This is a genomic window from Halarchaeum grantii, from assembly GCF_014647455.2.
Classification (GTDB): domain Archaea; phylum Halobacteriota; class Halobacteria; order Halobacteriales; family Halobacteriaceae; genus Halarchaeum; species Halarchaeum grantii.
The window spans coordinates 980386-1088938 of sequence record NZ_BMPF01000001.1 but is presented as its reverse complement, the minus strand read 5'-3'; the positions used below and the strand labels follow the sequence as shown (position 1 = coordinate 1088938).

Sequence of the window (108553 nt, the reverse complement as noted above, 5' to 3'; positions counted from 1 at the left end):
CGACCGCCTCCTCGCCGCCGTCTTCGGATTCGACCCCCTCGATGGCGGACGCACCGTCTACTGGGTCTACTCGTTCAAGCGCGGTTCCTTCTACCCGTTCGCACCCGCAGGCGACCACGAGCGCGACTCCAGTACGGAGGTCTCGCTCCAGTCGGTCCTCGACGGCGAACTCGATGTCGAGGACGACACCGCCTACTGGTACCCGCTCTGGCCGGACGCCCCCGGCGGGCACCCCTGGGAGTAGCGTCCGTCCGACTCCTCCCACCTAAACCTTCGCACCACCCCGTCGAGCGGCCCGCTCACGTACCGCAGTTTCACTTTCACTCGGGTGTATACGAGGGTTTATCCCCACAGCGGCACAACGGAGGAGTACATGCCTCAAGAAGACCTCGAGGAGCTCTCCGGCGTCGGCCCCGCGACCGCCGAGAAGCTCCACGACGCCGGCTACGATTCGTTCCAGAGCATCGCCGTCGCCAGCCCCGGTGAGCTCTCGAACACCGGCGACGTCGGCGAATCCAGCGCGAACGACATCATTCAGAGCGCGCGCGAGCAGGCCGACATCGGCGGCTTCGAGTCCGGCGCTGCCGTCCTCGAACGCCGCGAGCAGATCGGGAAGCTCACGTGGGGCGTCCCCGAGGTCGACGACCTTCTCGGGGGTGGCGTCGAGACGCAGTCCATCACCGAAGTGTACGGCGAGTTCGGCGCCGGGAAGTCGCAGGTGACCCACCAGCTCTCCGTCACCGTCCAGCTCCCGAAGGAGCACGGCGGCCTCGAAGGCTCCGCCGTCTTCGTCGACTCCGAGGACACCTTCCGTCCCGAGCGCATCGACGACATGGTTCGCGGCCTCGACGACGACGTCCTCGCGGACACCATGGAACTCCACGGCATCGAGGACGGCGACCCGACCGACGACGACGACCTCGACGCCCTCCTCGAGAGCGTCCTCGACAAGATCCACGTCGCGAAGGCGTTCAACTCCAACCACCAGATCCTCCTCGCCGAGAAGGCCAAGGAGGTCGCACAGGAGAACGAGGACACCGACTGGCCGGTCCGCCTCCTCTCCGTGGACTCGCTCACCGCGCACTTCCGCGCCGAGTACGTCGGCCGTGGCGAACTCGCCGACCGCCAGCAGAAGCTCAACAAGCACCTCCACGACCTCCTGCGGATCGGCGACCTCCACAACACCGCCGTCGTCATCACGAACCAGGTCCAGTCGAACCCCGACTCGTTCTTCGGCGACCCGACGAAGCCCATCGGGGGCAACATCCTCGGGCACACCTCGACGTTCCGCATCTACCTCCGCAAGTCGAAGGGCGACAAGCGCATCGTTCGACTCGTCGACGCGCCGAACCTCGCCGACGGCGAGGCGGTGATGCGGGTTCAGGACGGCGGCCTGAAGCCCGAGTAGTACCGCGAGGGCGCGCCGCGACCGAGCGGGCCGAGGAGCGACCACGGCGGCCTCCGGCCGCCACCGGAGCGACGCTGTGCTTTTGGTCCAGATTTTGTTAGGGAGCGAGCGTTGCGAGCGACCGCGACAAAAGGTGGCGCCGGACGGCGAGGCGGTGATGCGGGTTCAGGACGGCGGCCTGAAGCCCGAGTAACTAGCCCTCCACGAGCGCCTCTTTCTGCCGACGCGAGAGCTGTTTGATCTCGTACTCGCGGCTCATCGCCTCGCTCTTCGAGTCGTACGCCTCCGTGTAGCGGAGTTCGACGGGCGTCCGGCCGCGCGTGTACTTCGCGGCCCGCCCCGAGTTGTGTTCGCGGACGCGCCGCTCGACGTCCGTCGTGTAGCCCGTGTAGTAGCTCCCGTCACAGCACTCGAGGACGTAGACGTGATGCACGCCCGTCGTCTAGCCCTCGACGGGGTTGGCCGTTTCGCTCGTCCCACCCCGCTCTCGCCGCACGCGCGCTATTCGGCGCGCGCGGCGTCGATGCGGCGCGCGATCAGGCCGGCCTGCGCGCCCGCGACGAACCCGGCGTCGACGTTCACCGCCGAGAGCACCGTACACGACTGGAGCATGCCCAGCATCGCGGCCTCACCCTCGCCGCCGTGTCCGTAGCCCGTGGAGACGGGGAGGCCGATGACGGGCGCGTCGAGCAGGCCGGCGACGACGGTGGGGAGCGCGCCCTCCCGCCCGGCCGCGACGACGACGACGTCGCACGCGCGGAGGTCGTCCACGCGGTCGAGGAGTCTGGCGATGCTCGCGACGCCGACGTCCTCGACGCGCCGGACGTCCGCGCCCATCTCCGAGGCCACCGCGTCCGCCTCTCCGAGGGGGACGGCGTCGCTCGTTCCCGCCGACACCAACCCGACCGTCGCGTCGAGGGCCGGCGGCTCGAAGTCCAGGGCGTGGACGACGACGACCCGGGAGCGCTCGTCCACGACCACGTCGGCCTCCGGGTGGGCGTTCGCCACCGCGCCCTCGACGGCGTCACGGTGCGCGTGCTCGGCGCGCGTGACGAGCGCGCGCCCCGCCGTCTCCACCGCCGTCACGGCGAGCGACCCCACTTCGGCGGGCGTTTTGCCCTCGGCGAGGATCGCCTCCGGGACGCCGCGTCGCGTCTCCCGCGCGGCGTCGAAGCGCCCCGCGTCCGTGGTCGCATACCCTGAGAGCGCCGCTTCGGCCTCTGACACCGACAACTCGCCCGCCGCCAACCGCTCGAGTACCTCTCGCATGGTCTGGGTATCGGCCGTCAAATACAGGTAGGTTACGCTCCGCGAGCCACCGGCAGACGGCCGTCTCACGTCGCCTGATGGGAAGCCTTATTAAGTAGGCAGATGAAGCAAATCGCGTATGGCAGACCTCATCGTCAAGGCCGCTGTGAAGGAAGCGCTCGAGGAGAAGAACGTCGCGTCTGACTTCTACGACGCGCTCGACGAGGAAGTCGAGGAGCTCCTCGAGGACGCCGCCGCTCGCGCCGAGGCGAACGGTCGCAAGACCGTTCAGCCGCGCGACCTGTAACGCCGACTCCAACCTCTCCTCTCGTTTATTCAGCCCCGTAGCGGCGGCGCTCGACGCCCTCGTCGGTCCCGACCAGCACCTCGTCCGCCAGTTCGACGAACAGCCCGTGCTCGACGACCCCCGCCGTCGTCGAGAGGTCGGTGGCGAGCGCGCCCGGGTCCGCGATGGAACCGAACGCGCAGTCGAGGACGAGGTTCCCGTTGTCCGTCACCACGGGGCCGTCCTTCCGCTCGGCCGACCGGAGGGTCGCCTCGCCGTCGAGCGCCTCGACGGCGGCCGCGACGGGGCGACGCGCCGACGGGAGCACTTCCACCGGCACGGCGTGGTCGAGTTCGTCGGCGGCCTTCGAGGGGTCGGCGACGACGACGAAGCGCGTCGCGGAGGCGTCGACGATCTTCTCGCGGGCGTGCGCCGCGCCGCCCCCCTTCACGAGCGCGCCGCTCTCGCGTGCGAACTGGTCGGCGCCGTCGATCGCGACGTCCACGTTCCCGACGTCGTCGAGCGTCGTCAGCGGGACGCCCGCCTCGCGGGCGAGCTCCCGCGACTGGAAGCTCGTCGGCACGCCCTCGACGTCGAGGCCGGCGTCGACGCGCCGCCCGAGCGCCCGAATCGCGTGCGCGGCCGTGCTCCCGGTGCCGAGGCCGACGACGTCCCCGTCGTCGACGAACTCGGCGGCTCGCTCGCCCGCGTTTCGCTTCGCCTCCTCGCTGCCGCCGCGCTGCTTCATATCCCTCCACTCTCCCCGCCGGGGCAAAAGCGAACCGCTAGAGGCGCCGCTTCACGGCCTCGCGGTCGTGCACGAGCGTCAGCGTCCGCGAGCGCCCGCGCCCCTCGAGGCTCTCGTAGCGCGCGTCGATGAGGTCGAGCTGGTCGAGTTTGTTCACGACCTCCGTGTAGCGGGTGTAGCCGAGGTCGGTGCGCTCGGCGAACGCGTCGTAGACGTCGCCCGCCTGCTCGCCGTCGTGGTCGGCGACGACGTCCACGAGCGTGCGCTCGACGTCGCTGAGCGCGTCGAGGTTCCGCGAGAGATGCAGGTTGCGCGCCTCCTCGCTCACCGCTTCGACGTCCTCCAACTCGACGGTCTTGGACGCCCGCGATTCGGCGTGGAGGCCCGCGCGCCGCAGGAGGTCGATGCCGACGCGGAGGTCGCCCGTGTTCGTGGTGAGTTCGGTGACGCGGTCGAGGACGGCCATGTCGAGCACGCCGTCGCGGAAGCCGACGCGAACCCTGTCCCCGAGGATGTCCGCGACCTCCTCGCGGTCGTAGACGGGGAAGTAGGCCTCCTCCGGCCGGAAGACGGACTGGACGCGGCCGTCGAGGTCCTCGATGACGTCGAGGTCCGGGTCGGAGGAGATGGCGACGACGCCGACCTTCGCACCGGGATGCGTCTCGTGTGCGCGCAGCAGCGAGTAGAGCGTATTGGAGGCCTCGTTCTCGTAGAAGAGGTAGTTCACGTCGTCGAGCGCGACCACGAGCACCTCCTCGTCGTCGATGAGGCGCTCCGTGACCTGCCCGAAGAGCTTCTTGAAGGAGATGCCCGAACTCGGCGGCTCGTACTCGAAGATGGACTCGAAGATCCGCGAGAAGACCCCGTAGCGCGTCGAGTCCACCTGGCAGTTCACGCGCACCACGCGGACGCCGGGCTGGCCGCCGAGTTCGGCGAAGAGCTTCTGGACGGCCGTCGTCTTCCCGGTGCCGGGCGGCCCGCGCACCATCACGTTCAGCGGCCGATTCCCCCGGACGGCGGGCTGGAGGGCGTACTGGAGGGTCTGGAGTTGGGACTCGCGGTGGCGGAACGCCTCCGGTACGTAGTCGATCTCGAAGACGTGCTCGTCGCGGAACACCGACTCGTCCCACGACAGCATCCCTCCGTCGGGGTCGTCGGCCATCGCCGAGACGTGGGTCCGCGCGCCACATAAGCCTTCGCCGCGACTCAGAACTTCTCCAGCAGCCCCTCGTAGAACGCCCGGTCAGCGCCCTCCTCGGCGAGTTTCTCCACGATGAGCTCGGGCGTCGAGCGCGCGAGCAGCCCCTTCTCCGGGGAGCGCTCGACCACCAGCTCGCCGTCCTCGAGGCCGACAGCGCGAATGCCGTCCACGTCCACGTCGTAGCCGGCGGTGTCGCGTATCTCGCCGGCGAGGTGGGAGACGAAGACGCCGGTCGCGCCCGCGTCGTGGAGCTCCTCGAGGATGCCCGCGATTATCTTCGCGGACGCGCCGGGCTCGGTGATGGACTCGAGCTCGTCGACGAGCACGCACTTCGCGTCCGCGCCCCGCGTGAGCGCCGCGAAGTCGCGGAGCGTGGACTCGAAGGCCCCCGCGTCCAGCGTCCCCTGGCTCTTCGCGTAGTAGTGGAGCTCCTCGACCGCCGGGACGCGCGCCGACTCGGCGGGCACCGGGAGGCCCATGTGCGCGAGCACCACCACCACCGCCACGAGGTCGAGCGTGCTCGTCTTCCCCCCGGAGTTCACGCCGGAGAGGAGCGCGACGCCGCTCACGCCGTAGTCGACGGGTTCGACGTCCGCGAACGGCACGTCGAGGAGCGGCGAGCGCCCGCCCTCGATGTCGAAGCCGGTTCCGGCGCGCTCGGCCGGCGTGCAGTCGAAGTCCGCGCAGAAGCGACTGACGGCGAGCTCGACGTCGAGCTCGAGGGCGTCCCGGACGAGGTCGGCGGCGCCCGCGCGCAGGTCCGCGAGGCGCGCCGCCACCTCGCGCTTGCGCTTCGCCGCCCGGCGGTCGCGCTCGGCGACGAGTTCCTCGCGCAGACGCGACACCGCCTCCTCGCGGCGCTCCACCGGATACGTGGGCTCGTCGCCGAAGGCCTGATCCGCGAGGCTCGCCTCGTCCTCGCGGAGCGCGAGCGCGTCCGCGACGTGCTCGCGGGCCGCGCGCACCGCCTCGGCGTACTCGTCCGCGAGCTCGCGCGAGAGCAGGGAGTCGACGCCCGCGCCGCGCTCGACGAGCGAGAGCAGGTCCGCGCCCTCGATGGTGACGTCGCGCTCCTCGATGGCGTCGCGCAACTGGTCGTTCGCCATCGACTCGGCGGTCGAGACGGCGGCGTCGAGGTCGTCGACGGCGACCTGTAAGCGCTCGAGTTCTTCGTCGCCCGCGACGCTGCCGTCCGCGTCGAGCTCCGCGAGACCCGCTTCGAGCTCGTCGAGGTCGACGGCGGCCTCGAGGCCGGCGCGGCGATGCACCCGAATCGCCGCCCGGAGCGACGCGCGGTTCGTCGCGAAGAACGCGAGCGTGCGCTCCGGGACGTACTCCTCTGGGTGGGAGAGCGCGTTCGGGTCGACGGTGACGTCGCCCTCGATGGTGACGCCCGCGAACGCCTCGTCGAGCGCGACGACCGACGCGTAGCCGCGCGCGAGGTCCGCGAGGCCGTGTGCGTCCTCGACGATTTCGACGGAGAGCTCGGGGACCGCCTCGGTCGCCTCGCTGTACGTCTCGGCGTCCGCCGTCGCGAGACAGCGGTCCCTGACGGTGACGTCCGCCGGGCGCTCGACCGGCGCGACGTCCTCGAGCGCGTCGAGCACGCCGGGGTCGGGGTCGCGCTCGCGCGCTCGCTCGGCGAACGCCCGCACTTCCTCGATGCGCGAGTCGACCGCCGAGGGGTAGATCGTCGCGAGGCGGTGCTCGCCGTACGTCGTCACCGCGCGCTCCTGCAGCAACTCGAGAACCGCGTCGTACACCTCGCGGGCGCGGTCGGTGGCGAGGAAGCCGCCGGGGTCGTCGTGTCGCGCGCGGATCGCGCCCCGAACGATGTGCGCGGCGCGGCCCGCCGAGACGCCGGACGCGGACGCGACGGCGGCGACGTCCTCACGCTCTACGGCAGCCATCGGGTCGTCGAGTTCGCGCAGTCGCTCGGCCGTCTTCGCGCCGACGCCCGGGACCTCCTCCAGTTCCATCGCTCCCGAGTTAGGCGGCATCGGGAAAACGTCTTGCCCTCAGTAGTGGGGGTATTCCTCGGGGTAGAGGAGGCCCTTCCGCCAGCGCCACGCCGCCGCGAACGTCCGGAGGACGGCCGCGACGGGGAGCGCGAGCAGGTAGCAGCAGACGGCGAGTCCCACGGGGTCGGCTGGCCCGAGCGCGCCGACGCCGACCGTCGCCGCGAGGGCGCGGTCGTACGCCTGCACGAGGAGCGCGCCGGGGACACCGAGGACGCCAAGCGGCCCCTCGGTACCGACGGCGACGCGCGTCAGAACGAGGAGCGCGAGCGCCGTGAACGGCCACCAGACGGAGCGACCGGAGAGCCAGCGCGCGACGTCCTCGATGTCCACCATTCGTTCGGCGTGACGGCCTCCCCCGGCTTAAAACACTCTATCGCGACGGACTGACCGGTACACGGAAGGGGGTGCCGTGCGAAACCGTGTGGTATGACTGTCGAGGCCAAACTCGCGGCCGCGCGCGACGCCCTCGCGGAGCGCGACGGCGTGCTCGTCGCGTTCAGCGGCGGCGTCGATTCAGCGGTCGTCGCCGCCATCGCGCACGACGCGCTCGGGGACGATGCCGTCGCCTGCACCGCCAAGAGCGAGACGCTCCCGGAGGCCGAACTCGCGGACGCGAAGCGCGTCGCCGACGAGATCGGCATCCGTCACGAACTCGTCTCCTTCAGCGAACTCGACGACCCGGAGTTCGTCCAGAACGACGGCGAGCGCTGTTATCACTGTCGGACGATGCGCCTCTCCGAGATGTTCGACGCGGCGCGGGACCTCGGTATCTCGACCGTCTGCGACGGTACGAACGCCTCGGACCCGGGCGAAGGCCACCGCCCCGGCTTGCAGGCCGTCGAGGAACTCGACGCCGCCTCGCCGCTCCTCGAGGCCGACATCACGAAGGAGGAGGTGCGAGAGATCGCCGACCACTACGGCCTCAGCGTCGCGGACAAACCCTCGATGGCGTGTCTCTCCTCGCGCATCCCGACGGGCCTCGAAGTGACCGAGGAGAAACTGACGCGCGTCGAGAAGGCCGAGCGCCTCCTGCGGACGTGGGGCTTCGAGCAGTTCCGCGTGCGCGACCACGACGGCCTCGCGCGCATCGAAGTCGCGCCCGAGGAACTCGACGTCGCGCTCACCACCGAGTTCGCCGAGGCGGCCCGCGAACACCTCTCGGAGGTCGGCTTCGAGCACGTGACGCTGGACCTACACGGCTACCGGACGGGGTCGGTGTCGCCGGCGAACGAGACGGCGAACGCGGACGACTGAGGGCGTTCGCGGGCCGCTCTTCTCCCGCTAGTTCCCCGTCCACTTAAGGAGCAACAGCGTCCCCTCGAAGAGGACGATCATGGTGGCGGCGACGACGACGGGCGCGACGCCGGTCGGGTCGGGGGTCATGAGGAAGGAGACACCGGCGAACGCGCCCCAGAAGAGGAGGCGTCGGTCGACGAGCCACCGGCGGGTCGTGAGCCCCATCATGATGGCGAGCATGACGAACAGCGGGATCTGGAAGACGATGGCGAGGTAGGCCATCAGGATGAGGATGAGGTTGAACGTCGAGCCGAGCGCGAGCGCGGCGGTGGCGACGGTCTCCGAGTAGAAGAGGAAGTACGTCATCACGGCGGGGACGACGATGAAGTAGGCGAAGGTGACGCCGACGACGGCGAGCACGAGGCTCGTCGGGATGGCGGAGATGTAGTAGCGCCGTTCGTTCGGATAGAGGCCGGGGCGCATGAACGCGTACGTCTCGTAGACGAGGACGGGGAGCGCGACGACGACGCCGGCGATGGACGCGACCTTGAACTGGGTGACGATGAGTTCCAGCGGCCCGTAGACGTGGGGTTGTGCGGTGGTGCCGGCGGGGAGGACGCCGTACCAGATGTTGCTGATGAGGTCGTCGCCGAGCGGGAAGCAGATCGCGCTGACGATGCCGGCGACGAGGATGACGACGCCGAGGCGCTTGACCATCTCCTCGACGTGTACGGCTATCGGTTGCTCCTCGTCGGTCGCGGGCCCGCTCAGCATGCCCGTCTCGGCATCGACGTCCTCGGGGAGGCCCGGCTCCTCCCCGTCCGGGACGCTGGGGCCCCCGCCGTCCGCGTCGTCCCCGTCCGCGTCCGAGACCGCGTCGGCGTCGTCCGGTGCCACGTACGGGACACCGTCGTCGCTCTCCTCGTCGGACTCGTCTCGGCCGCCGGTGCCGGTGTCCCCGGCCTCGTCGTCCCGGTCGCCGGTCTCGGTGTCACCGTCCGAGCCGTCGGCATCGGCAGTCCCGGAATCGGCGCTGTCCGGTTCGTCGGCGGCAGCACTGTCGTCGGGCTCGCCGTCGACCTCGGCGATGTCCGGCTCGACGGGGTCCCGGTCCGCGGGTTCGGCTCGCGTGACGTCCGTGTCGTCGCTCGCCTCGGCGTCGCCGGCGGAGTCGTCGGCCGGCACCCCGTCGTCCGGTTCGTCTGCCATTCTCTGTCTACGGTACGCGACTCCGGCGTTATAGCCTTTCTTTTGGCCAGCGAGGAGAAGATTGATAACGGGAAGCCGGCTACCGGACACAAATGAGCGACTCGGGGGTCGTCAGCGAGGACACCGCCCGCGCGGTTAACAGTGGCCGCGAGACGATCGGCGTCCTCCTCGGGACGGCACAGAAACGCCTCCAGGTCGTCTTCATCGCGTTCGTCGTCGGCCTCTTCGGTGGGATCGTCGCGATGCGGCGGTACATCTGGCCGGCGCTGAAGGCCGACCTCATCACGAAACTCGGCCTCGACGCGAGCGTCGACGTCATCTTCCAGACGCCGTTCGACGTCATCCTCCTGCAAGTGAAAATCGGGATGATCGTCGGCGTGGTCTGCGCGCTCCCGATCCTCCTCTACTACGCGAAGCAGCCGCTCGCCGACCGGGGAATCGTCCCGGACGTCTCCCTCTCGCGGTGGCAGCTCGCGCTCGCCGGCGCCGTCGCCGTCTTCCTCGCCTTCGTCGGCGTCACCTACGCCTACGAGCTCTTCTTCCCGCTGATGTTCGGGTTCCTCGCGGGGAACGCGATGAGTGCGAACCTCCAGCCGATGTACTCCATCGTCGCGTGGACGCAGTTCATCCTCGTGCTCGCGGTGTCGTTCGGCGTCGCCGCCCAACTCCCGCTCGCGATGACCGCGCTCTCCTACACCGAGATCGTCCCCTACGAGACCTTCCGGGACTACTGGAAGCACGCCGTCGTCCTCATCTTCGGCTTCGGCGCGGTGTTCTCCCCGCCGGACCCGTTCACGCAGATCATGTGGTCGGTCCCCCTCCTCTTCCTCTACGTGCTCAGCCTCTACCTCGCGAAGGTCGTGACGCTCGCGCGCCGTGGGAGCGAGCGCGTCGACGTCGCGGGCGAACTCCTCGCGCGCTGGAACGTCCTCGCCGGCGGCGCCGTCGTCGGTTTCCTCCTCGGCTACGGCTTCTTCGGCTACGGCGGGATCGGCCTGCTCAACCGGACGCTCGGCCGATTCTCGAAGTACAGCCTCCCGACGGCGACGGAGCTCGTCGGCCTCGGTCCCGACGCCTCGCTCGCCGTCGTCGGCGCCGTCTTCGCGTTCGTCGCGCTCGTCGTCGCGTTCGGCTACGCGCTCTACGACGCACTCGCTGAGGCCGCGCGCGCCGAGAACGCGGTCTACGGTGGGAAGGCGCCGAAGCCGGAGAACCTGAACCTCGCCGTGCTCGACGCCTCCGGCGTCCGCGCCGCGCCCGACGAGCGCTTCGCGGCGATGGAGGAGGAGGAGGCCCTCGAGCTCGCGAACGAGGCGATGGAGGCCGACGAGAAGGAGAAGGCGCGCGCCATCCTCGACCGCTTCGACGAGGTCGAGGCGCAACGCGAGGCCGAGGACGCCGACGAAACGGAGGACGGCGAGGCCGGGGACGGTGCCGAGGAGGAGGAGGGGAACGTCTTCTCGCGGACGAGCGCGGGGGTGCTCGACGCGTTCACCGACGAGGAGACCACCGAGGAGGACATCGGCGGCTACTACCACGACATCCGCTTCATCCTCGGGAGCCTGCGCTCGCGGCTCTTCTGGCTCGTCGGCTGGTTCATGCTCGTTCTCGCCGCGACGTTCGCGTTCCTCTACCGGGGCGGCCTCGGGTTCATCCGCAACGACTTCCTCCGGCGCATCCCCCAGGAGGTCCTCCAAGGGAACCCGGACGCGCTCGGCTGGCCCATCGTCCTCCACCCGGTGGAGGCGCTCGTCTTCGAGGTGAAGCTCTCGACGGTCGTCGCGGCCGTCGTCTCGCTCCCGCTCGTCCTCTACTTCATGTGGCCGGCGCTGCGCGAACGCGGTTTCATCGCGGCGCGACGCGGCGTCGTCTCCGTGTGGGCGGCCGCCATCACCGTCACGATAGTTACGGGGAGCGTCCTCGGTTACATGTACGTCGCGCCCTCGATCATCTCCTTCCTCGTCTGGGACGCCCTCCAGGCGAACGTCGTCATCAGCTTCCGAATCAGCGACTTCCTCTGGCTGGTGTTCATGACGACCGCCGGCATCGGCCTGCTCGCCTCCGTCCCGGTGACGATGTGGCTCTCGCACCTCTCGGGCATCGTCGGCTACGGGACGATGCGCCGGCAGTGGCGCGTCTTCGTCCTCGGCGCGTTCGCGTTCGGCGCGCTCGTCACACCGGACAGCCTCTACACGATGATCATCGTCGGCGCGCCGATCGCGCTCGCGTTCTTCGTCGGCCTCGCCGGCCTCTGGGCGGTGACGCTCGGCGGCCGTCGCGGCGGCGGTGGCGCGACCCCCGAGGAGCCGACGGCCACGGACGAGCGGCCGGCCTGAGGCGACGAACGCGGCGCTTAACTATTCGCTCGAGAATACTCGGGTATGCCGAAGATCTCCGTCGACGTTCCACAGGAACTGCTCGACGACCTCGACGCGCACGTCGGTGACGACGGCAAGTTCGTGAACCGCTCCGACGCGATCCGCGCGTCCCTGCGGAAGACGCTGGACGTCCTCGACGAGATCGACGCCCGCCACGGCCGCCTCGAGGACGACCGCGACGACGATGAGTGAGGGCGAACCCCCGCTCGCGACCGGCCGCGTCGCCCTCGTCGCGCTCTTCGTCACCGCGCTCGTCACCGCCCAACTCACCGCGTCGAAGGTCCTCGCCTTCGACATCCCGGTCGCGCTCCCGGTGACGGGGAGCACGCTCGTGATGCCGGGCGCCGCGCTCGCGTACGCGCTCACCTACTTCGCGAGCGACTGCTACAGCGAACTCTACGGCCGGCGCGCCGCCACCGTCGTCGTCAACACGGGCTTCGCGATGAACTTCGTGTTGCTCGCGCTCGTCTGGTCGACGATCCTCGCGCCCGCCGCGCGCTCCTCCGTCGACCCCGGGATGTTCGCCACCGTCCTCGGCTCCTCGACGAGCATCGTCCTCGGGTCGCTCTGCGCGTATCTCGTCAGTCAGAACTGGGACGTCTACGTCTTCCACGCCCTGCGCCGCCGGACCGACGGCGCGCACCTCTGGCTGCGCAACGTCGGCTCCACGGCGTCCAGCCAGGCCATCGACACCGTCATCTTCGTCCTCATCGGCTTCCGCTTCGGCCCCGAACTCCTCGGTGCCACGCCGCTCCCGTGGAGCGTCATCGCCTCCCTGATGGTCGGGCAGTACGTCCTCAAACTCGGCATCGCGCTGCTCGACACGCCGTTCGTCTACGCCGCCGTCTCCCTCCTCGGCGACCGGGCCGCGACCGGCCGCGTCGCGCCGACGAAGTAATCACCCGCCCCCGTCCGCGCTCGGGTCCTCGTACGAGCGCGCGTCCCCCTCCGTGAACCACGCCTCGAACGTCCGCGAGTCGGCGCCGAGCCTCTTCGGACGAAAGCGCATCCGCTCGCCCTCCGTCGCCACTCACTCGACGTCGTCCGCGTTCACGGGCCCCATACGTCCGCCCGCGAGCCGGACCGGGAAGAAGACCTAGTCGCGGCGCTCCGCGAACGCGAAGCGCGGCTTCACGTCCACTACCTCGACGCGGAGCTCGTCGCCCATCTCGGCCTCGGGGACGAAGAGCGTGAAGCCCTCGACCTTCGCGATGCCGTCGCCCTCCTCGCCCTCGTCGACGATCTCGACGTCGAGTTCGTCGCCGACCCGCACGGGCCCGGTGAGCTTGTTCTTCCCGACGACGTACACCTCGGAGGAGGCGTCCCGGGAGGCGTCCGGCGAGAGCGTCCGGGTGAACGCGAACTCGTGGGCGACGTCGTCCTTGAACCCCTCGAGGTCCTGCCCCTGGAAGACCTTCACCGCGAAGTCGCCGCCCTCGCCGAGGAGGTCGCTCGCCGTCTCGAGGGCCTGCTGGGCGAGGTAGACCGAGCGGGCGTGATCGAGGTTGTACTCGCCGGTCATGTTCGGCGCCATGTCCGAGAGCACGGTGTCGACGCGTCCGCCGACGGCCTCCTTCACTTCCGCTTTCGTCTCGTCCTCGGTCATGTCGCCGCGAATCGTCTCGACGGGCGCACCGCCCTTCTCGACGGCGTCGATGCGCTGGAAGTCCACGCCGATGACGCGGCCGTGCTCGCCCGCCTCCTCGGCGGCGACTTGGAGCCACCCGCCGGGGGCGGCGCCGAGGTCGACGACCGTGTCTCCGGACGAGATCAGGTCGAGTTCGCGGTTCAACTGCTTCAGCTTGTACGCCGAGCGGGCGCGATAGCCCTGCTGTTTCGCTCGGTTGTAGTACTCGTCCTTCCCGGCCATGATAGTACAAGAAAGGACGCGGCGGCGTTTACGCGCTTCGCTCGCCGGCCGCGCCACCGCGCTGGGCCACCGCGCCGGTACGCCACCGTGACGCTCCCTCACGCGTGCGCGCGCACACCGGGAGTTTATTATGCTGGTCGGCCGTACCGCTCTTCAAGATGTTCAAGGCGATCGTGAGTGCCGACACGCTCCGGGACACGCTCGACTCCGTGAGCGTGCTGGTCGACGAGTGCAAGATCCACCTCAACGAGGACGGCCTCGAGATTCGCGCCGTCGACCCCGCGAACGTCGGGATGGTGGACTTGGAACTCTCCGCGGACGCCTTCGAGTCCTACGAGGCCGACGGCGGGCTCATCGGCGTCAACCTCTCCCGACTCGAGGATATCGCCGGGATGGCGGACGCCGGCCAACTCGTCCAGTTCGAGCTCGACGAGGAGACCCGCAAACTCCACATCCGGATCGAGGGCCTCGAGTACACGCTCGCGCTCATCGACCCCGACAGCATCCGGCAGGAGCCCGACCTCCCCGACCTCGACCTCCCCGCCCAGGTCGTCGTCGAGGGCGCGGACATCGACCGCGCCGTCCGGGCCGCCGACATGGTCTCCGACCACATCGCGCTCGGCGTCGACGCCGAGAAGGAACTCTTCTACGTCGACGCCGAGGGCGACACCGACGACGTCCACCTCGAACTCGAGCGCGAGGACCTCATCGACCTGGAGGCGGGTGACGCGCGCTCGCTCTTCAGCCTCGACTACCTCAAGGACATGAACAAGGCGCTCCCCAAGGACGCCGAGGTCACCCTCGAACTCGGCGAGGAGTTCCCGGTCAAACTCCACTTCGACATCGCGGAAGGACTCGGCTCCGTCACGTATATGCTAGCCCCGCGTATTCAGTCGAACTAACGCCGTCGCGGCCGGTTCCCGTCTTTTCTCTCTCACCGTTCTCGCGGGCGCTCGACGAGCACGTCCTTCCTCGTGAGCGCGACGTGTCCGCCCTCGACGACCCCCGGACGCTCGCGTAACACCCACGTACCCCCACCGCCTACTCGCCGTCGTGAAACGCGCGCATCTCCTCGCCATTGCGCTCCTCGTCGTCGCCGTCGCGTGCCTCGCGAACCCGCTCTACGTCGCGGCGCTCCCGGAGGCGAACGTCCTCGGGCACGCCCCGCGTGGCGGCGGCGCGGCGGCGTTCGCGCCCGACCTGCGGTATCTCGCCCGCCTCGCGCTCTCGACGCTCGGCGTCTTCGCGCTCGTCGGCGCGCTCGCGTCCGCCTTCGCCGGCGGCGTCGAGGCGGTCGAGGACCGCCCGTAGTCGGTCGCGTCGAAGCCGCGCCCCTCTTTGCGCGTGGCCGCCTCCGCGTACCCATGAGCGATCCCGAGTTCCCGGACCCCGATTCGGCGTCCCCCATCGAACCGGGCTGCGAGCGCTGTCCCGCCCTCGTGGAGGCCCGCGAGTGCATCGCGTGGGGGAACGGCCCCCGCGACGCGGCCGTCGTCGCGGTCGGCGAGGCGCCGGGCGCGGGCACGCCCGAGGAGGAGCGCTGGCAGGGCGGGAACTGGACGGGGATGGCGTACACGGCGCGCCACTCCGGCAAGATCGTCCGCACGCTGTTCGCCGATAGCGGGCACACGGACGTCTTCTACACGAACGCCGTGAAGTGCTTCCCGCCGGACGGCGAGGGGTCGAATCGCGAACCCTGCGAGGACGAGCTCGGGAACTGCTTCTCGCACCTCGAAGCCGAACTCGACGCCGTCGACCCCGCCGTCGTCGTCACGACGGGGAAGCACGCGACGCGGGTGCTCTTCGACGCGGCGGGCCGCGACCTCGACTCCTTCCTCGACGCGGTCCTGGAGCCGGTTCCGTGCCCGCCGCTCGACGTGACGGTGCTCCCCGTCCTCCATCCGGCCTACCAACACATGTGGCTCTCGCGACTCGGCTACGACTACGAGGAGTACGCGGCGGAGCTCGGGCGCCTGCTGGACGACTACTGCTGAGTCAGGCGATGACCGTCTCGCCGGCGCGCACGGTGTCGCCGACGGCGACGCGGACGTCCTCGACGTCGTACTCGGGCGGGAGGAGGACGTCGGCGCGCGACCCGAAGGAGACGTGCCCCACCCGCTCGCCGCGCGCGACGGTGTCGCCGGGCTCGACGTAGGGGTGGATGCGGCGGGCGAACGCCCCCGCGATGAGGTCGAGTTCGTAGCTGTCGGTGGTGATGCGGACGCGCTCGTTGCGCTCGGATTCCTTCGAGAACGCCGGCCGGTGCGCGCCCGCTCGGTGGTCGACGGACGCGACGACGCCCGCCTCCGGCGCGCGGTTCACGTGGACGTCCGTGACGTTCATGAAGACGCCGACGCGGACGCGGCCGTCCTCGACTCTGCGGACGCTCACGCGGCCGTCAGCGGGCGCGACAACCCCCGAATCGGGGCCCTCGCGCTCGGGGTCGCGGTGGAACCAGAGGACGAAGCACCCCAGCGCGGCGAGCGCGACCCCGGCGGGCGGGAGGACGAACAGGCTGGGAATCGCGAGCGCGAGCGGCGGGACGGCGTACGTGCGGGCGCCGGGCGCGAGACGCATACGCCGGAGTGGGGACGGGACCGACAACCCTCTTGTGGTCCCGTCACGTCCCGGACCGGGCGGTTTATCGGCGTCCGCCCCCACCGACAGTCCGTATGGAGACTCGTCACGCCCGGTATCCGTTCGCCCGCGACGCCCGTCGGGCCGTTCAGGAGGCGGGCGTGGACCTCGTCGAGGTCGTCCGAGAGGAGGACGCCGTCGTCGAGCGCGCCACACAGCGCGTGCAGAACGCGCTCACGGAGCGCGACATCGGGGAGCGCGTCGCGTCGGACCGCATCGAACTCCTCTCCTATCCGGTCGCGCGGGTCCTCGTCTCGCTCGTCGACGAGAACGTCTGCACGCGCTACTACGCGCAGGCGGAGGCGAACCGCGCCGAGGAGCGCTTCCGCGCTGACTTCGCGGCCGAGGCGGGTCGCGGCGTCGTCACCCGCACCGACCTCCTGCGTGAGTTCGACCTCGCCGACACCGTCCGCGCACTCCGAGAGGGCGGCTTCGAGGCGGACGTCGCGACCTACCTCCGCCTCGCGACGTCGCTGCGCGGCGACGAGTGGCGCCTCGTCAATCGGCCGCTCGACGCCGGTGTCGTCCCGGTGAGCGAACCCGAACTCGACACGCTCCTTCGGGAAGCCGTGCAGGAACGCGTCGAGGACGGCCTCCCGCTCGGCGTGCCGGACGCCATCGGCGACGCGCTCGACGACCCGCTCGCGGCCATCCGCGAGACGCTCGCGGACCTCGACCTCACCCGCGAGATCGACACGGTCGTCCCCGACCTCTTCCCGCCGTGTATGCAACACCTCCTCGACGCCGTCCAGCGCGGCGACCACCTCCCGCATCACTCGCGGTTCGCGCTCACGGCGTTCCTCGGGAACATCGGCCTCTCGACGGACGAAATCGTCGAGCTCTACGAGGTGAACCCGGGGTTCGGCGAGGAGATGACGCGCTACCAGACCGACCACATTCAGGGCGAGTCCAGCCCGACCGAGTACACGGCCCCGTCGTGTGCGACGATGCAGGCGTACGGCGACTGCGTGAACCCCGACGCGCTCTGCGAGCACATCAGTCACCCGCTCAGCTACTACGAGGCGAAACTCGACGACGCCGAGGACGACGACCTCGAGGACTGGCGGGAGGAGCGAGACACCGACGAGGAGAGCGCGGACGCCTGAGCGCTAGTTCTGCTTCGTGGAGAGGAAGAAGCCCGCACCGGCCATGACGAGGACGAAGGCGACGATGGCTCCGATGACGGTGTAGCCCTCTTGGAGGGTGAACGCCTGCGCGCCGATGACCTCGTCACCGACGACGATGATGCCGATGAAGAGCGCGACCGCCGCGAGCGTCACGGCCGCTTCGACGACGGTGTCGCGTTCGATGAGCATACCCGCTCCTTTCCACACTGCGAGCAAAAGGGTGGCGGTCCGTCCCTCCCCAGCCGTCGCGAGACGCCGTCTCACCGGCCCGGTGATGCGCTTTTACGGCCGTAGCGCCTATCTGTTCTCATGGTGCCAACGAAACCCACTCGCACCACGACCCCCCGCCTCGCCCCGCTCGCTCCGGACGGGCCGACCGAGAACCGCGCCGACCGCGCGCGCAGTGAGCCGATGGCGGTCGTCGCGCTCGGCGACGGCCGCTACGACGTCGTCGTTCGCGGCGGCGCCGCCTACACCGTCTCGCTCGACGAAGGGACATGCACGTGCCCCGACTACCGCTACCGCGAGCGCCGCTGCAAGCACCGCCGCCGCGTCGCCATCGACGTCACCGAGCGCCGCGTCCCCGCGCCCGACGAACGCGACGCCACGTGTGCGGCCTGCGGCGACCCGGTCTTCGTCGCCGCCGACGCCCCGGACCCGGCCTACTGCGGGGCCTGCACGCTCGCGCCCGGCACGCTCGTCCGCGACCGCGAACGCGGCGACGTCCTCGTTGTCGTCGAGACGCTCACCCGGCGCGCGACCGACGTCGCGGTCGGCGATCACACGGTCGCCGACCATCCGACGAACGACGGCTACGACCCGCGTGATGCCGTCGTCGAGGCCGTCTACCCGACTCGTGACGCGACGCCCGGCTCGCTCCGCGAGCGCGGCGTGCGGACGTACGCGTTCCCGCGCGCCCGCCTCGAGCGCCTCTCGCGGTAACTACGACAGCATCTCGGTCGCTTCCTCGACCGTGAGGGCGCCCTGCGCGACGGCCTGCAGGACCCCCTCGACGTCCGCGCCGTCCGCGTCGCGCTCGCCTGCGGCCGCCAGGTCGTCGATCGTCTCCCCGTCGGCGAGCGCCGTCTCCTTCTTCACGCGGTAGTTCCCGCCGTCCGTGACGTGCAACTCCGAAGGGTGGAAGAAGTACCAGTCCTCGCGGTCGAAGCGCACGCCGATCTTCGGACGCGCGCCGAAGTTTTGCGCGAAGTAGACGAGCGCCTCCACCTCCTCGCCCGTGAGGTAGATGGGGTCGCCCGCCGAGGACTTCGCCTCGACGGCGTAGAAGGCCGTGCCGTCGCCCGCGAGGACGTCCGGGAGTTCACGCGTCGTCGCGGCCCCCGAGGCGGGCGCGCGCATCACCGCGAACCCCGCCTCGTCGAGGCGATTCACGAGCTCGCGCTCGCGCCGGTCGCCCTTCTCGTTTCGCACCATACGCTCACTCGCCGCCGTGCGCGGATAAACCGGCCGATAGCGCCGGGAGGGGCCACGCCGACGCTTCCCGCCGCGAACCTACCGCCATCGGCGTCGTCTTCGCCGCCCTCGCCAGTGCGGTCACGTCGTCCGTGGCGGCGAGTGACCAAAACCAGATAGGGATGTGACCAACCCGAACAGTGAACTCGTTTCACTTCCCTAACCACACGGTGAGATGGCGCCCGACCCAGATACCGGCGGCGAGCCGGAGCACGTCGGCGAATGCGTGGACTGCGGACGCGTCTATCCCGTCCAGGGTGATGGCGACGGCGACTTCCGACCTATCGGGACGAGTGGAACGTGCGTCTGCGGTTGCGACGCGTTCGTCGCACTCCCGTCCGAGTGACTCCCCCTCCCGCTACGCCCGTTCCCAGCACCTCGGAACCGGAGCGGGGTTCTTCCGACCAGTCAACCAAATTAGGATATGACGCTCTTCGTCCCGTACGACGGGTCGGACCTCGCACGAACGGCGCTCGTGCGCGCGACCGAGTTCAGCACCGTCCTCGACGAACGCGTCGTCGCCGCCGCCGTCATCCCCGAGGGGAACCGGGAGTACGCCCGCGAACGCGACTGGATCGGCCCGACCGAGTCCTTCGACCTCGACGCCGTCGTCGAGACGCTCCACACGCAGGTCGTCTCGCTCGCCCCGCAGGCCGACTTCGAGCACGCCACCGTCGCCCGCTTCGCGCCGCCCGGCACCGTCGCCGGCACGCTCCGCGACCTCGCCGACGACGCCGACGCCGCCATCGTCTTCATCGGGAGCGAGAACGCCGGCGACATCGTCTCCACCCTCGGGAGCGTCGGCGCCGCCGTCGCCGCCGAGGACGCCTACGACGTCCACATCGTCCGGAACCGCGCCCCCTCAAAGATCGAGGCCGTGGCGTCCGCCTCACCCCACCGCAGCGAGAAATCCGACTTCCACTTCCCCGGCTCGGCCGGTGACGAGTGAGCGCCTGCCGCCGTTTCTCGCGCCCCTTCGCTGGCGCGCAGGCGAACGGCTGGCGCCGCTCGCGTATCGGTGGCGCCCTCGCTGACGTTCGGTTGCCACCTACGTCGCTCGCGGGTCGTGCCTCCCCGCTCGCCTACTGGCGAACTCTTCGAGTTCGGTTGCCACCTACGTCGCTCGCGGGTCGCGTCGCTCCCCACTCGCGTATGGCGACGCCCTCGCTGACGCTCGGTTGTCGCCTACGTCCCGTGGCGCCACGACCCCATGTACTGCTCCTGCTCGGTCGAGAGGACGTCGTGCTCGATGTCCTCTGCATCGAGCTTCGTCTCCGCGACCTCGCGGTCGAGCTCGTCCGGGACCGAATGGAGGCCGGCGTCGTACTTCCCCCCATTTTCGGCGAGTTCGCGCACGCAGACCGCCTGCACGCCGAAGGACTGGTCCATGACCTCGACGGGGTGGCCGAGCGCGACGGGGCTCGCGAGGTTGACGAGGCGGCCCTCCGCGAGGACGTTCACGCGCGAGCCGTCCTCGAGTTCGTACTCGCGGACGCCCTCGCGGGCGTCGCGCTCGCTCACGGCGAGCTCGGAGAGTTCGTCGAGGTTGATCTCGACGTCGAAGTGCCCGGCGTTCGCGAGGACGACGCCGTCCTGCATGCTCGCGAAGTGCTTCTCCGTGATGACGTCCTTGTTCCCGGTCGTCGTGACGAAGACGTCGCCCACCTTCGCGGCCTCGTCCATCGGCATGACCTCGTAGCCCTCCATGTGGGCCTCGAGGGCGCGCCGCGAGTCGACCTCGGTGACGACGACGTTCGCGTTCTGGCCGGCGGCCTTCTTCGCGACGCCGCGCCCGCAGTAGCCGTAGCCGGAGACGACGACCGTCTTGCCCGCCCACGAGAGGTTCGTCGTCATCGCGATGTTCGCGAGCGCGGACTCCCCGGTGCCGTGCACGTTGTCGAAGAGGTGCTTCATCGGGGTGTCGTTCACGTTGAACATCGGGTAGTCGAGCGCGCCCTCCTGATCCATCGCGCGGAGGCGATGCACGCCCGTCGTCGTCTCCTCCGTGCCGCCGACGATGTCCTCGATGAGTTCGGGGTACTCCTCGTGGATGCGGAAGACGAGGTCGCCCCCGTCGTCCACCGTGATCGTCGGTTCGGTGGCGATGACGGCGTCCATCGCCTCGTAGTACGCCTCGTCGTCCACGCCGCGCTTCGCGTAGGACGTGATGTTCGGGTGGGCGTCGAGCGCCGCGCTCACGTCGTCGTGCGTGCTCAGCGGGTTGCAGCCCGTGATGGCGACGTCGGCGCCGGCCTCGGCGAGCGTCTCGACGAGGACGGCGGTCTTCGCCTCCACGTGGAGCGCCATCCCGACGCGGTGGTCGGCGAGCGGCTCGCCGGCCTCGAACTGCTCGCGGAGCGCGCTGAGGATGGGCATGTGCTCGAGCGCCCAGTCCATCTTCCGTCGCCCCTCCTCGACGTGCGCCTCAACGTCGTCGAGGCGGTCGCTGATAGGTGCGGCCGTATCCATACGTCAGCGTGTGCGGGGCGCGTGCAAAACACTTCGGATGCCCGTCCCGTGGGTGTGCGCCGGCACGCGAGGGTGGCGTGCGTGCCGACGCGGTGGCTCCGATGGCCGTCGTTCGGTCCCCGTGGCGTCGTGCAGGCGCCACGGGCCTCTAGCTCGGAGCGCTCGTCGGAAAAGAACGATGGCGGTTAAGCTACTGGTCACTCACCGTACAACGGCGCTCGCGGCCGATTAGTTATCGGGGCCGCCGCCGTTCCCGTTCCCGGCGTGCTCGGGCGGTCCGCGCTCGCCACCGCTCTCGGCGTCCGCGTCGCCGTCGCTTTCGTCGGCGTCGTCGCCGTCGTCAGCGTGACCGTTCGAACCGGCGTGCTCGGGCGGGCCGCGCTCGCTTCCGTCGGCGGTTTCGTTCTCGTCGGTGTCGTTCGCGTGGCCGTTCGCACCGGCGTGCTCGGGCGGCCCGCGCTCACCGTCCGCCGCGCCGGCGTTCCCGGGACCGCTCGCGTTCCCGTCGGCCGTCTCGTTTCCGTCGTCAGCGTGGCCGTTCGCGTGGGCGTTCCCGGGGTTGTTCGCGGTCACCCACTCGGAGACCGCCTGCCCGCTCATGTTGCCCGACGCGAGGAGCGAGTGGACGAACGTCGAGACGCGCTGACCGAAGACCGCCGACTCGTTCGTGGCGTTCGTGGCGTTCGTCGCCACGGTCAGCGTCGCCGTCGTCGACGCGCTCCGGTTCTCGAACGTCGCCGTCACGTCGACCGTGACGTTCTGCTCGGGTGCGGGGAGGGCGACGGTGCCGTCGGCGTCCGTCGCGTAGTCGCCCGTGCCCGCGTACGTCACGTTGTCCTGCGTGGCGACCGCCACGGAGGCGTTCGCCACCGCGCTGGCGTTCTCCGTCACGGAGACCGTCGCGCTCCCGTCACTCGCCTGCGTCACGCCGACGTCGAGCGTCGCGTTCGTCTCCACCGCCGGCGCGACGAGCGTCGCCGTCGTCGACGCAGTACTGTTCGCGCTCGTCGCCGTCACGTCGACCGTGACGTTCTGCTCGGGAGCGGGGAGGGCGACGGTGCCGTTGGCGTCCGTCGCGTAGTCGCCCGCACCGGCGTACGTTGAGTTGTTCACCGCCGTGACGCTCACCGAGGCGTTCGCCACCGCGCTCGCGTTCTCGGTGACCGTCACCGTCGCGTTCCCGTCGTCGGCCTGTGCCACGTCCACGGCGAGCTCGTCGCCGGACGCTGCGAGCGCGCCCCCCGCGAAGGGAGCGGCGAGCGCGAGGACGAGCATCGCCGTCACCATGACCGTTCGAGTGCGTCTCATCGTACCCCACCCTACTGCCGCTATGGAGAAAAACCCGGGCGCTCGTTCAGCCGCGTTCCGGCCGTTCAGAGCGTTCTGAACGGTTTAAACGGTCACTCGGACTCGGCGCGAGCGACGAGTGCGGCCGCGTGGTCGGCGGCGCGCTCGCGGACCGCCGCCTCGTCGAACACCGTCACCTCGCCGTCGCGCAACAGCACGTCGCCGTCGCAGACCGTGTGCCGGACGTCGCTCCCGCGCGCCGCGTAGGCGAGATGCGAGACCGCGTCGTGCGTCGGCGTCAGGTGCGCGGCCTCGAAGTCCACGACCGCGAGGTCCGCGTTCCGACCCGCTTCGACGCGCCCCGCGTCGATTCCGAGCGCGTCCGCGCCGCCCGCCGTCGCCATCTCCACCGCCGCCTGCGCGGGCACCGCGCTCGCGTCCGCGGCCGCGTGCTTCCCGAGCATCGCCGCGTCGCGCATCTCGTCGAAGAGGTCGAGGTCGTTGTTCGACGCCGCGCCGTCCGTCCCGAGCGCGACCGTCACGCCCGCCTCGCGGTACGCGGGGACCGGCGCCGCGCCCGACGCGAGCTTCATGTTCGACGCCGGGCAGTGCACCACGGCCGTCCCGCGCTCGGCGAGCAGCGCGATCTCGCTCGCGTCGCTGTGCACGCCGTGCGCGAGGAAATCCGACTCCCCGAGCAATCCGAGGTCGTCCGCGTACGCGAGCGGGCGCTCGCCGTGCTCCTCGACGACCGGGTCGACCTCGTCGGCGGTCTCGTTCGCGTGATAGTGGACGGGGACGCCGGCCGCGCGGGCGTCCGGGACGTACTCGCGCAGTAACTCCTCGCTCACCGTCGTGAGGCTGTGGGGCGCGTAGACCGTTCGAATCCGGCCGTCGGCGGCGCCGTCGTACTCGCGCGCGAACGCGAGGCTCTCCTCGTGGTCGGCGCGCGCCGCGTCCGCGTCCTTCCCGACCCCGACGACGCCGTGGCCGAGACGCGCGCGAACGCCCGCGTCCGCGACCGCCTCCGCGACCTCCGCCATCTCGAAGTACATGTCCGCGAACGCCGTCGTCCCCGAGCGGATGAGCTCGACGAGCGCGAGCTCCGTGCCGACGCGCACGTCCTCGGCGGTGAGCTCGGCCTCGACCGGCCAGACGTCCTCGCGGAGCCAGCACTCCAGGGGCTTGTCGTCCGCGTACCCCCTGAGGAGCGTCATCGCCGCGTGGCAGTGCGCGTTCACGAGGCCGGGCATCACGAGACAGCCCGACGCGTCCAGCGTCTCGTCCCCCGCCGCCACGTCGCCCACGGCGACGATCTCGCCGCTCTCCCGGTCCACGAGCACGTCGCTCTCGGTCACCGAGAAATCCGGGTGGAGGACGCGCCCGTCCGCGATTCGGAGCGTGGTCATATCCCCGCATGCGCGCCGCGACGCCTTAGTCCGCCCGCTCTTCGAGGCGGGCGATGCGCGAGCGCAGACTCGGCCGCATCCGCAGCGCGCGCCGTATCCGGCCGCCGCCGCCGTCGAGCGAGCGCCCGGCGTCCTCCGCGACCGCGCGATACGTTTCGATGACTGTCCCCGGGTCCGTCGCTTCGGCGGCGTCCCGGTCGGCGGCGTAGACGACGCGCCGCCCATGCCAGAGCAGGGAGGCGGCCGTGAGCGCACCGCCGGCGACGAGCGCGCCCGCGACGGCGTCGCCGACCGGAACGACGAGGCCGGCGACTGCGACGACGAACCCGGCCGCCGCGCCGAACTTCGCCTCGACGTACCCCCGTCGCGCCCGCCCGGCGGCGCGCGCGACCTGCGCGACCAGCGCGTCCGCGTCGTAGGCCACGAGTAGGTGGCTCCCGACGAGGAGCGTGCGGAACCGGGGCGGCCCGCGGACGAGCACGCCCGCCCAGCGCACCGTCTCGGACTCGATGGCGTGCACGGAGCGCGGGTCGAGACCGACGCGCTCGCAGGCCACGCGAACCCGCTCGCGCTCCGCGTCGGTCAGGGCGCGCGTCGACTGCGAGACCCGGACGAGCGTTCCGCTCCCGACGTACACGAGGAGGACGATGCCCGCGCCGAGCCCCAGCACGCCCCACGCGCTCCCGGTGGGGACGTGCCCGAGGGCGTAGAGCGCGAGCGCGAACGCGCCGAAGAGCGCGGCGAGCCACCGGCCGACGCTCGCGGCCGCCCACGCCGTGCTCGCGTCGAGGTCGCGCGTCGCCCGGATCGCCGGCCAGAGCCCGAGGTAGTACGCGAGGTCCGCGACGACGAGCGCGGCCGCCATCGCGAGCAACGTCAGCAGGTCGCCGAGCGGGCCGTCGCCGAACGCCTCGAACCCGCCCGCGCCGACGGTCGCGACGAACGCGACGAGCGTGACGACGACGAAGCCCGCGTAGAGCGCGCGTCGCAGTCGCGTTAGCGCGCTCTCGGTGCCGTGGACGGCCGCACCGTAGAGGCGCGCGAGCGCATATCCGAGGAGCGAGACGACGAGGAGGGCGGCGGCGCTGGCGAGGAGGGACACGTCCGACGGTTCGCGTCGCGCCACATCAACCCTCGGGTCGGGCGGTCACGCTCGCCTCCTCCCGTCGGCCCCGCGGCCCGACGTCACTCGCGGGTCGCGGGCCCCCCGCTCGCCTCTTCCGCGGCTCTTCGAGCCGCGATCACCGGCACGCCTTAGGCCCGACGTCGCCAAGCCCGCGTATGAAGATCGCCGTCCCGAACAAGGGCCGCCTGCACGAGCCGACCCTCGAACTCCTCGACCGGGCGGGCCTCGCCGTCGAGTCCGGCGCGGACCGTCAGCTCTACGCGAACACCGTCGACCCGGACGTTACCGTCCTCTTCGCGCGCGCCGCCGACATCCCCGAGTACGTCGCGGACGGCGCCGCCGACATGGGGATCACGGGCTACGACCAGCACCGCGAGTCCCGCGTCGAGAACGTCGACGACCTCCTCGACCTCGGCTTCGGCTCCTGCCGCCTCGTCCTCGCCGCGCCCGAGGACGGCGACATCACCGACCCCGGGGACTTGGCGGGCGCGACCGTCGCCACCGAGTTCCCGAACGTCACCGCCGACTACTTCGCGGCGAAGGGCATCGACGTCGAAGTCGTCGAGGTGACCGGCGCCACCGAACTCACGCCGCACGTCGAGATGGCGGACGCCATCGTCGACATCACCTCCACCGGCACCACCCTCCGCGTGAACCGCCTCGCCGTCGTCGACGACGTCCTCGACTCCTCCGTCCGCCTCTTCGCGCGCAACGACGTCGCCGACGACCCGAAGGTCGGGCAGGTCGAAACCGCTCTGGGCTCCGTGCTCGCCGCGAACGACAAGCGCTACGTGATGCTGAACGTCCCCGAGAGCGAACTCGACGCCGTCGAGGACGTCCTCCCGGGGATGGGCGGCCCCACCGTCATGGACGTCGAGGGCGAGGACGCCGTCGCCGTCCACGCCGTCGTCGACGAACGCGACGTCTTCGCGACCGTCTCCGAACTGAAGGCCGTCGGCGCGAGCGACATCCTCGTCACCGAAATCGAGCGCCTCGTCGAATAAAACGACCTTTTGTCGCGCGCCAGCTACGCTGGCGCTGACAAAAGCTCGATCAAAAGTACTCCTCGCTCCTTACAGTCGCTCGTCGGCCTCGCGACGGAGTCGCGAGTGAACCGGCGACCTTCCGGGCTCTTCGAGCCACTCGGTCGCCGGACGCTAGCCGACGTGAATCGTTCAATGCCAGACTCCGACCAACCTATTCCCTCGACTACAGCGCCAACGAGAGCAGACGCGAGGAGGAAAAGTGCCCCAGTTTGCCACCACTCCACAAAACTATGGCCTTCTTTTCAACCCCAGACTGATTATCTCTGATATAGAACAAATAGACTCACTATGAACCGTAGAGCCGTAATTAGATTTGTAGGAACAGGGGCCATCGTCGGGCTTACTGGATGTTCAATGGTAAATGATAATAATGCTGTCACAAGTAGTTCTACAACAGCTGTAACTCTTTCGAACGAACGGGCATCTCCATATGACCTTGGAGTAGCTAATTGGACTACGGAGAAACTGGAGTTTGATATTCAGATAGATGACCAAGGCGAACGTATAATTAAACGCACTATATCTGTCGATTCTGAGAATACGGTTTATCTATCTAATGCTATCCCCCAAAACCCAACAGATATGTCTTGCCTGATAACAGTCAATTCATCATATGGGAGAACCTCCCAAATGATATCAGTTAATTACTCACTTGAGGGAGCAACAATAAGGGCGAGTGATGGCAGTGTCGAAATTATAGAATATACAGAGGCAGAATAACTTTATCTCAGAATATAATCTATCGAATGTATTTATTCACATACCACTACGACTTCCAGAGACTGACCTGAGGGTCCAGTTAAAAAATTTGATTAGGTATATATGTGGTGTTATTTTGGAGTGATTCTGTTCACCGTACAGTCTGCCGATCTATTTAACGACCCTTCCACGGCGAGACCCGACGACGAAAACTGTGTGGGCTAGCGTCCGCGCACCGAGCGGTCCGCTAGGACCCGGTGGGTGCGCGGTTCCCTCGCCGAAGGCGAGGCCAAGCGCCGACCGGAGGGAGGCGCGCCGTGCTTTTGGTCGAGCTTTTGTCAGCGAACGGCGGAGCCGTTCGCGCGACAAAAGGTCGTTTTACTCGAGCAGGCCGAGCTCTTCGAGCCGGGAGACGATCTTGTCGACGGCCTTCTCGGCGTCCTCGGGCTCCTTCCCGCCGGTGATGACGAGCTTGCCGGAGCCGAAGAGGAGCGCGACGACCTCGGGGCCGTCGAGCCGGTAGACGAGACCGGGGAACTGCTCGGGTTCGTACTCGATGTTCTCGAGGCCGAGGCCGATGGCGATGGCGTTCAGGTTGAGCTGGTGGCCCAGGTCGGCGCTCGTGACGATGTTCTGGACGACGATCTCGGGTTCGTCCTCGACCTGGATGTCGAGCTCGCGGAGCTTGTCGAAGACGATGCGGAGGCTCTCGTGGACGTCCTCGGTGCTCTTCGCGCCGGTGCAGACGATCTTCCCGGAGCGGAAGATGAGCGCCGCCGACTTGGGCTCCTGCGTGCGATAGACGAGGCCGGGGAACTGCTCGGGATCGTAGTCCGCCCCTTCGAGGTCCATCGCGACGGACTGCAGGTCGAGCTCCTGCCCGATGCCCGTCGACGCGACCACGTTTTCAATGTTGATGGTTTCCTTTGGGTCGGTCATCCTTCGACTTTAAGGTCGTATTTAACCTTTATAAATGTTGGCGGTCCCGACACTGCCTGCCCTTATGGTTCGCCCGGTGACCGACAGACAGAGGGTACTGGCGGGCCGACTGCGGGCGTGTACTGCCTCGAACTCGCCGGCGAGGACGACGCCTTCGCCGCCGCGGAAGCGCGCGCCGCGGCCGCCGACGGCGTCGAACGCGTCGCGCCCGGTGTCGCGCTCGCCGCCGACGTCGCGCTCGAGCGCGTGTCCGTCCTCGCGTACACCCGCCACGCCGACGTCCTCCTCGCGCGCGCCGACGCGAGCGTCGCGGCGGCCGCCGACGCCCTCGCCGACTGCGCTCTCGAGCGCTCGGGGAGCGTCGCCGTCCGCGCCCGCGACGTCCGCAACACGACCGGCGTCGACACCCAGCGCGCCGAGCGCGAGCTCGGGACCGTCCTCGTCGAACGCGGCTTCACCGTGGACTTGGACGACCCCGACCACGAACTGCGCGCGCTCTTCGGCGGCCAGGAGTGTTTCCTCGGCTGGCACGCCGCCGCCTCCGTCCGCGACTACGGCGAGCGCAAGCCCACGGACCGGCCGTTCTTCCAACCGGGGAGCATGGACCCCCTGCTCGCGCGCGCCCTCTGCAACCTCGCCGGGGCGCGTGCCGGGGACACGCTCCTCGACCCGATGTGTGGCACCGGCGGCGTCCTCATCGAGGCCGGCCTCGTCGGCGCGCACGCGCTCGGCAACGACGCCCAGGAGAAGATGGTACGTGGCGCGTCCGAGAACCTCGACGCGTTCCTCGACGACTACGACGTCGTGCGCGGCGACGCCACCCGCCTCGGGCTGTCTGCCGACGCCGTGGACTGCGTCGTCTTCGACGCGCCCTACGGTCGGCAGTCGAAGATCGAGACGCACGGCCTCGCGGACCTCGTCGCGGGCGCGCTCGCCGAGGCCCGCCGCGTCGCGACGGGTCGCTGCGTCCTCGTCGCCGACCGCGACTGGCGCGACGCCGCGCGTGATGCCGGCTGGCGGGTCGACGAGCGCTTCGTTCGGCGCGTCCACCGCTCGCTCGACCGGCACGTCCTCGTGCTCGAGTAGGGTCGAGTCCCGTCGCCCGCGGCGGTCGGGACGTTCGGCTGCGGCCCCCGAGCCCCGCCTCACGCGGATTCCCGAACGGCAACCGCATTGAACGAGGCGTCCGTACGGCCCCCCATGCCCGTCGATCCGCTCCCGGCCCGACTGGCCCGCGCCGCGAACGCCGGCGTCCTCGCGCTCGTCGCCGGCACCCTCCTCGGCCTGTTCGCCTTCCTCACCAACCCCGTTCCCGACCCGTCCTTCCCGTGGGCGACGCTCCCGGCGCCGCTCCGCCTCCCGCTCACGCAACCCCGCATCGAGCACTGGCCCGTGACGTACACGCTCGCCGTCTGGCTGTGGGTGTTCGGCCTGCCGTTCGCCCTCCTCGCCGCGTATCGGCGGCTCGCACCCCGGACGGCCGTCGGCTCCCGGACGTGGCTCGTCGGCCTGCCGGCCGCGCTGATGCTCGCGCTCACCACGTACTGTCGGTTCCTCTGGCCGAAACTCCACCCGCCGACGTGGAACGCGCCCGCGTACACGTTCCTCTGCTGGGGTTACTGCTCGACGTACGTCTCCGCGTGGAGCGACCTCGCGTACCTCGTCACCGGTCTCGGCGCCGCCGCGTTCCTCCTCCGACGCCGTGACGCCTCGCACGCGCGCCTCGCCACCGGCGCGTTCGGCGTCCTCGCGCTCCCGCTCGGCCTTCCCGCCCTCTACGCCGCGCTCCGCGACTAGTCGATGGTGAGCGCGTCCCAGAGCCGGTCGTAGTACGCGACGGCGACCGCGAGGAGCATCCCCGCGACGTAGTAGCCGAGCGCCGCGCCCGTCTCCGCCGGCGGCGTCGCCAACTCGCCGCCGCGCCACCCCGCCGTCGTCAGGACGCCCGTTGCGAGCGTCCACCGGAAGAATACGGGGTAGGGGACCGGGAGCGCGTCCGCCTCGACCGCCGCCGCCGCGAGCGCTCCCGGGCCGAGGAGCGCGCCGACCGCGAGCCACCACGGCGCCCACGCGACCCCCGCGATGAGGACCGCGAGCGGGAGCGCGGCGATACAGCCGAGGAGCGCGCCACCGAGCAGTCGTCCGGGCCGACCGAAGCGCTCGCCGAGAACCATACTCGGGGAGAGCGCCCTCCGCGAGGAAAAGCTACCGTTCGCGCGCGATGTCGGCGTCCGCGAAGAGCGACTCCGGGAGGCCATCCGCGAGCGGCAACTCGCGGGCGTCGGCGGGCGTCGCCCAGACGTGCCCGACGAGCGGTTCGTCGTCCACGTTCCCCGTCACGTCCACCGCCTCGGCGCCCGCCTCGCAGGCGAGCACGACCGAGGAGACGTGGTGCGCGCCGCCGCCGTACTCGACGGTGAACGTGTAGGCGTCCACGACCGCGCCCGCGTCCACGTCGAGGCCGGTCTCCTCGCGGACCTCGCGCTCGACGGTCTCCGCGTGCGTCTCGCCGAAGTCCACGCCGCCGCCCGGGAGGACGTATCTGGTGCCGGCGTCGAAGTCGGCTTCGAGGAGGAGGTAGCGCCCGTCGCGAGTGAGGAGGCCGCGAGCGGCCGCCCGAACGTCGCTCACGCGCCGCCTCCCGCCGTGCTCGTCGGCGCGCGACGCGCGATGCTCGCCACGCGGACGACCGCCGTCACGCGTCCCGCCCCAGCTCCGCGAGCAGCCGCGAGAGGTGGACGCGGTCGTTCGTCCCCGCGCTCAACTCGAACTCGACGTCGCCCGCGAGCGCGTGGAGCTCCGCGAGCTCGTCGCCGCTGTACTTCGAGCGTCCCACCCGCAGGAGCTCGCGCAGGAGCTCGGCGCCGTCGTAGCCCTCGTCGACGAGGAGGTCGTCGAGCGTCGAGCGCGCGTCCGAGAAGTCGCCGGCGGCGGCGTCGTCCAGCATCCCCCGGAGCTCGTCGTCGAGGCCGACGTCCTGTAGGGCCTCGTAGGCGGCGTCCATCGTCACCGCGCCGGCCTCCTCGTGCGTCGTCTGCGCCGCGAGCACCGCCTTTCGGAGGTTCCCGTCCGCGTAGCCGGCGAGGAACTCGAGGCCGTCCGCGTCGTAGGTGAGGCCCTCCGCGTCGAGGATCCCTTCGAGCACCGCGACCGTCTCCTCGCTCGTCGGCGCGCGCACCGAGACGGGGAAGCAGCGCGAGCGGATCGGCGGGATGAGCTTCGTCGGTTGGCGCGTCGCGATGACGAACTGCGTCGCCTCGTGGTACTGCTCCATCACCCGACGGAGCGCCTGCTGGAAGTCCTCGCGGATCGCTTCCGCGTTGTCGAGCAGGATGGTGTTGTACTCGCCCGAGACGGGCGCGTAGCTCGCGGACTCCTTCAGCACGTGATTGATGAGGTCGGCCTTCGAGGAGTTGCGCCGGCGCTTCGCGGAGATGAACCGGGCGAAGCGCGGGTCCTCGCTCACCTCCTTCTTCGTCATCCCGAAGAAGTCCGCGACGTTCAGCTCCACGAGGTCGTTCTCCGGGTCCGCGTGCGCCTCCTCGGCGAGCGCACGGATCGCCGCCGTCTTCCCCGCGCCGGCCGGCCCGTGGACGACGAGGTTCTGCGGTTCGTCCAGCGCGTTCCGCAGGCGGTCCCGCACGTCGGATTGCGGGAGGTCCGCGATGGCGGGCGCGTGCGTGTCGGTCCAGAGCGGCGCGTCCATTACGCCGCCTCTAGCGCGCGCCCGGCAAAGAAAGGGTCGGATTACGCGGCGCGCGGGGCGGCCGTCGCGCGTCTCAGGCCGACGCGTTTCCGGCCGTCGTGCTGGTCGTGGTCGTCGTGGTGTTCTCTGCCGTCGTAGTCGTCGTGGTGCTCTCCGACGTCGTGGTCGTCGTTTCCTCCGCGTCCGCCTCGTCGTGCCCGCCCACGCGCTCGATGGGCTGGTCGGGCCCGGACTCGCCGGCGTTCGGCTTCACGATGTAGCGGCCGTTCCCGGTCTCGTGGACGGCGAGGTCGAAGACGAAGTCGACCGTCTCACCGCTCCCGACCGTGAACGTCGTGGAGAGGTGGAGCTTCCCGGACGGGAGCTTCACGGCGGGATGGGAGCCATCGTCGAGCGTGCCGTTCACGTTCGAGACGTAGACGAAGACGTTGTCGTACGTCCCGTTCGGCACGGTCTGCTCGACCACCGGCGTCGCGTTCGCCCCGCGCAGCTCGGTGAGGTCGACCGTCTCGTTCACCGCGACGGTCTGCCACGCGCTCGTGTTCGTCGAGCCGTTCGCGCCGCCCGCGCGGTGGAGGCCGACCTCCGTCACGGTCGCGTTCAGGTGGCGGAAGTCGTCGATCGCGGCGGGCCGGTCGCTCACGTACGTCACGACCGATCCCTGCTCGCTCCGGTTCTCGGGTGCCTCCGAGTCGCTCTGCTCGCCCTGCGACCCGCGAGTCGCGCGGGCGTCCGTCTCCCGAACCGGCTTGTCGACGCCCGACTCACCGACGTTCGGCCGAAGGACGTACTTCCCGTCCCCGGTCTCGTGAACCATCACGTCGAAGACGAAGTGGGACTCCTCGCCCGCGCCGACGGTGAAGTTCTTCTGCACGTGCAGCCTGTTCGACGGGAGCTTCACGGCGGGGTGCGAGCCGTCGTCGAGCGTGCCGTTCACGTTCGAGACGGAGACGAAGACGTTGTTGTACGTCCCGTTCGGGAGGTCGAGCGCGCCGAGGACGGTGGCGTTCTCGCCCCGGAGCTCGGTGAGGTCGTAGGTGCCCGAGACGTTCTGCCGTATCCACTCGCCGCTCTCGTTACCGCCGTCCGAGTCGTTCACCGCGTGGACGCCCACCGAGGTGACGGTGACGTTGAGGTGGTCGAACTGCTCGATCGCTCCCGGTTGGTCGCTGAGGTAGACGGTCATCGTGCCGGTCTCGCCGTTCGCGCCGCCGCCACCGCCCGGGCCGGTCGAACAGCCGGCGAGGGCGACGAGCGCGACGAGCGCTATCGCGAGTAGGCTCTGTCGTTGCATCGGTGCTCGGATCGTGGTCCGGGTCCCGGTAAAGACCGTCGGCCGTTCAGTCCGTGGAAAACCGTTCAAACCGTTCCGAAGGCGGTTTACGCCGCCCGACCCACTCCTCGGTATGACGCTCTCCGTCACCTTCCTCGGGACCAGCGGCGCCGTCCCCACGGTCGAGCGCAACCCGAGTTCGATCTACGTCCGCCGGGAGGGCGACGCCTTCCTCTTCGACGCCGGCGAGGGCACGCAGCGCCAGATGATGCGCTACGGCACCGGCTTCGACGTCGAGGCCGTCTTCCTCACGCACGTCCACGGCGACCACGTCCTCGGCCTCCCCGGCCTCGTCCAGACGTGGGGGTTCCACGACCGCGAGGCCCCCCTCGACGTCTACACACCGCAGGGGACGGGCGACGCGGTCCGCGACCTCATCACCGCCGTCGGTGCCGCCCCCTCGTTCCGACTCGACGTCCACGAAGTCTCGCCCGGCGAGACCGTCCTCGACCGCGAGGCGTACGGCATCGAGGCCTTCCACACCGAGCACCGCACGAACGCCGTCGGCTACGCGCTCGTCGAGGACGACCGGACGGGTCGCTTCGACCGCGAGCACGCCGAGGAACTCGGCGTCCCCGTCGGCCCGAAGTTCTCCGCCCTCCACGCCGGCAACCCGGTCGAACTCGAGGACGGCACCGTCGTCGAGCCCGAGCAGGTCGTCGGCGACCCCCGACCGGGGCGCAAACTCGTCTACACGGGCGACACGCGCCCCACCGACGCCACCGTCGCCGTCGCCGAGGACGCCGACCTCCTGATCCACGACGCGACCTTCACCGACGACGACGCCGAGCGCGCGACACAGACCGCCCACTCCACCGCCGGCGAGGCCGGCCGCATCGCCCGCGAAGCCGGCGCGACGCGACTCGCGCTCACGCACGTCTCCTCGCGCTACGGCGGCCAACTCGGCCCGCTGAAGGCGGACGCACAGGCCGAGTACACCGGCCACGTCACCGTCGCGCACGACGGCCTCGACATCGACGTGCCGTACCCCGAGTGAGGCCGCCTCGCGCCCTGCGGCGCGCCGAGCGGGTTCCGTGCCGTTCTTCCCCCGGTGTCCCCAACCCGGGCGTATGACCACCGCCGCCGACCTCGGTGCGTTCGTCGCCGACCGCTCCCCCGCGGACCTCCCGCCGGCCGTCGTGGACGCGACGAAACGCCGCCTCCTCGACGCCGCCGGCGCTGTGTTCGCCGCCGACGTTCTCCCCGGTATTTCGGCCGCGACGGACGCCGCCGGCGGCGACGCCTGTACGCGCTGGGCGAGCGACGGCGCGCGCGCCGGCCCCGCGAGCGCCGCCGCCGACAACGCCGCGCGCCTCCGCGCGAGCGGGGCCGCCGACGTCTTCCTCGCGCCGGACGGGCCGAGCCACCCGAGCGACGCGATTCCCGCCTGCGTCGCCGCCGCCGAGTACGCCGACGCGGACGGCGCGACGCTCGTCACCGCCGTCGCCGCCGCCTACGAGGTCCACGGCGAACTCGCGTGGCACGCGCCCGCTCGCGAGCACGGCTTCGGCCCCGCGACCCACGGCGCCCTCTCCGCCGCCGCCGGCGCCGCCGTCGCACTCGGCCTCGATAGTGAGGAAGCGACGAACGCCATCGCGCTCGCCGCCGACCACGCGTCGCTCGACGCCGACGCCACTCACCGACCGGTCGCGTCCGCGAACGCCGCGAGCGCCGGCGTCACCGCCGCGCTCCGCGCCGCGAACGGCACGTCGGGGCCGAGCGGCGTCTTCGAGGCGCACCCCGTGCTCTCCGCGCTCGCGGTCGATCCCGACGACGCCCCCGTCGAGAGCGAGGACGGGGCCGCCTGCGAGTTCGCGGACGAGGAGTCCGAAGTCGCCTGTGAGTTCGAGGGCGACGGCGAGCACGACCACGACCACGACGACGGTTTCGCGCTCGACCCCGCGTGCGAGCGCGTCCACGACGCGCTGACGCCGCGATACGCCGGCCCGCTCGCCGCCCAGCCGGCGATTTCGGCCGCCGCCGACCTCGCCGGGCGCGTCGCCCTCGACCCCGCCGACGTCGAGCGCGTCACCGTTCAGACGTTCGACGCGCCCGCGCTCGACGCGCCCACCTCGGCGGTCCCCGAGACGCCCACGGACGCCGCGCGCTCGCTCCCGTACGCCGTCGCGTGCGCGCTCACCGACCGGGCGTTCGGCCCCGCCCACCTCACCGGTGAGTCCGTCGCCGACCCCGACCTCCGCGAACTCGCCGACGCCGTCACCGTCGCCGAGGACCCCGGTCTCACCGCGCAGTTCGACGCCGGCCTCATGCCCGCCGTCATCGCCGTCGAGTCCGCCGACGGCGGCGTTCAGCACTCGACCGTCGGCGCCTACCCCGGCCACCCCACCCAGCCGATGGACTGGGCGGCGCTCACCGCGAAGGTCGCCGCGCTCACCGACGCCGAACGCGCCGCCGCGCTCCGCGAGGTCTGCGAGGACGCCGAGGACGGCGCCGTCGCCGACGTCGTGGCGGCGCTCGCCTGAGCCGGAGCCGAACTTATACTCCCTCGTCACCTAGCCGGTGGCGTCGTGAGCACCCGCACGCGCGCACTCGACACGCTCGTCTACGGTGTGGACGTCCAGAGCGGCGACGTCCGCGGTGATCGGCCCTCCTACGCCCTCGTCACCTTCGACGGCGAGTCGATCGAGCGCGACGTCGTGACCCACCGGAAGCTCCGCCGCCTCATCGAGTCGGAGGAGCCGGACATCGTCGCGACGGACAACATGTACGAACTCGCCGCCGACAAGGACGCCCTCGTCCGCTTCCTCGGCAGCCTCCCGGACGCGACGCGACTCGTCCAGGTCACCGGCGACGAGCGCCCCGAACCGCTCTCCCGCGTCGCGAAACGCCACGGCGTCCCCTACGGGAAGCCCGCCATCGAGGAGGCGGAAGCCGCCGCGCGCCTCGCCGCGCGCAACGTCGGCTACGAGGTTTCTGCATTTACGGACAAGACCACCGTGAAGGTCTCGCGCGGGCGCTCCACCGGGAAGGGCGGCTGGAGCCAGGACCGATACACGCGGCGCATCCACGGGAACGTCAAGCGCGAGACGCGCGACGTCGAATCGAAACTCGACGACGCCGGCCTCGACTACGAGCGCGACGTCACCGAGAAATACGGCGGGTTCTCGAACGCCGTCTTCACCGTCGAAGCCCGGCCGCAGGACATCCCCGTCTCGAACAAGCGCGCCGGGGACGTCCGCGTCACCGTCGAGCGCGTCCGGCGCGACGGCATCGCGTTCGAACCGCTCGCGAAGCGCCGCGACCGCGTCCTCGTCGGTGTCGACCCCGGGACGACGACCGCCGTCGCGCTCGTCGATTTAGATGGGCATCTCCTCGACGTCCTCTCCACGCGAACGGCCAACACGGCGGACGTCATCGAGTGGATCGTCGAGCGCGGCCGCCCCGTCCTCGTCGCCGCCGACGTCACGCCGATGCCCGCGACCGTCGACCAGATCCGCCGCAGTTTCGACGCCGCCGGCTGGCAGCCTGAGAACGACCTCCCGGTCGACGAGAAGCAACACCGCACCCGCGAGGAGGGCTACGACAACGACCACGAGCGCGACGCGATGGCCGCCGCGCTCTACGCGCACGACGCGCACGCCGACCAGATACGGCGCATCACCCGCAAAGTCCCGCCGCGAGTCGAACGCGGCGAGGTCGTCAAGCGCGTGCTCTCGGACGACGAACCCGTCGAGGCCGTCGTCGACGACCTCACGCCCGACGAGGGTGGGGAGGAGGACGACAACGCCGAGCACGAGGCGCGCGAACTCAGCGAGGAGGAACGCACCATCAAGCGGTTGCGGGAGCGCGTCGCTCGCCTCGACGACCACGCCACCGACCTCGAGGACGAACTCGACGAGAAGGACGCGCGCATCGCCGACCTCGAGGCCGAACTCGAGGACGCCCGCCGCGAGGAGCGCAAGGAAGCCCGCGAGCGCCGCGAGGTCACGCGCCTCGAGTGGGAGAACGACCGCCTCGAGGACGAACTCGAGGAGGAACGCGAGCGCGCCGACGCCCTCGCGAAGAAGCTCGAGCGCCTCAAGGAGCTCTGGAAGCTCGACCACTCGAACTTCGCGGACGTCAACGGTGCCGGCTCGCTCACCGCCGTCAAGCCCGTCGCGCAGTTCACCCTCGACGCCATCGAGACCGCCGACGAGGAGTACGGCCTCGCGCGCGGCGACGTCGTCTACTTCCGTGACGCCTCCGGGGCGGGCCGGCGGACCGCCGAAGCGCTCGCCGAGCGCGACCCCCGCGTCGTCCTCCTCGAGGGTGAGACGAGCGACGTCGCCGAGGACGTGCTCTACGACGCCGACGTCCCCTTCGGGTCCGCCGAGGGCGTCGAGATACGCGAGATCGACGAGCTCGCCATCGCGCGCGACGCCGACGTCGCCGCCGTCGAGGACGACTACGACGAGCGCGCCGCCGAACGCGAACAGGAGGAAACCGAGAGCATGGTCGACTCCATCATCAGCGAACACCGCGCGGACCGGGAGTGAACGCGATTCCGGCGGAATCGCGGAGACGCGAGTAGCGTCGGACCGTTGGTCCGACTGACTCGCCCTCGCCGCGTGGCGGCTCGCGCGAGCGGCGCTAGCCGCGAGCGATGCGGGTCCGGTTCGACTGGCCACGAGCGCACGTTCGACGATCCACGCGCCGGCCCGTCCGAGCGCGCTCGACTACCGACCCACCGCGTTCGACACCGCAACCGCTAACCCCCTCCTCCCGTTTCCCCACCGTATGGACGCCTACGAGCGTATCACTCGGAACGCGGCGGAAGTCGTGACCGAGGAGGAGGTGGAGGCGCTGGCCGAAGAGCCCGACGGGAAGCGGGCGTACGTCGGCTACGAGCCCTCCGGTGTGCTCCACATCGGCCACCTCCTCACGGCGAACAAACTCATCGACCTCCAAGACGCGGGCTTCGACGTCACCATCCTCCTCGCGGACGTCCACGCCTACCTGAACGACAAGGGCTCCTTCGAGGAGATCCGGGAGACCGCAGAGCGCATGCAGGAGCAGTTCCTCGCCTACGGCCTCGACGCGGACGCCACCCAGTTCCGCTACGGCTCCGAGTTCCAGAACGACGAGGCGTACGTCCTCGACCTCCACGGCCTCGAACGCGAGACCTCGATTTCGCGCGCCGAGCGCGCGATGAGCGAGATCAAGAGCGGCGAGACGGCGAAAGTCTCGCAGGCCGTCTACCCGCTGATGCAGGCGCTCGACATCGAGTACCTCGACGTCGACCTCGCCATCGGGGGGATGGAGCAGCGCAAGGTCCACATGCTCGCCCGCGACGTCCTCCCGAAGGCGGACTACGAGGCGCCGACCTGCCTGCACACGCCGCTCATCGCCGACCTCGAAACGGGCGTCGGGAAGATGAGTTCCTCCGAAGGCACCAACATCAGCATGGAGGACTCCGCCGAGGAGATCGAGGAGAAGGTCAACGGCGCGTTCTGCCCGCCGAGCGCCGACCCCGAGCCGGACGACGACGGCGTCGAGCGCGAGAACCCCGTCCTCCAGATCTTCGAGTACCACGTCTTCCCGCGCGTCGACACCGTCGTCGTCGAGCGCCCCGACGAGTACGGCGGCGACCTCACCTACGACTCCTACGCGGCCCTCGAGGCCGACCTCGACTCGGGCGACCTCCACCCGGCGGACGCGAAGTCCGCGCTCGCCGACTACCTCGACGACCTCATCGCGCCAGGCCGAGAGCGCCTGCGCGAACTCCGCGCGTAGTCGCGTCCGCGCCCGTCCTCCCGCATCCCGCCGGCGTTGGGTTGGATTTAACCGTCTGCCGGCGCTACACGTCGGTATGAGCGAGGAACGACGGGACCTCCGGATGCCCGAGGACGAGGAGGTGTTCGCCGAGGTGACGGAGATGCTCGGTGCGAACCGCATCAGGGTGCGCTGCGAGGACGGGACGGAGCGCACCGCACGCATCCCCGGGCGGATGCAGAAACGCGTCTGGATCCGCGAGGGCGACATCGTCCTCGTCGAGCCGTGGGACTGGCAGGACGAGAAGGCGGACGTCGAGTGGCGCTACGAGAAGTCCGAGGCCGACCAGCTCCGCGAGGAGGGGCACGTCTAGCGTGGCCGGCGAGTTCATCGAGGAGACGGAGGGACCGGCGGGCGACGAGTGGGAGGACCTCGACGTCTCCGACGACGAAGTCGACCGCATCACGCGCCGACAAGACCGCGAGTTCGAGTCGTTCCTGAAGCGCCTGAAGGACGCCGACCAGTTCAAGGTCCAGGACGGCGCGTTCGACGACGCGACGTTCGCCGCGCTCTACAAGCTCGTTCAGGACGGCTATCTCGCGGCGTTCGGCGGGCCCATCTCGACGGGGAAGGAGGCGAACGTCTACGAGGCGAGCGCGCCCGAGGGCGACGACGTCGCGGTGAAGGTCTACCGCATCAACGCCTCGAACTTCCAGCACATGCGCGAGTACCTCGAGGGCGACCCGCGCTTCGAGGGCATTCGCGGCGACAAGAAGGCGGTCGTGATGGCGTGGACGCGCAAGGAGTTCGCGAACCTCGCTCGCGCGCACGCGGCGGGCGTCCGCGTCCCCGAACCCGTCGCCGTCCAGCGCAACGTCCTCGTGATGGAGCTCATCGGCGAAGCCACCGACCCCGCGCCGACGCTCCACGACGTCACCCTCGAGAACCCCGAGACCGCCTACGACGTCGTCCGCGAGTACATGCGACGCCTCCACAGCGCCGGCCTCGTCCACGGCGACCTCTCCGAGTACAACATCGTCGTCCACGACGGCGACCTCACCGTCATCGACGTCGGGCAAGCCGTCACCGTTCATCACGGGAACGCCGAGGAGTTCCTCCGGCGCGATTGCGAGAACGTCGCGTCGTTCTTCTCCCGGCAGGGCATCGAGGCCGACGCCGACGAACTCTTCGAGCACGTCACCGCCGTCGACGCCGACCCGAGCGGCGACGCTGGCGACTGACGGCGCGTACCGACCTTCTCCGACGATTTCGCTCTTCTCGCTTCTAGTGCTGACGGCGTCGCGACACCAGGTATAAACCGTATATGGCGATAGAGAACTTCGATGGGCCCCGGCTCGACCGTCCGACAGCGCACGCCCGAAACTCGTCGCGTCTCGGCCGACGTCGCACTGGTTGATGCCCGGGACCCTCACGGGACGCGCGGCGGCGGTCGTCCATCGCGCTCCCCGCAACCGCGGCCGACACGCGGTGGCGACCAGCGGGGCCGGCGACGCTGTCGAGCGGGTCCACGGTGTCGCACGGCATCGCACGCCGGCGCTTCCGGTGGCGAGCGCCGCTCCCGGTTCGCGACGACACCCGAACGGATTTAATATCGCGGAATAGGATTCATCGCGGCGCCACGGCCGCCGTCGCCCGCGTGTAAGTCTTAAACCGCTCCGTCCCGTACTCCGTCGTATATGACTCAACACGTGAAGATTCCGCAGGACCGCATCGGCGTCCTCATCGGGGAGGGGGGTGAGACCCTGCGCCGCATCGAGCGCGAGGCGGAGGTCAGCCTCGACGTGAACTCCGATGACGGCGCGGTCGCGGTGGAGAAGACGGGCGACCCGATCCGCGGGATGAAGGCCCCGGACATCGTGCGGGCGATCGGTCGCGGGTTCAAGCCCGACGCCGCGCTCTCGCTACTCGAGGACGACATGCGCCTCTTCGAGACGCTCGACATCGAGCGCGCGGCGCGCAACGACAACGACCTCCGGCGCAAGAAGGGGCGGCTCATCGGTGAGAACGGCCGCACGCGCGAACTGATGGAGGAACTCACCGGCGCGAACGTTGTCATCTACGGGTCGACGCTCGGGGTCATCGGCGGCCCGAAGGAGGTCGATACGGTGCGCTCGGCGGCGGAGATGATCCTCGACGGCGCGCCCCACGGTGCGGTCTACTCGTTCCTCGAGCGCAAGCACGTCGAGGAACTCAAGCATCAGGGCATGGAGTACCACGAGTTCTCCGGCTAACGCACTCGGTTTCGCCCGCCTCGCTTTTTCACCCCGATTCCGGTCCGCGATTATACTTAAATCCTTACGTTGGTATTCTCTCACACGCTCCGTTCGAGCCGTGTACGGAGAACTGATGCGCACCTCCCAAACTTTAATATAGAAGGGCAAACAATCAGCGAGTGATTATGGCGCAGCAGATGGGCAACCAGCCGCTTATCGTACTCTCCGACGACTCGCAGCGTACGTCGGGGAAGGACGCGCAGTCGATGAACATCTCCGCCGGGAAGGCCGTCGCCGAGTCCGTCCGCACGACGCTCGGCCCGAAAGGGATGGACAAGATGCTCGTCGACTCCTCCGGGTCCGTCGTCGTCACGAACGACGGCGTCACCATCCTCAAGGAGATGGACATCGAGCACCCGGCGGCGAACATGATCGTCGAGGTCGCCGAGACGCAGGAGAACGAGGTCGGTGACGGCACCACCTCCGCCGTCATCGTCGCCGGCGAGCTCCTCGACGAGGCCGAGGACCTCCTCGAGCAGGACATCCACGCGACCACGCTCGCACAGGGGTACCGACAGGCCGCAGAGCAGGCCAAGGAGTTCCTCTCCGAGATCGCGATCGACATCGACGCCGACGACACCGAGTACCTCGAGCAGATCGCCGCCACCGCGATGACCGGCAAGGGCGCCGAGAACGCCAAGGACGCCCTCTCCGGCCTCGTCGTGCAGGCCGCGCAGTCCGTCGCCGACGACGGCGTCGTCGACGAGGACAACATCAAAATCGAGAAGGTCACCGGCGGCTCCATCGACAACTCCGAGCTCGTCGAGGGCGTCATCGTCGACAAGACGCGCGTCAACGAGAACATGCCCTTCGGCGTCGAGAACGCCAAGATCGCGCTCATCGACGGCGCGCTCGAAGTTCAGGAGACCGAGATCGACACCGAGGTCAACGTCACCGACCCCGACCAGCTCCAGGAGTTCCTCGACCAGGAAGAGGAGCAGCTCAAGGAGATGGTCGACGCAATCGCCGCGACCGGCGCGAACGTCGTCTTCGTCGACGGCGGCATCGACGACATGGCCCAGCACTACCTCGCGCAGGAGGGCATCCTCGCCGTCCGCCGCGTGAAGGACTCCGACATGGGTCGCCTCGCGCGCTCCACCGGCGCGACGCCGGTCTCCTCCGCGAAGGAGATCGAGGCCGAGGACCTCGGCGAAGCCGGCTCCGTCGCTCAGAAGGACATCGGCGGCGACGAGCGCATCTTCGTCGAGGACGTCGCGGACGCGAAGTCCGTCACGCTCATCCTCCGCGGCGGCACCGAGCACGTCGTCGACGAGGTCGAGCGCGCCATCACGGACTCGCTCGGCGTCGTGCGCGTCACCCTCGAGGACGGTCAGGTCCTCCCCGGTGGCGGCGCGCCCGAGACCGAGCTCGCGCTCGAGCTCCGCGACTACGCCGACTCCGTCGGTGGGCGCGAGCAGCTCGCCGTCGAGGCGTTCGCCGACGCCCTCGAAGTCGGCCCGCGCACCCTCGCCGAGAACGCCGGCCTCGACCCGATCGACTCCCTCGTCGACCTCCGCGCGCGCCACGCGGACGGCGAGACGGGCGCCGGCCTCGACGCCTACACGGGCGAGGTCATCGACATGGAAGAGGAGGGCGTCGTCGAGCCCCTCCGCGTGAAGACGCAGGCCATCGAGAGCGCGACGGAAGCGGCCGTCATGATCCTCCGCATCGACGACGTCATCGCGGCCGGCGACCTCGCCGGCGGGCAGGTCGACGCCGACGACGGCGGCGACGAAGGGCCCGGCGGCGCCGGCGGCCCCGGCGGCATGGGCGGCGGCATGGGCGGCATGGGCGGTATGGGCGGCATGGGCGGCGCGATGTGAAGTCAGGCTTCGCCTGATTCCACGTAGGCAGCGAAGTTTCGCTTCGCCCGCCGATGTAAACGAGGTTCCGAACGAACCTCGGGCAGTCGACCGGGACGCAGTCCCGTGAGACAGGTCCGCCACACCACCCGGACCACGCCGCGAACCGCACGCTCGACTCCCGACGTTCCCGTTTCTTTCGGCACTCCTCGCGTAGCGACGGCACTCGCCGCTCAGACCGGGTTCTCGTCGGCGAAGACGCCCTGCGTCATCCGGTAGGCGGTGAGGAGGAAGAGGACGACGGCGAGACAGACGGTGACGACGAGGAAGAAGAGGACGCTGACGTGCGGGAGCGGGAGCCAGCCGCCGATGGTGCCGATGGCGAGGATGAGCGACGCCGTCGCGATCGACGTGAGGACGCTGTGCGCTCTCATGGCCCGCGTTTGGGCGGCGACGCACAAAGCCTGTGCGGTGGGGGCGCTCCGACCGGCCTAAGTGCACGCCGGTAATTCTTGCAGGTATGGAGACGCTCCTGCTGGCCAAAGAGGACGTCCGCACGAACACGCCGATGCCCGACCTCGTCGCGGCGCTCCGCGAGGCGTTCGTCGCCTACGAGCGCGGCGACGCCCAGATGCCCGCGAAGTCCTACATCGACCTCCCGCAGTACAACGGCGACTTCCGGTCGATGCCCGCGTACCTCGAGACCGAAGAGTGGGACGCCGCCGGCATCAAGTGGGTGAACGTCCACCCGGACAACCCGGACTCCTTCGACCTCCCGACGGTCATGGGGACGATGATCTACTCGGACCCGACGAACGCCTACCCGCTCGCCATCATGGACGGCACCGAACTCACGATGAAGCGCACGGGCGCGGCGGCCGCCGTCGCCACGGACGCGCTCGCCGTCGCGGACGCCTCCTCGCTCGGCATCGTCGGCGCGGGCGTCCAGTCCTACACGCAACTCGAGGCCATCGCCGAAGTGCGCGACATCGAGGAGGTCGTCGTGAGCGACCTGCGCGAGGAGCGCGTCACCCGCTTCATCGAGCGCTTCGAGGACGAGTTCGACGTGCGCGCCGGCACCATCAGCGAGGCCGGCCACTGCGACGTGCTCTCGACGGTCACGCCCGTCGAGGACCCCATCGTCCACCCCGCGGACCTCGGCGAGCACACGCACGTCAACGCGATGGGTGCTGACGCCGCCGGGAAGCACGAGATCGCCGACGACGCCCTGCTCGCTGCGAAACTCGTCATCGACGACTACGCGCAGACGACGCACTCCGGCGAGATCAACGTCCCGTGGAGCGCCGGCGTCCTCGACGACGACGACATCTACGGCGAACTCGGCGAGATACTCACCGGCCAGAAGGAGGGCCGCACTGCGGACGACACCGTCACCGTCTTCGACTCGACGGGGCTCGCGATTCAGGACGTCGCCGCCGCGCACGTCGTCTACACGCACGCCGACGAGCACGGCGTCGGCACCGGATTCGACCTGCTCGGCGTCTAGTACTCCTCTTCGCTCGGGCGCCGATACGGGTCGTAGAACGAGCGCACCATCGAGTAGAGGGCGTTCGCGACGAGGAGGAACGGTATCAGCGGGAGCACGAGCACGAGGATGACGACGGCGTAGAGCAGGCCGAAGAAGTCCATCTGGGCGCGCCCGACGAACCCGCCCTCCTCGAGGTGCGGCGAGAGCGTCCGCTTCAGCTTCTCCCGGAGCGTCCGTGGCGCTTCGGTGGTCATACGCGGCGCTACGACGTCCGGGGGATTAAACGCCCCGGCTTCGCCCCGCTATTCGAGGCGGATGGCGGGGCGGAACGGCACCGCCGAGGCCGCCTTCTCGTCTTCGGCGTCGCCCTCGGGGACGACGTCGACGCTCGCGTCGAACTCCCGACTGAGGAAGCCCGCGGCGTCGCCGTAGAGGGCCTGCTCGTCGAGTTCTGCGAGCGCCGCGAGCTCCTCCTCGTCGTACTCGCGCACGTCGGCGACGAGGTCCTGCACGAGGTCGTTCACCTCGTCGCCCTTCTCGCGAAGCGACTCCTTCTGCATCACCTTCCCCATCACCGCGCCGATGTCGGGGCCGGTCTCCGCGACCGTCTCGAAGACCCGGTACTTCCAGTCGGCGGGCGTGTAGACGGTGATGCTGTCCGGGTCGGTGCCGGTGACGTCGACGATGTCCCGGACGTCGTCCACGAGGCCGTCGATGAGGCGCTCCTCGAGTTCGACCCGCGCGCTCTCGAACTCGGGGTCGGCCGTCGGCCACGCGGCGTCCTCGACGGGGACGCCCTCGAGTTTCTCGTGGAGTTCGTTCGCGAGGAACGGCACGACGGGCGCGAGTAGGCGCAGGCGCGTGCGCAGCACTTCCTGTCGCACCCACTTCGTCGCCTCCCGGTCGAGGTCCGCGCGCTTGCGGTACCAGCGCAGGTCCTCCTCGAAGCGGTAGAAGGCTTCCTGGGAGGCGCTCCGGGTCTCGAAGGCGTCCATCGCCTCGGTCGTCCGCTCGACCGTGCGCTGGAGCCGCGAGAGGAGCCAGCGGTCGATGCGCCGCAACTCGACGTCCTCCGGGACGCCTCGCGGCTCCGCCGCTCGGCTCTCCGCGTCGCGTGGCGCCGCGGTCGGCGCGTCGAGGTCGACGACGTCCGTCGCGCGGTTGTAGAAGCGCTCGAGGCTCTTGCCCGTGGACTCGACCTCGTCGGCGCGCCAGTCGTAGTCCTGCCACGGCTGCGCGGAGTTCAGCAGGAAGAAGCGCACCGTGTCCGCGCCGTACTCCTCGATGGCCTCGGCGGGGAGGACGACGTGGCCCTTCGAGGAGGACATCTTCTCGCCCTCCAGCAGGCCCATCCCCATGATGGCGACGCCCTCCGGCCACTGCGCCTCCTCGAAGAGATCGGCGTGGTGGAACAGGAAGAACGTCAGGTGATTGGAGATGAGGTCGTTCCCGGAGACGCGGTAGTCGACGGGGTACCAGTAGTCGTACTCCTCGCGGAGTTCGAGGGCGGTCTCGGGCGCGTCGTCGACGGCGTCCTCGCCGTAGAAGAGCGCGTCGAAGAACTCGGGGGTGAGCTCCTCGGCGGGGACGTCGCGCAGGCGGTGCGCGACCGTGTAGTAGGCCATGTAGATCGTCGAGTCCGAGAGCGGCTCGATGACGAAGTCGTCGTCCCACGGGAGCTTCGTCCCGAGGCCGTAGTTGCGGATGCAGGGCCACTCCTCCAGCCAGTCGATGGTGTGGTCGAACTGGTCGCGCGAGGTCTCCGGCACGACGTCCATGTTCGACACCGCCTCGTGCGCGAGCGCCTTCCAGTCCTCGTCGTTGTACGTGAGGAACCACGTCTCCTGCTGGGCGACCTCGACGTCCCCGCCACAGCGGCAGACGACGGGCTCGGAGAAGTCGTACATCGCGTCGAAGTCCCCCGACTCGCGGTAGTGCGCGGCGAGTTCGTCCCGGACGTCCTCGACGACCGCCCCCGCGTACTCGCCGTACATGTCCTTCAGCGTCCCGCCGTGGAACTCGCGGTTGTAGACCTCCTGGGTGGCTTCCTCGAGGAGCGGGTCGTCCGCGCTCGTGATGCCGTGCTCCGCGACGGCCGCGCGCGCCGGGAAGACGTCGTCGTACGCCTCCACGTCGATGATGGCCTTCGGCTCGATCTCCGCGACCTCGGCGGGGTCGATGCCGTACTCGCGCATCCGCTCGTCGTCCTCTTTCGCGGTCTGCAGCGCCATCCAGTCGTCCGGCGAGTGCGCCGGCACGGACATCACGACGCCCGTCGCGTTGTCCGGGTCCACGAAGTCAGCGGGCAGGATCAGGACGTCCTCGCCCGTTACGGGGTTCTCGACGCGTTCGCCGACGAGCGCTTCACCGAGGAACTCGTCGACGATTTCGACGTCGCGCTGCTGGAGCGTGAGCTTGTGCGCGGCGTCGTGGCTGACGAGCCACGTCTCGCCGTCGACCTCGGCCTCGACGTACTTACCGTCGGGCTTGATGTAGGCGTTCGTCACGCCGCGCACCGTCTCCGGACGCAGCGTCGCCATCGGGACTTTGGTGTCGCCGAGCCCGAACTTCACGAGGGTGTACTCCTGTCGCTCGGCGTCCTCGCCCTCGAGCAGGTCGTGGGTGGTGACGGGGTTCTCCTCCTCCGTACAGTATTTCACGGGGTGGAAGCCCTTTTCGAGGCGGTCGTGCTCGCGCAGCGTCTCGTACTGCCACGTGACGAACTTCGAGTAGCGCTCGTCGTTCGTCGTGAACTCTCGGCGCCAGTCGATGCTGAGGCCGAGGGACTTCATGTTGCGCTTGTAGTGGTTCTCGATGAAGTAGCGCGCGAAGCCCATCGGCGTCTCGAGGTCCTCGAGTTCGTCTTCGGGGACGTTGTAGGTGTCACGGAGGACGGAGAGCTGTTCCTCTTCGCCCTTCTGGAGGCGGTTGACGGCACCGATGATGGGCGTGCCCGTGACGTGCCACGCGATGGGGAAGAGCACGTCGTCGCCCTGCAGGCGGCGATAGCGCGCGTAGACGTCCGGAACCGTGTAGGTGCGCGCGTGCCCGATGTGCATCCCCCCACTGGGGTAGGGGTAGGGGACGGTGACGAACGTCGCGTCCTCGTCGTCGCCGGGGTCGGCTTCGTACCGGCCGCCGTCCTCCCAGCGCTCCTGCCACTTTCGTTCGAGTGCCCGTGGCTCGTAGGTCATGCCCCGTCGTTCTCCGTCGCGGGGCAAAAGGCCTCCCATCGCGGGGGAAGCCTTTCGGTGGCGCGCGCCCAGCTCCAGCTCGTGGCCGACTTCACCCAGCGCGTCCACGCCCGCCTGCGCGACGCCCTCGCCGCGCGCCACCCCGCGCGTTCGTGGGAGACGGAGTGGTACGCGCGCCGGACGCCGGTCGACGTCGCGGGCGTCCCGGGCGGTGCGGCCGCGCCGCTCGTCCTCGTGGAGGTCGAGATGCGGCGTGCGGACCCCGCGAACAACCCCGTGAAGCTCGCGCGCTACGCCCACGAGGGCGACTTCGACCGCGACGTCCGTCTCGTCCACCTGTTCAGCGACTACTACGCGCTCGAGGACGGCGGCGTCTCCTCGAAGCGCGAGAACGCGGAGTTCGTCGGCGCCCTCGCGAGCGACCACATCGACGGCTTCGCCTACGACGCCCTCACGCTCGACGTCGCGCCGCCGACGCACGGCGCGACCCCGGACGGTGCGTGGCGGACGACCGTCGACGAGGCCGCGGCCGCGATCGGCTCACTCCTCGGCGAGTAGTCCCGAGCGCCGGACGTCCTCGAGCACTTCCTCCGCGTGCCCCTCGGGCGTCACGCCGCCGTAGACCGCGCGCACTTCGCCGTCCGCGAGGACGAACGTCACGCGCTCGGCCGCCCCGCGCGAGGTGTCGACGTCGAAGGCAGCGGCGACGTCGCCGTCGGGGTCCGCGAGCAGGTCGAACTCGAGGCCGTACGCATCGCAGAACTCCCGGTGGGAGTCCGCGTCGTCCGTCGAGACCCCGTAGACCGAGACGCCCGCTTCCCGATAGGCGTCCAACTCGGCGTTGAAACCCTTCGCCTCGACCGTACAACCGGGCGTGTCGTCGCGCGGGTAGAAGTAGAGCACCGTAGGCGTCGCGAAGTCGAGGGTGAGCGTCTCGCCGTCCTGATTCGTCGCCGTGATCGCGGGCGCGTCGTCGCCTGCTTCGAGCATACCCGGGTTTCGCGGGCCCGCCACTTCGCCGTTGCGCACCCGACACCGTTTAAGTATCTCTCGTCACAAGCAGTAGATACGAGCAGGGTCGCCCGGGATTCTCGGGCGACGACACCTTCTTTCGGCGAGCGACGGCGCCGCTCGTGGGCCGCGTTCGCATGGTCGGTCCGGCGTCGCCGGGCTCAGTGCTCGCGTGTCGCTCCCCGTCGGTCGCTCCCGCTCACGTGTTCGTCCGAGCGGGGTTGCCGCTCACGGGTCGCTCTGCTTCCCGTTCGTCCGTTCAGTCGGCCCGGCGACGCCGGGCCGACTCACACCACGTGTTCGACGTCGTAGCTCCCGAGTTCGCGGACCCAGCCGTCGGCGGCGATCTCCTCGATCTCGGCGAGCGCGGCCTGCGTGCGCTCCTCGTAGAGGCCGCCCGAGATGTCGAAGTGGAAGAGGTAGTCGCCGAGGCGCTCGCCGGTCGGCCGGGACTCGACGCGCGTCAGGTCGAGGCCGCGCTCCGCGAACGGTTCGAGGAGTTCGAGGAGGAGGCCGGGGTAGTTCGCGCCCGGGCTGACGATGAGACTCGACTTCCCGCCCGCCTCGGAGCGGTCGGCGGGCGGCGCGAGCACGAAGAAGCGCGTCGCGTTCGAGCGCCGGTCCTGGATGTCCTCCGCGATGACTTCGAGGTCGCCCGTCGCGTTGTCCGGGTGGCCGATGCCCGCGACCGAGGGGTCCTCGCGCGCGAGCTCGACGCCGCGCGCGGTCGAGGCGACGGCCTCGACGGTCACGTCCGGATAGTGCTCGTCGAGGTACTCGCGACACTGCGCGAGCGCCTGCGGGTGGCTCGCGACGGTGTCGAACGACTCCGATTGGGCGAGGAGGCCGTGGCGGATGGGCGTGATGACCTCCTTCACGACCGCGACGTCCCGATCGGCGAGCGCGTCCAGCGTCTCCGTGACGCTCCCCTCGATGCTGTTCTCGATGGGGACGACGCCGCGCTCGGCGTCCCCGTCCGCGACCGCGTCCACGATGTCGCGGACGGACTCGCGGAACTCGATCTCGTCGTCGTCGGCGACCGCACCGGCGGCGCGATGCGAGTACGTCCCTGCGGGGCCCAGTGTAACCGTTCGCATACCACGGGATAGGTCGCGGCGGTGAGAAAAGACCGTCGGCGTCGCCTCAGCGATTCAGCGTGTGGATCGCCTCCCCGAGCGCGTTCTCCGCCGCCTCCATGACGCCCTCGGAGAGCGTCGGATGCGTGTGTATCGAAGCCGCGACGTCCGCGAGGGTCGCGCCCATCGTGAGCGCGAGACCGACCTCGGCGATGAGCTCGCTCGCCTCCGGGCCGACGATCTGTGCGCCGAGGACGACGCCTGTCCCGCCGTCGGCGACGAGGCGGACGAACCCGTCCGGCTCGCCCACGGTGAGCGCGCGCCCGGACGCGCCCATCGGGAACTCCCCGACGACGGGGTCGAGGCCCTCGGACTCGGCCTCGGCCTCGGTCAGGCCGACGGTGGCGACCTCCGGGTCCGTGAACACCGCCGTGGGGACCGCGCGCTCGTCGAGCGACGCGTCCTCGCCCGCGACGACGGCCGCGACGACCCGCCCCTCGGCGCTCGCCTTGTGCGCGAGCATCGGCCCCGGCGCGACGTCGCCCACGGCGAAGACCGATTCGACGCTCGTCCGGCCGCGTGCATCGGTCTCGAGCCGGCCGTCCGCGTTCGCCTCGAGGCCGATGGCGTCGAGGTTCAGCGAATCGAGGACGGGGTCGCGCCCGACCGCGACCACGACCGCCTCCGCGCGGTAGTCGTGTCGCTCCTCCCCGTCGGTCGTGGTGACGACGACGCCGTCCCCCGACTCGCGCCACTCGCTCGGGCGCTCGCCGAAGCGGAACGTCACGCCGAGGTCGGCCGCGCGCCGCCGGACGGCGCGCGCGACGTCGTCCTCGTAGCCCGCGAGCACGTCGTCGAGTCGCTCGACGACCGTCACGTCACAGCCGAGTTTCGCGTAGGCCGTCGAGAGCTCCATCCCGATGTAGCCCCCGCCCACGATCACCAGCGACTCCGGGACGGCGTCGAGGTCGAGGGCGGCCGTCGAGTCGAGGACGCGCTCGCCGTCGAACGCGAAGCCCGGAACCTCGGTCGGCCGCGACCCCGTCGCGACGACCGCGTGCTCGAACGCGACGCGCTCGCTCCCTCGGGGGCGCTCGACGCGGAGGGTCCGCTCGTCCACGAACTCGGCGCGCCCCTCGACGAGCGCGACGCCGTTCGCCTTACAGAGCTTCTCGACGCCCGACGTGAGTCGGTCGACGACGCCGTCCGTCCACTCGTTCGTCTGCGCGAGGTCCACCGACACGTCCGCGTGCACGCCCATCTCCGACGCCGACGCCGCGCGATGCGCGACGCCCGCCGCGTGCGCGAGCGCCTTCGAGGGGATGCAGCCGACATTCAGGCACGTCCCGCCGAGCGCGTCCTTCTCGACGAGCGTCACGTCGACGCCGCGCTGTGCCGCGCGAATCGCGGCGACGTAGCCGCCCGGGCCCGCACCGACCACCGCGAGTTCCGTCCGTCTCTCCTCGGCCATATCGTCCGCACGTGACGGCCGCGCCACCGTAAGTGCTCGTCCCGCCGGGGAGCCGGTACGTAGAAACGCCTTTCCGCGCGGGCGGTCTTTCGTCCACCCGTCAATGGAGGTCGCCGAGGCGGTCCCGGAGTTCGCGGACGCGTTCCCGTTCGAGGAGTTCAATCGGATGCAGCGCGAGGCCGTCCCCGCCCTGCTGGAGCGCGACGACAACGTCGTCGTCGCCGCCCCGACCGGCTCGGGGAAGACCGCGCTCGCCGAACTCGCCATCTGCGAGGCGCTCGCCGAGGGCGGCACCGCGCTCTTCGTCGCGCCCCTGCGCGCGCTCACGAACGAGAAGGAGGACGAGTGGGAGCGCTTCGAGGAGCTCGGCTTTTCGGTGTACGTCGTCACGGGCGAGCGCGACCTCGACCCGCGTCGCGCGCGCCGCGCGGACGTCCTCGTGATGACGCCCGAGAAGGCCGACTCCGCGACGCGCAAGCACGACTCCCCGCGCTACTCCTTCGTCACCGACGTCGACGTCGTCGTCATCGACGAAGTCCACCTCCTCGACTCCGAGAAACGCGGGTCGGTGCTGGAGGTCGTCGTCTCGCGCTTCCGGCGGCTCTGCGACCCGCGCGTCGTCGCGCTCTCCGCGACGATGCCGAACGTCGAGGACGTCGCCGACTGGCTCGACGCGCCCCCCGAGTGCACGTTCGCGTTCGGCGACGAGTACAGGCCCGTCGACCTCCACGCCGACGTCACCACGTACGTCCACGGCGACAACCCCTTCCAGGACAAGTACAGGCGCCTCTACAAGGCCCTCGACCGGGCCGAGCAACACCTCCGCGAGGACGGCCAAGCCCTCTGCTTCGTCGCCTCCCGACAGGACACCGTCCGGGCCGCGGAGAAGGCCCGCGACGAGCTCGCCGAGCGCGACGTCCCGATGGGCGCGCGCGGCGACTACGACCTCCACACCGAGGCCGAGGCGCTCGACAACGACACCCTCCGCAAGAGCGTCCTCGACGGGGTCGCGTTCCACCACGCCGGCCTCTCGAAGAACGACAAGGACCACGTCGAGGCGTGGTTCCGCGACGGCACCATCGAGCTCCTCTTCTCGACGTCGACGCTCGCGTGGGGCGTCAACCTCCCCGCGCGCTGCGTCGTCATCCGCGATACGAAGTACCACGACCCCCTCGAGGGAGAGGTCGACATGAGCCCGCTCGACGTCCTCCAGATGCTCGGGCGCGCGGGCCGGCCCGGCTACGACGACGTCGGCTACGGCTGGGTCGTCTGCGACAACAGCGAGGCCGACAAATACCGACAGCTGCTCCGCGAGGGTAAGGAGATCGAGTCGACGCTCGCCGAGAACCTCCCCGAGCACCTCAACGCCGAAATCGCGATGGGCACCGTCGACAGCCTCGACGACGTGATGGCGTGGCTGGAGACGACCTTCTACTACCGCCGCGCGCAGTCCGCGCCCGAGGACTACGACTTCGCGAACGTCCGCGAGCGCGTGCGCGGCGTCCTCGACGACCTCGTCACCGAGGGGTTCGTCCGCACGCACGACGACCTCGGCCTCACCGCCACCCAGCTCGGGATGCTCACCTCCACGTACTACCTCGACATGGCGACGGCGGCGGGCTTTCGCGACCTCGCCGAGGCCGGCGTCACCGAGGCCGGCGTCCTCGAAGCCGTCGCGCAGTCCGCCGAGTTCGAGAGCGTCAGCGCGCGCCGCGACGAGCGCGAGGCCGTCGCGTCCGTTCTCGGCGGGCGCGGCGACGACCTCGACGCGGGTCCCCGGAAGGTGCTCGCCATCCTCCACGCCTCGATGCGCGGGTCGACGCCGCCCGAGCTCCGCTCGGACGCGTGGGTCATCCGGCAGAACGCCCTCCGCCTCCTCGCCGCGCTCGCGGAGTTCCTCGAGCGCTTCGACCAGCCGGCGGGCGCGAACCTCGCCCACCGCCTCGAAGCCCGCATCGACACCGGCGTCCCCGCCGACGCCGTCGAACTCACCGCGCTCGACGGGGTCGGCTCTGGGCGCGCGCACCGCCTCGCCGACGAGGGCATCACCTCGCTCGCCGACGTGCGCGCCGCCGGTCACGACGGCCTCGTCGCCGCCGGCCTCTCGGGCGGCGTCGCGGACGCGATACTCGAGCAGGCCGCCGACCTCCCGGACGTCTCCCTCGACTGGGGCGACTTCCCCGAGACGGTCGCGCGCGGCGAGAACGACATGCGCGAGGTCACCGTCAGCAACGACGGCGGGGCCGCGCGCGTCGCGCTCCGCGTCACCGCGACCCGAGACGGCGGGGACGGCGACACCGTCGAGATGACGAGCACCACGACCTACCTCGACGGTGCGACGACCCTGCCCGTCGGCGTCTTCGGCGCGGACGACGACGCGCTCGTCTACGCCGTCGACGTCGTCTTCCCCGAGCACGCCCTCGACACCCACCACGAGGAGCGCACCGTGCGAATCGTCTGAGGGTTCTTGTAGCGGGACGCACCCACCCACTCGCGATGCAGGACGCGACACGCGTACTCGCCGGCGACTGCACCGTCACCTACGAGCGCGACGACCGACTCGAGACGCGCGGCGAAGTCGTCGTACTCGTCAAACCCGACAACACCGTCCTCGTCCACGACGCCGAGGGCTACCAGCCCGCGTCGTGGCTGACGCGCGCGGACGTGGTGCGCTACGCGAGCGACGCCGACGGCGTCCGCCTCGTCGCCGGGTCGGGCGACGAACACCTCCGCGTCGAGAGCCACGAGACGACGCTCGACACTTTCGCGCCCGTCACGCCCGCCGGGCCCGAAGTCGGCGACTGTCCGGACTGCGGCGGGCCGCTCGTGCGCGCCCGCGAACGCGTCACCTGCATCGGCTGTCACGCGAGCTACCCGGTTCCGCGCGACGCCACCGTCACCGACGCGACGTGTGCGGACTGTGGGCTCCCCGAGATCCGCGTCCGGCGCGGCGCCGTCCTCGACGTCTGTCTCGACCGGGCCTGCGCGAGCATCGACGACGCCGTCCGCGCGCGCTTCGACGGCGCGTGGGACTGCCCGCACTGCGGGGGCACGCTCCGCATCCGACGGGAACGCGGCCTGCACGCGGTCTGCGAGGACTGCGATGCGACGCACCCGATACCGACCGGCGTCGTCGTCGGCGCATGCGACTGCGGCGGGCCGCGCTTCGAAACCGCGCGCGGCGAGCGCTGTCTCGCCGCCGCTTGCCCCGCTCGCGCACCGTAGCCCCTTTGGTCGCGCCCGCCGCACACTCTGCGTATGAACGGCCAGCTACGCGGGGACCGCGTCGTCGTCGGCGGCGACGCCCGCCAGCGGTTCCACGACTCGCGGGGGTACGGGGTGCCGCGCGAGGGCAACGAAATCGCCCTCTCGCGCGTCGAGGCCGCCCACCTCCTCTTCCGTGGCGACCTCGACGCCGTCGACGGCATGGGCTTCCGGGAGTTCCTCGCCGCCGGCGACCGCGGCTTCAGCACGCGCTTTCTCGTCTACATGGACCTCCGCGACCGGGGCTTCTACCTCTCGCCCGCACGCGAGGACTGGGTGGACGAGTCGGGTGGCGCCGACTTCGTCGTCTACCCGCGCGGGAAGGGCCCGGGCGACGACGAAGTCGCCTACCGCGTGCGCGTCGTCGGCGAGCGCACCGACGTCCCCGCCGACGAACTCGGCGACACCGTCCTCGCCGTCGTCGACGAGGAGTCCGAACTCACCTACCTCGAAACCGAGCTCGTCGACCCCGAAGGGAGCACCGAGTACGGCTTCGCGGAGCCGGCCGAGGGCGCGCTCCTCGACGACCGCGTCGTCGTCTGGGACCCCCCCGAGGCGCTCCACCGCTCCGCGTTCTACGGCCAGCAGCTCACCGGGCGCGCCTCCGAGGTCGCGGCCGTCCAGCTCTCGCTCGTCGAAGCCGCCTACCTCGCCGCCGAGGGCGACCTCGTCCTCCCGGAGCACGACGCGGGCGTGAACGCGCTCGTCGAGCGCGGCCGCGAGGTCGAGCGCGGGCGCTTCGACCGGCGCCTCCGCACGTATCGCGAACTCCGCGACCGCGGCCTCGTCCCGAAGACCGGCTTCAAGTTCGGCGCGGACTTCCGGACCTACGCGGACGTCGAGGACGTCGCGGACCTCGGCCACTCCGAGTGGCTGGTGCGCTGTCTCGAACCCGGCCACGTCTTCGACCCGCGCGACCTCGCGCTCGACGTTCGGCTCGCGCACGGCGTGCGTAAGCGAATGGTTTTTGCGTTGGCACACAGAGACGACATCACCTGGCTCGCCGTGAGCCGACTCACGCCCTGATACATGACAGACGACACGGACACGCCCGCGACGGACGGGGGAACGGACACCGAAGGCGCCGACTCGCTCGCCCTCGATCCGTGGGGGTCCTCGACCGTCTCGGACTACCGCAAGCTCTTCGAGGAGTTCGGCATCGAGTCCTTCGAGGACGTCCTCGCGGACGTCCCGAACCCGCACTACCTGATGCGCCGGGCCATCATCTTCGGCCACCGCGACTACCGGCGCGTCCTCGAGGCGATGCGCGACGACGAACCGTTCGCCGCGCTCTCGGGGTTCATGCCGACCGGCGACCCCCACATCGGCCACAAGATGGTCTTCGACGAGATCATCTGGCACCAAGAGCAGGGCGGGGACGCCACCGCGCTCATCGCGGACCTCGAAGCCCACTCCGCGCGCGGGCTCAGCTGGGCGGAGATCGACGAGCACGCCAGGGACTACCTCCTCAGCCTGCTCGCGCTCGGCTTCGACCCCGAGGAGGGGACGCTCTACCGCCAGTCCGAGGACCGCGAGGTGCAGGACCTCGCCTTCGAACTCGGCATCGAGGCGAACTTCTCGGAGTTCCAGTCCATCTACGGCTTCGACGGCGAGACGGACGTCTCGCACATGCAGTCGGTCGTCACGCAGATGGCGGACATCCTCGGACCCCAGTTGGACGAGCCGAAGCCGACCGTCGTCCCGGTCGGCCCCGATCAGGACCCGCACGTCCGCTTCGCGCGCGACCTCGCCGCCAGAACGCGATACTTCGGCGTCACCGAGGCGTACGCCTCCTTCGAGGTCGCGAGCGACGCGGAGCGCGCGGTGCTACGGGACGCCTACGAGCGCCTCAGCGAGCGCGCGCCCGAGGGCGCGACCATCCGCTGTCTGCACGCCGCCCAACTGCTCGAGGGCGGGCTGGACGCCGTCGAGTGGGAGGACCCCGCGCCGCTCGACGACGCCGCGGACGGCGAGGGCGCCGAGGCCACGGTGCTCCCGAAGCTGAACAACGCCGGGATGGAGCCGCTCCGCCCGCGCGTGCGCTTCCTCGACCGGAACGCGACCGAGGAAGCGTTCGAGGCGCTCATCGACGCTGTCGCCGGCGAGAAGCGCGTCTTCGAGGGCCACGTCGATAGCTTCGACATGGACCGCGCGGCCGCCGAGGCGCTCGCGCGCGAGGTCGAAGTCGACCACGGCGGCTACGGCTTCGTCCCGCCGTCCGGCATCTACCACCGCTTCATGACGGGGCTCACCGGCGGGAAGATGAGTTCGAGCGTCCCCGCGAGCCACATCAGCCTCCTCGACGACCCCGAGACGGGCTACGAGAAGGTGAAGGCCGCGACGACCGGCGGCCGGCAGAGCGCCGAGGAGCAGCGCGAACTCGGGGGCGAGCCCGACGACTGCCCGGTCTACGAACTCTACGCATATCTCCTCGCCGCCGACGACGACGCGTTCGCCGAACGCGTCTACGAGGAATGCCGCGAGGGCGAACGCCTCTGCGGGGACTGCAAGGAGCAGGCCGCCGAACTCATGCGGGAGTTCCTCGCGGAGCACCAGGAGAAGCGCGCGGAAGTCGAGGAGTTGCTCGCGGAGACGGACATCAAGTTGGAGTCGCCGCGACGGCGCTGATCCGCGAGCGTCGCGTCTCGCGCTCGGCGCGGGCGCGAGACCGAACGCCGGACGCGACCGCTATTCGATTTCGGTGTCGTCCGTGGCGTCCTGGTCGTAGCGACCGGAGAAGCGGTCGGTCTGACTCAGGAGGTAGACGTTCCCGAGGCCGAAGAGCGTCGCGGCGCCGAGCGCGAGGCTCGGGAGCGGGCCGCCGCTCGTCTCCGGGAAGTATGGGTAGGCGAGCGCCTTCTCCTCGACGATGGTCTCGGAGTCCGGGAGGATCCCGCTCCCGACGTCGTCGGGGATCTCGTTGTTCTCCGCGGGACCGCCGGGCTCGCCGCAGACGACGCGCCCGACCATCCCGAGCGTCTTGTGCGGGATGCAGTAGTAGTCGTAGGTGCCCGCGGCCTGGAACTGGTAGTCGAAGGTCGCGCCCTGCTCTTGGAAGGTGCCGCTGTTCCACGGCTCGGCGCCCTCCGGGATGAGGCTGACCTCCGCGTTCGGGTTCGACGGCGAGTAGGCGGTCGTGGAGTGACTCCCGCTCGCGTTCACCCACCGGACCCAGTCGCCCTCCTCGACGTAGAGGCCGACCGGGTCGAAGAGGTACTCCGAGCCGTCCGTGTGCATCTCGACGACGTACGGGTCGTCCTGCGTGCCGGAGCCCGTCCGGGGGTCGCTCTCGCCCTCCTGTGCGCTCGCCGAGCCCACGACGCCGCTCGCCACGAGCCCCGCGCCGCCTGCCTTGGTGATGAATTGCCTCCGTTTCATTGACAACGCCGTCCTTGAGTGGGTCTACTCAACCCCGGATTGAGTGTGTTTCGATAGCTCGCTCCGATAAGTACCCCATCGACGCCGAGATAATCGAAACAACGATGTACGTAACGGGGTAACGTCCGAACAGCGACGAGTACCGAGCGCCGCTGGCGCGCCGGGACTTCAAGGACTAACAATGAGACGTGAAACGGCCATCATACTGGTGCTCATCGGCATCGTACTGCTGCCGATGTGGGGCATCGCGTTAGCGAGCGGAGGGAATAGCTTCCATGAGATCGCGATACAGACCGGCGAGAGCGTTTCGCTCGCGCCGACCGGGCAGTTCATCACGATGCCGACCGAGATCTCGGTCTACGCCGCGGGCATCGTCTCGTGGCTCGCGCTCTTCGGCCTCGTCGGCCTGCTCTACGCGCAGCTCCGATACGCGCACAACGTCGGCCGGCGCGGCGAGCCGATCGTCCCCGACGAGGGCGAGTCGCTCCCGCACGTCCCGAGCTTCCTCGAGACCGCCCACCGTCGCGTCGTCGCGTACTACCCCGCCGACGCGGGTCTCCGAGGCGTCTGGCTCGTCGGGCTGTTCACGTTCCTGAGCGTCGTCTTCGCCGCTCTCTTCGCCGGCGAGGCCTTCGGTCTCTCCCGGAGCCAGTTCCTTGGATTCTACGGCGGCCTCCTGGCGTTCTCGCTCTCCGAGACCGTCCTGATGTACTACACGCACTTCATGCCGACAATCGAAGTCGCGGAGGACCGCGACCACTGACCATGTCCACGAACGACGACACCGACGCCGAGACCGAGGCACAGCCCGCCCACGAGGAGGACCGCCTCCAGGCGACCCGGCGGAACGCCGCGAAGTTCTTCGCGGCGCTCGGCGGTGCGGCCGCCGTCGGAACGTTCGCCGTCTCCGGCCTCTACGGGCTGGAGGATTCGGCGCTCTCCGGTGGCCCCGACTACAGCTACAAGACCCTCTATACGCAGGGGACCCGCGTCGTCGACGGCGAGGGCAACCCCGTCGCCGTCGATGCCCTCTCCGAGGGGAGCGGCGAGAGCATGACCGTCTTCCCGGAGAAGGAGGGCGGCGGCGCGCTCCAGGTCCCGATGGCGACGACGCTGCTCGTGCGCTTCTCGCAGGACGCCTACGAGGAGCCGACGATGCTCGAAGGGACCGCAGAGGGATACGCCGCGTACTCCGCGACCTGCACGCACGCGGGTTGTACGGTCTCCTCGCGGACGGGGCCGAACGACCAGAACTTCCTCTGCCCGTGCCACCAGAGCGTCTTCAACCCGCTGCAGGGCGCGAAAGTCGTCGGCGGCCCGGCGCCGCGACCGCTCCCGCAACTCCCCGTCGGCGTCACCGAGGACGGCGACCAACTGATCATCGCGACGGGCCCCTTCGAGGCTCCGATCGGGGTGGAGTAGACCGATGAGTACGATAACCGAATCCGACGAGTCCGAGGAGACAGCGAAGTACGAGGAGAGCCGGGTCTACGGCTGGCTCGACGACCGCCTCGACCTGAACGACGAGTTCCTCGGGAAGGCGTTCCCGGAGGACCGCTACGCGTCGTTCCTGCTCGGCGAAGTCACGCTGTTCACCTTCATCATCCTCGTCCTGACGGGGACGTTCCTCGGGATGCTCTACCGGCCGGGCGCCGCCGCGACGACCTACGAGGGCATCCTCGCGGAGTACGCCGGTACCGAGGTACCGCTGGCGTTCGCCTCCGTCCTCCGCATCACGTACGACGTCCCGATGGGCATGTTCATCCGGATGGTCCATCACTGGGGCGCGTACCTCTTCGTCGCCGCGATGGGCCTCCACATGCTCCGCGTCTTCTTCAGCGGCGCCTACCGCAACCCGCGCGAACTGAACTGGGTGGTCGGCTCGACCCTGCTCTTCCTCGGCATCGGCGAGGGGTTCATGGGGTACGCCCTCCCGTTCGACGAGTACGGCTCGACGGCGACCGGCATCGGGTTCACCGTCGCGGGATCCATCCCCGTCATCGGTGAGACGCTGACGAAGATCATCTTCGGTGGCCTGTGGCCGGACAACGCCGCCGTCATCCTCCCCCGGATGTTCTTCTACCACGTCTTCCTGCTCCCGCTCATCATCGGTGGCCTCATCGCCGTCCACATGCTCCTGCTCATCCGCCAGAAGCACACGGAGCAGCAGGGCTCGCGCGACGACGACGCGGGCGTCTCCGACGACGACGAGTCGGTCGTCACGGGCGTCCCGCTCGTCCCGAATCAGGTCGCGGTGACGATCATCGTCTTCCTCTCCGTCTTCGGCGTGCTCGCGCTGCTCGCCGGGTTCTTCCCCGTTCAGCGCCTCCCCGTCTGGGGTCCGAACGACCCGTTCAGCACGCCGAGCGGGGTCGCACCGGACTGGTACTTCATGTGGGTGTTCGGCATCCTGAAGGTCATCCCGGGCTTCATCCCGAAAGGTGAGTTCGTGGCCGGCGTCGTCGCGCCGGGCATCATCGCGACGGTGCTCGTCCTCTGGCCGTTCATCGACTACGAGCGCGACGCCGTCCACTTCACCGCCGACCCGATCAAGCGGCCGTTCCAGACGTCGGTGGGCGTGGGCGCGATCGTCTTCATCATCATGCTCTCCGTCGCCGCGATGAACGCGACCGTCGGGTCGCTCATCAACGTGGAGACGTCGACGGCGTCGACGTACCTGCTCTACTTGACGATCATCGTCCCGATCGTCTGGGGACTCATCACCTACTACGTCCTCAAGCGCGGCGTCGAGCGCCGCTCGGACTCGGGTGCGACGCCGACCGAGGACGACTCGGACACCGCGGCCGCGCCCTCGGACGACTGACCGGCGCGTGTCCCTCGCCACCCTCCCGCCGCGCCAGTACCGCGCGCTCGACCGCCTGACGAAACTCGCCGCGCTCGTGCTGTTGACGTCGGCGCTCGTCCCGGGCGCCCTCACGGGCCTCGTGAAGCTCGCCTGCGGTCTGGTCGGGGTGGTCCTCGGCGTGCTCACCGTCTTCGTCGACGTCGCCGAGGACGCGAGCGACTGATCGCTCTCCTCGTTTTTCGCGCTTTCGTGCCCGTAGAAGACGTGTTTACGGCTCCGCGCGCTCGATAGCGTCGCGGAGCGCGTCCTCGCTCACGCGATACTTGAACTTCGGTGTCCCGTCCACGAAGACGTAGGGGACGCGCTCGCCGTACGCTTCGCGCAACTCGGGGTCGTCGTCGACGTCCACGACGGCGACGTCGAGGTCGTGGTCGTCCCCGACGCGCCCGACGGTCGTGAGGACGTCCTCGCAGAGGTGGCAGTCGTCGCGCGTGTAGACGGTCACGTCGACGGCCATTACGTGCGATGGAGGAGAGCGAGGAAGGCGACGGCGAGGACGAACGCGAGGACGGAGCCGCCGGCCTGTACGACCATCACGCCCGCCCCGTCCGCGTACTGCCACGGCATCCCGACGAGCGTCCCGAGCGCGGCGATTGCGACGTAGACGCCGAGGGCGGTGCCGAGGACGTCGAGCGTGTCGTACCCGGAGAGAACGCTGTTCATGGTCGGTTCGTGGGCCGGCGTCCCCCTAACGCTACCGGAAGCGCGACGACGCGGGGACGCGCCGTCGTGTGCTCAACCCGGTCGCTGCGCTGCTCGACGTTGCTCATAGCAGAAGCGGGCCGAGCGCGATTTGAACAGCGTCAGACGGTCGTCTCCTGCCGCTCGACGCTCCGACTGACTGGCTCAAAATCGCGTCGTGCCGGTTCACTCGTCGCTACGCGATTCGTTGGACGGGCCGAGCGCGATTTGAACACGCGACCGTCTGGTTAAAAGCCAGACGCTCTGCCAAACTGAGCTATCGGCCCTCGTGCGATATCTGGTGGGCGCGCGGTTAAACGTTTACTACTCGCCTCACTCGAGGTAGGCGTCGAGGGCGTCGGTGACGATACGCCCGGGTCCGGCGTCCTCGAGGGCGGCGCGGCGGCGGAGGTCGCGGTAGGTGTCGAGCGGGAGGGTGACGGTGAGTTCGCCGGGCGTGACACCGCGCTCCCGGAGCGCCTCCTCGATGGACCGGCCGTCGTTCACCTCGCTCGCGATCGCGCGGACCTCGCGGACGGTGAGGTGGTTGTCGATGACGGCGAACGCGAGCTGGTAGCGCGCCTCGCCGCCGACGCGCGCGATGTGTTTCGCGGCGGTCGGTGGGATGTGGCCGACGGCGACGTGCCGGCGGACGGGGCGCGGGAGGTCGTGGACGCGCGCCCACTTGCGGATGAAGGAGACGGTGACGCCGTCGCCCGCCCGCTCGGCGGCGGCCTTGTACGACCCCTCGGCGCGGACGAGCGCGGCGCAGGCGGCGGCGCCCCGGAGCATGTAGAAGCGGTCGTCACCGAGTTCGCCGTGCGCGAACGCGTTGACGGTTTCCGCGGCGTCGCGGACGCTCTCGGGGTCCTCGGGATCGAACTCGACCGCCTCCTTCGCGCGCTCGCCCGCGACGCGCTCGTCGCCCCGGATGACGGGCGCGCCGACCGGGGATTCCCGGTCGGTCGGCGGTAGCTCTGTCGGCCCGTCACTCATACTACGCGGTAGAACACCAGCGATATAAAGGTCTATTCCTCGGCGCGGCGTTCGCTGAGGTGCTCCCAGATCTCGGTGCACCCCGCCCCGGGTTCGACGTCGTCGAGATGATCGTCCCCGTCGCGACCGGCGTCAGTTTTCGTCTCTGCCATGTGCTCCACCGTACGTCGTCCACCCGGATAAGCACGCCTACGAGCGCACTACCCGCCTTTGCTCCCGGTTAGGGGATGGTATTGCCACTATCGGCGACGGGGGTGCCGACGCTGGTTCGTTCCCTTTCGATGGTCTGTCGCACCGTCACGGCCCCTCCACGACGCTTCACTCAGGGACACGCCCACCCCCGCCCCTCGATACAAGCAAAAATAACCCATTTCGGTCGTGATGGATGACCGTCACGTCTGCGCCCGCAACGCCGTCGCCGCGTCACTCGGTGACCGTCGTCCGCTCGCCGTTCGTCGGCGCGCTCGCGTCGAACCCCGCCTCGCGTAACTCGGCGGCGAACCGGTCCGTCGCGTCGCCGTGTACCGTCAGCACGCGCGCGTCCCGGTAGTCCTCGAGGAACGCCCGGAGGCCGTCGCGGTCGGCGTGCGCGGAGAAGTCGAATGCCTCGCGGCGCGCCGCCACCGGGAGGACGCGCCCGTCGAAGGCCGCACGCCCCTCCTCGAGCAGTCGGCGCCCCGGCGTCCCCTCGACCTGATGGCCGACGAACGCCACGAGGTTCGTCGGGTTCCCACGGATCTCGGGGACGTACGTCATCGCCGGGCCGCCCGTGAGCATCCCGCTCGTCGTGATTATGACGGTGTTCTGCGCCGCGATGCGCTTCTTCTGCCCGCGACGCCCGGTGACGAAGCGCGCGTGGCGCATCGCCGAGCGGAACGCGTCGGGGTCGCGGAGGTAGCCCTCAACGCGCCGGAGGCGCTTCGCCACCTCGACGCCCATGCCGTCGACGTAGCAGTCGATGTCGTAAGCGTCGCAGACGAGCATCGCCTCCTGCGTGCGCCCCACCGCGAACGCCGGCACGACCGCGGTCCCGCCGCGATGCACGGTCTCGCGGAGCGCGCGGGCGAAGCGCTCCTCGGTCTCGCGGCGGTTGCCGCGCCGCACGTCGGCGTACGTGCTCTCGCAGACGACGACGTCCGCGTCCGGCCGCGCGCTCGACCCCGCGAGGAGGCGTTGATCTCCAGTGTGGAAGTCGCCCGTGTAGAGGAGTCGCGTGGCGCCGTCGTCCACGAGGACGTGCGCGCTCCCGGGGATGTGGCCGGCGTCGAAGAACGTCACCTCGTGGCCGGCGGCCTCGAAGGGCTCGCCGTAGCCGTGCGGTTCGGAGACCTCGCCGAGCGCGGCGATTTCGGCGCGCGTGAACGGCCGGTCGTACCGGTTCTCGCGGAGCTTCAGCGTGTCGCGCGCGAGCAACGCGGCGAGTTCGCGGGTGGGCGGCGTCCAGTGAATCGGGGGCCGACGGCCGCCCGCGAGGAGGCTCGGCACCGCGCCGACGTGGTCGAGGTGGCCGTGCGAGACGACGACGGCGTCCGGGTCGGCGTCGAGCGGCGTGCGCGCGGGCGTCCCGCCCTCCAGCCCGTAGTCGATGAGGAGGGAGTCGTTGACCAGCAGGGCGCTCTTGCCGATCGCGTCCGCCCCGCCGAGGAACCGGAGGTCCATCGGCGGGCGCTACGGGCGCGTGCGGCTTGGGCGCGTCGGTGTGCGAAAAGAAGGCGGGCCGCGACGCGCGCCGCGCTACGCGCTCTCGCGCGCGAGTTTGAGCGAGTAGGTGAAGCCGTAGTAGGCGACGACGCCGCCGGCCAGCGCGACGTAGTACGCGGGCTCGGGCGCACCGAGGCCGCGGAAGAGCACGGTGACGAGGACGACCCACGCGATGGCGAAGACGAGGTCGAAGAGCATCCCGTCGTGGTGTTCGATGACGTGCTCGCGGACGGCGTCGAGCGCGCTCATTCGTCGGCCTCCTCGCCGTCGATGTCCACGACGAGCACGGGGACGCGGGTGCGGCGCAGGACCTTCTCGGTGACGCTCCCGAGGAGGGTGCGCGAGAGCCCGGCCCGGCCGTGGCTCCCCATCACGATGAGGTCGATCTCGTTCTCGTCGACGAACTTGCGGATGGCGCGCGCGGGCGACCCGGTGCGGATGTGTTCCTCGACGTCGAGGCCGGCGTCGCGCGCGGCGTCGGCGACGACGCCGGTGGCCTCCTCGGCTTCCGCCTTCACTTCGGGCATCTCGTCGAGTTTGCCCTGCCGGAGGCGGTCAACCTGCTCGGTGCCGAGCGAGAGGGTGGTGGCGTCGATGTCGATGACGTAGAGCGCGTGGACGGTCGCGTCGTACTTCGCGGCGAGGTCGATGGCGCGCTCGACGGCGGCCTCCGCGACGTCGCTCCCGTCCGTGGGGACGAGGATGTGCTCGTACATCAGTCGTCACCACTCACGACGTCTTCGGCGGCTTGCTGGCGGTTCATTGGCTCGGGGCTGTGACACTGCCTGACGAGGCGCTTCGTGTCGAGGTCGGGTTCGGGCGTCACGAGCGAGACGGCGATGGTGACCACGAAGACGATGGGGACGGCGACGAGCGCGGAGCCGATCGCGGGCACCCACTGCGCGAGCAGCGGCGAGATGACGCCGTCCGAGCCGGCGGCGCCGGCGAGGAGGCCGTAGGACGGCAGGACCTCGTTGAGCATCGGGATGAACCAGATGACGAGGCCGGTCGTCATGCCGGCGAGCGCGCCCTGCCGGTTCGTGTTCTCCCACCAGAGGCCGAGGAAGAACATCGGGAAGAGGACGGCGCCGGCGAGCGAGAACGCGTACGAGACGAGCGCGGCGATGGGTGCGGCGGGGTCGAGCGCGGCGAGCGTGGTGATTACGCCGAGCGCGACGATGCTGAGCCGCCCGACGAGCACCTGCTGGCGCTGGCTCGCGTCCGGGTTGATGAGGCGCTTGTAGATGTCGTGTGAGATGGCGGACGAGCCGGTGATGAAGAGGCCGGCGGTCGTCGCGATGGCGGCGGCGATGCCGCCGGCGGCGACGAGGCCGACGAACCACGTCGGGAGCCCGGAGAGCTGCGCAGCGAGGACGACGATGACGTCGGCGGCGGCGCTCGTCATGCCGGGGTCACCGTAGACGGGTCCGATCTGGTTCGCGTAGAGGTCGGTGCCGAAGGCGGCGAACGCGGGCGCGCTGAAGTAGAGGAGGCAGATGAAGCCGAGCCCCCAGACGGTCGACCAGCGCGCGGTGCGCTCGCTCTCGACGGTGTAGAAGCGCACGAGGACGTGTGGCAAGCCACAGGTGCCGACGATGAGGCTGAACGCGGTGGCGATCCAGAGGTAGTAGCCGCCGTTGACGAACGGTTCGCTGAACTCGCGGCCGAGCGCGGCGAACATCTGCCCGTACTCGATGTGCGGGAGGACGGTGGAGTAGCCGTTCACCCAGCCGACGGCGTAGAGGCCGGCGAGGAACGCGACGATGAGGATGGTGTACTGGACGGCCATGTTCTTCGTCGCGCCGAGCATCCCGGAGAGGGTCAGGTACCCCACCGTGATCGCCATCATCAACACGACCATCGACTGGTAGCCCGAGAGACCGGGGATGCCGATGTCGCCGAAGATGTAGAGGCCGACGAGGCCCATGCCGCGTGCTTGGCCGATGGCGTAGACGAAGCCGATGAGGAACGTCGTGACCGCGGCGATGGCGCGCGCGGTGTCGGAGTTGAAGCGGTCGCCGACGAAGTCCGGGGCGGTGTACTTCCCGAAGCGCCGCATCTGGGCGGCCATGAAGATGAGGAGGATGAAGTATCCCGCCGACCAGCCGACGACGAACGCGAGGCCGTAGAAGCCGGAGAGCGCGATGAGTGCGGCCATTCCGAGGTAGGACGCGGCGCTCATCCAGTTCGCGCCGATGGCCATGCCGTTCTCGACGTTCCCGATGGAGCGGCCGGCGACCCACATGCTCTCGGTGTCGGCGACCTTGAACATGTAGCCGATGACGAGGAAGGACGCGAGCATCACGGTGACGAGGATCGCCGGGAGGAGCTTGAACGAGACGTTCAGCCCCTCGGGGAGGAGCCCGGCTTGGAGGACGAGCGCGTCGATCATTCGGCTGCCCCTCCGTGGTCGATACCGTACTTCTCGTCGAGTTCGTCACGCTTGCGCGCGTACCAGAACGCGAGGACGAGCGCACCACCCGGTGCGCCGACGGCGACGAGGAAGTAGTGGATGGGGAAGCCGAGGACGGGCATCGTGGACGTCATCGCGCCGGGCGCGACGGCGGTGAGCGTCACGGGGCCGAAGACGATGACGGCCCATGCGACGAACCCGGTCCAGATGACGCGCAGGTGGTCGCGCATGAACGGCGTGCTCGGCCGGAGGAGGTTCACCTCCGACGTGAGGTAATCTGTCTCGCTGTGCGCCTGTGTCTCGCTCGCGACCGCGCCGCCGTCCGGTTCGGCGTCGGCACGGTCGGACGTGTCGTGATTGGCTTTGTCTGTCATGGTCTGTGGCTCGCCGTCGCGTTCGTCGCGGGATGCGCGAGAACGCGGCGTGTCTGTGTGCGGTCCGTCCGTCGGGGTCGTCGTACCCTTCTCTCGCCCGACTGCCGTCGGGGGAATCCATCATAATCGTTACCAACACACGGAATAAATGTTTCTATTAATCATTACCTCGAACCGCTTCGCTCCTGCGATTCGTCACTCGCGCCAGCGTCGCACGACGAACTCCGCGTACCCGCCGTACGCGAGGTCGAGACTCCCCACCCACCAGTTCCACCGCGACGCCACCCCCTCGTCGGGCGCGTCGCAGAGGTGCCCCGCGGCCCCCTCGGGCGTGAGCGCGCGTCCCGCGTCACGCTCGTAGCGTCCGCTCGCCGCGAGATCCGCCGCCATTCGCGCGACGGCGTCGTGCTCGGCGTCGCTCCCCGCGAAGGGCTCGAACGCCGCCCGGAACGCGGCGCGCGTCTCACTCATACGCTCGTCTACGGTCGCGCGCGCAGAAGAGGGTGGTCCCGACCGTCGCCCGCATTCGTCCCCTCCCGCCGGCCGCGACTGCCCACTGTCCGCGAGGCGCGCCGGAAAGGCTTTTGCGCGGCCCGGTAGACGTAACGCCCATGAAGGTGCTGCTGGGAATCGGCGGTAGCGACGACTCGCTCGAAGCCCTCGACCGGACGGTCGAGCGGGCCGTCGAGGCCGGTGACGAACTGACGGTCGCGGTGCTCGACAACCCCGAGAGCGAGCGCTCTGCGGAGGCGGTCATCGAGCACGCCACCGAGACCGTCGAGGACGCCGGCCTCGACGCCGACGTCCGACACATCACCGGCGATCCGGGAAGCGAACTCGTCCAACTCGCCGAGCGCGAGGCCTTCGATCAGGTCGTCCTCGGCGGCGGCGAACGCAGTCCCATGGGGAAGATCCGACTCGGCCACATCGCCGAGTTCGTCCTGCTGAACGCGCCCGTCACCGTCACGCTAGTCAGATGACAGACGAGACCGCAGGCGACGGGGACGAACCCCCCGGCCCGTTCCCCGTCCCGCCGCTCTCCTTCGAGGACGCCGAAGGCCACGACATCAGCGTCCGGCCGCTCTTCGCGGCCGACGACGCGGACGTCGAGGCGCTCGTCGAGATGTACGTCGACTTCGACCCGAGCATGCGCGCGCAGGGCATCCCCCCGACCGGCGAGTCACGCGTGCGCGACTGGCTGGAGACGCTCGTCGACGGCGACGACGGCTACAACGTCGTCGCGTGGGACGGCGACGACGCCGTCGGGCACGCGACGCTCGTCCCGGACGGCGACGCCGGCTACGAACTCGCCATCTTCGTCCATCAGGACTACCAGGGCTGTGGCATCGGCACGCGACTCATCCGCACGCTCCTCGGCTACGGCGCCGAGAACGGCGTCGGGGACGTCTGGCTGACGGTCGAGCGCTGGAACCACGCGGCCGTCGCGCTCTACGAGAAAGTCGGCTTCGAGACGACGAACGCGGAGAGCTTCGAGCTGGAGATGGCGATGCACCTCGCCGAGGCTCAGACGGAGAGCACGGGCTGACTCGCGTAGAGCAACACGTACTCCGCGACCTTCTCGAGGACGGCACCCGGCGGATCCGCGCTCGACCGCCCCTCGCGCGGGAGGACGACGAAGTCCGCGCCGACGTCGTCCGCGCAGTCGAGGATGACGCTCCCCGGGTGGTGGGTCTTGCGCGTCGTCGAGAAGCCGTGCATGATCGACGTGGCGACGTCCACGCTGTCGTCCGCGTACGCGCGCACGTCGTCGAGGAACGCGCCGTGGCCGTCCGCGACCGCCTCCTCGTCGGCCTCGCCGGTCTCTATCTCGCGCGCGACGTCGTCACCGAGGACGAAGAGCGCGTGGACGTCCGCGTCGTAGCGCTCCGCGATGGCGACAGCGTACTCGGCGGCGGTCCCGGACGCCTCGCTCCCGTCGACGGGGACGAGGACCGTCTCGACTTCGAGGGTCATGTCCGGGCGTGCGCGGGCCGCCACCAAAAGCCCACCGAGGAGTGGGACTTAAGTGGGGACGCGGCGACGTCCCGCGTATGATAGACACCGTGGTCGTCGCGACCGACGGTTCGGAGAGCGTCGGGCGGGCGGTCGACGTCGCGCTCGACCTCGCGCGGCGCTTCGACGCCACCGTGTACGCCCTCTCGGTGGTGAACGAGAGCGAGGTGACGAACGCGCCGGAGGACGTCCGCGAGGACCTGTCGTCGGAACTCGAAGCGCGCGCCGAGGACGCGCTCGCGGACGTCTCGGAGCGCGCCGAGCAGTCCGTCACCACGGCGGTCCGCGAGGGCCGCCCCGCGGACGAGATCCTCACGTACGCCCGCGAAGTCGAGGCGGACGTCGTCGCCACCGGGACGCGCGGCCGGCACGGCGAGAACCGCCTCCTCATCGGTTCGGTCGCCGAGCGCGTCGTCCGGTCGTCGCCGATTCCCGTCCTCACCGTCCGCCAACTCGGCGAGGACGAAGCGGCGTAACCGTCGGCTTCTTCCCGCTACGAGCGCTGGTGGCGGTATGGAAGACTGGGTCATCGACGACGACACCCTCTCGCTCGAACGGAAGTCCCGCCTCCCCGGGCGGGGGTTCTTCGTCCCCGACGACGTCTCCGCCGCCCAAGAGGACGAGGAGATCCGCGCGCGCGTCGAGGACGCGGACGTCATCGTCGTGACGGACCCGGACGCCGACGGCCTCGCCTGTGCCGCCATCGTTCGCGCCGTCCACGGTGACGCCGCCGTCGTCCCTGCGGGCCCGCACAACCTCGAGGACGGCCTCGAACGCGCCGCCGAGTACGGTCCGAAGGGCGCGACCGTCTACGTCTGCGACCTCTGCCCCGACCGCTACGAGTACGTCGCGGACGAACTCGAGCGCCTCGTCTCGCACGCGGGCGCCGTCCACTGGTACGACCACCACCAGTGGACCGACGACGCGATGGAGCGCGTCCGCGCCGCCGGCGTCGACCTCGTCGTCGGCGAATCCGACGAGGAGTGCACCGCCGACGTCGCCGTGCGCGCCATCGACGCCGAAATCCCGCGCCACCTCGCCGAACTCGCCGCCGTCACGCGCGACCACGACCTCTGGATCAAGGAGGACCCGCGCAGCGACGACCTCGCGGACTACTCCCACTGGAGCGACGACGAGGAGTACGTCGAGACCGTGCGCGAGCACGGCCCCGACCTCCCCCAAGAGGTCATGGCGTTCCTCGAGGAGGAGCGCGTCGAGAAGCAGGCGCTCATCGAGAAGGCGACCGAGCGCGCCGAACTCCTCACCCTCGAAGCCGGTGGCGAGGACCTCACCGTCGGCGTCACCTACGGGCGCTGCTCGCAGAACGAGGTCGCGGAGAACCTCCGCGAGCAGGGCGCGGACGCCGCCGTCGTCGTGAAACCCGCCGGCTCGGCCTCCATCCGCGGGAGCGAGGGCTTCGAGCGCTGCCACGAGGTCGCCCGACAGGTGAACGGCGGCGGCCATCCCCGCGCCGCCGGCTGTAAGCCCGACATCTACGACGACATGCTCGACTACGCCCACCACTGGTCGACCGGCGGCGCCGTCACGAAGCAGGTCATCCTCGCCGCGTTCCGCGCGCTCGACGAGGAACCCGCCGACGCCGACGAAGACGACGAATAAGCGCGCTCGGCGGCTTTCGCACACTCGCTGGTCCTCACTCTGACTGACTGCGTCGCTCGCGGGTCGTCCCTCCCCGCTCGCTTTTCGCGGTTCCTCGCTATCGCCTCGGAACCGCGTTACTCGCGGCGATGCCGCTCGCGTTTTCGCGGAACCTTCGGTTCCGCGTTATTCCTCGCAGAGCCAGCGCTCCGAGTAAGACGCCCCGCACTCGCAGTGCGCGTAGGCGTGGACGACCGCGCCCTCGGCGTAGAGGCCGCCGACCTCCTCGTTTTGCGCCTCCGTGAACGCGAAGACGAACTCGACGGCGTGGCTCTCGCCGTCGCCGGCCTCCGGGCAGTCGCCGCCCGCGAGGTCACGGGCGACGTGGCCGTCCGCGCCCATCGCCTCCTGAGCGAACTCCATCGCGTCCATCCCCGTGGTCTTCTTGAAGACGCTCCGGCCCTTCTCGCCGTCCACGACGAGCACGACGCCGTCATCGGTGGCGACGGCGTCGTCCCGGTCGGCGAGTCGCTCGACGTTCGAGACGGCGGCCTCCGTGAGGTAGAGCGCGACGTCGTCGTGGCGCTCGCCCGCGAGGAACTCGGTGTACCTGTCGGTCATACGTCCACTGGGGACTCGCGCAAGAAAAACGGCGTGCGTTGCGGTCGGGGTCGTCCTACTCGTCGTCCTCGGACTCCTCGCCCTCGCTGAGGAGCTCCGCGACGGACTGCTCGCCCGTCTCGACGACCTTCACGTTGATCTGGACGGTCGCGTCGGAGACCTCTCGCCCGCGCACGCTGATGCGGCGTCGCTCGCCGTCGCGGTCGGGGTTGTAGCCGACGCCCCCGGTCGCGAGGACGTCGTCGAGACCGGAGCCGGCGACGCCGGGGCGCATCGGGCGCCCGGCCTCGTCGGAGCCGCCGGTGATCTCGAGCGTGCAGCCGGTCAGTCCAACGGCGCCGCCGTCGACCTCGTCGCCGATTTCCCGACCGATGAAGCGATTCGCGTCCTGTCCCTCAATCTCGACGGCGTGCGCCGTCCCCTCGGCGGGGTCGGCAACAACGACGTTGAACGTAGCCATACGCGTTTCGTGGCCTGCGCGCCCTAAAAGCACGTCGAAACCCCCGAGCGGGTCGGCGACACGCTTTTGCTCGTCTCTCGGGTAGGACGACCATGACCGAGCAGGGCGGCGACGAGGACGACGCCGAACCCGAGGGCGACGCGGCCGACGCCACGACCGAGGCGACGCCGGGCGTCCCCGAGGACGTCCAGAAGTACGACCGCTTCAAGAAGATGGACGGCGCGCAGTACGAGCGCGTGAACGAGTTCCTGCGCGACCGGACGTACATCACCGCCCGCGAGTGGGCGATCGCGCGCCTGTGTGCGGACTTCCGGACGGAGACGGGCGTCGAGATGACGAAGATCGGCGAGAACCTCCCCGACCTCGTCCCGTTCATGACGGACACCTACACGCCCCAAGCGGTGAACCAAGCGCGCGCGTCGTTCGAGGACAAGGTGACGACGGCGGGCGCGACGTTCCTCTACGGCGCGATGAGCGACTTCTTCACGGCGGACGAACTCGACGACGTGATGTACGAGGCGACGGAGGTCGCGAAGTTCCTCCTCGAAGTCGAGGGCGTCGAGCTCTCCGTCGAGGAGGAACTCGACGCGGAGGACCGCATCTCCGAGGTGATGCGCGACGTCCGGGAGGCGAGCGACGAACTCCGGCACTCGGAGGCGACGTGTCCGAACTGCGGGCACGAGATGAGCGGCGACGCCGGCCACGCGGACGACTGAGCCTCAGTCGCCGTCATCGTCGCCGACGGCGTTCCCCCCGTCGTCGGCGAGGCGGCCGGCGAGCACGGCGTTCACGACCGCGCCGACGAGGAGGACGAGCGCGGCGACGTAGAGCCACGTCAGGAGGAGCATGACACCGCCGAGCACGCCGTACGCCTGATTCGCGCCGGCGTACGCGACGTACGCGCGGAAGCCGACGCCGAGGCCGAGCCAGCCGGCGGCGGCCACGAACGCGCCGGGGAGCGCCTCTTGCAGGGTCGTCTCGGTATCCGGGAGGACGTAGTAGAGCGGCGCGAACGCCACCGTGAGGCCGCCGAGCAACAGGACGGGGCCGAGGAGGTCGAGGAGGAGTTGGTCGACGACGAGCGTGAGCACGACGCCGATGCCGACGAGCGCGACGGCGGCGACGGCGAGGCACGCGAGCGCGACCGCGCCGTCCCGGACGGCGTCGACGAACCCGGCGTCCTCCGTCCCGTAGACGACCGCGAACGCCGTGTTCAACCCCCGAAACACCTTGAGCGCGCTCCACGCGAGGAGGGCGACACCGAAGAGCGACGTGCCGAACGCGCCGGTCTTGCTCGCGAGCGCGTTCCGCAGGAGGTCGGCGGCGTTCGGCGAGAGGAAGCCCTGGAGCGTCGCGACGACGGCGTCCGCGGCACCGGGGCCGCGTATCGCGGCGGCGAGCGCGAAGACGAGCACTAAGAGCGGGACGAGCGAGACGAACGCGGCGTACGCGATGGCGCCCGCGACGAACGTGAGGTTCCGGTCGCGGACGACCGCGACCGTCGCCAGCGCCGCCTCGCGGACGCGCGCGACCGAGACGTCACTCATACCCGAGTCGTCGGGCGTCCACGGGTTGAACGTTCGGGCTCTCCCCGGCTCTCGCTCGCGGGTCGTTCCCCACCGTCACCGGCACGTCGTGTCGCGCTCGCTCACGGGTCGCAGGCTCCCCGTTCGCGTGGTCCGCGGCTCCTCCCTACTGGTCGGATCCGCGTACGTTCTCCCCGTTCGCGTCACCGAACGACTCCGCGGCGGCGTCCCAGACGACGGCGCCGCGACGCATCGTCCACTCGGGGAAGACGCCCGCGTCGCCCTCGAACGGGGTCCACCCGCATTTCGAGTGGAGGTCCGCGCCCGCGATTTCGGTGGCGTCGTCGAGGTCGTAGAGCGCGAGGTCGGCGTCGTAGCCCTCGGCGACCCGCCCCTTCGACTCGACGCCGAAGATATCGGCGGGGTTCCGCGCGGTGACGTCCCGGACGCGCTCGACGGTGAGCTCCGTCTCCCGGGTGGCGGCGAGGAGGAGCGGCACCATCGTCTCGACCCCCGGCACCCCCGAGGGCGCGTTCCAGACGTCCGCGTCCTTCTCCGCGCGCGTGTGTGGCGCGTGGTCGGTCGCGACGACGTCGACGCGCCCGTCGACGAGGCGCTCGAAGAGGCGCTCGCGGCGGTCCTCGCTTCGGAGTGGTGGGTTCATCCGGCCGAACGTCCCCAACTCCTCGTAGTCGTCGGTCGAGCGGAAGAGGTGGTGGGGCGTCACTTCGCAGGTGAGGCCGCCCTCACGGGCGATATCGACGGCTTCGGGCGTCGAGGTGTGCGCGAGGTGGACTTGCGCGTCGGCGTCGCCCGCGACCTCGACGGTGCGCTCGGCGGCGGCGATTTCGGCGTCGGCCGTGCGGTAGGCGCTCCACGCGGCCACGTCGTCGCGCTCTCTCGCGCCCGCTCCCGGCTCGCTATCGCTCTCCGCTCGCGTCTCCGTGCTGCGTGGCAGCACGCTCTCGTCGAACTCCGTCGCGTCCTCGGCGTGAACGGTGACGGGGACGCCCGCGTCGGCGGCGCGCGCGACGGCGTCCGCGAAGAGGTCGGCGTCGATCCCCATCTCGCCCGTCGAGTCCGCGAGGAAGACCTCGCCGAGCGCGAACAGCGGCCGCGCGAACAGCGAGTCCGGGTCCCAGTCATCGGTGACGCCGCCGTTGATGCCGTAGTCGACGAGCGAGTCGTCCGCGAACGCCTCCTTCCCGTCGAAGGCGTCGCCCGACGTCGTCGGCGGGTCGGTGTTCGGCTGGTCGACGACGGTGGTGACGCCGCCGGCGGCCGCCGAGCGACTCCCGGTCGCCCACGTCTCCTTCTGGCTCGCGCCCGGCTGGCGGAAGTGGACGTGGACGTCGAGCGCGCCCGGGAGGAGGAGTCGTCCGTCGGCGTCGATCGTCGTCTCGCCGTCGAGGGCCTCGCCGACGACGTCGATGGTGCCGTCGTCGGCGAGGCGGACGTCGCGGACTCGGCCGTCCGCGAGCGTCGCGTCGCGAATCACGCGCATACCCGACTCTCTCGCGTCCGTCGCCTAAAGTTGACGGAGCGCCGCTCCCGTCGTGGGTCGCGACGGCGCGACGGCGGGCGTCGGGGACCGAGCTTTTCCCGGCGGCGCCTGTACCGCGACCCCATGGACGTGGACGTCGATACGGCCGTCGGGCTCTCCGAGCGACTGATGCGCTACCTCGAAACCGTCGCGGCGTTCGTGCTCGTCGGGCTGTTCGCGGTCGGCGTCTTCGACTTCCTCCTCCAGATCGTCGACCTCGTGCGGACGGGCGAAATCGCGCAGACGGACGCCATCATCGGCCTCATCGACGAGATCCTCCTCCTCTTCATCATCGTCGAAATCTTCCAGACCGTCGTCGCGTACGCACAGGAGAAGAGCGTCATCCGCATCGTCATCGCCGCGGGCCTCATCGCGGTCGCGCGGAAGATCATCAGCTTCCACGCGGGCGACTACGCGTCCGCGACGGAGGCCGCCGTCTCCGCAGCCGGCTACGCCGGCCTCCTGCTCGCGCTCGTCGCCGCGCTCTACGTCGTCCAGCGCACGAACGTCGCGACGCCGACCGAGCAGGACGTCTAATCAGGCGAACGCCACGCTCGCGCGCGACGCGGTCTCGCCGAAGAGCCAGTCGGCGTGCTCGGTCGCGTACTCCCGGTGGTCCTCGTCGATGTAGCCGAGCGCGTCCGAGACGACGACGGGGCGGTAGTCGCGCAGGCCCGCGCTCGACGCGGTGTGGAGGACGCAGACGTTCGCGAGCGTCCCGCAGAGCACGAGGTCGTCGATCCCGTGCGTGTCGAGGTACCCCTCCAGATCGGTCCGGTAGAAGGCGTCGTAGGTGTGCTTCGCGACGACGTGGTCGGCCTCCGGGAGGGCGTCGACGAGTTCGGCGTCCCACGACCCCTCGACGACGTGCTCGCCCCAGCGCTCGAACTCGTCGTAGTAGTGGGTGTCGTCGAACTGGCCCGCCGGGTGGACGTCGCGGGTGTAGACGACGGACGCGCCCGCCTCGCGCGCCCGCTCGACGAGCGAGACGCAGGGGTCGATCGCGTCCTCGCTCGCGGGCGCGTAGAGGCTGCCGTCCGGGTGGCAAAAGCCGTTCTGCATGTCGACGACGAGCAGTGCGGTGCGCTCCGGGTCGAACTCGGGCATACCCGTGTCGGGGACGCCGAGGCCCTTAGTCGTTCACTCGACGCGGACGGTGACCTTCCCGACGTGCTCGCCGGACTCGAGTCGGCGGTGGGCCTCGCTCACGTCCGAGAGCGCGTAGTCGGTGTCGTCGAGGACCGGGGCGAGCTTCCCGGCGTCAGCGAGCGACGCGACGCGTTCGAGGATCTCGCCGTGGCGCACGCGCCCCGCGTGGTCGCCGTGGAGGAGCGGGATGAGCATGAACACCGTGTCGAAGCTGAGCCCCTTCGAGTGGACGGCGTCGAGGCTCGCCTCGCCTCGCGAGACGGTGGCGACGACGCGGCCCTTCAGCGCGGCGGCCTCCAGCGAGGGCTCGATGTTGTCCGCGCCCGCGCCGACAGTGTCGAAGACGACGTCGAAGCCGTCGCCTCCCGTGTACTCCTCGACGTAGTCCGCGACGTCGCGGTGGTAGTCGAAGGCGACGTCCGCGCCGATGTCGCGGGCGAGCGCGCGCTTCTCCGCCGTCGATGCCGTCGCGTGGACGACGCCGCCTTCGAGGGCGGCGAGTTGGACGCCGACGTGGCCCACGCCACCGGAACCGCCGTGGACGAGGACGTCGTCGCCGGGTTCGACGCCCGCGCGCGTCACGAGGCCGTCCCACGCGGTGATGGAGACGAGCGGGAGCGCGGCGGCCTCGCGCATCGAGAGCGCGTCGGGCTTGTGCGCGAGCGTCGCGGCGTCGGCGGCCGCGTACTCCGCGAGCGCGCCGGTCGTCCCGGCCACGCCGCCCGGACAGCCGTACACCTCGTCGCCGACGTCGAAGCGCTCGACGCCCGCGCCCACCGCGACGACCGTTCCGGCGAGGTCGCCGTGCAGGACCGCGGGGGCGTCGGGGCCGAGGTCGGCGGCCGCGCCGCTGCGGATCTTCGTGTCCACGGGGTTGACGCTCGTCGCCGCGACTTCGACGAGCACCTCGTTCGCCTCCGGTTCGGGCACGTCGAGCGTGGCGGGTTCGAAGGCGTCCGGGTCGCCGTGTTCGCGGACGACCTGTGCGTCCATCGTCTCGGGAATCTCGGGCATACCTCGCGGTCGGGGCCGCGCGTGCAAAAACGACGGTGTGGCGGCGGACGCTACCGCGACGCTCGGAGACGGGCACGAATTAAGGGCGGCGAGCGCCTCGCACCTTGTATGCGCGAACTCGACCGCTGTGACTTCTGTGCGGAGCGCGCCGACGGCGTCTACGAGGTCCTCCCGCCCGCGGTGGACGCCGCCGAGCGCCGACTCGTCCTCTGTGTGGACTGTCGCGACACCCTCGCGGGCGTCGTCGACCCGCTCCTCGACGCGCTCGGGGCCCGCGACGCCACCGCCGCCGAGGCCGACGGCGCGGACCGGAGCGTCACCCTCGAACCCCCCGCGTCCGAGGTAGGTACCGAGGAGCGTGACGCGGCGGACGCCGACCACGACGACGACGGGGACGCCGCTGACGAGACTGCCGACGACGGGGACGCCGCTGACGATGAGGACGACGCGAGCGCCGGCGACGCCCGCGATGACGGCGACGACGCGGACGGCGGCGAGGCGACCGAGGGCGCCGGGTCGGCGGCGCGTCCCGAGGGGTATCGGCGCGTCGTCCGCCTCCTCAGGAACCGGCCGACGGCGATGACGCGGAGCGACCTCGCGGAACTCGCGTCGGGCGCCTACGACCTCGACGCGGGCGACGTCGACGGTATCGTGGACGCGGCGCTCGAGAACGGCCACCTCGAGGAGACGCCGGAGGGACTGCGCGCGACCTAGAGTTCGCCCTTCGTGCTCGGGGTGTCGCTCCGGCGCTCGTCGAGTCGGGTCGCGTCGTCGAGCGCGCGCGCGTTCGCCTTGAACAGCGCCTCGACCTCGTGGTGGGCGTTCTCGCCCGTGACGGCGCAGTGGAGGGTGAGGCCGGCGTGCTCGGCGAACGACTGGAAGAAGTGCGCGGCCATGATACTAGAAAAGTCGCCGATGCGCTCCTGACTGAACGCCCCCTCGAACTCGTAGTATGGTCGCCCGGAGACGTCGAGGACGACGCTCCCGACGGCTTCGTCGAGCGGGACCTTCCGGTCGGCGTAGCGGACGATGCCGCGCTTGTCGCCGAGGGCGTCCTCAACGGCGTCGCCGAGGACGATGGCGACGTCCTCGACGGTGTGGTGGTCGTCGATGTGGAGGTCGCCGTCGCAGCGCACCGTGAGGTCGAAGAGGCCGTGCTTCGCGAACGACTCGAGCATGTGGTCGAAGAACCCGATCCCGGTCTCGACGGTGCTCTCGCCGTCGCCGTCGAGGTCGATGGTGACGTCGATTTCGGTCTCGGCGGTCGCGCGCGACGCCGCGCCCGTGCGTGTGCTCATACGTCGCCTTGCGCCGGGCGGCTAAAGGCCGTTGCGCTCGCCCGCATCCATCAGACGAGGCCGGCGACGCCGAGGACGCCGAACAGGAGGTCGCCGTAGACGAACGCGAGCGCCATCCCGAGCACGAGCGTGACGAAGAACGGCGTCCCCGGCGTCACCCACACCGACTCGCGCTCCGCGAGCAGGTCGAGGCTCTCGCGCAGCGTCGCCGGGCTCGTCCCGTACGCCGTCCCCTCGATATCCTCGATGAACGCCGCCGCGCCCCACGCGTCGTCGTACTCGTCGCCCGCGCGCTCCTCGCCAGCGGCGTCACTCTCGGTGCGCTCGTCGTCCGCGCCGCGTTCGTCGCCCCCGCCGTCCGTCCGCGCGTCGCCCCGGTGGACGGCGCCGTCCGTCGGGTCGTTCGGCTCTGCGGGGAGCGTCGCCGGGTCGCGCAGCGCCGGGTTCGCGCGGAGCTCCGCGAGCGTGACGCCGCGCCAGCGACAGTACATCCGCAGCGCGTCGAGGTCAAGGCCGCCGGTGAGGCGCGTCCCCGCCGCGTCCTCGAGGAGGCTCCCGTGCGCGGTGACCAACTCCGGAACGGGCACGCGCTTCCCGACGGCCATCACGGACGCGACGTCGCCCCGGACGGCGTTCGCACCGAGGAGGTAGAGCGGGTACGCCATCCCCAACAGGAGGGCGTTCGTGAGCACGGTGAGCGAGAACACGCGGACGTTCGCGGGGACGAGCGGGAGGACGAAGCCGTCGAAGTAGTAGGTCGGGTAGGACGGGAGGAGGACGCCGATGGTGACGAGCGCCTTCGCGTCCGCGCCGCCGAACCCCGCCGGGACGTAGTAGAAGAGCGCGCCGAGGCCGCCGACGAGAAGGACGCTCACCGCCGTGACGAGCACGAACTGCCGGAACGCGAACCCGTAGGGCTGACTGTACGCCGTCCACCCCTCCCACGCGAGGCAGGCGACGCCGAGGAGGAGGAGCGGCGGCCAGAGCGCGTCCGGGACGCGACGCGTCTCGATATCGCGGTAGGCGCCGTACGCGAACACGGGGAGCGCGAGCAGCCGGAGGAGGTCCGGGACGGAGGCGTCCGCGAGCGGCGTCGAGACCAGTGCGAGGGCGAGCGAGTCGAGCGGGCCGAGCGCGGACGCGTACACGGCAGAGAGAGTGGGGGAGAGCGCCAAAGGGGTTTCGGCAGCGACGGACGGCCACGGCTACCGGGTGTGATAAACGGAGGAAGGTCGGTGTGCGCTTCGCGTCGAACGGGGCGGCCCCGTTAGATGACGCGGTTCTGGAGGTAGTCGAGGTGCTTCGCGTTGTAGACGATGCGGACCTCCTCGGTCTCAGGGGAACCGATGCAGGTCAGGCGGACGTCCTTCTCCTCGACCTCCTCGTCGCTGAGGATCTGCTGCATGTCCATGTTGATTTCGCCCTCCTTGAGGATGGACGCACAGTTCGCACACGCGCCGGCGCGGCAGGAGAACGGCCAGTCGTAGCCCTGCGCCTCGGCGCTCTCGAGGATGTACCCGCCCTCGGGTACGTCGAGTTCACCGTAGTCCTCGTCGTCGAGGCCGGCGTCGGCGGCTTTTTCGAACAGGTCGTCGTCGTCGATGTCCCAGCCCTGGTCCTGGACGACTTCGTAATTGAGGTATTCGACGGTTGGCATCAACCGGTGGTTCTGTGTCCGTAAGGAAATGCCTTGCTGTTTCACCCGGTCCACGGGGGGATTTCGGTCGCGAGTAGCGCCGTGTCAGATTCTGCGACGTGCCGAGGTCACGATGGGAGGAGGCTGAACAGCACGTAGGACGCGGCGGCCGCGATGGACGGCGTGAGCACCCAGAGGATGACGACGCGGCCCACCGTCGCGGGGTCGAAGAGGTCGGCGGCGGCGAGGTCCTCGGGGTCCTCCTCGCCGATACCGGGGACGTCACTCGGCGTCTCGGCGCGTTCGGCGGTGAGCGACCCGACGGAGACGGGCGCCTCGCCCTCGCCGCTGAGCGCGTCGTTCGCGCGGACGGTGCGCGTGGCCCGCCCCCACCCGAGGCCGACGATGCACATCGTCGCCGAGACCGCGAGGCTCGCGGGGATCCCCATCACGGAGAGGACGGTGATGAGGGTCGCGGAGACGACTTCGACGATGAGTGCGGCGAGCAGCGGGAGGTCCGTGAGGTCGTTCCCGACGGTGTCGAGGGTGCGCCGAGCGATGGTGAACGCGCCGAGCGCGATCGCGCCGCCCGCGATGAGGACGCCGACGTCGCTCCCGAGGTAGCCCCCGCCGACGAGCGGCGCGACGGCGTTCGCGGTGTTCGACGCCCCCGCCGAGAACGCCATGTAACAGCCGATGGCGACGACGAGCGCGGACGCGACGAACTGCCGGGTGGTGGCGTCGTCGTTGACGCCGGTCGGGTGGGCGACGCGCCCGCCCTCCGACCACGTGAAGAGCCCGTTCTCGGCGGCGTCGAGGCGGAACGCCGCGTCGAGGTAGGGGTAGGCGTAGCGGCCGACGACCGCGCAGAGCCAGAAGGCGATGACGGGCGCGACCACCCACGCGGAGACGATGCGTCCCATCGACGCCATCTGGAGGGTGCCGGTGGCGACGCCGAGGCCGGCGATCGAGCCGACGGCGGTCATCGACGTGGAGGCGGGGACGCCGTAGCGGTTCGAGACGAGGAGCGCGACGCCGACGAAGAAGAGCACGCCGACGCTCGTCGCGAGCGTGAACTGCTCGCTCGGGACGATGTCGCCGCCCATCGTCTGGATGACGTTCCGGCCGACCGTCCAGCCGCCGAGGAGCGCGAAGACGGACATGAGACCGGCGGCGCCGGCCTTCGTGACGACCTTCGAGCCGACGGCGGGACCGAAGGCGACGCCCGTCGAGGAGCCACCGATGTTGTAGCCGACGAACACCGCGACGAGCACGCCGACGACGAGCAGGGGCTCCGGCATCGCTACCGGCTACGTCCTCGGCGCGTTTGAAGCCGGTGATCGGCGCACGCCACGTCGCCCTCTATCGACTCACGCCGGCGGCTCGGACGCGGACGCTTTTTCACCTCGCCGCGCGCACTCCGTGGTATGTTCGAGGCCTTCGAGGTGATTCCGGCGGTGGACGTACAGGACGGCGAGGTCGTCCAGCTAGTGCAGGGCGAGCGCGGCACCGGAAAGCGCTACGGCGACCCCGTCGAGGCCGCGCGGCGCTGGCTGGACGCGGGCGCGCGCACCCTCCACCTCGTCGACCTCGACGGCGCCTTCGAGGGCGAGCGCGCGAACGCGGACGCGATTGCGGCCGTCGTCGAGGCCGCCGACGACGCCGCCGTGCAGGTCGGCGGCGGTATCCGGACGTTCGCGGACGCCCGCGACCTCCTCGAACTCGGCGTCGACCGCGTCATCCTCGGGACGGCCGCCGTCGAGAACCCCGACCTCGTCGCGGAGATCGCCGACAGCTACCCCGAGGGCGTGCTCGTCAGCCTCGACGCGAAGGACGGGGAGGTCGTCGTCTCCGGGTGGACGGAGGGCACCGGCCTCGACCCCGCGGAGGCCGCGACGAGGTACGCGGAGCTCGGCGCGTCCGGCATCCTCTTCACGGACGTCGATGTCGAGGGCCAGCAGACGGGCGTTCGGGCTGACGTCGTCTCCCGCGTCGTCGACGCCGTCGACATCCCCGTCGTCGCCTCCGGCGGCGTCGCGACCGTCGAGGACGTCGTTGCGCTCCGGGACGCGGGCGCGGCCGCCGTCGTCGTCGGCACCGCGCTCTACGAGGGCAACTTCGCGCTCGCCGAGGCGATGGCGCGCGTCGAGTGAGGAGAAGACCTATCCTCGCGCGACCGCAATCGCCGGTATGAGCGACAGCGAGTTCGGCGTCGACCTCGACTTCGGCGAGGACGGTCTCGTCCCGGCCGTCGCGCAGGACGCCGACACCGGCGAGGTGCTGATGCTGGCGTACGCGACCCGCGAGGCGGTCGAGCGAACCGTCGAGACGGGGCGCGCGCACTACTACTCGCGCTCGCGCGAGGAACTCTGGGAGAAGGGCGCGACGAGCGGGCACACCCAGGCGATCGAGGAGGTGCGCGTCGACTGCGACGGTGACGCGCTCCTCTACGTCGTCGACCAGACCGTCGGCGCCTGCCACACCGGCCACTACTCCTGCTTCCACCGCACGATAGACGGCGAGGAGGTCGGCGAGCGGGCGTTCGACCCGGACGCGGTCTACGAGTGACGTGAGCGACGCGACCCACGCGGCCGACGCCGCCCACGACGTGGACGCCGAGGCCGCGATCGACCGCCTCCGCGACGCCCGCGCGGAGCGCGACGCCGCCGAGGACGCCGTCGAGGAGCACGGCGAACGCGCCCTCGAACGCCTCCGCGAGCACCACGAGGCCGCACTCCGGTTGCTGCGCACCTACGAGGGCTCCGCGACCGGCTCCGGCGACTTCCAGGCCTACATCGAGTTCGAGAGCGAGGTCGCCGACCTCGTCGAGTCCGTCGACGACGGCCTCCCGCGCGCCGACGCCTTCGACGACTACGACGACGTCCTCGACAAGCGCCGCGTCACCGAATCCGACTTCGAGCGCGCCCGCGAGGTCCTCGAACCGGTCGCGGACCTCGTCGCCCGTCTCGACGAGCGCGAGGCCGCCCGCGACGCGTATCGAAACGCCCGGAAGGCCGCCCGCGACGCCCGCGACGCCCTCGAGGACGAGATCGAGCGCCTCGAACGCGTCGCCCGCCTCGCCGACGCCGACCCGGACGCCCCCGTCGCGGAGCTCCGCGAACCGGTCGAGGCCTACGACACCGCCGCGCGCGCCGCCGTCGAGGACCGCCTCGGCGCGTGGCCCGCCCGCGACGTCCTCGCGTGGCTCGACAGCCTCGGCGCCTTCCCGCTCGTCGACGCGCCCCGCGTCCCTCCGGAGCTCCTTACGTACGTCCGCGAGCACGACGCCGGCGCGAAACCCGTCGACGACCTGCTCGACCACGCCGACGAATCCGTCTCGAAGCTCGACCACTACGTCGCGGACCCGACCGAGCTGAAGCGCGTCGTCGGCGCGAACAGCTCCTACCTCCGCCGCCTCGACGGCGGCTTCCTCACGCTCGGCTGGCCGCCCGACCCCGCCGACGTCCTCCGCTATCGCGCCGACGAACTCGTCTCCGCGCTCGACCGCATCGACGCCGACGACGCGATCGCGTGCCTCCGCGAGGTGCAGGCGCTCGCGCGCCGCGAGCGCTACGCGACGCTCCGAGAGGCAGCCGTCGCGCGCGAGGAACTCAGCGACGCGGAACGCGAGCGCGTCGCCGCCGGCACCGTCGCCGACGACCTCGCCGCCGCCCGCGCTGCGCGCGACGACGTCGAGGACGCGCTCGACGCCTACTAGAGCGCCGCGCGCAGCGCGTCCGCGAACCCGTCCGCGAGCTCCCGCGCTCGCGCTTCGTCGTGTGCCTCCGCGTAGACGCGGACGACCGGCTCCGTCCCCGAGGGCCGCGCGAGCGCCCACGCGTCCCCGTAGTCGAGCCGGTAGCCGTCGATGGTCGTGACGTCCGCGTCGGCCGCCGCGGCGTACTCCTCGGCGGCCGCGAGCAGCGCCTCGCGCTCGGCGTCGCTCCCGTAGCCGACGTTGACGCGGACGTTCGCGTAGCCGTCGTAGGGTGCGAGCACCTCGCTCGCGGGCGCGTCCGCGTCGGCGAGCAGTTCGAGGAAGCGCGCGCCCGTGTACGCGCCGTCCCGCGTGATGCGGTAGGCGGGGAAGATGACGCCGCCGTTCCCCTCGCCCGCGACCGGGACGCTGTGGCCCTCCGCGTGGAGCTGGCGGATGCGCGTCATGATCTGCGTCGAGCCGATCGGTGTCAGCTCCAACTCGGCGCCGCGCGACTCGCAGATGTCGACGAGGCGCTGGCTGACGTTCACCGCCGAGACAGCGACGTCACCCTCGGAGAGTTCGGCGTCCGCGAGCGCCGCGAACGACGCACCGCCGGGGACGAACGACCCCGTCTCGTCGTAGAAGATCGCGCGGTCGGCGTCGCCGTCGTGCGCGATGCCGACGTCCGCGTCGCTCGCGCGCACGAGTCGGCCGAGGTCCGCGAGGTTCGCCTCGACCGGCTCCGGCTCGCGCCCCGGGAAGTGCCCGTCCGGCTGGGCGTTCGTCGTGACGACGCGACAGCCGAGCTCGCGGTAGAAGTCCGGGCTCGTCAGCGCGCCCGCGCCGTGCCCCGGATCGAGCGCGACCGTCAGCCCCGCCTCCGCGATGCGCGACGCGTCCACCGCCTCGACGAGCGCGTCCACGTACCGGTCGCGCGCGCCCTCGACAGCCCGGTCCGCGCCCGTCTCGTCCCACGGAACCGGCTCGAACGACTCGCCGAGCAGCGCCTCCTCGACGGCTTCCAGCGCGTCCACGGAGAGCTCGACGCCGTCCGGGCCGACGAGCTTCAGGCCGTTGTACTCCGGCGGGTTGTGGGACGCCGTCACCATGATCGCGGGGACGCCCTCGTCCGCCGCGTACGCCTGCAGGGCGGGCGTCGGGAGGACGCCGAGGCGCTCGACGTCCGCGCCCGCCGCCGCGAGCCCCGACGCGACGGCGTTCGCGAGCATCCGCCCCGTCCGTCGCGTGTCGCGCCCGACGGCGACGCGGTCCTCCTCGCGGACCGACCCGACGGCCTTCGCGACGTCCAGCGCGAACGCCGGCGTCACCTCCTCGTTCGCGACGCCGCGCGTTCCGCTGGACCCGAACACCTTCATGGACGCCCCTACCGCCGCGCGCCTCAAAGTGGTTTCCTAATGCTCGTGCGAGCCGCTATCGTGGCCCTTCCCGTTTCCGGGGTTCCGGTCGGCGAGGCTGACGAAGTAGGAACCGTCGCCGTAGAAGTAGACGCCGCGAAAGCCGTCCCCGCAGTGCTCGGCGAGGTCCGCGCCGAGTTCGTTCCCCGCCTCCGCACCGAGGTAGACGGGCTCGCTCCACGTCCCGCGCTCGCCGTCCGCCGCCCGCGAGAGCACCGTTTCGAGGTCCGGGTGGTTCGCGACGAACGACTCGCCGAGCTCGCAGGTGTGCTCCGTCGCCTCCGGGTCCGCCGGCATCGCGCGGAGCTTCCACTCTCCGGACGGTCCGAGCATCCCACTCAGACCGCTACAGCCCGCGAGCGCGCTCGCGAGCCCCGCTGCCCCCGCGCCGAGATACTGACGCCGTCGCATATCTCACCGTCGGGCCTCGGACGGGAAGTACCGCGCGGTCCGCGGTGTCGCCGCCGCGCCGTTCCCATCGGGTGAGCGCGAGCGCAACGTTTTCCGCCCGCCCCGTCCCTCCTTCGAGTATGAGCGAGCACGACATCAGCATCGACGAGAAGCGCGTCTACGCCGACCGAACCGGCACCGAGACCCTGCTCGTCGGCACCGACCGCGGCCTCGCGTCCGTCGCCGTCTCCGGCGACCAGATCGGCGAGTTCGCGCTCCTCACCACGAGCGAAGTCCGCGACGTCGCGATCCACGAGGGGACGGTCGCGGTCGCCGGCCCCGAGGACGTCCGCGTCGGCGACGCCGAGGAGCTCACGGGGACCGGATTCGGCGACGCGACGGCCGTGAGCTACGACGGCGACACGCTCCTCGCCGTCGGTCCCGAGGGCCGCGTCGCCGCCGCCGACGGCGACGACTGGGACGCGCGCGGCATCGCGCCCGAAGCGCGCGGCGCCGACGGCGCGCTCCTCGCCACCGTCGACGGCGTCTACCGCGTCACCGAGGACGACGTCACCTACTCCGGCCTCGACGACGCGCGCGACGTCGCCGCTCGGGGTCCGTGGGCCACGACGAGCGACGGCCTCTACCGGCTCGGGAACGGCTGGCTCGCCGACCGCGACGGCAACGCCACCGCCGTGGCCGCGCGCGCCGACCACGTCGCCGCCGTCCTCGACGACGCCCTCTACGAGCACGACGGCGACGCGTGGACCGACCGGGAGGTCCCGCTCACCGACCTCGCCGCCGTCGCCTACGGTGCGGGCGCGCTCTACGCCGTCGACGTCGCCGGCACGGTCGCGGTGGACGCCGGGCACGGTTGGCGCACCCGCACCGTCGGCCTTCCGGGTGTTTCCGCCGCCGTCGTCGCCGAGAGCGAGCAGTAGGCGCGGACGGAAACGCCTAACCCCGCGCTGGCCCACTCTACAGCCATGATCGTCAGTGGCTCCGCCTCGCAGGGGCTCGCCGCCGCGCTCGCCGCCGAACTCGGCGAGGAACTCGCCGAAGTCGAGTACGAGTCGTTCCCGGACGACGAGCGCGTCGTCCGCGTCCCGCCCGTCGAGGGCCGCGCCGTCGTCGTCGCCTCCACCGTCGACGACGCCGCGCACATCGAACTCCTCCAGTTGCAGGACGCCGTCCGCGAGGCCGGCGCCGAGGAGGTCGTCACCGTCATCCCCTACATGGGCTACGCCCGACAGGACGAGGCGTTCGAGCCCGGCGAACCCGTCTCCGCCCGCGCGATGGCGCGCGCCGTCTCCACGGGCACGGACGAGGTCTACACCGTGAACGTCCACGAACCCGCGGTCTGCGAGTTCTTCGACGTGCCCGCGACGAACGTGGACGCGACGCCGCACCTCGCCGACCCGCTCCCCGAGGACCTCCGCGACCCCGTCTTTCTGGCGCCAGACGCCTCCGCGCTCCCGCTCGCCGAATCCGTGCAGGACGCCTACGGGCCGGGCGACGCCGACTTCTTCGAGAAAGTCCGCCACTCGGGAACCGACGTCGAGGTCACGCCGAGCGAGACGGACGTTTCTGGAAGAGATGTCGTCGTCGTCGACGACATCGTCGCCACCGGCTCGACGATGAGCGAGGCCATCGGCCTCCTCGAGGACCCGAACCGAGTCTACGTCGCGTGCGTCCACCCTCTCCTCGCTGCGAACGCCCGCACGAAACTCGCCACGGCCGGCGTCGAGGCCGTCCTCGCCACCGACACCATCGAGCGCGCCGTCAGCGAGGTGTCGGCCGCGCCCGCCGTCGCGAAAGCGCTCGGCCGCGAATAGCGCCCGCCGAACGCGACCCGATCAGACCTTCTGCACGCCGAGGCGCATCCGGACGCCCTCGACGTCGTCGTACTCCTCGACGGCGGTGTTCGCGTCAGCCTCGTCCACCTCTTCGAGTTCGCGCGCGCGAACCTCGTCGGTGATGAGGTCCTCGCGCTCGCTGACGAGCTTCGCGATGCGGTCGTCGAACACGAGCACGTCGAGGCGGATTTCGGCCTCCATCTCGAGGTCGAGCTCCTTGCGGAGCTCCTGCACGCGCCGGATGATCTCGCGGGCGTACCCCTCGGCTTCGAGGTCGTCGTCGAGTTCGGTATCGACGTAGGCGGTGCCGCCCTCGAAGGGCGCGGCGGCGACCTCGTTGGGGGTCTCCTCGCGGAATTCGACCATCTCCGGGGTGAGCTGCACCTCGCGGCCGAGCGCGTCCTCGACGGCCGCCTCGAGCAGGTCGAGGTCGTCGTCGCCGACGCGCGCGGCGTTCAGCGCCTCCATCACGTCGCCGGCGTCGCCGCCGAACGCGGGCCCGAGCACGCTCATGTCCGCCTCGGCGGAGTACTCGACGTCGCCGAACGTCTCGCCCGGCTCCAGCACCTCGATGCGGCGGGCGTTCAGTCGGTCGGCGAGGAGGCTGCGATATGCATCGACCTGCTCGGCGACGCGCTCGTCGTCCGGGCTGACAACCACGCGCGCGACCGGCCAGCGGAGCTTTCGGCCGGCCTGCTGGCGCGCGTGGTTGCCCGCCTCCTCGATGGAGCGGGCGGTGTCGATGGCGTCCTCGAGCGCGGGCTGGCGGAAGCGCTCCTCCACCTCGGGCCAGTCGCACATGTGGACGGTCGGGTGGCCGTCCTCGCCCGTGAGGTAGCTGTACATCTCCTCGGTGACGAACGGCGCGTAGGGCGCGAGGAGCGCGACCACTTCGAGGAGGACCTTGTGGAGCGTCGCGTACGCCGCCGTCTTGTTCTCGCCGGCCTGCTCGGTCCACACGCGCTCGCGGATGAGCTGGATGTAGTAGCGCGAGAGGTCCTCGACGACGAACTCGCGGAGCGCCTGCAGGGCGCGGTGCTGCTCGCGGCCCTCCCAGTAGTCCTCCGTGTCGTGCTTGAGCTGCTGGAGCTTCGAGAGGAGCCACTCGTCCTCGACGGCGAGGTCGAGTTCGTCCACGGTCTGCGCGTCGGGGTCGAAGCCGTCCGCGCGCATGTAGGGGAGCGGGAAGCGGAAGACGTTCCAGAGAACGTTCAGGTCGCGGGCCATGTTCCCCATCTCGTCCCACGAGAAGCGCATGTCCTCGCCCTGCGGGTCGACGCCGAGGAGGAACATCCGCATCGCGTCCGCGCCGTGGCGCTCGATGGCCTCGTCCGGCTGGACGACGTTCCCCACGCTCTTGGACATCTTCCGGCCGTCCTCGTCGTTCGCGAAGCCGTGCATGATGACCTCGTCGTAGGGCACCTCGCCCATCGCCGCCGTCCCCATGCCCAGTTGGCTCCAGAACCAGCCGCGCGTCTGGTCGTGGGCCTCCATGATGAGGTCCGCCGGCCACAGCTCCTCGAAGGCCTCCTCCTCCTCGGGGTAGTCGAGCGTGCCCCAGGAGGCGACCGAACTGTCGAGCCAGACGTCGAAGACGTCCGGGACCCGCTCGTAGGTGACGCCGTCCTCGGTGATGGTGACGTCGTCGACGGCGGGCTTGTGGATGTCCATATCGGGGTCGAGGTCCTGGTCGGCGCGTTCGACGAGCTCCTCGCGCGTCCCGACGACGATGCGGTCCTCGGGCGTCTCGCCCTTCGTCCCCTCCGCGACCCAGATGGGGACGGGAATCCCCCAGTAGCGCTGTCGGGAGACGTTCCAGTCGGGCGCGTTCTCGATGAAGTCCCGGAAGCGATTGTCGCGCGCCCACTGCGGGTGCCACTCCGAGTCCTCCATGTTGTCGAGGAGCTCCTCTTTCACGTCCGTGATGGTGATGAACCACTGGTCGGTCGCGAGCTGGAGGATGGGCGTGTCACACCGCCAACAGTGGCCGTAGGAGTGCGTGACCGTCCCCGACGCGAGGAGGAGGCCCTTCCGGGAGAGGTCCTCCGTGATGGCCTCGTCGGCGTCCTTGACGAACGCGCCCTCGTACTTCCCGCCCTGTTCGGTGTAGGTGCCGTCGCCAGCGACCGGGCAGAAGACGGGGAGGCCGAGTTCCTCGCCGCGCTCGAAGTCCACCTCACCGTGGCCGGGCGCGGAGTGGACGAGCCCCGTGTCCGACGCCTCCACGTAGTCCGCGTGGTAGACCTCGCGCGTCCCCGACGTCTCGGGGTTGTCCGGCACCTCCTCCTCGAGCGGGTGCTCGTACTCCCAGCCGAGCATCGCCGCGCCCGGGAAGGAGTCGACGACCTCGTAGTCGTCGTAGCGCCCCTTCTTCAGGACCTCCTCGACGCAGGCCTCGGCGATGTAGAGCGTCTCCGTCTCGTCGCCCTTCGTCGCCTCGACGCGCTGGTACGTGATGTCCTCGCCGACCGCGACGAACTCGTTCGCGGGAATCGTCCACGGCGTCGTCGTGTAGATGACGAGGCTCCCCTCGCGCTCTTCGAGGGGGAACTTCACGTAGACCGTCGGGTCCTCGACGTCCTCGTACTCCACCTCGTTGTTCGCGATGGCGGTCTCACAGCGCGGGCACTGGCTGATCGAGCGCTTGCCCTGCTCGACGAGGCCGCGCTCGGCCGCGCGGTTGAACCCCCACCACGCCGCCTCCATGTACGTCGGGTCGACCGTCTTGTACGGGTTCTCCCAGTCCATCCAGACGCCGAACGACTGGAAGTCCGACTGGAGGCCCTCCAGTTGCTCGTCCGCGAACGCCTTGCACTCCTCGATGAAGGCCTCGACGCCGAACTCCTCGATGTCCTGCTTCGACTCGAAGTCGAGTTTCTCCTCGACCTTCGTCTCGATGGGGAGGCCGTGCATGTCGTAGCCCGGCCGGTCCGTCACGTCGTAGCCGTTCATCCGGTAGTAGCGGATGTAGGCGTCCTTCAGGGACTTGTTCCACGTCGTCCCCATGTGCGCCGCACCGGAGGTGTACGGCGGGCCGTCCACGAAGAAGAAGTCCTCGCCGTCCTCGCGGTGCGCCTTCGTCTGCTCGTAGGCGTCCACCTCGTCCCAGTAGTCGAACACCCGCTCCCGGACGTCCTCCGGGTCGTACCGCTCCGGGGGTTCGGCGAATCGGTCCATGACTCACCACTCTCCCTCCTCGGTGAAAGGAGAATCGGATTCAGCGGAGGCGCGGCGAAACGCTTTCCGTCGCCGAACGCCCTCGCAGGAGTATGGGCCGCTACGGTGACCTCGACTACCCGACGCTCACGAAACGCACGACGCTCCTCTCCGCCTGCCTCGTCGTCGGTGGCTTCCTCCTCGCCGACCTCGGCTCCGCGCTGACGACGCTCCCCGGATGGGCGTTCACCGTCGCCACCGACGCCGAAGCCATCGGCGCGCTCGGCATCGTTCTCTGCCCGTTCGTCTTCGGCGTCCTCCTCCCGCTCACCGAATAACTAAGGCCGCGCCCGCCCACGGGGCGCGTATGAGCGACGACTGTCTCTTCTGTAGCATCGTCGACGGCGACATCCCCGGCCGCATCGTCGCCGAGCGCGACGGCGCGCTCGCGTTCCTCGACGCGAACCCGCTCGCGCCCGGCCACACCCTCGTCGTCCCGCGCACCCACGCAGAGCGCCTCGACGACCTCTCCGCCGACGACTCGCGCGCCGTCTTCGACCTCGTCCACGACCTCGTCCCCGACGTCGAGGCCGCCGTCGACGCGGACGGCCTGAACGTCGGCGTGAACGACGGCGAGGCCGCCGGTCAGGAGGTCCCGCACGTCCACGTCCACCTCGTCCCGCGCTTCGAGGGCGATGGCGGCGCGCCCGTCCACGCCGTCGCCGGCGACCGCCCCGACCTCAGCGACGACGACCTCGACGAGATCGCCGCGAAGATCGAGTAACCTGCCGCCGGCCGAACGACTAAGGCCGTCCCGTACGCCCTCCCGCACGTGAGCGTACCAACTGTCACCCTGCAGAGCGGCGATGAACTCCCCCTCGTCGGCGTCGGCACATGGGACATCGACGGCGACACCGTGAAGGACGCCGTGCGCGCCGGCCTCGACGCCGGCTACACGCACGTCGACACCGCCGAAGGCTACCACAACGAGGCCGAGATCGGCGACGCCCTCGCCGAGTACGAGCGCGACGACCTCTGGCTCACCTCCAAGGTCCTCCCGAAGAACCTCACCTACGACTCGCTCATCGAGTCCTGCGAGGACTCCCTCGAGAAACTCGGCACCGACTACCTCGACCTCTACCTCGTCCACTGGCCGAACCCCGCCGTCTCCATCCGCGAGACGATGGACGCGATGGCTCACCTCCACGAGGAGGGCCTCGTGAAGAACGTCGGCGTCTCCAACTTCAGCGCCTACCAACTCAGCGCCGCCCAGCACGTCAGCGACGTCCCCATCGCCGTCAACCAGATCGAGTACCACCCGTGGTTCCAGCGCGACGACCTCGTGGAGTACTGCCGCGAGACGGACGTCGCACTCGAGGCCGCCGCGCCGCTCGCGCGCACCGAGGTCTTCGGCGACGACGTCGTGCAGGACCTCGCCGAGAAGTACGACAAGTCGCCCGCCCAGATCGTCCTCAAGTGGGCGATCGAGGACGACGTCGCCGTCCTCCCGAAGTCCTCCTCGCCCGAGCACGTCCGGCAGAACTTCGAGCTCTTCGACTGGGAGCTCGACGCCGCCGACCACGCTCGGCTCACCGAGCGCGACCGGAACCACCCCGTCTACGACCACCCGGCGCGCGACTGGAGCGGCGACGTCTACGGCATCCACCAGTAGCGGTTAGGCCGCCGTCCTTTTCTTTGCCGCCGCCGCAGACAGCGACATGCCCACAGCACGGACCGCCGCCGTCGTCGGCGCGGCCGGCGGCGTCGGCGCCACCCGCCTCTGCGTCGAAGCCGGCGCGCTCCTCGCCGCCGCCGGCGAAGACGTCCTCGTCCTCGACGTCGCACACGCCACGCAGGGCCTCTCCACGTACGTCGACGCCCGCCTCGACCCGGACGCGACCGCGCTCCTCACCGACCCGAGCGTCGCCGTCGCCGACGCCGCCTACACCCTCGACGCGCCCGGCGACGGCGCGCTCGACCTCGCCCCCGCGCACGCGTCCCTCACCCGGAGCGCCGAGGCGCTGACCCCCGAGGCCGGCGAGCGCGTCGGCGAGCGCCTCGCGGAAGCCACCGAGCGGTACGACTACGTCCTCGTCGACACACCGCCGCTCCTCACGAACCCCGCCGTCGGCGCCGCCACCGCCGCCGATCGCGTCGTCGCCGTCACCGTCGCCGACGACCGCGGTGTCGACGCGCTCGCGCGCGAACGCGGCCGCTTCGCCGACGTCGGCGTCGAGGCGAGCGTCGTCGTCGCGAACCGCGCGATCCCCGATGCCCTCCCGGACGCGGACGTCGCCGTCCCCGAGACCGCACTCGGGTCCGAGAGCGAGGCGCCCGCCGTCACGCCCGCCGACCCCGACGACTACACGCGCTCCGTCGCGTCGCTCCTCGGTGCCCTGTTCGCCGTCGACGAACTCGTCGACGACGCCGCGCCCGGCTTCCTCGCCGGCCTCCGACGCCGCCTATCGTAGCTCGGCGGGCGCGTCGAACGTCTCCGCGAACGCGTCCCGCTCCCGTCGCGCGAGCGAGCGCGACCCGTCCGGCTCGCGCGCCGCCGTGACGATCTCCGCCGCGCCCGCGATGGGGGCGTGCGTCTCGCAGTACGCGCCGAGCGAGAACTCCGCGGCGCTCGCGCCCGAGAGCGTCACCGCCTCGCGCCGCGACAGCTCCCCGTCGAGCCAGTCCCGAACCACCTCACGCGCGAGCGGCGAGAGCGGCGTCACGCCCGCGACGCCGAGGCGGTGGAGCACCTTCGCGCCCATCGTCGGCGCCAGCCCCGCCGCGCTCGCCGCCACGCCGACGCTCGTCCCCGTGCCGTAGGCGTCGAGGAGCGCCGCCGCCGGCTCGACCGGACACGGCAACTCGTCGGCGTACGGCGCGAGACGCTCCGCGAGCGGCACGTCCGTCGCATCGACGGTCGCGACCCCTCGCTCTTCCTGACGCGTCGTCACCGTCAGTCCCGCCGCGATCTCCGAGAGACCCATTACACCCTCTCGTCGGTCGACCTACATGAACACACCGCTCGACCGACGGTGCAGGCCGCGACACGCCCGAAACCGAACGTACCGGTGACCGGTACGCTTCGCGCGTCGAAACCGCGCCGCCACCCACCAATCGTCCTTCACTTAAGTAGGCGTTCGGCGCCAAGTGAGAAGTATGAGTCAGGCAACGACGTCCTGCCCCGAATGCACCGGCAGCCTCGAACACGACAACCACGAGACCGTCTGCAGCGAATGCGGCCTCGTCGTCGACACCGACCGCCTCGACCGCGGCCCCGAGTGGCGCTCCTTCGCCGACGACGACACCAACCGCGAGCGGACCGGCGCGCCGCTTATCACATCAATCTGTGTCCGCTGATTTACCATGTATCCCCGCGCAGTCTGGTGGTTTTCTCCGCTAACCGATTGCCTCGGAGTGTACCCGTTCACAGTTCGACCGTGGGGGCGCGCCGTCATGGACTTTGCATTTACTAAATCTAGTTCTCTAGATAAAAATGTTTGGTCGGCCGCTATCCGTGTCTGAGCCTCAAAAATCAGTTACTCACTCAGATTCTGAGCAAGGTTGCCCTCCCGCCGTCGGATACGTCGGACAACCAGATTATCCACCTCCGTGAACATCTTTGTCACTACCTTGTAGGCTACAAAGAGATTGAGCGGGAGGGCGATTATCGCGCCAATCACCCCAAGAGCCGCCCCTAATATCACGTTCACAATGCCCGTGAGTAGCCCGATTCCGACCGCATATATCATAAAATTCTTAACGTGTTGCTTGACGATTGAATCGTCCTCAGTCATTGGAGTATCGGCCCACAAATTGTGTAAATCCTGTTTCGTATTTGGCATCATACAGTAGAATAAGTCAGAGTATGAAATAAGTTACCACACCGCCCCGCGTGTCGGGAGCGGTCGGCGGGGCCTCCCTCGCTATCCGCAGTACGAATACGCGCCTAAGTCGTCCTACAACTGTCCTACGCATTCGTCAGTACGGTTAACACGGGAGGGGCGGAGATAAGTCGGCCGCCCCGATGACCACAACGGTGGTTGCCTGTCAGCCAGTCAACCACCACCGAAAGGACTGGGATAATCGTTGTCGGTTTGCGGACATCTTCCTCTTTTCCGCCGTTTTTTCTTGGTACTCAATAACAGTGAGCCACTGCTATAGCCACGGCTACCCCTTGTTAAAATAACGTAAAAAGAGACGTAGAGGGTGGTGAGGCGGCCCTAAGCGAAGTCTTCGGCGTTCACAGTCAGTCCCTTCGACTGACCGCTACCCGTGTTGTCTATCGTAGTACCGCCAAGCCGAGAGTCGTTGTCCTCGAAGGCTTCCCGCTGTTCCTCACGGGTACGCCCTTCGAGTAGCCCCACGGTCTTGAGGGTGTCACGAACGTGGCCCTCGGGAAGGTGACCCTCCACCCTCTCGCCAAGGGTGTCCGCCACTTCCGCAACGGACAGGCCAATCCCGTAGAGTTCGGCTATCAACACAGGGTTGTTACGAGTTACCAAGTCCTCGGGCGGCTCGTACCCAAGGACGGACGTGAGGGTGTCCGTACCCCCTTGGCCCCGCTCGTCCTCACCCTTGGCCGTGAGGGTATCCACGTCGAGACTGTGCGCCTCAGTGGCCGCCTCCACCGTACTGAGCCACTTATGGAGGGTGGGATTGTCGCCCGCTCCAGTGAGTTCCGCCACCGCATCATCCAGACCACCGACACACGGGTGTGCCAGTAGGTCCCGAAGAAACTCGCCACGAGCGGGGTTGCTCAGTTCCTCCCGAGAGGGGTAGTCTTGGTACGACTCCCCAACCAGTGGCTCACCCTCACCGTAGCCGAGTTGTTCCGTCTCAAGCGCCTCAGTGATACCCTCTGGACGGTCGGGGTCCTTGTCGCCACCACGGTCACGGGCCGCCTCAACCGTGGTAGGGTGTAGGTCAACTGTCACTGGTCGCTCACCCCGTAAGCGTCAGACGGGACGGCGGTGACAACCACGCCCTCACCCACGTCTAAGACCACCGCGCCCTCGGGGAGTTCGACCGTGTTACTGTCGGCGTACCGAAACACGGCAATTACAAACTCTGTGGTATCCGCGTTCGACGGATACGCGGCCGTGAGCCGCCCGTTTTCGTAGTTAACACGGCCGTCGGGGTTGAACTCCACGCGCGAGAGGGGCGACACGGCCGTATCCACCACCTCCAGTTCGCTCATTCGTTATCCTCCAGATTGATAAGGTATTTGACAGAACTCCCCCCGTCGCCCGTGGGGTCGTCCTTGTCACTGTAGCCGAGTCGGTCGTTCATAGATGGACACCTCCACTGTCGCCCTCACTGTCGTCCTCCGCCAGTTGCTCACAGGCATACCGAGCGGCAAAACCGAGTGGGACTTCCCCATTGAAGTGTTCACTTTTCACTTTCTTGATAGCCTCTCTGTCCTTGGAATTAATCCTAAGCCACCTGTCGCGTGGTTCGGGTCCGTCGTCAGTCATTTGCTCTCATTACTACCGTACTGACGAGTGTCCTACGTTCGTTGGACGCGGCCCCATACTGGCGTACTTCGGAGGTAGGCGCGTTCTCCCGCCAGTCTCGGCCGATTTGGTCCGTATCTCGGTGAAAGGTCAGATGGGGGTAGATGTGTGTCCGCAGGCTGTTAATAACTCTCCGTACCGAATTAATAACTGGAACGGCCGTGTCTTGCGCGGGCGCGCGTGAGATGGCCGCCAAAAATCGGGATTAGGCCCCGCAAAGGCCGTGAGAAGCCAAAATCGGGATTAGGGTGGGCACGCGGGTGGGGGGCCGTCCGATTCAGTGACACGTCGGCCTATAGGGGGACGGCCAGCAGACTGAGGCGGGCCGTGGGGACCGCGAGCCGCCGTGAGGGGGACGGGAGTGTGACACTCACCCGCATACCCGCCCGTCGCGGATATGTAAGCGTAGAAGGAATTAGCGAAAGATGATTTCGCCTCTCGCGGTTGATAGCGGGCGGTATGGGCCGTGACACGCCCGTATCACTTCTTACGTGCGCGGTAATATACAGCAGAGTAATACTACTCCACGTTCGTTGCCTTGCTGTGATACTACGAACGTTGCCGGTGTGCGCGTGTGCGCGCCCGCCTACGCCGCTCGAAGCGACTCCACGGCCCATCCACTGGCGTGACACCGAACGCGCTTGAGCGGCCGACACGTTCGTCTGAGCGGATTCCATATCTGTCGAGATTTGGCTTGCTCTCAAAAGCGATGTGCGCGCTTCTGAGCGGCTTCAGTATTGGCTGGATGTTTCCCTCTCGTCTACTCAAGAAATCGCTCTGCGCGCCTGTGAGCAACTCCAGAAAATAACTGTGGGACATACATAATTGTCAGTTATTGGTCCGTCGGCTCGGGGCGTCAGAAGCGGCAAGAATCTCCTCGGGGCCGAACGAGTCTATACGGATACCCATTCTCACCCCCACAGCGGGGGCCGTGGAGATTAGCGTTCGGGGGCCGCTCGTGCGTATCTGGCAGGGGGTGCATCACCGCTCGCAGTGTGCTCGGATTTCTTTCGACATATATACACCGCCCCCCAATACCGTCAGAAAAAATTATTATTTTCTGACTATCTGCCGCCCAACTATTCGGAAGTGTCCGTCAATATATTGCCTACCGACTTCCAAAATGTTAACATCTAGCAATTACACGGCTAATATATGGACATATCACGTCGCTCGTTTGTCGTCGGCTCTGTATTTCTCCTTGCTGGTTGCACAGGAAATAGTTCCGAAGCCAATCAACAACCAACCTCCACGCCTACCGAAACGCCGACAGAAACCACCCGCAGTAAGTGCAATCCCAAGTATGTTGAGGATACAGAGGACCGCACAGAATATGCCCTCGGCCTGTATGAAGATGCATACGACGGCATGAATAATTCGGAGGATGAAATTGGGGCAGTGATTGAAAGTGACGGCCTGTATGCCACACAAGAGGAAGGGCCAGATGCTAATCATCCAGATGGGTTGATATTAGAGGAACGGGAGGGTGGTGATGTTCTAATCACGCTGGTTGATTTGAGTGATAGCGCACTGTCCGACATGAGGAACGACAGGTTCCATGATGCTATTGAAGGGTTTAGGGGAGCACAAGGGGCCTTAGAAAGCAACATAGGGTCATGGCAGAACGCTCTTGAGTTTGTTAATGACTGTGAAATAAACGATAACGACCTGTTCCCTCAGCCAATTCAAAATGGGATTTCCTCAGCGGAGCATCTGAAAGCCGCCGCCGCGAAATTTGAGGAGGAGTGTAAGGCATATCTGGATAATGATGCGACCTTTGAGGAGGATGTATCTGATGCCTCTCAACTGCAAGAGGAAGGTGTCGAAGAACTGAGGGAAGCCGCCGCTACCTATCCTAGAACACCTCAGAGTTTGGAGGATGAAGTTTTGGTATACCGAAGCGACTGAATTTACCGAATCCGTGTTTTAGATACTCTCCACGTATTCCCTACGCCGATTCATTTTCCCTTTCTCATCTTCGGCATCATAGTGCTCATCTATCACGTCAGGTGAGACATCCATACGGTCGCTCACCATAGGCTTCGGAACGTCGTTGTTTAGGTGGTGAGTGATTGCCGCCCGACGGAAGGGGTGTGCGCTCACACTATCGGGACACTCCGAAGCCTTGTCGTAGTTCATTGCCGCCCCGCAATCCTCAGGGTCTTTGTCGTGAGGGCAACCCCCTGCGACGACACAGGGGCGAGTGTATCGGTACGTTGTCCGACGGATAGTGACCTTGCCAATACGCCCGTTCTTAGTGGTGATTAGGGGTTTACGCCCGTGTTCATCGGTAACATCCTGCCGCTTGTGTCGAATGAAGTCGTCTAACACCTCTGCCTCTTTCTCACCAAGGGCAACCATTCGCTCCCCGTTTGACTTGTTCTTGAGCGGGGTGTCCGTCTCGGGGCGGTGTTCCAGTCTAAGGGCAGGCTCGCGGTCGTGGTAGTCCTCAAGGTCAAGGGACCGTAGGCTCCCAGTTCTGACGCCCGTTTTCCACAGTAACAGGAGAACAACATGGTCCCTTGTGGCATACTCGAATTTCTCCATGAAGCCGAGTATGTCCTGTATGCGGTCGGCTTCTATGGTGTCCTCACTACGGTTTTCCCCGTCTTCGAGTTTGGGCAGTATCACCTGTTCGTGTAGTTGGGGGTGGACACCATTTATCCGACCGCAGTATTCGATAAACCCGCGAATAACGGACATTTGGGTTCTGACAGTCGTCTTTTTCAAGTCGCCGTCTTCCTTTCGCCAGTGCTTGTAGTCCTCAAGGTCCCGCCCATTGAGGTTATTTAGGTTGTCTATGCCTTTCTCGTCGCACCATCGGACGAAATGACGGAGTTTGTAGTCCCGCGTTCGGATGGTTCCGTCTGCCTTGTCGTCTTCAAGTGCTCTTAGGTAGCGTTCCTTTGCGTCTTCGGGCGTTAGGGGTTGCAGGTCCGTGTCGTGCATGGTGGAATCCTGCAAAGCCCGTGAGACGCGCCGATTTGCGGCCTGTTCTCGCGCGGCGTGTGCGTTCGACATTGATTGACATGGTGTTGACTGTTGGTTGGGGTGCTCAGCGGAGCAATACCGTACCCGAGGCTATCGGGTGAGTCTTGGTAATAATCATGGTCTGATTGATGTTCAAACTGCATATCAAGGCAGTTTTTGCCGAAAGGGCGTGTGGGTTCGCCGCTCACGCGCTCCCGGCACGACCGCGGCCTCAGCACCGAGATCGGGTACTCGTCGCGACTCACCGGCCGCAAGCGCCGCCAGTTCGCCCGCCTCCGCCGCCAGCACAACCGCGCGAACGTCGCCAGCAAGGCCGAGCGCAACCAGATCTACGCCTTCACCGAGATCCGCCGCGTCGTCAGCTCGCTCTCCATGACCTACAGCGTCCGCGACCAGGCGTGCGTGCTCTTCGACTCCGCCCAATCCGAGAACCTCATCCGTGGGCGCTCGCTCGAAGGGTTCGCCGCTGCCGCCATCTACGCCGTCTGCCGGACGAACGGCGTCGCGCGCACCGTCCCCGAAATAGTCGCCGTCGCGCGCGCCGACGCGAACGAACTCCGCGCCGCCTACGCCGCGATGAACCGCGAACTCGGCCTCCCCACCGGCCCCATCGACGCCCGCGAGTACATTCCGCGCTTCGCCACCGACCTCGACGTCCCGCGCGCGGTCGAACGCCGCGCCACCGAACTCGCCGCCGAGGCGAGCGAGACCGGCGCCACGGGCGGGCGCAAACCCAGCGGCGTCGCCGCCGCCTGCCTCTACGCCGCCGCACGCGACCACGCGTTCACGCTCACGCAGAAAGAGGCCGCCGACGCCGCCGGCGTCACGCCCGTCACCGTCCGCAACGCCTTCTACGACCTCGAATAAGCACGATACTCGCTCTCCAGCGCTCCGTTCGTTCCCAACAGTCGACGCTCTCCGGTCCGCTACTCGGTCACAGGTTCCTTCAGAGCCCGCACGCCCGTATCGACTCCGCGAGCGCCGCGAACCCCGATACCGCGGGTGCGTCCGGGAACAGCCGCGTCACCGGCTGCCCCGCGCGCCGAGCGCGCACCACCGCGTCGTCGCTCGGGATCGCCACCGCGGGCGCGCCGAGCGCGCGCTCCACCGACGCGGGCGCCTCGCCGGCGTGATTGTACGCGACGACTGCGAGCCCCGCGTCGAACGTCCGCGCGAGCTCGCGCGCCCGGAGCGCGTCGGCGAGCGCCGGACGCTCCGGCGCGGTGACGACGACGCAGGCGTCCGCGACCGCGAGCGGCACGCCCACGTCCGCGCGCATCCCCGCCGCACAGTCCACGACCACGTCCCCGTACGCGTGTTCGACGGCTTCGAGCGCGCCCCCGAGCGCCCCGAGGTCGCACGCTCTCGCGCCGGCGAGCGTCCGCCCGCACGGGAGGATGTCGACCGCGCCGCCCTCGCGGACGGCCTCCACGGGGTCAGCGCGCCCCGCGAGGACGTCGTGGAGGTCGGGCCCGCGCGCCGTCGGGAGGTCCGCCATCGCGAGGTCCGCGTCCACCACGACCGCCCCCCGGAGCGCGGCGAGTTCGAACGCCACCGTCGACTTCCCGACGCCGCCCTTCCCACCGACGACCGCGAGGATCATGCGTCCTCCCGGAGCGCCGCGACGCGCGCGCCGAGGGCGGCGAGCGCCCGGTCGTCCTCCGGCGTGGCCGTCCCGGCCGCAATCCGCGCTTCCACGCCGTCGAGCCACGCCGCGACCGCTCGCGGAATCTCGACCCCCGCGTCGCTCGTGTCCGGTGGTTCAGCGGTCGGCACGCCCGCAACCGGCGGTCGCGGGTCGCCGAGGTCGCGAACCGCGTCCGCGACGCTTCGCCGTCGCCCGGTCTCGCGGGCGCGCTCCTCGTACTCGATGCTGCACGGGTCCTCGCGCGGCGCCGCCCGGCACGCGTAGCCGAGCGCGCGCGACTCCCCGGCGTCGACGACGCCCTCGTAGCCGCCGTCGTCCCAACCGTCCGCGACGACGCCGCCCGGCCGCGGCGGTAACACCGGGGCGTCGAGGGCGTTCGCCACGCGGACGCCGCGCGGCGCGTCGCCGCCGTTTCGGAGGACGGCGCGAACGAGCGTCACGCCGTCGTGCTCGGTCGCACGACTGGAGAGAGTGAGAGCCATGCGCGGGAGTGGTCCCGCTCGACTACTTAAACGCGCGCTCGGGTGAGGACGACGGGCGCGTCCAGACACGCCATCGCGCGCGACGCGCGCTCGAACGGCCCGCCCGCGACGACGACCGGCGCGCGAACCCGTGCGACCCGGGCGAGCGCGTACGCGTCCCGCCACGGGCCGTCCGGGACCGCACACCGCGCGCGCTCGAAGGCCGGCCGGACTCGGTCCGCGAGTTCCGCTCGTGCCGCCCGCTCGAGTCGGCGCTCGCGGTCCTCGAGGCGGAGGCGCCGCTCCCGGGCGTCCCGCGCGCGCCGGGCCGCCTCCCGGAGCGTGTCCAGTCGTTCGCGCGCCGCCACGTGCTCCGTCTCCGCGTCCACGAGCGCGGTCACCGCCTCGCGGTGCTCCGCGCTCACCGACTCGTCCTCCGCGCCCGCTCTCCGAAGCGCCGCGACCATCCCGCCCAAGCGCTCGGTACGCTCGCGGAGCGCCTCGACGGCCGCCGCCGCCGTCGCGACGCGCTCGCGTGCCGCGCGGACTCCCTCCACGTCCGGTGGCGCCTCGGCGAGCGCCGCGCGCACGGCCGCGACGTCGTCGTCCACCGCCGAGCGCTCGCCGCGTGAGCGGGCGGCGGCGGCGAGCGCACGCTCGAGGGCGTGTGCGTCCGCGAACGTCGCCCCATCGAGGAGGCCGACGGACGCGTGGACGCCCCCCGGAACCGGGCACGTGATCCACCCCTCCGCGTTTCGTATCGCCGCGAGCGCGTCTCCGGGCGCGATGTCGTCCTCGCGCACGTCGAGGGCGTTCGTCCGCACGACTCGGCCGCCGACGCGCGCCTCCATCTACTCCTCTAGTGGCGCGTCGCGCATCTCCTCGGGCGTCGGATGCGCCGACCCGATCGCGAACTTCGCGTACGGCGTGCTCGGCGAGTCGCGTGCCTCGTAGGCTTCGGCGGCCTCGCGGACGCGCGCGGGTACGTCGCGGTATTCGTTCAACGGCTCCGTCCGCTCGACCTCGACGTCCGTGCCGAAGCGCTCGCGGAGGCGACACGCGACGAACGCGCCGAACTCCGTCTCGCGGAGGAGGACCGCGCGGCCGAAGCGCCGCACCACCACGTCTTCGTGCGTCGAGCAGCTGTTCCGGAGGGCCTGCCGGGCGGCCCGCGAGTAGGCGACCACGAGTAACACTGAACGTACCTAGCTGCCGACGAATAAAAGGTAGCCGCTCGGAGCGCCGCCGGTCACTCGACGCGCGCCACCGAGACGCGGACGTCCGGGTCGCCCACGAGGTCGCGAACCCGCTCGCGCGCCTCGCGCTCGCTCGCCGCGAGCACCACGAGCCCGTCGGCAGGCGGGTCGCCCGACGCCCGCCACGCCGCGAGGTCGCCGTCGTAGGTCGTCGCGTACGTCCGCAGTATCGCGCTGACGCGCTCCTCCGCGCTCGCGAGGTCGGTCTCGCCGCTCTCGAGCGCCGCGAGCGTCTCCTCGACGTTCCGGAGCGCGCTGATCCGATCCATCGTCACCCGATAGTCGGCGGGCGAAGAAAAGCCTACGCGTCCGCGTGTGCTGCGGCGTCGCTCACGTCGTCCGCAGGTGGCCGTTCGAGGGCTCGTAGACCTCGCCCTGTTTCTTCAGCTTCTCGATCTCGTGCTCGGCCTTCCCGCGCTCCGTCCCGGCGTCCTCGGCGCGCTGGAGCACCTCCTCGACGGGCGCGCCCTCCTCGAAGTCGTCCTCGATGTCCTCGATGAGCGCCTTCAGGTTCTTGATGCGGTCGCGCTGGCTCTTCGACGTCCCCGTCTCCACGACGTCCGCGTCGAACTCGCCGGTCTCCGGGTCGACGCCGATGGCCTCCAGACAGGAGCGCACGATGGCGATGACTTTCTCGGCGTCCTCCTTCTCGACCGTATCGGAGAGTCGGACGCGCGCCGAGGCCTCCGCGAGACGCACGAGCGCCTCGAGCTTTCGCGCGGTCACGGGCACGGGCGCGTCCTCGTCGGCGCCCTCCGCGCGCAGGTCGACGTAGAACTCCTCGATGGCCTGCCGGGCCTCCTCGCTCATCGCGGGGTAGACGTTCCGCCGCGCGTACGCGATGTACTTCCGGAGGAGCTCGGCGTCGATCTCCGGGGCGACCTCGTCCGTCTGCGCGGCCACCTCGTCCTCGGTGTAGTTCGCGGAGGGGAGGTGCTCGCGCTGCGTGTGGAGCTCGCCCGCGTAGTTCGTCTGGAGGATGTGCTGGGCGAGCTTCGCGTCCTCCTCCGGGTCCGGCTGGTCCGCCACCGTGAAGATGAGGTCGAAGCGGGAGATGAGCGCGGGCTCCAGGTCGATCTGCTCGCCGATGGGTTCGTACTGGTCGAAGCGGCCGTACTTGGGGTTCGCGGCGCCGAGCAGCGAGCACCGCGACTTGAGGGTGGCGTTGATGCCGGCCTTGCTGACGCTGATGCTCTGCTGTTCGAGGGCCTCGTGCATGGCCGAGCGGTCGTCCGCGGCCATCTTGTCGAGCTCGTCCACCGCCGCAATACCCTGGTCGGCGAGCACGAGCGCGCCCGCCTCCAGCGTCCACTGCTGGCCGTCCCCGAAGTCGTCGCGCACCGCCGCCGCGGTCAGCCCCGCCGAACTCGACCCCTTCCCGGAGGTGTAGACGGAGCGCGGCGCGATGTTCTGGACGTACGCCAGGAGCTGCGACTTCCCGGTCCCGGGGTCACCGATGAGGAGCATGTGGAGGTCGCCCCGGATCCGCGAGCCGTCCGGGAGGTGTTTCGTGACGCCGCTGAAGAGCTGGAGGAGCATCGCGAGCTTCGCCTGCCGGTGGCCGTAGATGGAGGGCGCGATGGAGTCCACCATGTCCTCGTAGATACCGGGACGCTGGGAGATCTCGATGATGGCTTCCTTGTCCTCCGGCGTGATCTCCATGTCTTCGAACTGCTCGTCCTCGATCTCGACGTAGTTCCCCTCCATGTAGACGTCGAAGATCGGGCTCTCGTTCGACCCCTCGCTCTGGTCGAGGCGGAGCGCGCCCGTCGCGGTCACGTGGTCGCCGGGCGTCACCCTCCCGGTGAGGTCGTCCTCGACGTGGACGTCGATGTTCTCCGGCGTCTCGCCGCCCGCGAGCCCCTCCGGGTTCTCCTGAATCCGGAGTTTCTGGGCGTCGATGAACTCCGACTTCTCCGGGTCGAGTTTGAACGGGCCCTGCCGCTCGCAGGACTCGCACTGATAGGGCTCCTGGAAGCCCGAATCGGACTGAGGGACCTGCGTCTCGTAGTTACAGCGCTGGCAGACGAACACCGCCTGCTCGATCTTCGGGCGGACCTCGGTCGCCTTCCGGACGATCCCCTGCACGGCGACGAACGTGTTCAGGTGCTCGGAGCGCAGCGCGCGGATGTCCGTCGCCTCCGCGATGTTCCGCACGCGGACGTGCGCTTGCCCGAGCGTGACGTCGATCGGGAGGTCGTAGTTGACGAGCGCCTGCTCGGCGGCATCCTGGTGTCGGTCGGGATGCCGGAGGTAGTCGTCGGCGAGGTCCGCGTCGAACTGATAGAGGTCGGCCCAGTCGACGCGGAGGCTCTTCTGGTCCCGGGGGTAGTTCCGGGCGAGGTCGCCGACCTTATCGCTGTAGTATCGGCGGAAGAACGTCTCGAATCGGTCGACGAGGTCTTGGTCCTGAGCCTGAGCCATTCTGCTCACGTAGGTAGCGCGCGACGCCGTAAGAAGGTTCGCAAAGGACGGTGAAACTGAACGGGCAGACTCACGCCGCGACGGCGAGCGGCGTCGCGGACGGGCGCGTCGCTCCCCGGAACTACTGTCAGAGATGGGATCGCCCGGATTTGAACCGGGGTCTTGGGCACCCAAGGCCCAGAGTATACCAAGCTAACCCACGATCCCGCACCTGTCAGTAGCCATCGCGCGGCGGTAAGTGTTACGTTGTGCGCGCTCGCCCTTCGGGTATGGTCACTCCACTCGAGGTCGGCGTCCTCCTGCTCGCGCTCGCGGCGCTCGTCGGCGCGTACCGGGTCGTCCGCGCGGTGAAACCGTTCGTCGTCAACGCCGTCGTCGGCCTGCTCACCCTGCTCGTCGTACAGGCGGTCTTCGGTGTCTCGGTCGCGATAACGCCGCTCACGCTGCTCGTCGTCGCCGTCGCGGGCTTCCCGGGCGCGATACTCGTCGTCCTCCTCTCGGTGTTCGGCGTCGCGTTCGTCCCCGGCCTGCTCGCGCTGCCGGCGCTCTGAACGCGGCTTCTTCGACGTGTAGCCCCGCTCAGTCCTCTTCGTCGAGCAGTTCGATCTCGGCGGCGATCCGGTAGGGGTCCATCCCCTTGCGCACGCCGTCGAGCATCTTGAACGCCTCGTCGGGGTTGAGGAAGTGCGTCGTGACGGTCCGACCCAGCGGCGTCGGGTCGAGGCCGTCGATGAAGCCGTACTCGAGGAGCTTCCCGATGGCGTGCTTCGTGGGGACGTCGCCGACCATCCGGTCGCTGAGGCGTTTGGCGGCGCTCCCGCCGACGACGACGTTCGCGAGCACCTCCTCGATGGCGGCGTTCTGGTCGTAGGCCATGACGACGTCCTCCATCTCGCCCTTCAGGAGTTTGAACGCGACCTCGTCCTCCGTCATCTCCATGGAGTTGTGGTAGACGGCGTCCGGTTCGACGAGCATGTACACCTTCCCTTTGTCGTGGTAGTCGGGGCGGCCGGCGCGCCCGAGCATCTGCTCGAACTCCTGGACGGTGAGCCACTCGATCCCCATCGCGAGCGTGTCGAAGACAACCTGGCTCGCGGGGAAGTCGACGCCGGCGGCGAGCGCGGCGGTCGTGACGACGGCGGCGAGGTCCTGATCCCCGAACTGCCGTTCGACCTTCTTGCGCTCGCCGTAGTCGAGGCCGGCGTGGTACGCGGCCGACGGGTAGTCGAGTTTGCGCGAGACCTCGTGACACCGCCGCCGGGAGTTGGTGAAGACGATGGTCTGGCCGCGATAGCCCTTCGAGGACTCCGTGTCGTACTCGCGGCGGACGAGCTTGTTCGTGATGCGCGGTTTCTCCTGGCCGTCCGCGAAGGTGACGTGGCGCTCGATGGGGACCGGGCGCTCCTCGAACTCGACGAGGTTCGCGCGGAGCTTCTTCGCGAGCCCACCGGGGTTGCCGACGGTCGCGGAGAGGTAGATCCACTGCGCGCCCGTGTAGCTCTCCCGGGCCTGCTCGCGCTGTTCGCAGTAGTGCTTGAGTCGGGTGATGAGGCCGTCGAGGCGGTGCCCGCGCCCGTCCTCTTGGAGGGTGTGGACCTCGTCGATGACGACGGTCCCGATATCCCCCAAATCGCGGCCCGTCCGGAGGGCGTGGTCGATGCCCTCGTAGGTGCCGACGATGACGTCCGCGCTCGGGTCGAACGCCTGGCCGTCGTCGCGGATGCGCGAGGACCCCACCCTGATGCTGACGTCCACGAGGTCGCCGTACTCCTCCTCGAAGTCCTCGTGTTTCTGGTTCGCGAGCGCGACGAGCGGGACGAGGAAGAGCATCTTCCCGTTCCCGCTGAGCGCGCGATGGAGGCCCGCGATTTCGCCGATGAGTGTCTTCCCGGTCGCCGTCGCGGACACCACGAGTTGGTCCTCGCCGTCGGTGAGGCCGCTCTCGACGCTCAGACTCTGGACGGGGAGCAGGGTCTCGAAGCGGTCCTCGAGGAGGCCCTGCACGCCCGGATGGAGGTCGAGGTCGCTCACGGGGTAGGGGTCGACGTCGTCGACGTTCGCGGAGACCTCGTCGAACTTCGTGAGGTCGGGGTCGAGTTGGCCCTCGAGGAGGCCGACGATGCGGTCGAGGTCCCCCACCTCGAGGAGGAGGTCCTCGAGTCGTTCCTCGGCGGCGCCCGTCAGATCACCCTTGAACGCGAGCTCGCGCTCGAGCTCGCCGATCGCACAGTCCTGACAGATGCGCTCGCCGTCGGCTTCGACGGACGTCTCCTCGGTGATCGGCGAGTAGCGCCCCCGCCCGGCGCAGTAGCGACAGGTCCGCACGACCTTCGCCTTCTCGGCGAGCTGGTAGCCCTCGAGGAGGTCGCGTATCTCGCGGCGGCCCGCGCGCGAGGTCTGCTCGGAGACGCGGATGCGCGTCGCCCGACGCGCGATCTCGACGAACTCGTCGGGCGAGCGCGGGTCCTCGTCGCTCCCGGTCTTCAGTCGGAACTTTCCGGGGCGCGGCCCCGCGCTCGTCTCCTTCGTCTCGAGGCGCGCTTGGAACAGCCGCTCGCCGTCACGCTGCGCGACGACGGTGTAGTCGCCGTTCGCCTCGTGGACGAAGAGCGTGTCCACCCGCTGGACCTGCTTCGACACGAGTCTGACTAGGGTACCCGGCTATTTCAGGGGTTCGCTCCGGCCTGAGAGCGCGCTCCCGACGCGGCACGTTCCGCCGAGAGCCGGCCACCGACGTTTATACTGGTCACGTTCGAAACCCGGGGCATGCGGAGCTACAAGGTCGGGAGCGCCTTCGGCATCCCCATCAAGCTCGACGTCACCTTCCTGCTCGTTCTCCCGGTGCTCGCGGCCCTCATCGGGTGGCAGACCGAGACGTGGGTCACGACGCTCAATCAGACGTGGCAGCTCGGCCTCCCCACGGGGACGCTCTCACAGGGCGCGACGCCGTGGCTCCTCGGCATCGCGGCCGCCGTCGGCCTCTTCGCGTCCGTCCTCCTGCACGAACTCGGGCACAGTCTCGTCTCGATGCACTACGGCTACCCCATCGAGTCCATCACCCTCTGGTTGCTCGGTGGCGTCGCGAACCTCGAAGAGCAGCCCGAGGACTGGCAGCAGGAGTTCCTCATCGCCATCGCCGGCCCCGCGGTGAGCGTCGCCATCGGCGTCGTCTGCTACCTCCCGCTCACCGCCGGCGTCTTCTCCGGCGTTCCCCCCGTCCTCTTCGTCGTCGGCTACCTCGCCATCGCGAACGTCGTCCTCGCCGTGTTCAACCTCCTCCCCGGCTTCCCGATGGACGGCGGGCGCGTCCTCCGCGCGCTCCTCGCGCGCAACCGCTCGTTCGCCCGCGCGACCCAGCTCGCCGCCGAAGTCGGGAAGGTCGTCGCCGTCATCCTCGGCATCGTCGGCCTCTTCGGCAACCTCCTGCTCGTCGCCATCGCCTTCTTCATCTACATCGGCGCGTCCTCGGAGAGCCAGCGCACCGTGATGAACGCCGCCTTCGAGGGCGTCACCGTCCGCGACGTCATGACGCCCGCGAGCGACGTGAAGACCGTCAGCCCCGACGACACCGTCGCCGAGCTCACCGAGCGGATGTTCGACGAGCGCCACACCGGCTACCCCGTCATGGACGACGGCCGCGTCGTCGGCGTCGTCACGCTCGAGGACGCCCGCGAGGTCGACCCCGTCGAGCGCGACGCCTACCACGTCTCGGACGTCATGACGTCGGAGGTCGAGACTATCGGGCCGGACGCCGAAGCGATGGACGCCCTCGAACGCATCCAGAACAGCGGCATCGGCCGCCTCGTCGTCATCGACGGGAGCGGCGAACTCGTCGGCCTCGTCACCCGCACCGACCTCGTCACCGCGTTCGACATCATCCAGTCCGCCGGCCGAGGCTCGCAGGTGCCGTCGCCGAACCCGGACGAGCACGCCGGCGCCGGCCGCTCGTCCTGAGCGCGACGGCGCGCATACGCAGCGCTCGACGGGCCGGCACGCGACGAAGCGATCCGGATGCGAGAAGCGAACCTCGGTGAGGCGGCGGCTCACGTCCGTCCGCGCCGCGACTCCCGTGGTTCACTTCCGCCCGCTCGGACGCTCGGCTACTCACTGTGACTCGCGGCAGAAAGGTCCAGGTGCGAGAATTGAACCCGCGTCTCAGCCTCCACAAGGCTGAAGGATAGTCCACTACCCCAACCCGGACACTGCATTCGTTCGTAGCGCCCTGCCGTTAATAGGCGTTACGAAACGGCCCACTCGAACGCGACACGCTTTTCGGCGAAGCGCCCCTCTCGACGTGTAGTGGCAG

General features: G+C 69.6%; 120 protein-coding genes, 3 tRNA genes and 2 pseudogenes (2 of these 125 running past the window's edge). 57 read left to right on the top strand and 68 right to left on the bottom strand.

Annotated features, from left to right (window positions below; genetic code table 11):
- Both pspAB and radA read left to right on the top strand, forming a co-directional pair.
- On the top strand, positions 1–244 hold the end of the coding sequence (pspAB, locus tag IEY12_RS05950; RefSeq protein WP_188880371.1) for a PspA-associated protein PspAB. The gene continues 353 nt to the left of window position 1, outside the view; only the last 244 of its 597 coding nucleotides appear in the window; its start codon lies beyond the left edge, outside the window; it ends in the stop codon at positions 242–244.
- 129 nt (positions 245–373) lie between these two features.
- The gene (gene radA / locus IEY12_RS05945; RefSeq protein WP_188880284.1) at positions 374–1408 is read left to right on the top strand and encodes a DNA repair and recombination protein RadA; all 1035 of its coding nucleotides are present in this window, start codon (positions 374–376) and stop codon (positions 1406–1408) included.
- 193 nt (positions 1409–1601) lie between these two features.
- On the opposite strand, the gene IEY12_RS05940 is transcribed toward radA, so the two are convergent.
- Both IEY12_RS05940 and larB read right to left on the bottom strand, forming a co-directional pair.
- A complete protein-coding gene (locus IEY12_RS05940; RefSeq protein WP_188880283.1) occupies positions 1602–1841 on the bottom strand; it encodes a GIY-YIG nuclease family protein in 240 nt (79 codons plus the stop codon).
- A 68-nt stretch (positions 1842–1909) separates the two neighbouring features.
- Positions 1910–2677, bottom strand: a complete 768-nt coding sequence (gene larB, locus IEY12_RS05935) for a nickel pincer cofactor biosynthesis protein LarB (protein ID WP_188880282.1) — start codon at positions 2675–2677, stop codon at positions 1910–1912.
- Positions 2678–2795: 118 nt separating this feature from the next.
- On the opposite strand from larB, the gene IEY12_RS05930 reads away from it, so the two are divergent.
- Positions 2796–2963 (top strand): DUF1931 family protein, encoded by a 168-nt coding sequence (locus IEY12_RS05930; RefSeq protein ID WP_188880281.1) that lies wholly within the window; start codon positions 2796–2798, stop codon positions 2961–2963.
- Positions 2964–2988: 25 nt separating this feature from the next.
- Here IEY12_RS05930 and rpiA read toward each other — a convergent pair whose 3' ends face one another.
- From rpiA to IEY12_RS05910, 4 genes are read right to left on the bottom strand one after another with little or no spacing between them, the layout of a single operon-like run.
- On the bottom strand, positions 2989–3690 hold the full coding sequence (rpiA, locus tag IEY12_RS05925; protein WP_188880280.1) for a ribose-5-phosphate isomerase RpiA: 702 nt from the start codon (positions 3688–3690) through the stop codon (positions 2989–2991).
- A 37-nt stretch (positions 3691–3727) separates the two neighbouring features.
- Positions 3728–4852: an ORC1-type DNA replication protein gene (locus tag IEY12_RS05920; RefSeq protein WP_188880279.1), complete on the bottom strand. Its 1125-nt coding sequence runs from the start codon at positions 4850–4852 to the stop codon at positions 3728–3730.
- 44 nt (positions 4853–4896) lie between these two features.
- A complete protein-coding gene (locus tag IEY12_RS05915; protein WP_188880278.1) occupies positions 4897–6870 on the bottom strand; it encodes a MutS-related protein in 1974 nt (657 codons plus the stop codon).
- Between the two features lie 39 nt (positions 6871–6909).
- Entirely contained in the window at positions 6910–7245 is a 336-nt protein-coding gene (locus IEY12_RS05910) for a hypothetical protein (RefSeq protein ID WP_188880277.1), read from the bottom strand.
- 93 nt (positions 7246–7338) lie between these two features.
- Between IEY12_RS05910 and larE the strand changes: the two genes are divergently transcribed.
- Positions 7339–8166 carry an ATP-dependent sacrificial sulfur transferase LarE gene (larE, locus tag IEY12_RS05905; protein WP_188880276.1) on the top strand — a complete coding sequence of 276 codons (828 nt, stop codon included), beginning with the start codon at positions 7339–7341 and terminating at the stop codon, positions 8164–8166.
- 27 nt (positions 8167–8193) lie between these two features.
- Here the strand turns inward: larE and tatC are convergent, their stop codons facing one another.
- Positions 8194–9357 (bottom strand): twin-arginine translocase subunit TatC, encoded by a 1164-nt coding sequence (gene tatC / locus IEY12_RS05900; RefSeq protein ID WP_188880275.1) that lies wholly within the window; start codon positions 9355–9357, stop codon positions 8194–8196.
- Positions 9358–9449: 92 nt separating this feature from the next.
- Between tatC and IEY12_RS05895 the strand changes: the two genes are divergently transcribed.
- Genes IEY12_RS05895 through IEY12_RS05885 form a run of 3 tightly spaced genes read left to right on the top strand, consistent with a single transcriptional unit; the run spans position 9450 to position 12633 of the window.
- On the top strand, positions 9450–11693 hold the full coding sequence (locus IEY12_RS05895; protein ID WP_188880274.1) for a twin-arginine translocase subunit TatC: 2244 nt from the start codon (positions 9450–9452) through the stop codon (positions 11691–11693).
- Positions 11694–11738: 45 nt separating this feature from the next.
- On the top strand, positions 11739–11927 hold the full coding sequence (locus IEY12_RS05890; protein WP_123074692.1) for a ribbon-helix-helix domain-containing protein: 189 nt from the start codon (positions 11739–11741) through the stop codon (positions 11925–11927).
- Positions 11920–12633: a queuosine precursor transporter gene (locus IEY12_RS05885; RefSeq protein WP_188880273.1), complete on the top strand. Its 714-nt coding sequence runs from the start codon at positions 11920–11922 to the stop codon at positions 12631–12633. Before IEY12_RS05890 ends, IEY12_RS05885 begins: the two co-directional genes overlap by 8 nt.
- Here the strand turns inward: IEY12_RS05885 and IEY12_RS15850 are convergent, their stop codons facing one another.
- Positions 12634–12765, bottom strand: a complete 132-nt coding sequence (locus tag IEY12_RS15850; protein ID WP_268245999.1) for a hypothetical protein — start codon at positions 12763–12765, stop codon at positions 12634–12636.
- A gap of 66 nt (positions 12766–12831) precedes the next feature.
- Entirely contained in the window at positions 12832–13605 is a 774-nt protein-coding gene (locus IEY12_RS05880; RefSeq protein WP_188880272.1) for a 23S rRNA (uridine(2552)-2'-O)-methyltransferase, read from the bottom strand.
- Between the two features lie 158 nt (positions 13606–13763).
- Here IEY12_RS05880 and IEY12_RS05875 point away from each other — a divergent pair, with 158 nt between their 5' ends.
- The 3 genes from IEY12_RS05875 to IEY12_RS05865 all read left to right on the top strand — a co-directional run bounded on the left by IEY12_RS05875 (position 13764) and on the right by IEY12_RS05865 (position 15599).
- Positions 13764–14507: a DNA polymerase sliding clamp gene (locus IEY12_RS05875; protein WP_123074700.1), complete on the top strand. Its 744-nt coding sequence runs from the start codon at positions 13764–13766 to the stop codon at positions 14505–14507.
- Positions 14508–14658: 151 nt separating this feature from the next.
- Positions 14659–14916, top strand: a complete 258-nt coding sequence (locus IEY12_RS05870; RefSeq protein ID WP_188880271.1) for a hypothetical protein — start codon at positions 14659–14661, stop codon at positions 14914–14916.
- Between the two features lie 53 nt (positions 14917–14969).
- The gene (locus IEY12_RS05865; RefSeq protein WP_188880270.1) at positions 14970–15599 is read left to right on the top strand and encodes a uracil-DNA glycosylase; all 630 of its coding nucleotides are present in this window, start codon (positions 14970–14972) and stop codon (positions 15597–15599) included.
- Position 15600: 1 nt separating this feature from the next.
- Here the strand turns inward: IEY12_RS05865 and IEY12_RS05860 are convergent, their stop codons facing one another.
- Positions 15601–16182 (bottom strand): protein sorting system archaetidylserine decarboxylase, encoded by a 582-nt coding sequence (locus IEY12_RS05860; RefSeq protein WP_188880269.1) that lies wholly within the window; start codon positions 16180–16182, stop codon positions 15601–15603.
- A 95-nt stretch (positions 16183–16277) separates the two neighbouring features.
- Between IEY12_RS05860 and priL the strand changes: the two genes are divergently transcribed.
- Positions 16278–17348 (top strand): DNA primase regulatory subunit PriL, encoded by a 1071-nt coding sequence (gene priL, locus IEY12_RS05855; protein WP_188880268.1) that lies wholly within the window; start codon positions 16278–16280, stop codon positions 17346–17348.
- 3 nt (positions 17349–17351) lie between these two features.
- Here priL and IEY12_RS05850 read toward each other — a convergent pair whose 3' ends face one another.
- Positions 17352–17558, bottom strand: coding sequence for a DUF7472 family protein (locus IEY12_RS05850; protein ID WP_229870970.1), 207 nt, complete (start codon positions 17556–17558; stop codon positions 17352–17354).
- 120 nt (positions 17559–17678) lie between these two features.
- Here IEY12_RS05850 and IEY12_RS05845 point away from each other — a divergent pair, with 120 nt between their 5' ends.
- Positions 17679–18311 (top strand): SWIM zinc finger family protein, encoded by a 633-nt coding sequence (locus tag IEY12_RS05845; protein WP_188880267.1) that lies wholly within the window; start codon positions 17679–17681, stop codon positions 18309–18311.
- On the opposite strand, the gene hjc is transcribed toward IEY12_RS05845, so the two are convergent.
- Positions 18312–18800: a Holliday junction resolvase Hjc gene (gene hjc, locus IEY12_RS05840; protein WP_188880369.1), complete on the bottom strand. Its 489-nt coding sequence runs from the start codon at positions 18798–18800 to the stop codon at positions 18312–18314.
- 466 nt (positions 18801–19266) lie between these two features.
- Between hjc and IEY12_RS05835 the strand changes: the two genes are divergently transcribed.
- Entirely contained in the window at positions 19267–19791 is a 525-nt protein-coding gene (locus IEY12_RS05835; protein WP_188880265.1) for a universal stress protein, read from the top strand.
- Between the two features lie 236 nt (positions 19792–20027).
- Here IEY12_RS05835 and IEY12_RS05830 read toward each other — a convergent pair whose 3' ends face one another.
- The 4 genes from IEY12_RS05830 to IEY12_RS05815 all read right to left on the bottom strand — a co-directional run bounded on the left by IEY12_RS05830 (position 20028) and on the right by IEY12_RS05815 (position 25109).
- A complete protein-coding gene (locus IEY12_RS05830; RefSeq protein WP_188880264.1) occupies positions 20028–21311 on the bottom strand; it encodes an adenosylhomocysteinase in 1284 nt (427 codons plus the stop codon).
- Between the two features lie 228 nt (positions 21312–21539).
- The gene (locus tag IEY12_RS05825; protein ID WP_229870965.1) at positions 21540–22619 is read right to left on the bottom strand and encodes a hypothetical protein; all 1080 of its coding nucleotides are present in this window, start codon (positions 22617–22619) and stop codon (positions 21540–21542) included.
- A 92-nt stretch (positions 22620–22711) separates the two neighbouring features.
- The gene (locus IEY12_RS05820) at positions 22712–24007 is read right to left on the bottom strand and encodes an amidohydrolase (RefSeq protein ID WP_188880263.1); all 1296 of its coding nucleotides are present in this window, start codon (positions 24005–24007) and stop codon (positions 22712–22714) included.
- 25 nt (positions 24008–24032) lie between these two features.
- On the bottom strand, positions 24033–25109 hold the full coding sequence (locus IEY12_RS05815; RefSeq protein WP_188880262.1) for a hypothetical protein: 1077 nt from the start codon (positions 25107–25109) through the stop codon (positions 24033–24035).
- Between the two features lie 179 nt (positions 25110–25288).
- Here IEY12_RS05815 and hisG point away from each other — a divergent pair, with 179 nt between their 5' ends.
- Positions 25289–26137, top strand: a complete 849-nt coding sequence (hisG, locus tag IEY12_RS05810; protein WP_188880261.1) for an ATP phosphoribosyltransferase — start codon at positions 25289–25291, stop codon at positions 26135–26137.
- Between the two features lie 23 nt (positions 26138–26160).
- Here hisG and IEY12_RS16060 read toward each other — a convergent pair whose 3' ends face one another.
- Positions 26161–26403, bottom strand: coding sequence for a hypothetical protein (locus tag IEY12_RS16060; protein ID WP_483866958.1), 243 nt, complete (start codon positions 26401–26403; stop codon positions 26161–26163).
- A gap of 64 nt (positions 26404–26467) precedes the next feature.
- On the opposite strand from IEY12_RS16060, the gene IEY12_RS05805 reads away from it, so the two are divergent.
- Entirely contained in the window at positions 26468–26899 is a 432-nt protein-coding gene (locus IEY12_RS05805) for a hypothetical protein (RefSeq protein ID WP_188880260.1), read from the top strand.
- 357 nt (positions 26900–27256) lie between these two features.
- Here the strand turns inward: IEY12_RS05805 and IEY12_RS05800 are convergent, their stop codons facing one another.
- Positions 27257–27817: a TATA-box-binding protein gene (locus IEY12_RS05800; protein ID WP_123074726.1), complete on the bottom strand. Its 561-nt coding sequence runs from the start codon at positions 27815–27817 to the stop codon at positions 27257–27259.
- 117 nt (positions 27818–27934) lie between these two features.
- Between IEY12_RS05800 and IEY12_RS05795 the strand changes: the two genes are divergently transcribed.
- Both IEY12_RS05795 and IEY12_RS05790 read left to right on the top strand, forming a co-directional pair.
- Entirely contained in the window at positions 27935–28903 is a 969-nt protein-coding gene (locus tag IEY12_RS05795; protein WP_188880259.1) for a THUMP domain-containing protein, read from the top strand.
- Positions 28904–29017: 114 nt separating this feature from the next.
- Positions 29018–29614 carry a hypothetical protein gene (locus tag IEY12_RS05790; protein ID WP_188880258.1) on the top strand — a complete coding sequence of 199 codons (597 nt, stop codon included), beginning with the start codon at positions 29018–29020 and terminating at the stop codon, positions 29612–29614.
- Here the strand turns inward: IEY12_RS05790 and IEY12_RS05785 are convergent.
- The 4 genes from IEY12_RS05785 to IEY12_RS15695 all read right to left on the bottom strand — a co-directional run bounded on the left by IEY12_RS05785 (position 29611) and on the right by IEY12_RS15695 (position 32817).
- Complete coding sequence (locus tag IEY12_RS05785; RefSeq protein WP_188880257.1) at positions 29611–29991, bottom strand: hypothetical protein; 381 nt, start codon at positions 29989–29991, stop codon at positions 29611–29613. The genes IEY12_RS05790 and IEY12_RS05785 overlap by 4 nt on opposite strands.
- Before the next feature lie 31 nt (positions 29992–30022).
- On the bottom strand, positions 30023–30448 hold the full coding sequence (locus IEY12_RS05780) for an NUDIX domain-containing protein (protein WP_188880256.1): 426 nt from the start codon (positions 30446–30448) through the stop codon (positions 30023–30025).
- 64 nt (positions 30449–30512) lie between these two features.
- Entirely contained in the window at positions 30513–31523 is a 1011-nt protein-coding gene (locus tag IEY12_RS05775) for an AAA family ATPase (protein ID WP_188880255.1), read from the bottom strand.
- A gap of 73 nt (positions 31524–31596) precedes the next feature.
- Positions 31597–32817, bottom strand: coding sequence for a DUF4382 domain-containing protein (locus IEY12_RS15695; protein ID WP_229870962.1), 1221 nt, complete (start codon positions 32815–32817; stop codon positions 31597–31599).
- Positions 32818–32929: 112 nt separating this feature from the next.
- Here IEY12_RS15695 and rnz point away from each other — a divergent pair, with 112 nt between their 5' ends.
- The 8 genes from rnz to thsA all read left to right on the top strand — a co-directional run bounded on the left by rnz (position 32930) and on the right by thsA (position 42685).
- Complete coding sequence (gene rnz / locus IEY12_RS05765; protein ID WP_188880254.1) at positions 32930–33853, top strand: ribonuclease Z; 924 nt, start codon at positions 32930–32932, stop codon at positions 33851–33853.
- Positions 33854–33926: 73 nt separating this feature from the next.
- Positions 33927–35339: an MmgE/PrpD family protein gene (locus IEY12_RS05760; protein WP_188880253.1), complete on the top strand. Its 1413-nt coding sequence runs from the start codon at positions 33927–33929 to the stop codon at positions 35337–35339.
- Positions 35340–35384: 45 nt separating this feature from the next.
- Positions 35385–37352, top strand: coding sequence for a DUF460 domain-containing protein (locus IEY12_RS05755; protein ID WP_188880252.1), 1968 nt, complete (start codon positions 35385–35387; stop codon positions 37350–37352).
- A 241-nt stretch (positions 37353–37593) separates the two neighbouring features.
- A complete protein-coding gene (locus IEY12_RS05750) occupies positions 37594–38589 on the top strand; it encodes a tyrosine--tRNA ligase (protein ID WP_188880251.1) in 996 nt (331 codons plus the stop codon).
- Positions 38590–38665: 76 nt separating this feature from the next.
- A complete protein-coding gene (eif1A, locus tag IEY12_RS05745; RefSeq protein WP_123074748.1) occupies positions 38666–38941 on the top strand; it encodes a translation initiation factor eIF-1A in 276 nt (91 codons plus the stop codon).
- Between the two features lies 1 nt (position 38942).
- A complete protein-coding gene (gene rio1, locus IEY12_RS05740) occupies positions 38943–39809 on the top strand; it encodes a serine/threonine-protein kinase Rio1 (RefSeq protein WP_188880250.1) in 867 nt (288 codons plus the stop codon).
- Between the two features lie 456 nt (positions 39810–40265).
- Entirely contained in the window at positions 40266–40820 is a 555-nt protein-coding gene (locus IEY12_RS05735; RefSeq protein ID WP_123074752.1) for a KH domain-containing protein, read from the top strand.
- Between the two features lie 167 nt (positions 40821–40987).
- Positions 40988–42685: a thermosome subunit alpha gene (thsA, locus tag IEY12_RS05730; protein WP_188880249.1), complete on the top strand. Its 1698-nt coding sequence runs from the start codon at positions 40988–40990 to the stop codon at positions 42683–42685.
- 212 nt (positions 42686–42897) lie between these two features.
- Here thsA and IEY12_RS05725 read toward each other — a convergent pair whose 3' ends face one another.
- Positions 42898–43098, bottom strand: a complete 201-nt coding sequence (locus tag IEY12_RS05725; protein ID WP_158604247.1) for a hypothetical protein — start codon at positions 43096–43098, stop codon at positions 42898–42900.
- 86 nt (positions 43099–43184) lie between these two features.
- Between IEY12_RS05725 and IEY12_RS05720 the strand changes: the two genes are divergently transcribed.
- The gene (locus tag IEY12_RS05720) at positions 43185–44171 is read left to right on the top strand and encodes an ornithine cyclodeaminase family protein (RefSeq protein WP_188880248.1); all 987 of its coding nucleotides are present in this window, start codon (positions 43185–43187) and stop codon (positions 44169–44171) included.
- On the opposite strand, the gene IEY12_RS05715 is transcribed toward IEY12_RS05720, so the two are convergent.
- Entirely contained in the window at positions 44168–44407 is a 240-nt protein-coding gene (locus tag IEY12_RS05715; protein ID WP_123074758.1) for a DUF7535 family protein, read from the bottom strand. The two genes, IEY12_RS05720 and IEY12_RS05715, sit on opposite strands and share 4 nt — an antisense overlap.
- Positions 44408–44455: 48 nt before the next feature.
- Positions 44456–47347, bottom strand: a complete 2892-nt coding sequence (gene leuS, locus IEY12_RS05710) for a leucine--tRNA ligase (RefSeq protein ID WP_188880247.1) — start codon at positions 47345–47347, stop codon at positions 44456–44458.
- A gap of 81 nt (positions 47348–47428) precedes the next feature.
- Here leuS and IEY12_RS05705 point away from each other — a divergent pair, with 81 nt between their 5' ends.
- A complete protein-coding gene (locus IEY12_RS05705) occupies positions 47429–47905 on the top strand; it encodes a hypothetical protein (RefSeq protein ID WP_188880246.1) in 477 nt (158 codons plus the stop codon).
- On the opposite strand, the gene IEY12_RS05700 is transcribed toward IEY12_RS05705, so the two are convergent.
- From IEY12_RS05700 to lpdA, 3 genes are all read right to left on the bottom strand, one after another.
- Positions 47888–48337: a peroxiredoxin gene (locus tag IEY12_RS05700; RefSeq protein ID WP_188880245.1), complete on the bottom strand. Its 450-nt coding sequence runs from the start codon at positions 48335–48337 to the stop codon at positions 47888–47890. The two genes, IEY12_RS05705 and IEY12_RS05700, sit on opposite strands and share 18 nt — an antisense overlap.
- 308 nt (positions 48338–48645) lie before the next feature.
- A complete protein-coding gene (pheA, locus tag IEY12_RS05695; protein WP_188880240.1) occupies positions 48646–49455 on the bottom strand; it encodes a prephenate dehydratase in 810 nt (269 codons plus the stop codon).
- A gap of 46 nt (positions 49456–49501) precedes the next feature.
- On the bottom strand, positions 49502–50905 hold the full coding sequence (gene lpdA, locus IEY12_RS05690) for a dihydrolipoyl dehydrogenase (protein ID WP_188880238.1): 1404 nt from the start codon (positions 50903–50905) through the stop codon (positions 49502–49504).
- A 103-nt stretch (positions 50906–51008) separates the two neighbouring features.
- Here lpdA and IEY12_RS05685 point away from each other — a divergent pair, with 103 nt between their 5' ends.
- Genes IEY12_RS05685 through IEY12_RS05670 form a run of 4 tightly spaced genes read left to right on the top strand, consistent with a single transcriptional unit; the run spans position 51009 to position 56797 of the window.
- Complete coding sequence (locus IEY12_RS05685) at positions 51009–53366, top strand: DEAD/DEAH box helicase (RefSeq protein WP_188880236.1); 2358 nt, start codon at positions 51009–51011, stop codon at positions 53364–53366.
- Between the two features lie 35 nt (positions 53367–53401).
- On the top strand, positions 53402–54130 hold the full coding sequence (locus IEY12_RS05680; RefSeq protein WP_188880234.1) for an endonuclease NucS domain-containing protein: 729 nt from the start codon (positions 53402–53404) through the stop codon (positions 54128–54130).
- A 33-nt stretch (positions 54131–54163) separates the two neighbouring features.
- Positions 54164–55195, top strand: coding sequence for a tRNA-intron lyase (gene endA, locus IEY12_RS05675; RefSeq protein ID WP_188880230.1), 1032 nt, complete (start codon positions 54164–54166; stop codon positions 55193–55195).
- A 3-nt stretch (positions 55196–55198) separates the two neighbouring features.
- Positions 55199–56797 carry a tryptophan--tRNA ligase gene (locus IEY12_RS05670; protein WP_188880227.1) on the top strand — a complete coding sequence of 533 codons (1599 nt, stop codon included), beginning with the start codon at positions 55199–55201 and terminating at the stop codon, positions 56795–56797.
- A 60-nt stretch (positions 56798–56857) separates the two neighbouring features.
- Here IEY12_RS05670 and IEY12_RS05665 read toward each other — a convergent pair whose 3' ends face one another.
- On the bottom strand, positions 56858–57547 hold the full coding sequence (locus IEY12_RS05665) for a plastocyanin/azurin family copper-binding protein (protein WP_188880220.1): 690 nt from the start codon (positions 57545–57547) through the stop codon (positions 56858–56860).
- A gap of 181 nt (positions 57548–57728) precedes the next feature.
- On the opposite strand from IEY12_RS05665, the gene IEY12_RS05660 reads away from it, so the two are divergent.
- Genes IEY12_RS05660 through IEY12_RS05645 form a run of 4 tightly spaced genes read left to right on the top strand, consistent with a single transcriptional unit; the run spans position 57729 to position 60576 of the window.
- The gene (locus tag IEY12_RS05660; RefSeq protein WP_188880213.1) at positions 57729–58310 is read left to right on the top strand and encodes a hypothetical protein; all 582 of its coding nucleotides are present in this window, start codon (positions 57729–57731) and stop codon (positions 58308–58310) included.
- Between the two features lie 2 nt (positions 58311–58312).
- Entirely contained in the window at positions 58313–58969 is a 657-nt protein-coding gene (locus tag IEY12_RS05655) for a QcrA and Rieske domain-containing protein (protein WP_188880208.1), read from the top strand.
- 4 nt (positions 58970–58973) lie between these two features.
- Positions 58974–60371 (top strand): cytochrome b, encoded by a 1398-nt coding sequence (locus IEY12_RS05650; protein ID WP_188880204.1) that lies wholly within the window; start codon positions 58974–58976, stop codon positions 60369–60371.
- 7 nt (positions 60372–60378) lie between these two features.
- A complete protein-coding gene (locus IEY12_RS05645) occupies positions 60379–60576 on the top strand; it encodes a DUF8120 family protein (RefSeq protein ID WP_188880202.1) in 198 nt (65 codons plus the stop codon).
- Between the two features lie 45 nt (positions 60577–60621).
- Here IEY12_RS05645 and IEY12_RS05640 read toward each other — a convergent pair whose 3' ends face one another.
- The 10 genes from IEY12_RS05640 to IEY12_RS05595 form a co-directional block, all read right to left on the bottom strand.
- Positions 60622–60870 (bottom strand): glutaredoxin family protein, encoded by a 249-nt coding sequence (locus tag IEY12_RS05640; RefSeq protein WP_188880199.1) that lies wholly within the window; start codon positions 60868–60870, stop codon positions 60622–60624.
- Positions 60870–61076 (bottom strand): DUF8123 family protein, encoded by a 207-nt coding sequence (locus tag IEY12_RS05635; RefSeq protein WP_123074788.1) that lies wholly within the window; start codon positions 61074–61076, stop codon positions 60870–60872. The genes IEY12_RS05640 and IEY12_RS05635 overlap by 1 nt, the downstream gene beginning before the upstream one ends.
- A gap of 231 nt (positions 61077–61307) precedes the next feature.
- A tRNA-Lys gene (locus IEY12_RS05630) sits at positions 61308–61381 on the bottom strand.
- A gap of 46 nt (positions 61382–61427) precedes the next feature.
- Positions 61428–62090, bottom strand: coding sequence for a DUF7119 family protein (locus IEY12_RS05625; protein WP_188880197.1), 663 nt, complete (start codon positions 62088–62090; stop codon positions 61428–61430).
- A gap of 423 nt (positions 62091–62513) precedes the next feature.
- Complete coding sequence (locus IEY12_RS05620) at positions 62514–63749, bottom strand: MBL fold metallo-hydrolase (RefSeq protein ID WP_188880194.1); 1236 nt, start codon at positions 63747–63749, stop codon at positions 62514–62516.
- Positions 63750–63824: 75 nt separating this feature from the next.
- A complete protein-coding gene (locus IEY12_RS05615) occupies positions 63825–64040 on the bottom strand; it encodes a DUF8119 family protein (RefSeq protein ID WP_188880190.1) in 216 nt (71 codons plus the stop codon).
- Complete coding sequence (locus tag IEY12_RS05610; RefSeq protein ID WP_188880188.1) at positions 64037–64507, bottom strand: universal stress protein; 471 nt, start codon at positions 64505–64507, stop codon at positions 64037–64039. The genes IEY12_RS05615 and IEY12_RS05610 overlap by 4 nt, the downstream gene beginning before the upstream one ends.
- Complete coding sequence (locus tag IEY12_RS05605) at positions 64507–66183, bottom strand: sodium:solute symporter family transporter (protein WP_188880186.1); 1677 nt, start codon at positions 66181–66183, stop codon at positions 64507–64509. Before IEY12_RS05605 ends, IEY12_RS05610 begins: the two co-directional genes overlap by 1 nt.
- Entirely contained in the window at positions 66180–66578 is a 399-nt protein-coding gene (locus IEY12_RS05600; RefSeq protein WP_188880184.1) for a DUF4212 domain-containing protein, read from the bottom strand. Before IEY12_RS05600 ends, IEY12_RS05605 begins: the two co-directional genes overlap by 4 nt.
- 195 nt (positions 66579–66773) lie before the next feature.
- Complete coding sequence (locus IEY12_RS05595) at positions 66774–67049, bottom strand: WNWW family protein (protein ID WP_188880182.1); 276 nt, start codon at positions 67047–67049, stop codon at positions 66774–66776.
- 140 nt (positions 67050–67189) lie between these two features.
- Here IEY12_RS05595 and IEY12_RS05590 point away from each other — a divergent pair, with 140 nt between their 5' ends.
- Both IEY12_RS05590 and IEY12_RS05585 read left to right on the top strand, forming a co-directional pair.
- On the top strand, positions 67190–67558 hold the full coding sequence (locus IEY12_RS05590) for a universal stress protein (RefSeq protein WP_123074804.1): 369 nt from the start codon (positions 67190–67192) through the stop codon (positions 67556–67558).
- Positions 67555–68124, top strand: coding sequence for a GNAT family N-acetyltransferase (locus tag IEY12_RS05585; RefSeq protein WP_188880180.1), 570 nt, complete (start codon positions 67555–67557; stop codon positions 68122–68124). The genes IEY12_RS05590 and IEY12_RS05585 overlap by 4 nt, the downstream gene beginning before the upstream one ends.
- Here IEY12_RS05585 and IEY12_RS05580 read toward each other — a convergent pair.
- Positions 68103–68552, bottom strand: coding sequence for a universal stress protein (locus tag IEY12_RS05580; RefSeq protein ID WP_123074808.1), 450 nt, complete (start codon positions 68550–68552; stop codon positions 68103–68105). The two genes, IEY12_RS05585 and IEY12_RS05580, sit on opposite strands and share 22 nt — an antisense overlap.
- Before the next feature lie 77 nt (positions 68553–68629).
- Between IEY12_RS05580 and IEY12_RS05575 the strand changes: the two genes are divergently transcribed.
- Both IEY12_RS05575 and IEY12_RS05570 read left to right on the top strand, forming a co-directional pair.
- Complete coding sequence (locus IEY12_RS05575) at positions 68630–69067, top strand: universal stress protein (protein ID WP_188880173.1); 438 nt, start codon at positions 68630–68632, stop codon at positions 69065–69067.
- Positions 69068–69104: 37 nt separating this feature from the next.
- Positions 69105–70211: a DHH family phosphoesterase gene (locus tag IEY12_RS05570; RefSeq protein ID WP_188880171.1), complete on the top strand. Its 1107-nt coding sequence runs from the start codon at positions 69105–69107 to the stop codon at positions 70209–70211.
- A 165-nt stretch (positions 70212–70376) separates the two neighbouring features.
- Here the strand turns inward: IEY12_RS05570 and IEY12_RS05565 are convergent, their stop codons facing one another.
- Together IEY12_RS05565 and IEY12_RS05560 are read right to left on the bottom strand one after the other, a co-directional pair.
- Positions 70377–70811, bottom strand: a complete 435-nt coding sequence (locus tag IEY12_RS05565) for a DUF5807 family protein (RefSeq protein ID WP_123074814.1) — start codon at positions 70809–70811, stop codon at positions 70377–70379.
- 55 nt (positions 70812–70866) lie between these two features.
- Positions 70867–71271, bottom strand: coding sequence for a 30S ribosomal protein S6e (locus tag IEY12_RS05560; RefSeq protein WP_188880169.1), 405 nt, complete (start codon positions 71269–71271; stop codon positions 70867–70869).
- A 92-nt stretch (positions 71272–71363) separates the two neighbouring features.
- On the opposite strand from IEY12_RS05560, the gene IEY12_RS05555 reads away from it, so the two are divergent.
- Complete coding sequence (locus tag IEY12_RS05555) at positions 71364–71987, top strand: DUF5806 family protein (RefSeq protein WP_188880166.1); 624 nt, start codon at positions 71364–71366, stop codon at positions 71985–71987.
- Between the two features lie 3 nt (positions 71988–71990).
- Here the strand turns inward: IEY12_RS05555 and IEY12_RS05550 are convergent, their stop codons facing one another.
- A complete protein-coding gene (locus IEY12_RS05550; RefSeq protein WP_188880164.1) occupies positions 71991–72818 on the bottom strand; it encodes a YihY/virulence factor BrkB family protein in 828 nt (275 codons plus the stop codon).
- Between the two features lie 145 nt (positions 72819–72963).
- On the bottom strand, positions 72964–74301 hold the full coding sequence (locus IEY12_RS05545; RefSeq protein WP_188880162.1) for a dihydroorotase: 1338 nt from the start codon (positions 74299–74301) through the stop codon (positions 72964–72966).
- A gap of 123 nt (positions 74302–74424) precedes the next feature.
- On the opposite strand from IEY12_RS05545, the gene IEY12_RS05540 reads away from it, so the two are divergent.
- A complete protein-coding gene (locus tag IEY12_RS05540; protein ID WP_229870960.1) occupies positions 74425–74877 on the top strand; it encodes a phosphate-starvation-inducible PsiE family protein in 453 nt (150 codons plus the stop codon).
- Here the strand turns inward: IEY12_RS05540 and IEY12_RS05535 are convergent, their stop codons facing one another.
- Together IEY12_RS05535 and IEY12_RS05530 are read right to left on the bottom strand one after the other, a co-directional pair.
- Positions 74878–75447 (bottom strand): cysteine hydrolase family protein, encoded by a 570-nt coding sequence (locus IEY12_RS05535; protein WP_188880160.1) that lies wholly within the window; start codon positions 75445–75447, stop codon positions 74878–74880.
- Between the two features lie 33 nt (positions 75448–75480).
- Positions 75481–76503 (bottom strand): zinc-binding dehydrogenase, encoded by a 1023-nt coding sequence (locus IEY12_RS05530; RefSeq protein WP_229870958.1) that lies wholly within the window; start codon positions 76501–76503, stop codon positions 75481–75483.
- Between the two features lie 108 nt (positions 76504–76611).
- Here IEY12_RS05530 and IEY12_RS05525 point away from each other — a divergent pair, with 108 nt between their 5' ends.
- Positions 76612–77217 carry a hypothetical protein gene (locus tag IEY12_RS05525; protein WP_188880158.1) on the top strand — a complete coding sequence of 202 codons (606 nt, stop codon included), beginning with the start codon at positions 76612–76614 and terminating at the stop codon, positions 77215–77217.
- Here IEY12_RS05525 and hisB read toward each other — a convergent pair.
- The 4 genes from hisB to IEY12_RS05505 form a co-directional block, all read right to left on the bottom strand.
- Entirely contained in the window at positions 77214–77801 is a 588-nt protein-coding gene (gene hisB / locus IEY12_RS05520; protein WP_188880156.1) for an imidazoleglycerol-phosphate dehydratase HisB, read from the bottom strand. The two genes, IEY12_RS05525 and hisB, sit on opposite strands and share 4 nt — an antisense overlap.
- Positions 77802–77851: 50 nt before the next feature.
- Positions 77852–78904, bottom strand: coding sequence for an A24 family peptidase (locus IEY12_RS05515; protein ID WP_188880364.1), 1053 nt, complete (start codon positions 78902–78904; stop codon positions 77852–77854).
- 164 nt (positions 78905–79068) lie between these two features.
- Positions 79069–79458 (bottom strand): ferredoxin Fer, encoded by a 390-nt coding sequence (gene fer / locus IEY12_RS05510; RefSeq protein WP_123074831.1) that lies wholly within the window; start codon positions 79456–79458, stop codon positions 79069–79071.
- A 107-nt stretch (positions 79459–79565) separates the two neighbouring features.
- The gene (locus IEY12_RS05505) at positions 79566–80738 is read right to left on the bottom strand and encodes an inorganic phosphate transporter (protein ID WP_188880154.1); all 1173 of its coding nucleotides are present in this window, start codon (positions 80736–80738) and stop codon (positions 79566–79568) included.
- Between the two features lie 126 nt (positions 80739–80864).
- Between IEY12_RS05505 and hisA the strand changes: the two genes are divergently transcribed.
- From hisA to IEY12_RS05490, 3 genes are read left to right on the top strand one after another with little or no spacing between them, the layout of a single operon-like run.
- Positions 80865–81590 (top strand): 1-(5-phosphoribosyl)-5-[(5-phosphoribosylamino)methylideneamino]imidazole-4-carboxamide isomerase, encoded by a 726-nt coding sequence (gene hisA, locus IEY12_RS05500; RefSeq protein ID WP_188880152.1) that lies wholly within the window; start codon positions 80865–80867, stop codon positions 81588–81590.
- Positions 81591–81627: 37 nt separating this feature from the next.
- On the top strand, positions 81628–82005 hold the full coding sequence (gene hisI / locus IEY12_RS05495) for a phosphoribosyl-AMP cyclohydrolase (RefSeq protein WP_188880150.1): 378 nt from the start codon (positions 81628–81630) through the stop codon (positions 82003–82005).
- 1 nt (position 82006) lies between these two features.
- On the top strand, positions 82007–83155 hold the full coding sequence (locus IEY12_RS05490; RefSeq protein ID WP_188880146.1) for a DUF7118 family protein: 1149 nt from the start codon (positions 82007–82009) through the stop codon (positions 83153–83155).
- On the opposite strand, the gene glmM is transcribed toward IEY12_RS05490, so the two are convergent.
- Positions 83152–84513 carry a phosphoglucosamine mutase gene (gene glmM, locus IEY12_RS05485; RefSeq protein WP_188880143.1) on the bottom strand — a complete coding sequence of 454 codons (1362 nt, stop codon included), beginning with the start codon at positions 84511–84513 and terminating at the stop codon, positions 83152–83154. The two genes, IEY12_RS05490 and glmM, sit on opposite strands and share 4 nt — an antisense overlap.
- A gap of 36 nt (positions 84514–84549) precedes the next feature.
- The gene (locus tag IEY12_RS05480; protein ID WP_188880137.1) at positions 84550–84963 is read right to left on the bottom strand and encodes a hypothetical protein; all 414 of its coding nucleotides are present in this window, start codon (positions 84961–84963) and stop codon (positions 84550–84552) included.
- A 119-nt stretch (positions 84964–85082) separates the two neighbouring features.
- On the opposite strand from IEY12_RS05480, the gene IEY12_RS05475 reads away from it, so the two are divergent.
- Complete coding sequence (locus IEY12_RS05475; RefSeq protein WP_188880135.1) at positions 85083–85883, top strand: HVO_0234 family beta-propeller protein; 801 nt, start codon at positions 85083–85085, stop codon at positions 85881–85883.
- Between the two features lie 45 nt (positions 85884–85928).
- On the top strand, positions 85929–86777 hold the full coding sequence (locus tag IEY12_RS05470) for a ribose-phosphate diphosphokinase (protein WP_188880134.1): 849 nt from the start codon (positions 85929–85931) through the stop codon (positions 86775–86777).
- Positions 86778–86798: 21 nt separating this feature from the next.
- Here IEY12_RS05470 and ileS read toward each other — a convergent pair whose 3' ends face one another.
- Positions 86799–89975 carry an isoleucine--tRNA ligase gene (gene ileS / locus IEY12_RS05465; RefSeq protein WP_188880126.1) on the bottom strand — a complete coding sequence of 1059 codons (3177 nt, stop codon included), beginning with the start codon at positions 89973–89975 and terminating at the stop codon, positions 86799–86801.
- Positions 89976–90067: 92 nt separating this feature from the next.
- On the opposite strand from ileS, the gene IEY12_RS05460 reads away from it, so the two are divergent.
- Genes IEY12_RS05460 through IEY12_RS05445 form a run of 4 tightly spaced genes read left to right on the top strand, consistent with a single transcriptional unit; the run spans position 90068 to position 92425 of the window.
- On the top strand, positions 90068–90292 hold the full coding sequence (locus tag IEY12_RS05460; RefSeq protein ID WP_123074852.1) for a DUF7860 family protein: 225 nt from the start codon (positions 90068–90070) through the stop codon (positions 90290–90292).
- Positions 90293–90321: 29 nt separating this feature from the next.
- A complete protein-coding gene (locus IEY12_RS05455; RefSeq protein ID WP_188880113.1) occupies positions 90322–90738 on the top strand; it encodes an HIT family protein in 417 nt (138 codons plus the stop codon).
- A 48-nt stretch (positions 90739–90786) separates the two neighbouring features.
- Positions 90787–91626, top strand: a complete 840-nt coding sequence (locus IEY12_RS05450) for an aldo/keto reductase (RefSeq protein ID WP_188880111.1) — start codon at positions 90787–90789, stop codon at positions 91624–91626.
- 46 nt (positions 91627–91672) lie between these two features.
- Entirely contained in the window at positions 91673–92425 is a 753-nt protein-coding gene (locus IEY12_RS05445; protein ID WP_188880109.1) for a ParA family protein, read from the top strand.
- Here the strand turns inward: IEY12_RS05445 and IEY12_RS05440 are convergent.
- Positions 92417–92938 (bottom strand): DUF7858 family protein, encoded by a 522-nt coding sequence (locus IEY12_RS05440; RefSeq protein WP_188880105.1) that lies wholly within the window; start codon positions 92936–92938, stop codon positions 92417–92419. The genes IEY12_RS05445 and IEY12_RS05440 overlap by 9 nt on opposite strands.
- Before the next feature lie 172 nt (positions 92939–93110).
- Between IEY12_RS05440 and IEY12_RS05435 the strand changes: the two are divergent.
- Positions 93111–93296 (top strand): annotated as a pseudogene (locus IEY12_RS05435) (TFIIB-type zinc ribbon-containing protein); the annotation flags it as partial.
- A gap of 194 nt (positions 93297–93490) precedes the next feature.
- On the opposite strand, the gene IEY12_RS05430 reads toward IEY12_RS05435, so the two are convergent.
- From IEY12_RS05430 to IEY12_RS05415, 4 genes are all read right to left on the bottom strand, one after another.
- On the bottom strand, positions 93491–93748 hold the full coding sequence (locus tag IEY12_RS05430) for a hypothetical protein (protein WP_188880101.1): 258 nt from the start codon (positions 93746–93748) through the stop codon (positions 93491–93493).
- 426 nt (positions 93749–94174) lie between these two features.
- Positions 94175–94888: a hypothetical protein gene (locus IEY12_RS05425; RefSeq protein WP_188880097.1), complete on the bottom strand. Its 714-nt coding sequence runs from the start codon at positions 94886–94888 to the stop codon at positions 94175–94177.
- Positions 94885–95151, bottom strand: coding sequence for a hypothetical protein (locus tag IEY12_RS05420; RefSeq protein ID WP_188880087.1), 267 nt, complete (start codon positions 95149–95151; stop codon positions 94885–94887). The genes IEY12_RS05425 and IEY12_RS05420 overlap by 4 nt, the downstream gene beginning before the upstream one ends.
- Before the next feature lie 88 nt (positions 95152–95239).
- On the bottom strand, positions 95240–95428 hold the full coding sequence (locus tag IEY12_RS05415; RefSeq protein ID WP_193718047.1) for a hypothetical protein: 189 nt from the start codon (positions 95426–95428) through the stop codon (positions 95240–95242).
- Between the two features lie 1194 nt (positions 95429–96622).
- On the opposite strand from IEY12_RS05415, the gene IEY12_RS05410 reads away from it, so the two are divergent.
- A complete protein-coding gene (locus IEY12_RS05410) occupies positions 96623–97375 on the top strand; it encodes a hypothetical protein (RefSeq protein WP_188880085.1) in 753 nt (250 codons plus the stop codon).
- Between the two features lie 18 nt (positions 97376–97393).
- Here the strand turns inward: IEY12_RS05410 and IEY12_RS05405 are convergent, their stop codons facing one another.
- Entirely contained in the window at positions 97394–98416 is a 1023-nt protein-coding gene (locus IEY12_RS05405) for a tyrosine-type recombinase/integrase (protein ID WP_188880083.1), read from the bottom strand.
- A 210-nt stretch (positions 98417–98626) separates the two neighbouring features.
- On the opposite strand from IEY12_RS05405, the pseudogene IEY12_RS05400 reads away from it, so the two are divergent.
- Positions 98627–99325, top strand: a pseudogene (locus tag IEY12_RS05400) (transcription initiation factor IIB); the annotation flags it as partial.
- A 79-nt stretch (positions 99326–99404) separates the two neighbouring features.
- Here the strand turns inward: IEY12_RS05400 and IEY12_RS05395 are convergent.
- The 7 genes from IEY12_RS05395 to IEY12_RS05365 all read right to left on the bottom strand — a co-directional run bounded on the left by IEY12_RS05395 (position 99405) and on the right by IEY12_RS05365 (position 104454).
- The gene (locus tag IEY12_RS05395; RefSeq protein WP_188880081.1) at positions 99405–100061 is read right to left on the bottom strand and encodes a MinD/ParA family ATP-binding protein; all 657 of its coding nucleotides are present in this window, start codon (positions 100059–100061) and stop codon (positions 99405–99407) included.
- Positions 100058–100588, bottom strand: a complete 531-nt coding sequence (locus tag IEY12_RS05390; RefSeq protein ID WP_188880078.1) for a DUF7857 domain-containing protein — start codon at positions 100586–100588, stop codon at positions 100058–100060. Before IEY12_RS05390 ends, IEY12_RS05395 begins: the two co-directional genes overlap by 4 nt.
- 26 nt (positions 100589–100614) lie before the next feature.
- The gene (locus IEY12_RS05385; protein ID WP_188880076.1) at positions 100615–101418 is read right to left on the bottom strand and encodes a DUF7856 family protein; all 804 of its coding nucleotides are present in this window, start codon (positions 101416–101418) and stop codon (positions 100615–100617) included.
- Positions 101419–101763, bottom strand: coding sequence for a DUF7855 family protein (locus IEY12_RS05380; RefSeq protein ID WP_188880073.1), 345 nt, complete (start codon positions 101761–101763; stop codon positions 101419–101421). It abuts the gene before it with no gap.
- A 53-nt stretch (positions 101764–101816) separates the two neighbouring features.
- The gene (locus IEY12_RS05375; protein WP_188880063.1) at positions 101817–102092 is read right to left on the bottom strand and encodes a DUF7854 family protein; all 276 of its coding nucleotides are present in this window, start codon (positions 102090–102092) and stop codon (positions 101817–101819) included.
- Positions 102093–102153: 61 nt separating this feature from the next.
- The gene (locus tag IEY12_RS05370; RefSeq protein WP_188880061.1) at positions 102154–104247 is read right to left on the bottom strand and encodes a minichromosome maintenance protein MCM; all 2094 of its coding nucleotides are present in this window, start codon (positions 104245–104247) and stop codon (positions 102154–102156) included.
- 134 nt (positions 104248–104381) lie between these two features.
- Positions 104382–104454, bottom strand: a tRNA-Pro gene (locus IEY12_RS05365).
- 62 nt (positions 104455–104516) lie between these two features.
- Here IEY12_RS05365 and IEY12_RS05360 point away from each other — a divergent pair.
- Positions 104517–104798: a pro-sigmaK processing inhibitor BofA family protein gene (locus IEY12_RS05360; protein ID WP_188880059.1), complete on the top strand. Its 282-nt coding sequence runs from the start codon at positions 104517–104519 to the stop codon at positions 104796–104798.
- Between the two features lie 28 nt (positions 104799–104826).
- On the opposite strand, the gene IEY12_RS05355 is transcribed toward IEY12_RS05360, so the two are convergent.
- Positions 104827–106887 (bottom strand): DEAD/DEAH box helicase, encoded by a 2061-nt coding sequence (locus IEY12_RS05355; protein ID WP_188880057.1) that lies wholly within the window; start codon positions 106885–106887, stop codon positions 104827–104829.
- Positions 106888–107013: 126 nt separating this feature from the next.
- On the opposite strand from IEY12_RS05355, the gene IEY12_RS05350 reads away from it, so the two are divergent.
- On the top strand, positions 107014–108201 hold the full coding sequence (locus IEY12_RS05350; RefSeq protein ID WP_188880055.1) for a CBS domain-containing protein: 1188 nt from the start codon (positions 107014–107016) through the stop codon (positions 108199–108201).
- 173 nt (positions 108202–108374) lie between these two features.
- Here the strand turns inward: IEY12_RS05350 and IEY12_RS05345 are convergent.
- A tRNA-His gene (locus tag IEY12_RS05345) sits at positions 108375–108447 on the bottom strand.
- Positions 108448–108546: 99 nt separating this feature from the next.
- Here IEY12_RS05345 and IEY12_RS05340 point away from each other — a divergent pair.
- Positions 108547–108553 carry the 5' end (the start) of a DUF5814 domain-containing protein gene (locus tag IEY12_RS05340; protein WP_188880047.1) on the top strand. 452 nt of this gene lie beyond the right edge of the window, so only the first 7 of its 459 coding nucleotides appear in the window; its start codon is at positions 108547–108549; the stop codon falls past the right edge of the window.

Coding starts and splice junctions, on each gene's coding strand:
- IEY12_RS05480 (WP_188880137.1), bottom strand. CDS start 84,963: ATGCGACGGCGTCAGTATCTCGGCGCGGGGGCAGCGGGGCTCGCGAGC.
- IEY12_RS05390 (WP_188880078.1), bottom strand. CDS start 100,588: ATGGCTCTCACTCTCTCCAGTCGTGCGACCGAGCACGACGGCGTGACG.
- larE (WP_188880276.1), top strand. CDS start 7,339: ATGACTGTCGAGGCCAAACTCGCGGCCGCGCGCGACGCCCTCGCGGAG.
- IEY12_RS05750 (WP_188880251.1), top strand. CDS start 37,594: ATGGACGCCTACGAGCGTATCACTCGGAACGCGGCGGAAGTCGTGACC.
- hisA (WP_188880152.1), top strand. CDS start 80,865: ATGTTCGAGGCCTTCGAGGTGATTCCGGCGGTGGACGTACAGGACGGC.
- rnz (WP_188880254.1), top strand. CDS start 32,930: ATGACGCTCTCCGTCACCTTCCTCGGGACCAGCGGCGCCGTCCCCACG.
- IEY12_RS05350 (WP_188880055.1), top strand. CDS start 107,014: ATGCGGAGCTACAAGGTCGGGAGCGCCTTCGGCATCCCCATCAAGCTC.
- IEY12_RS05820 (WP_188880263.1), bottom strand. CDS start 24,007: ATGACCACGCTCCGAATCGCGGACGGGCGCGTCCTCCACCCGGATTTC.
- IEY12_RS05540 (WP_229870960.1), top strand. CDS start 74,425: ATGGACGTGGACGTCGATACGGCCGTCGGGCTCTCCGAGCGACTGATG.
- IEY12_RS05700 (WP_188880245.1), bottom strand. CDS start 48,337: ATGCTCGAAGCAGGCGACGACGCGCCCGCGATCACGGCGACGAATCAG.
- IEY12_RS05910 (WP_188880277.1), bottom strand. CDS start 7,245: ATGGTGGACATCGAGGACGTCGCGCGCTGGCTCTCCGGTCGCTCCGTC.
- IEY12_RS05775 (WP_188880255.1), bottom strand. CDS start 31,523: ATGGACGCGCCGCTCTGGACCGACACGCACGCGCCCGCCATCGCGGAC.
- IEY12_RS05440 (WP_188880105.1), bottom strand. CDS start 92,938: ATGGGTCTCTCGGAGATCGCGGCGGGACTGACGGTGACGACGCGTCAG.
- radA (WP_188880284.1), top strand. CDS start 374: ATGCCTCAAGAAGACCTCGAGGAGCTCTCCGGCGTCGGCCCCGCGACC.
- IEY12_RS05615 (WP_188880190.1), bottom strand. CDS start 64,040: ATGAGCGCGCTCGACGCCGTCCGCGAGCACGTCATCGAACACCACGAC.
- IEY12_RS05375 (WP_188880063.1), bottom strand. CDS start 102,092: ATGGATCGGATCAGCGCGCTCCGGAACGTCGAGGAGACGCTCGCGGCG.
- thsA (WP_188880249.1), top strand. CDS start 40,988: ATGGCGCAGCAGATGGGCAACCAGCCGCTTATCGTACTCTCCGACGAC.
- IEY12_RS05455 (WP_188880113.1), top strand. CDS start 90,322: ATGAGCGACGACTGTCTCTTCTGTAGCATCGTCGACGGCGACATCCCC.
- IEY12_RS05415 (WP_193718047.1), bottom strand. CDS start 95,428: ATGACTGACGACGGACCCGAACCACGCGACAGGTGGCTTAGGATTAAT.
- lpdA (WP_188880238.1), bottom strand. CDS start 50,905: ATGGCCGAGGAGAGACGGACGGAACTCGCGGTGGTCGGTGCGGGCCCG.
- IEY12_RS05585 (WP_188880180.1), top strand. CDS start 67,555: ATGACAGACGAGACCGCAGGCGACGGGGACGAACCCCCCGGCCCGTTC.
- IEY12_RS05790 (WP_188880258.1), top strand. CDS start 29,018: ATGCCCGTCGATCCGCTCCCGGCCCGACTGGCCCGCGCCGCGAACGCC.
- priL (WP_188880268.1), top strand. CDS start 16,278: ATGGAGACTCGTCACGCCCGGTATCCGTTCGCCCGCGACGCCCGTCGG.
- IEY12_RS05470 (WP_188880134.1), top strand. CDS start 85,929: ATGATCGTCAGTGGCTCCGCCTCGCAGGGGCTCGCCGCCGCGCTCGCC.
- IEY12_RS05660 (WP_188880213.1), top strand. CDS start 57,729: ATGAGACGTGAAACGGCCATCATACTGGTGCTCATCGGCATCGTACTG.
- IEY12_RS05670 (WP_188880227.1), top strand. CDS start 55,199: ATGACAGACGACACGGACACGCCCGCGACGGACGGGGGAACGGACACC.
- endA (WP_188880230.1), top strand. CDS start 54,164: ATGAACGGCCAGCTACGCGGGGACCGCGTCGTCGTCGGCGGCGACGCC.
- IEY12_RS05655 (WP_188880208.1), top strand. CDS start 58,313: ATGTCCACGAACGACGACACCGACGCCGAGACCGAGGCACAGCCCGCC.
- IEY12_RS05885 (WP_188880273.1), top strand. CDS start 11,920: ATGAGTGAGGGCGAACCCCCGCTCGCGACCGGCCGCGTCGCCCTCGTC.
- IEY12_RS05830 (WP_188880264.1), bottom strand. CDS start 21,311: ATGGATACGGCCGCACCTATCAGCGACCGCCTCGACGACGTTGAGGCG.
- IEY12_RS05535 (WP_188880160.1), bottom strand. CDS start 75,447: ATGCCCGAGTTCGACCCGGAGCGCACCGCACTGCTCGTCGTCGACATG.
- hisI (WP_188880150.1), top strand. CDS start 81,628: ATGAGCGACAGCGAGTTCGGCGTCGACCTCGACTTCGGCGAGGACGGT.
- IEY12_RS05650 (WP_188880204.1), top strand. CDS start 58,974: ATGAGTACGATAACCGAATCCGACGAGTCCGAGGAGACAGCGAAGTAC.
- IEY12_RS05865 (WP_188880270.1), top strand. CDS start 14,970: ATGAGCGATCCCGAGTTCCCGGACCCCGATTCGGCGTCCCCCATCGAA.
- IEY12_RS05640 (WP_188880199.1), bottom strand. CDS start 60,870: ATGGCCGTCGACGTGACCGTCTACACGCGCGACGACTGCCACCTCTGC.
- IEY12_RS05725 (WP_158604247.1), bottom strand. CDS start 43,098: ATGAGAGCGCACAGCGTCCTCACGTCGATCGCGACGGCGTCGCTCATC.
- leuS (WP_188880247.1), bottom strand. CDS start 47,347: ATGACCTACGAGCCACGGGCACTCGAACGAAAGTGGCAGGAGCGCTGG.
- IEY12_RS05405 (WP_188880083.1), bottom strand. CDS start 98,416: ATGCACGACACGGACCTGCAACCCCTAACGCCCGAAGACGCAAAGGAA.
- IEY12_RS05685 (WP_188880236.1), top strand. CDS start 51,009: ATGGAGGTCGCCGAGGCGGTCCCGGAGTTCGCGGACGCGTTCCCGTTC.
- hisB (WP_188880156.1), bottom strand. CDS start 77,801: ATGAGCACACGCACGGGCGCGGCGTCGCGCGCGACCGCCGAGACCGAA.
- IEY12_RS05395 (WP_188880081.1), bottom strand. CDS start 100,061: ATGATCCTCGCGGTCGTCGGTGGGAAGGGCGGCGTCGGGAAGTCGACG.
- IEY12_RS05875 (WP_123074700.1), top strand. CDS start 13,764: ATGTTCAAGGCGATCGTGAGTGCCGACACGCTCCGGGACACGCTCGAC.
- IEY12_RS05555 (WP_188880166.1), top strand. CDS start 71,364: ATGACCGAGCAGGGCGGCGACGAGGACGACGCCGAACCCGAGGGCGAC.
- IEY12_RS05590 (WP_123074804.1), top strand. CDS start 67,190: ATGAAGGTGCTGCTGGGAATCGGCGGTAGCGACGACTCGCTCGAAGCC.
- IEY12_RS05575 (WP_188880173.1), top strand. CDS start 68,630: ATGATAGACACCGTGGTCGTCGCGACCGACGGTTCGGAGAGCGTCGGG.
- IEY12_RS05850 (WP_229870970.1), bottom strand. CDS start 17,558: ATGCTCATCGAACGCGACACCGTCGTCGAAGCGGCCGTGACGCTCGCG.
- hisG (WP_188880261.1), top strand. CDS start 25,289: ATGAAGATCGCCGTCCCGAACAAGGGCCGCCTGCACGAGCCGACCCTC.
- IEY12_RS05835 (WP_188880265.1), top strand. CDS start 19,267: ATGACGCTCTTCGTCCCGTACGACGGGTCGGACCTCGCACGAACGGCG.
- IEY12_RS05930 (WP_188880281.1), top strand. CDS start 2,796: ATGGCAGACCTCATCGTCAAGGCCGCTGTGAAGGAAGCGCTCGAGGAG.
- IEY12_RS05580 (WP_123074808.1), bottom strand. CDS start 68,552: ATGACCCTCGAAGTCGAGACGGTCCTCGTCCCCGTCGACGGGAGCGAG.
- IEY12_RS05525 (WP_188880158.1), top strand. CDS start 76,612: ATGCGCGAACTCGACCGCTGTGACTTCTGTGCGGAGCGCGCCGACGGC.
- larB (WP_188880282.1), bottom strand. CDS start 2,677: ATGCGAGAGGTACTCGAGCGGTTGGCGGCGGGCGAGTTGTCGGTGTCA.
- IEY12_RS05410 (WP_188880085.1), top strand. CDS start 96,623: ATGGACATATCACGTCGCTCGTTTGTCGTCGGCTCTGTATTTCTCCTT.
- IEY12_RS15695 (WP_229870962.1), bottom strand. CDS start 32,817: ATGCAACGACAGAGCCTACTCGCGATAGCGCTCGTCGCGCTCGTCGCC.
- IEY12_RS05625 (WP_188880197.1), bottom strand. CDS start 62,090: ATGAGTGACGGGCCGACAGAGCTACCGCCGACCGACCGGGAATCCCCG.
- IEY12_RS05680 (WP_188880234.1), top strand. CDS start 53,402: ATGCAGGACGCGACACGCGTACTCGCCGGCGACTGCACCGTCACCTAC.
- IEY12_RS05475 (WP_188880135.1), top strand. CDS start 85,083: ATGAGCGAGCACGACATCAGCATCGACGAGAAGCGCGTCTACGCCGAC.
- IEY12_RS05420 (WP_188880087.1), bottom strand. CDS start 95,151: ATGAGCGAACTGGAGGTGGTGGATACGGCCGTGTCGCCCCTCTCGCGC.
- IEY12_RS05860 (WP_188880269.1), bottom strand. CDS start 16,182: ATGCGTCTCGCGCCCGGCGCCCGCACGTACGCCGTCCCGCCGCTCGCG.
- IEY12_RS05565 (WP_123074814.1), bottom strand. CDS start 70,811: ATGACCGACAGGTACACCGAGTTCCTCGCGGGCGAGCGCCACGACGAC.
- pheA (WP_188880240.1), bottom strand. CDS start 49,455: ATGCGAACGGTTACACTGGGCCCCGCAGGGACGTACTCGCATCGCGCC.
- IEY12_RS05605 (WP_188880186.1), bottom strand. CDS start 66,183: ATGATCGACGCGCTCGTCCTCCAAGCCGGGCTCCTCCCCGAGGGGCTG.
- IEY12_RS05635 (WP_123074788.1), bottom strand. CDS start 61,076: ATGAACAGCGTTCTCTCCGGGTACGACACGCTCGACGTCCTCGGCACC.
- rpiA (WP_188880280.1), bottom strand. CDS start 3,690: ATGAAGCAGCGCGGCGGCAGCGAGGAGGCGAAGCGAAACGCGGGCGAG.
- IEY12_RS05785 (WP_188880257.1), bottom strand. CDS start 29,991: ATGGTTCTCGGCGAGCGCTTCGGTCGGCCCGGACGACTGCTCGGTGGC.
- IEY12_RS05805 (WP_188880260.1), top strand. CDS start 26,468: ATGAACCGTAGAGCCGTAATTAGATTTGTAGGAACAGGGGCCATCGTC.
- eif1A (WP_123074748.1), top strand. CDS start 38,666: ATGAGCGAGGAACGACGGGACCTCCGGATGCCCGAGGACGAGGAGGTG.
- IEY12_RS05610 (WP_188880188.1), bottom strand. CDS start 64,507: ATGTACGAGCACATCCTCGTCCCCACGGACGGGAGCGACGTCGCGGAG.
- IEY12_RS05545 (WP_188880162.1), bottom strand. CDS start 74,301: ATGCGCGTGATTCGCGACGCGACGCTCGCGGACGGCCGAGTCCGCGAC.
- ileS (WP_188880126.1), bottom strand. CDS start 89,975: ATGGACCGATTCGCCGAACCCCCGGAGCGGTACGACCCGGAGGACGTC.
- IEY12_RS05845 (WP_188880267.1), top strand. CDS start 17,679: ATGGTGCCAACGAAACCCACTCGCACCACGACCCCCCGCCTCGCCCCG.
- IEY12_RS05550 (WP_188880164.1), bottom strand. CDS start 72,818: ATGAGTGACGTCTCGGTCGCGCGCGTCCGCGAGGCGGCGCTGGCGACG.
- IEY12_RS05430 (WP_188880101.1), bottom strand. CDS start 93,748: ATGACTGAGGACGATTCAATCGTCAAGCAACACGTTAAGAATTTTATG.
- IEY12_RS05720 (WP_188880248.1), top strand. CDS start 43,185: ATGGAGACGCTCCTGCTGGCCAAAGAGGACGTCCGCACGAACACGCCG.
- IEY12_RS05360 (WP_188880059.1), top strand. CDS start 104,517: ATGGTCACTCCACTCGAGGTCGGCGTCCTCCTGCTCGCGCTCGCGGCG.
- IEY12_RS05530 (WP_229870958.1), bottom strand. CDS start 76,503: ATGCCCGAGATTCCCGAGACGATGGACGCACAGGTCGTCCGCGAACAC.
- IEY12_RS05460 (WP_123074852.1), top strand. CDS start 90,068: ATGGGCCGCTACGGTGACCTCGACTACCCGACGCTCACGAAACGCACG.
- IEY12_RS05600 (WP_188880184.1), bottom strand. CDS start 66,578: ATGACAGACAAAGCCAATCACGACACGTCCGACCGTGCCGACGCCGAA.
- tatC (WP_188880275.1), bottom strand. CDS start 9,357: ATGGCAGACGAACCGGACGACGGGGTGCCGGCCGACGACTCCGCCGGC.
- IEY12_RS05620 (WP_188880194.1), bottom strand. CDS start 63,749: ATGGACCTCCGGTTCCTCGGCGGGGCGGACGCGATCGGCAAGAGCGCC.
- IEY12_RS05570 (WP_188880171.1), top strand. CDS start 69,105: ATGGAAGACTGGGTCATCGACGACGACACCCTCTCGCTCGAACGGAAG.
- glmM (WP_188880143.1), bottom strand. CDS start 84,513: ATGAAGGTGTTCGGGTCCAGCGGAACGCGCGGCGTCGCGAACGAGGAG.
- IEY12_RS05890 (WP_123074692.1), top strand. CDS start 11,739: ATGCCGAAGATCTCCGTCGACGTTCCACAGGAACTGCTCGACGACCTC.
- IEY12_RS05825 (WP_229870965.1), bottom strand. CDS start 22,619: ATGAGACGCACTCGAACGGTCATGGTGACGGCGATGCTCGTCCTCGCG.
- IEY12_RS05880 (WP_188880272.1), bottom strand. CDS start 13,605: ATGGCCGGGAAGGACGAGTACTACAACCGAGCGAAACAGCAGGGCTAT.
- IEY12_RS05715 (WP_123074758.1), bottom strand. CDS start 44,407: ATGACCACCGAAGCGCCACGGACGCTCCGGGAGAAGCTGAAGCGGACG.
- IEY12_RS05560 (WP_188880169.1), bottom strand. CDS start 71,271: ATGGCTACGTTCAACGTCGTTGTTGCCGACCCCGCCGAGGGGACGGCG.
- IEY12_RS05760 (WP_188880253.1), top strand. CDS start 33,927: ATGACCACCGCCGCCGACCTCGGTGCGTTCGTCGCCGACCGCTCCCCC.
- IEY12_RS05370 (WP_188880061.1), bottom strand. CDS start 104,247: ATGGCTCAGGCTCAGGACCAAGACCTCGTCGACCGATTCGAGACGTTC.
- IEY12_RS05895 (WP_188880274.1), top strand. CDS start 9,450: ATGAGCGACTCGGGGGTCGTCAGCGAGGACACCGCCCGCGCGGTTAAC.
- IEY12_RS05920 (WP_188880279.1), bottom strand. CDS start 4,852: ATGGCCGACGACCCCGACGGAGGGATGCTGTCGTGGGACGAGTCGGTG.
- IEY12_RS05735 (WP_123074752.1), top strand. CDS start 40,266: ATGACTCAACACGTGAAGATTCCGCAGGACCGCATCGGCGTCCTCATC.
- IEY12_RS05445 (WP_188880109.1), top strand. CDS start 91,673: ATGCCCACAGCACGGACCGCCGCCGTCGTCGGCGCGGCCGGCGGCGTC.
- IEY12_RS05385 (WP_188880076.1), bottom strand. CDS start 101,418: ATGGAGGCGCGCGTCGGCGGCCGAGTCGTGCGGACGAACGCCCTCGAC.
- fer (WP_123074831.1), bottom strand. CDS start 79,458: ATGCCAACCGTCGAATACCTCAATTACGAAGTCGTCCAGGACCAGGGC.
- IEY12_RS05915 (WP_188880278.1), bottom strand. CDS start 6,870: ATGGAACTGGAGGAGGTCCCGGGCGTCGGCGCGAAGACGGCCGAGCGA.
- IEY12_RS05505 (WP_188880154.1), bottom strand. CDS start 80,738: ATGCCGGAGCCCCTGCTCGTCGTCGGCGTGCTCGTCGCGGTGTTCGTC.
- IEY12_RS05595 (WP_188880182.1), bottom strand. CDS start 67,049: ATGAGTGAGACGCGCGCCGCGTTCCGGGCGGCGTTCGAGCCCTTCGCG.
- IEY12_RS05665 (WP_188880220.1), bottom strand. CDS start 57,547: ATGAAACGGAGGCAATTCATCACCAAGGCAGGCGGCGCGGGGCTCGTG.
- IEY12_RS05800 (WP_123074726.1), bottom strand. CDS start 27,817: ATGACCGACCCAAAGGAAACCATCAACATTGAAAACGTGGTCGCGTCG.